The 99,734-nt window shown below is 37.5% G+C and carries 92 protein-coding genes and 1 pseudogene; 29 read left to right on the top strand and 64 right to left on the bottom strand.

Translation table 11 applies throughout. The features are described 5' to 3' along the window. Nucleotides 1-103: 103 nt before the first annotated feature. The 21 genes from HUS62_RS12240 to HUS62_RS12140 form a co-directional block, all read right to left on the bottom strand. Nucleotides 104-745, bottom strand: coding sequence for a hypothetical protein (locus tag HUS62_RS12240; RefSeq protein WP_175079733.1), 642 nt, complete (start codon nt 743-745; stop codon nt 104-106). A 97-nt stretch (nt 746-842) separates the two neighbouring features. Then, nucleotides 843-1,325, bottom strand: coding sequence for a hypothetical protein (locus HUS62_RS12235; RefSeq protein WP_175079732.1), 483 nt, complete (start codon nt 1,323-1,325; stop codon nt 843-845). Between the two features lie 709 nt (nt 1,326-2,034). Then, nucleotides 2,035-2,295 carry a hypothetical protein gene (locus tag HUS62_RS12230; protein WP_175079731.1) on the bottom strand — a complete coding sequence of 87 codons (261 nt, stop codon included), beginning with the start codon at nt 2,293-2,295 and terminating at the stop codon, nt 2,035-2,037. A gap of 105 nt (nt 2,296-2,400) precedes the next feature. After that, nucleotides 2,401-2,628, bottom strand: a complete 228-nt coding sequence (locus HUS62_RS12225) for a hypothetical protein (protein WP_036973827.1) — start codon at nt 2,626-2,628, stop codon at nt 2,401-2,403. Nucleotides 2,629-2,694: 66 nt separating this feature from the next. Next, nucleotides 2,695-2,937, bottom strand: coding sequence for a class I ribonucleotide reductase maintenance protein YfaE (gene yfaE / locus HUS62_RS12220; protein ID WP_036973826.1), 243 nt, complete (start codon nt 2,935-2,937; stop codon nt 2,695-2,697). After that, nucleotides 2,934-4,058 carry a toprim domain-containing protein gene (locus tag HUS62_RS12215; protein ID WP_175079730.1) on the bottom strand — a complete coding sequence of 375 codons (1,125 nt, stop codon included), beginning with the start codon at nt 4,056-4,058 and terminating at the stop codon, nt 2,934-2,936. Before HUS62_RS12215 ends, yfaE begins: the two co-directional genes overlap by 4 nt. A 109-nt stretch (nt 4,059-4,167) precedes the next feature. Continuing rightward, entirely contained in the window at nt 4,168-4,326 is a 159-nt protein-coding gene (locus HUS62_RS12210) for a hypothetical protein (RefSeq protein WP_162898094.1), read from the bottom strand. A gap of 81 nt (nt 4,327-4,407) precedes the next feature. Then, nucleotides 4,408-4,935, bottom strand: coding sequence for a DNA repair protein RadC (gene radC, locus HUS62_RS12205; RefSeq protein ID WP_404936071.1), 528 nt, complete (start codon nt 4,933-4,935; stop codon nt 4,408-4,410). 305 nt (nt 4,936-5,240) lie between these two features. Then, nucleotides 5,241-7,037 carry a VWA domain-containing protein gene (locus tag HUS62_RS12200; protein ID WP_175079728.1) on the bottom strand — a complete coding sequence of 599 codons (1,797 nt, stop codon included), beginning with the start codon at nt 7,035-7,037 and terminating at the stop codon, nt 5,241-5,243. A 102-nt stretch (nt 7,038-7,139) separates the two neighbouring features. Next, nucleotides 7,140-8,237 carry a DUF3150 domain-containing protein gene (locus HUS62_RS12195; protein ID WP_118845614.1) on the bottom strand — a complete coding sequence of 366 codons (1,098 nt, stop codon included), beginning with the start codon at nt 8,235-8,237 and terminating at the stop codon, nt 7,140-7,142. A gap of 94 nt (nt 8,238-8,331) precedes the next feature. Further along, entirely contained in the window at nt 8,332-8,856 is a 525-nt protein-coding gene (locus tag HUS62_RS12190) for a hypothetical protein (RefSeq protein ID WP_118845611.1), read from the bottom strand. 62 nt (nt 8,857-8,918) lie between these two features. Beyond that, a complete protein-coding gene (locus HUS62_RS12185) occupies nt 8,919-9,971 on the bottom strand; it encodes an AAA family ATPase (protein ID WP_175079727.1) in 1,053 nt (350 codons plus the stop codon). A gap of 85 nt (nt 9,972-10,056) precedes the next feature. After that, a complete protein-coding gene (locus tag HUS62_RS12180; protein ID WP_175079726.1) occupies nt 10,057-10,377 on the bottom strand; it encodes a hypothetical protein in 321 nt (106 codons plus the stop codon). A 9-nt stretch (nt 10,378-10,386) separates the two neighbouring features. Next, complete coding sequence (locus HUS62_RS12175; RefSeq protein WP_175079725.1) at nt 10,387-10,998, bottom strand: hypothetical protein; 612 nt, start codon at nt 10,996-10,998, stop codon at nt 10,387-10,389. A gap of 85 nt (nt 10,999-11,083) precedes the next feature. Then, nucleotides 11,084-11,224, bottom strand: a complete 141-nt coding sequence (locus HUS62_RS12170) for a hypothetical protein (protein ID WP_162898092.1) — start codon at nt 11,222-11,224, stop codon at nt 11,084-11,086. A 270-nt stretch (nt 11,225-11,494) separates the two neighbouring features. Next, a complete protein-coding gene (locus HUS62_RS12165) occupies nt 11,495-12,070 on the bottom strand; it encodes a single-stranded DNA-binding protein (RefSeq protein WP_175079724.1) in 576 nt (191 codons plus the stop codon). A gap of 170 nt (nt 12,071-12,240) precedes the next feature. After that, the gene (locus tag HUS62_RS12160) at nt 12,241-12,429 is read right to left on the bottom strand and encodes a hypothetical protein (protein WP_175079723.1); all 189 of its coding nucleotides are present in this window, start codon (nt 12,427-12,429) and stop codon (nt 12,241-12,243) included. 79 nt (nt 12,430-12,508) lie between these two features. After that, nucleotides 12,509-12,826 carry a hypothetical protein gene (locus tag HUS62_RS12155; RefSeq protein ID WP_175079722.1) on the bottom strand — a complete coding sequence of 106 codons (318 nt, stop codon included), beginning with the start codon at nt 12,824-12,826 and terminating at the stop codon, nt 12,509-12,511. A 566-nt stretch (nt 12,827-13,392) separates the two neighbouring features. Beyond that, entirely contained in the window at nt 13,393-15,225 is a 1,833-nt protein-coding gene (locus tag HUS62_RS12150) for a UvrD-helicase domain-containing protein (protein WP_175079721.1), read from the bottom strand. Between the two features lie 8 nt (nt 15,226-15,233). Beyond that, nucleotides 15,234-20,702, bottom strand: a complete 5,469-nt coding sequence (locus HUS62_RS12145; protein WP_175079720.1) for a conjugal transfer protein TraG N-terminal domain-containing protein — start codon at nt 20,700-20,702, stop codon at nt 15,234-15,236. Between the two features lie 91 nt (nt 20,703-20,793). Beyond that, a complete protein-coding gene (locus HUS62_RS12140) occupies nt 20,794-22,491 on the bottom strand; it encodes a hypothetical protein (RefSeq protein ID WP_175079719.1) in 1,698 nt (565 codons plus the stop codon). Between the two features lie 183 nt (nt 22,492-22,674). Between HUS62_RS12140 and HUS62_RS12135 the strand changes: the two genes are divergently transcribed. The 8 genes and pseudogenes from HUS62_RS12135 (at nt 22,675) to HUS62_RS12100 (ending at nt 32,882) form a co-directional block, all read left to right on the top strand. Continuing rightward, nucleotides 22,675-23,223, top strand: a complete 549-nt coding sequence (locus HUS62_RS12135; protein ID WP_175079718.1) for a hypothetical protein — start codon at nt 22,675-22,677, stop codon at nt 23,221-23,223. 356 nt (nt 23,224-23,579) lie between these two features. Next, on the top strand, nt 23,580-24,563 hold the full coding sequence (locus HUS62_RS12130; RefSeq protein WP_175079717.1) for an AAA family ATPase: 984 nt from the start codon (nt 23,580-23,582) through the stop codon (nt 24,561-24,563). Nucleotides 24,564-24,586: 23 nt separating this feature from the next. Then, nucleotides 24,587-27,088 (top strand): S8 family peptidase, encoded by a 2,502-nt coding sequence (locus tag HUS62_RS12125; protein WP_175079716.1) that lies wholly within the window; start codon nt 24,587-24,589, stop codon nt 27,086-27,088. 127 nt (nt 27,089-27,215) lie between these two features. Then, nucleotides 27,216-28,231: pseudogene (locus HUS62_RS12120) on the top strand (IS110 family transposase). Nucleotides 28,232-28,847: 616 nt separating this feature from the next. Continuing rightward, nucleotides 28,848-29,771 (top strand): DUF2971 domain-containing protein, encoded by a 924-nt coding sequence (locus HUS62_RS12115; protein WP_175079715.1) that lies wholly within the window; start codon nt 28,848-28,850, stop codon nt 29,769-29,771. Between the two features lie 450 nt (nt 29,772-30,221). Further along, a complete protein-coding gene (locus HUS62_RS12110; protein WP_175079714.1) occupies nt 30,222-31,121 on the top strand; it encodes a nucleotidyltransferase in 900 nt (299 codons plus the stop codon). After that, on the top strand, nt 31,121-31,753 hold the full coding sequence (locus HUS62_RS12105; protein WP_175079713.1) for a hypothetical protein: 633 nt from the start codon (nt 31,121-31,123) through the stop codon (nt 31,751-31,753). Before HUS62_RS12110 ends, HUS62_RS12105 begins: the two co-directional genes overlap by 1 nt. A gap of 124 nt (nt 31,754-31,877) precedes the next feature. Further along, nucleotides 31,878-32,882 carry a PIN domain-containing protein gene (locus tag HUS62_RS12100; protein ID WP_175079712.1) on the top strand — a complete coding sequence of 335 codons (1,005 nt, stop codon included), beginning with the start codon at nt 31,878-31,880 and terminating at the stop codon, nt 32,880-32,882. Nucleotides 32,883-33,143: 261 nt separating this feature from the next. Here the strand turns inward: HUS62_RS12100 and HUS62_RS12095 are convergent, their stop codons facing one another. From HUS62_RS12095 to traN, 3 genes are all read right to left on the bottom strand, one after another. Continuing rightward, on the bottom strand, nt 33,144-33,425 hold the full coding sequence (locus tag HUS62_RS12095; protein WP_175079711.1) for a helix-turn-helix domain-containing protein: 282 nt from the start codon (nt 33,423-33,425) through the stop codon (nt 33,144-33,146). 430 nt (nt 33,426-33,855) lie between these two features. After that, complete coding sequence (locus HUS62_RS12090) at nt 33,856-34,806, bottom strand: hypothetical protein (protein WP_175079710.1); 951 nt, start codon at nt 34,804-34,806, stop codon at nt 33,856-33,858. Nucleotides 34,807-34,876: 70 nt separating this feature from the next. Beyond that, the gene (gene traN, locus HUS62_RS12085; RefSeq protein ID WP_175079709.1) at nt 34,877-38,026 is read right to left on the bottom strand and encodes a conjugal transfer protein TraN; all 3,150 of its coding nucleotides are present in this window, start codon (nt 38,024-38,026) and stop codon (nt 34,877-34,879) included. A 109-nt stretch (nt 38,027-38,135) separates the two neighbouring features. On the opposite strand from traN, the gene HUS62_RS23500 reads away from it, so the two are divergent. Continuing rightward, complete coding sequence (locus HUS62_RS23500; RefSeq protein ID WP_404936072.1) at nt 38,136-38,294, top strand: GIY-YIG nuclease family protein; 159 nt, start codon at nt 38,136-38,138, stop codon at nt 38,292-38,294. A 767-nt stretch (nt 38,295-39,061) separates the two neighbouring features. Here the strand turns inward: HUS62_RS23500 and HUS62_RS12080 are convergent. The 18 genes from HUS62_RS12080 to HUS62_RS11995 form a co-directional block, all read right to left on the bottom strand. Then, nucleotides 39,062-40,105: a TraU family protein gene (locus HUS62_RS12080; RefSeq protein ID WP_175079708.1), complete on the bottom strand. Its 1,044-nt coding sequence runs from the start codon at nt 40,103-40,105 to the stop codon at nt 39,062-39,064. Next, nucleotides 40,105-40,254 carry a hypothetical protein gene (locus HUS62_RS12075; RefSeq protein ID WP_175079707.1) on the bottom strand — a complete coding sequence of 50 codons (150 nt, stop codon included), beginning with the start codon at nt 40,252-40,254 and terminating at the stop codon, nt 40,105-40,107. The genes HUS62_RS12080 and HUS62_RS12075 overlap by 1 nt, the downstream gene beginning before the upstream one ends. Then, entirely contained in the window at nt 40,251-41,429 is a 1,179-nt protein-coding gene (locus HUS62_RS12070) for a TrbC family F-type conjugative pilus assembly protein (RefSeq protein ID WP_175079706.1), read from the bottom strand. Before HUS62_RS12070 ends, HUS62_RS12075 begins: the two co-directional genes overlap by 4 nt. Continuing rightward, a complete protein-coding gene (lepB, locus tag HUS62_RS12065) occupies nt 41,416-41,916 on the bottom strand; it encodes a signal peptidase I (RefSeq protein WP_175079705.1) in 501 nt (166 codons plus the stop codon). Before lepB ends, HUS62_RS12070 begins: the two co-directional genes overlap by 14 nt. A 489-nt stretch (nt 41,917-42,405) precedes the next feature. After that, entirely contained in the window at nt 42,406-43,011 is a 606-nt protein-coding gene (locus tag HUS62_RS22900) for a nucleotidyltransferase domain-containing protein (RefSeq protein ID WP_220095023.1), read from the bottom strand. Nucleotides 43,012-43,233: 222 nt separating this feature from the next. After that, nucleotides 43,234-43,800 (bottom strand): hypothetical protein, encoded by a 567-nt coding sequence (locus HUS62_RS12055; protein WP_175079704.1) that lies wholly within the window; start codon nt 43,798-43,800, stop codon nt 43,234-43,236. Between the two features lie 16 nt (nt 43,801-43,816). Then, nucleotides 43,817-44,149: a hypothetical protein gene (locus HUS62_RS12050; protein ID WP_175079703.1), complete on the bottom strand. Its 333-nt coding sequence runs from the start codon at nt 44,147-44,149 to the stop codon at nt 43,817-43,819. A 20-nt stretch (nt 44,150-44,169) separates the two neighbouring features. Continuing rightward, entirely contained in the window at nt 44,170-44,439 is a 270-nt protein-coding gene (locus HUS62_RS12045; protein WP_175079702.1) for a hypothetical protein, read from the bottom strand. A 16-nt stretch (nt 44,440-44,455) separates the two neighbouring features. Next, nucleotides 44,456-44,698, bottom strand: a complete 243-nt coding sequence (locus HUS62_RS12040; RefSeq protein WP_175079701.1) for a hypothetical protein — start codon at nt 44,696-44,698, stop codon at nt 44,456-44,458. Nucleotides 44,699-44,786: 88 nt separating this feature from the next. Beyond that, a complete protein-coding gene (locus tag HUS62_RS12035; RefSeq protein WP_175079700.1) occupies nt 44,787-45,119 on the bottom strand; it encodes a hypothetical protein in 333 nt (110 codons plus the stop codon). Nucleotides 45,120-45,140: 21 nt separating this feature from the next. Then, nucleotides 45,141-45,512: a hypothetical protein gene (locus HUS62_RS12030; protein WP_175079699.1), complete on the bottom strand. Its 372-nt coding sequence runs from the start codon at nt 45,510-45,512 to the stop codon at nt 45,141-45,143. A gap of 21 nt (nt 45,513-45,533) precedes the next feature. Next, entirely contained in the window at nt 45,534-45,788 is a 255-nt protein-coding gene (locus HUS62_RS12025) for a hypothetical protein (protein WP_175079698.1), read from the bottom strand. A 33-nt stretch (nt 45,789-45,821) separates the two neighbouring features. Continuing rightward, a complete protein-coding gene (locus HUS62_RS12020) occupies nt 45,822-46,352 on the bottom strand; it encodes a hypothetical protein (protein ID WP_175079697.1) in 531 nt (176 codons plus the stop codon). Between the two features lie 77 nt (nt 46,353-46,429). Then, the gene (locus HUS62_RS12015) at nt 46,430-46,615 is read right to left on the bottom strand and encodes a hypothetical protein (protein ID WP_175079696.1); all 186 of its coding nucleotides are present in this window, start codon (nt 46,613-46,615) and stop codon (nt 46,430-46,432) included. A gap of 395 nt (nt 46,616-47,010) precedes the next feature. Then, nucleotides 47,011-52,602, bottom strand: a complete 5,592-nt coding sequence (locus HUS62_RS12010) for a hypothetical protein (protein WP_175079695.1) — start codon at nt 52,600-52,602, stop codon at nt 47,011-47,013. A 945-nt stretch (nt 52,603-53,547) separates the two neighbouring features. Then, nucleotides 53,548-53,823 carry a hypothetical protein gene (locus tag HUS62_RS12005; protein ID WP_118845543.1) on the bottom strand — a complete coding sequence of 92 codons (276 nt, stop codon included), beginning with the start codon at nt 53,821-53,823 and terminating at the stop codon, nt 53,548-53,550. A 650-nt stretch (nt 53,824-54,473) separates the two neighbouring features. After that, complete coding sequence (locus HUS62_RS12000) at nt 54,474-54,995, bottom strand: hypothetical protein (RefSeq protein ID WP_175079694.1); 522 nt, start codon at nt 54,993-54,995, stop codon at nt 54,474-54,476. Between the two features lie 259 nt (nt 54,996-55,254). Further along, the gene (locus HUS62_RS11995; protein ID WP_220095022.1) at nt 55,255-57,156 is read right to left on the bottom strand and encodes a DEAD/DEAH box helicase; all 1,902 of its coding nucleotides are present in this window, start codon (nt 57,154-57,156) and stop codon (nt 55,255-55,257) included. Between the two features lie 132 nt (nt 57,157-57,288). On the opposite strand from HUS62_RS11995, the gene HUS62_RS11990 reads away from it, so the two are divergent. Next, on the top strand, nt 57,289-57,969 hold the full coding sequence (locus HUS62_RS11990; protein WP_175079692.1) for a hypothetical protein: 681 nt from the start codon (nt 57,289-57,291) through the stop codon (nt 57,967-57,969). 23 nt (nt 57,970-57,992) lie between these two features. Beyond that, on the top strand, nt 57,993-58,748 hold the full coding sequence (locus HUS62_RS11985; protein ID WP_175079691.1) for a hypothetical protein: 756 nt from the start codon (nt 57,993-57,995) through the stop codon (nt 58,746-58,748). A 70-nt stretch (nt 58,749-58,818) separates the two neighbouring features. Here the strand turns inward: HUS62_RS11985 and HUS62_RS11980 are convergent, their stop codons facing one another. Further along, nucleotides 58,819-59,952: a replication protein A gene (locus HUS62_RS11980; protein ID WP_118845530.1), complete on the bottom strand. Its 1,134-nt coding sequence runs from the start codon at nt 59,950-59,952 to the stop codon at nt 58,819-58,821. Nucleotides 59,953-61,266: 1,314 nt separating this feature from the next. Between HUS62_RS11980 and HUS62_RS11975 the strand changes: the two genes are divergently transcribed. From HUS62_RS11975 to HUS62_RS11945, 7 genes are all read left to right on the top strand, one after another. Next, entirely contained in the window at nt 61,267-62,382 is a 1,116-nt protein-coding gene (locus HUS62_RS11975) for a hypothetical protein (protein ID WP_175079690.1), read from the top strand. Nucleotides 62,383-62,475: 93 nt separating this feature from the next. Next, nucleotides 62,476-64,182, top strand: coding sequence for a PRTRC system ParB family protein (locus HUS62_RS11970; protein ID WP_175079689.1), 1,707 nt, complete (start codon nt 62,476-62,478; stop codon nt 64,180-64,182). Between the two features lie 89 nt (nt 64,183-64,271). Then, complete coding sequence (locus tag HUS62_RS11965; protein WP_175079688.1) at nt 64,272-64,742, top strand: hypothetical protein; 471 nt, start codon at nt 64,272-64,274, stop codon at nt 64,740-64,742. A gap of 11 nt (nt 64,743-64,753) precedes the next feature. Further along, on the top strand, nt 64,754-64,981 hold the full coding sequence (locus HUS62_RS11960; protein ID WP_175079687.1) for a PRTRC system protein C: 228 nt from the start codon (nt 64,754-64,756) through the stop codon (nt 64,979-64,981). Between the two features lie 89 nt (nt 64,982-65,070). Continuing rightward, entirely contained in the window at nt 65,071-66,369 is a 1,299-nt protein-coding gene (locus HUS62_RS11955) for a hypothetical protein (RefSeq protein ID WP_175079686.1), read from the top strand. A 55-nt stretch (nt 66,370-66,424) separates the two neighbouring features. Continuing rightward, nucleotides 66,425-67,150, top strand: a complete 726-nt coding sequence (locus HUS62_RS11950) for a hypothetical protein (protein WP_175079685.1) — start codon at nt 66,425-66,427, stop codon at nt 67,148-67,150. A gap of 69 nt (nt 67,151-67,219) precedes the next feature. Beyond that, on the top strand, nt 67,220-67,993 hold the full coding sequence (locus HUS62_RS11945; RefSeq protein ID WP_138533975.1) for a PRTRC system ThiF family protein: 774 nt from the start codon (nt 67,220-67,222) through the stop codon (nt 67,991-67,993). A 2-nt stretch (nt 67,994-67,995) separates the two neighbouring features. Here the strand turns inward: HUS62_RS11945 and HUS62_RS11940 are convergent, their stop codons facing one another. Continuing rightward, complete coding sequence (locus HUS62_RS11940; RefSeq protein WP_175079684.1) at nt 67,996-68,298, bottom strand: hypothetical protein; 303 nt, start codon at nt 68,296-68,298, stop codon at nt 67,996-67,998. Between the two features lie 196 nt (nt 68,299-68,494). Here HUS62_RS11940 and HUS62_RS11935 point away from each other — a divergent pair, with 196 nt between their 5' ends. Beyond that, nucleotides 68,495-69,262, top strand: a complete 768-nt coding sequence (locus HUS62_RS11935) for an EAL domain-containing protein (protein ID WP_175079683.1) — start codon at nt 68,495-68,497, stop codon at nt 69,260-69,262. Here HUS62_RS11935 and HUS62_RS11930 read toward each other — a convergent pair whose 3' ends face one another. Further along, nucleotides 69,263-69,940 carry a zinc-finger-containing protein gene (locus HUS62_RS11930; RefSeq protein ID WP_118845508.1) on the bottom strand — a complete coding sequence of 226 codons (678 nt, stop codon included), beginning with the start codon at nt 69,938-69,940 and terminating at the stop codon, nt 69,263-69,265. It abuts the gene before it with no gap. 301 nt (nt 69,941-70,241) lie between these two features. On the opposite strand from HUS62_RS11930, the gene HUS62_RS11925 reads away from it, so the two are divergent. Next, nucleotides 70,242-70,679 carry a hypothetical protein gene (locus tag HUS62_RS11925; protein WP_138533978.1) on the top strand — a complete coding sequence of 146 codons (438 nt, stop codon included), beginning with the start codon at nt 70,242-70,244 and terminating at the stop codon, nt 70,677-70,679. A gap of 64 nt (nt 70,680-70,743) precedes the next feature. Here HUS62_RS11925 and HUS62_RS11920 read toward each other — a convergent pair whose 3' ends face one another. From HUS62_RS11920 to HUS62_RS11900, 5 genes are all read right to left on the bottom strand, one after another. Further along, nucleotides 70,744-73,341: a TraC family protein gene (locus tag HUS62_RS11920; protein ID WP_175079682.1), complete on the bottom strand. Its 2,598-nt coding sequence runs from the start codon at nt 73,339-73,341 to the stop codon at nt 70,744-70,746. Nucleotides 73,342-73,355: 14 nt separating this feature from the next. Then, nucleotides 73,356-74,075, bottom strand: coding sequence for a TraV family lipoprotein (locus HUS62_RS11915; RefSeq protein ID WP_055022447.1), 720 nt, complete (start codon nt 74,073-74,075; stop codon nt 73,356-73,358). A gap of 6 nt (nt 74,076-74,081) precedes the next feature. Continuing rightward, the gene (locus HUS62_RS11910; RefSeq protein WP_138533981.1) at nt 74,082-74,816 is read right to left on the bottom strand and encodes a DsbC family protein; all 735 of its coding nucleotides are present in this window, start codon (nt 74,814-74,816) and stop codon (nt 74,082-74,084) included. Between the two features lie 287 nt (nt 74,817-75,103). After that, nucleotides 75,104-75,412, bottom strand: coding sequence for a hypothetical protein (locus tag HUS62_RS11905; protein ID WP_138533982.1), 309 nt, complete (start codon nt 75,410-75,412; stop codon nt 75,104-75,106). Nucleotides 75,413-75,427: 15 nt separating this feature from the next. Then, on the bottom strand, nt 75,428-76,579 hold the full coding sequence (locus HUS62_RS11900; RefSeq protein WP_138533983.1) for a DGQHR domain-containing protein: 1,152 nt from the start codon (nt 76,577-76,579) through the stop codon (nt 75,428-75,430). Nucleotides 76,580-76,970: 391 nt separating this feature from the next. Here HUS62_RS11900 and HUS62_RS11895 point away from each other — a divergent pair, with 391 nt between their 5' ends. The 4 genes from HUS62_RS11895 (at nt 76,971) to HUS62_RS11880 (ending at nt 82,255) form a co-directional block, all read left to right on the top strand. Beyond that, nucleotides 76,971-80,327: a phosphoadenosine phosphosulfate reductase family protein gene (locus HUS62_RS11895; protein ID WP_175079681.1), complete on the top strand. Its 3,357-nt coding sequence runs from the start codon at nt 76,971-76,973 to the stop codon at nt 80,325-80,327. 70 nt (nt 80,328-80,397) lie between these two features. Continuing rightward, nucleotides 80,398-80,670, top strand: coding sequence for a hypothetical protein (locus tag HUS62_RS11890; protein WP_118845473.1), 273 nt, complete (start codon nt 80,398-80,400; stop codon nt 80,668-80,670). A 17-nt stretch (nt 80,671-80,687) separates the two neighbouring features. After that, nucleotides 80,688-80,945 (top strand): hypothetical protein, encoded by a 258-nt coding sequence (locus HUS62_RS11885; RefSeq protein WP_175079680.1) that lies wholly within the window; start codon nt 80,688-80,690, stop codon nt 80,943-80,945. Between the two features lie 578 nt (nt 80,946-81,523). After that, nucleotides 81,524-82,255, top strand: coding sequence for a hypothetical protein (locus HUS62_RS11880; protein ID WP_175079679.1), 732 nt, complete (start codon nt 81,524-81,526; stop codon nt 82,253-82,255). 49 nt (nt 82,256-82,304) lie between these two features. On the opposite strand, the gene HUS62_RS11875 is transcribed toward HUS62_RS11880, so the two are convergent. Further along, entirely contained in the window at nt 82,305-83,396 is a 1,092-nt protein-coding gene (locus HUS62_RS11875) for a ParB family protein (protein ID WP_175079678.1), read from the bottom strand. Between the two features lie 2 nt (nt 83,397-83,398). Further along, nucleotides 83,399-84,610, bottom strand: coding sequence for a ParA family protein (locus HUS62_RS11870; protein WP_036973958.1), 1,212 nt, complete (start codon nt 84,608-84,610; stop codon nt 83,399-83,401). Between the two features lie 222 nt (nt 84,611-84,832). On the opposite strand from HUS62_RS11870, the gene HUS62_RS11865 reads away from it, so the two are divergent. After that, complete coding sequence (locus HUS62_RS11865) at nt 84,833-85,291, top strand: hypothetical protein (protein ID WP_175079677.1); 459 nt, start codon at nt 84,833-84,835, stop codon at nt 85,289-85,291. 216 nt (nt 85,292-85,507) lie between these two features. Here HUS62_RS11865 and HUS62_RS11860 read toward each other — a convergent pair whose 3' ends face one another. The 3 genes from HUS62_RS11860 to HUS62_RS11850 form a co-directional block, all read right to left on the bottom strand. Then, entirely contained in the window at nt 85,508-86,494 is a 987-nt protein-coding gene (locus tag HUS62_RS11860; protein ID WP_175079676.1) for a hypothetical protein, read from the bottom strand. 215 nt (nt 86,495-86,709) lie between these two features. Then, nucleotides 86,710-87,990, bottom strand: coding sequence for a Y-family DNA polymerase (locus HUS62_RS11855; protein WP_175079675.1), 1,281 nt, complete (start codon nt 87,988-87,990; stop codon nt 86,710-86,712). A gap of 2 nt (nt 87,991-87,992) precedes the next feature. Beyond that, nucleotides 87,993-88,415 (bottom strand): LexA family transcriptional regulator, encoded by a 423-nt coding sequence (locus HUS62_RS11850; RefSeq protein ID WP_175079674.1) that lies wholly within the window; start codon nt 88,413-88,415, stop codon nt 87,993-87,995. Between the two features lie 193 nt (nt 88,416-88,608). On the opposite strand from HUS62_RS11850, the gene HUS62_RS11845 reads away from it, so the two are divergent. Continuing rightward, complete coding sequence (locus tag HUS62_RS11845) at nt 88,609-88,911, top strand: hypothetical protein (RefSeq protein WP_175079673.1); 303 nt, start codon at nt 88,609-88,611, stop codon at nt 88,909-88,911. Between the two features lie 373 nt (nt 88,912-89,284). Continuing rightward, nucleotides 89,285-89,488 carry a hypothetical protein gene (locus HUS62_RS11840; RefSeq protein WP_175079672.1) on the top strand — a complete coding sequence of 68 codons (204 nt, stop codon included), beginning with the start codon at nt 89,285-89,287 and terminating at the stop codon, nt 89,486-89,488. A 13-nt stretch (nt 89,489-89,501) separates the two neighbouring features. On the opposite strand, the gene HUS62_RS11835 is transcribed toward HUS62_RS11840, so the two are convergent. Continuing rightward, nucleotides 89,502-90,848 (bottom strand): pentapeptide repeat-containing protein, encoded by a 1,347-nt coding sequence (locus HUS62_RS11835; protein WP_175079671.1) that lies wholly within the window; start codon nt 90,846-90,848, stop codon nt 89,502-89,504. 152 nt (nt 90,849-91,000) lie between these two features. Here HUS62_RS11835 and HUS62_RS11830 point away from each other — a divergent pair, with 152 nt between their 5' ends. Continuing rightward, the gene (locus HUS62_RS11830) at nt 91,001-92,671 is read left to right on the top strand and encodes a DUF4942 domain-containing protein (protein WP_175079670.1); all 1,671 of its coding nucleotides are present in this window, start codon (nt 91,001-91,003) and stop codon (nt 92,669-92,671) included. Between the two features lie 393 nt (nt 92,672-93,064). Here the strand turns inward: HUS62_RS11830 and HUS62_RS11825 are convergent, their stop codons facing one another. The 6 genes from HUS62_RS11825 to HUS62_RS11800 form a co-directional block, all read right to left on the bottom strand. Further along, complete coding sequence (locus HUS62_RS11825) at nt 93,065-93,829, bottom strand: hypothetical protein (RefSeq protein ID WP_175079669.1); 765 nt, start codon at nt 93,827-93,829, stop codon at nt 93,065-93,067. A 182-nt stretch (nt 93,830-94,011) separates the two neighbouring features. Further along, nucleotides 94,012-94,482: a GIY-YIG nuclease family protein gene (locus HUS62_RS11820; RefSeq protein WP_175079668.1), complete on the bottom strand. Its 471-nt coding sequence runs from the start codon at nt 94,480-94,482 to the stop codon at nt 94,012-94,014. A gap of 13 nt (nt 94,483-94,495) precedes the next feature. After that, nucleotides 94,496-94,690, bottom strand: a complete 195-nt coding sequence (locus HUS62_RS11815; RefSeq protein WP_175079667.1) for a hypothetical protein — start codon at nt 94,688-94,690, stop codon at nt 94,496-94,498. A gap of 38 nt (nt 94,691-94,728) precedes the next feature. Beyond that, nucleotides 94,729-95,076: a hypothetical protein gene (locus HUS62_RS11810; RefSeq protein ID WP_175079666.1), complete on the bottom strand. Its 348-nt coding sequence runs from the start codon at nt 95,074-95,076 to the stop codon at nt 94,729-94,731. A gap of 48 nt (nt 95,077-95,124) precedes the next feature. Further along, nucleotides 95,125-95,379: a hypothetical protein gene (locus tag HUS62_RS11805; RefSeq protein ID WP_175079665.1), complete on the bottom strand. Its 255-nt coding sequence runs from the start codon at nt 95,377-95,379 to the stop codon at nt 95,125-95,127. Nucleotides 95,380-95,536: 157 nt separating this feature from the next. Continuing rightward, the gene (locus HUS62_RS11800; protein WP_175079664.1) at nt 95,537-96,667 is read right to left on the bottom strand and encodes a phosphohydrolase; all 1,131 of its coding nucleotides are present in this window, start codon (nt 96,665-96,667) and stop codon (nt 95,537-95,539) included. A gap of 118 nt (nt 96,668-96,785) precedes the next feature. On the opposite strand from HUS62_RS11800, the gene HUS62_RS11795 reads away from it, so the two are divergent. Further along, nucleotides 96,786-97,067, top strand: coding sequence for a hypothetical protein (locus tag HUS62_RS11795; protein WP_175079663.1), 282 nt, complete (start codon nt 96,786-96,788; stop codon nt 97,065-97,067). Between the two features lie 91 nt (nt 97,068-97,158). Here HUS62_RS11795 and HUS62_RS11790 read toward each other — a convergent pair whose 3' ends face one another. Both HUS62_RS11790 and HUS62_RS11785 read right to left on the bottom strand, forming a co-directional pair. Next, nucleotides 97,159-98,850, bottom strand: coding sequence for a phosphoadenosine phosphosulfate reductase family protein (locus HUS62_RS11790; protein ID WP_175079662.1), 1,692 nt, complete (start codon nt 98,848-98,850; stop codon nt 97,159-97,161). A 413-nt stretch (nt 98,851-99,263) separates the two neighbouring features. Then, nucleotides 99,264-99,650 carry a hypothetical protein gene (locus HUS62_RS11785; RefSeq protein WP_175079661.1) on the bottom strand — a complete coding sequence of 129 codons (387 nt, stop codon included), beginning with the start codon at nt 99,648-99,650 and terminating at the stop codon, nt 99,264-99,266. Between the last annotated feature and the right edge of the window lie 84 nt (nt 99,651-99,734).

Here is a 99,734-nt window from a genome sequence, read left to right as displayed (position 1 = left end):
ATGACATGATGGTTTCCTCCTGTAATAGCCAACTCTATGAGTTTAGCTAATGGGTGGGGCGTACCATCTAATTAACGTTTTAGAGTATTTATTTGGTAACGCTTCAATCAGCCGATGCGTCAGCGGTCGGTTGCATTGACTTGTTATGCAATGATGCATTCCTTTCTTCGTGAGCTTTCTTTCTACCTAACCGAAGTTCATTAATCTTATTTTTCTCATTTAGCATGTACTCGACCATATCCCAACTTGATATGTGATTTTTCGGTATGCTGTACTGATTTCTAAGTTTCTGAGTAATTTCAGCAGCTTTAAGCCCAAGAGTTGAGTATTGATACTGTCGCTCTTCAAAACCCTCGTAAAAATCTGGAGGACTTGCTGCATACTCAAATGTACTCGATATAAAGCTGTTCGCTTCCTTTACTAAACTTGGAAAGTAGAGTATCTCGTACATCAACTGCGGTGATAAGGACTTCCAATTTACACCTTTTAACTCTACATCCAGTTCTGGAGTTTTCACTTGTACACGATGGTATCCATCTTCATCTGGTTGCCCATGATATAGCCCGTCATCTCCAACTACAGCAGCACAACCATCCACAAAAGATTCAAAGATGCAGATCATTCTTATTGCGAGGTACTCTGCTTCCTTCTTGCGAGTTTGCCGAGCTGTGAATATATCCTTAAAGAAATTCAGAAAGAAGCCTAAGACAACACCAAATAAGCCGATAACTATCTTCTCATCCATCTATAACTCCTAACGAGAAAGTGCTGCATAACGCCGCCAGCAGAGGAGGCAAAACCAAAGCGAAGCGGCGGTTTTGACTTCCCTCTGGCTGGCCTTGTTAAAAGTTGCTACCAAGTTGCGTCCAGTTTTTTGAAAAGTACGTTTCAATCCCTTTACCCGGATTGTATCTTGGATAGAGTTTTTCAAACTCAGATCTAGCCACTTCATATGATGTATCAGGTATAGCAAAAACACCTTTCGCCAAAAACAACATTGCTAGTGAGGGGGCTCTCGACTCTCCCTGATTACAATGAATTAGCAGTTTTCTGCCTTGAGACCAGTGTTTATTGGCAAACGCTAAAAACTCCGTAAATAGCGGAGGCATGAACAACGGAACAGGTGGGTCAATGATATTGAGAAATAGATCATACTCCTGCTCTAGCACTAGGTAGTTTGGATGAGTACTTGGTAATTTTCCTCGGTAGCCCACTGCGCCTTGATGGCATGGACTCTTGCAGGCGTGAATAACAGCAACCTCATCATTGCCTCTAGTGCACGATAGGTCATTTGTTACGATTACCCTTTCATAGATCTCTTGCACAGTAGCTCCTTGTGACTTTTAACAATTTTATAGTGCGCCCGTCGCGCATCTTTCTGCCGATGTTACGCGCAGGTATTAATAAATCTATTTTTAACAAATAACGTAATCATTGCCAATTCTAATTTTTTATTGGCACTAAAGATATTCTGAAAAAGAAAATGCGCTCGTCGCTCATTTTCTTGAATATGGAAGCACAACAACAAAACTGTGTATTAATACAGTTATTTATATCATCACCAACATAAAATTTCGTGGAATATCAGATTTATGGAGTAGAGCCAATAGCATTAGATGAATAACACTGTATCTGATTGCTCAAAGCCGCCCTTAGAGTATTTGCGTTAACGCGAAATGGGGCAAAAACGTTTTAGAAATGGCAGCGTACCGATGCAATCGCTGCCATTTTAGGATGATAGTTTAATACTTGGTATGAATCTTTATTACTCAGTATGAAACTTTATTCTACTCACACACTTGGAATTGATTGAATTTTTTCTATTTTCAGCAATATAGAAGAGCTTCGCGTCTACCCCTTACTGGTTATTGTTCTAGGCGCAGTAGCTCCTCTCTTCAAATTTTGACAAAAAAAAGACCGATTAACGGTCTTTTCTTATTTTATTTTTTGCTTATTCGGTGGTGCATCCATAAATAACTACCGAAAAAAACTACATTACCAATAATGAAAAAGGTCAAACCAATAGCTTGGATTTCATTCATCTTGATCGTCCTCCTCGGAACCATTTAGGAAAGTTATATAGAAACCTATCACAACAGATGCCAACATACAAACAAAAGCAAGGACTAGCTTTATAAGTCCTTGAATTTGAATTTCGTAGCATGTTTTGTTGTCGAAACCACACGGGCCGAACATATCCGCAAAACCACTAACAGAGAGCTCTGGAATATAGCCAACAATTGTTACTAATAAGATTAGTTCAACCATGATCTTATTTAGCATTTTGTTTTTCATAAGCACTCCTTAAACAAGTGCTTAGCTAATAAGCAATTCATTTGAATCTCCTCAAAGTAAATTTGAGGGATCACACCCTTGAGGGAGTAATCCCCCAAGAGTTGTTTATGCTTCGAATAGCAATTCTGCCGTTTCACAGGCATTTGCGATTGTCACATTGTGTATCACAAGCAAATCTACAGTCTTTCTATATTTTTCAATTAATAAAAAGTGAGTAGTTTTTGCTATGAAGTGTCTGATAACCATATCTGGATAGTATCCATTACGGTATGCTGCGAAATGACGTAGCTGAGAACCACCAGCTTTTGCCATTTCAATATGATGTTTACTCATTGCTCCTCCAAAGAACAGGGGGAGCTTCCCAAGCGGGGGCTCCCCGCATGGGTTGGTTGTAAAAATCTAAAAGGTTACTTCAACCTCAATGTCACCTTTTGGCTTACAAACGCAAGGTAATATCTCACCTTCATTTGTAAAGCCAATTGGTTCATCGATATATTCGACATTGCCCTTTAGTAATTTGATGCGACAAGCCCCACAAAAACCTGATTTACAGTTAGATGTAGGGGCAACACTATTCAGTTCTAAAGTCTGTAATAGTGTTCCATTTGTGTCATTGTAAACTTGACCAGAAACGCTAATCATTTGACACCCCCTGTATTAACAGAGATGTCAACAGGTAAGCGAAATGGAAAAGCACTAGGGCCTGCTAAGTTGTAGGTGTCCAGCCAGTCCATACTTTTGCTGCCATTAGGTATATCTAAAGGTGGCATATAAATATCAACAAACTTTCCTTCTCTACGTAGTCTTGCAGCTAATGCTTCTGCTTTTTCTTGACCTGCTCCAGATGCATCCTTATCAGCAAAAATTAATACTGAAGTCACATTATCTGGAATTTTAACCATTTCTAGCAAAGTGTCCGAATAACATGACCACATAGGACAGCCTGTAGCCTCGCGTACAGCTAATGCAGTTTCAATCCCCTCACATACGCCAATGAAGGTGTTATCTCCTTCAGTTACTGGTGAGTCAATTTTGATAGAACATCCACCAATATAGCTTGGCGGAGGCATTAACATTTTCGCATTAGGTACATCAGCTTTTAAGCCTTGATTGTTCAGGAAAATTCGATGAATCGTGATTCGATTACCATCTGAATCAGTCATTGAGCCTAATAAACCGTGAAGCTTCTTAGGCTTAGACTGACCATCTCCCCACCAAAGCTCATCAGCATATCCAAGTGTATACGGTAGAGTTTTCGCATCAGTTTTAAGTCCACGACTGTTCAAGTAAGCTTGTATCCGACCCGATTGATCATGAGCTGCAGGAATAGCGTGTTGAAAAAGCTTCTCAAGTTTTGCAACTCGTTTTGCTTTTTCATCATCGTGAATACCTTTTGGCTGTGAAGCTTTCACATTTTGAACGTATTCGCGCGAGATGCTTGATAAGTCACCACCACAGATATCGATTATTTTGTTTAAAGCGTCGCTTTTTGAGCAACTTTCCATAAACGCAATTACATCGATTCCGCCGGGTAAAGCACCTACGTCGTTATGGTATGCGCCACCGGTATCAACCCAATCGCGGAAAAGGCGAAACTTAGTTCTTCCGTTTCCAGTTTTTGGGCATGGTACTTGTGGTGAACCACCGTGGTTATTTGATTTTGAAACTGCTTCATTAAGTCCAGGGTAGGCTGAGTAGACAGAAGACCACCCGCCATTTGACTTAACTAAAGCAAGTACTTTATCTATTTTTGATTCAATCATTACAACTCTCCTATTCCTCAAGACGACCCTAAAGCGTCCTGAATACAAGGCGCTTTAGGTGGTCGCCTCGAATAAAAAGAAGAGTTAGCCCTAAGGCTAACTCATACGTTTAGCCTTGAGCTTGAGCTCGTTGTTGACCTTCAAATAAAGGTCCCCACTTAGCACGTAATGAAAGAATCGTTTTACCGCCAATATGTACCTCTCTCACTTCTGTGTTAGGTATTGACGATGGGATTGGCATAATTGCCTTTTTAATTGAATTATTCATGCGTATCTCCTCCAAAGAGTACAAAAAAAGGGGATACGCCCCTTATGGGAAGTATCCCCACAAGGGTTGGTTTAATTTAAGTTAGATAAGGCCGCGCTCAGCAAATGAGACTGTGTTTTCACCAATAATGATGTGATCTAACACACTTACATCAATATGATTGAGTGCATGTTGGATCTTAGTGGTTATTAGCTTGTCCGCTTGCGATGGCTCAGCAATACCTGATGGGTGGTTGTGCGCTAAAATTACAGAGGCTGCATTCTTTTTTAGTACACTTTTTACAATCTCCCGGGGATAAACACTTGCAGCATTTATCGTTCCGGTAAAAAGTATTTCTTTGTCTATTAGTCTATTTTGGTTATCAAGGTAAAGCATGTAAAAAACCTCATGCTCTAACCCCTTCAAATGGACTTCAAGATAATCAGTTACTTGAGTAGGACTATTAAAAATAGCTCCTCTTCTCAACCTATTGTTTAGAAGCTTCTTGGCTGTTTCAATAATTTCATCAGAGCTAAGCTCAGACGTGATTATATATTTACCAGTTACTTCATTTAGTTTTAAGTTAGAAATAGTCATTGTCTCCTCCAAAGAAACATTAAGCGGAGACAATTACCCAGAGGATAATAATCCCCTATGGGTTGATTTAAGTTTGTTGAACACAAGCAAGCTGAACTCGCTTATGCTAAGTCTAGGGTTAAACCCAAAGTAACAACGAGACGTCGATACTTGTTCTACACAAATACAAGGATTTGAGTAGCTTTTATGCTTTATCAAAATTAATTACCTTACGGTAAATTTGATAGCAAGGTGCCATCAGTAAATTAAGATAAAAGCAGAAAATCTATTTGGCTTATAGCCGCATTTTAAAACATTGTGTTTGCTTTAAAATGCGTCCAAAAGGGCGCATTACTTGGTTAAGCGATTAATTTATTTTTAATTACTTGTTTTAGAATTGAAGGTAACTCTTCAACGGTTTGAATGTTGAGTAATTCCTGATTCTCAAAGCCATAAAGCATTCCTGTGTTTATACCAATGCATACAATTTGAATACCTAGAAGTTCCGACATTTCAATCGACTTTTCTAAATACTTTAGATCGCTTGCTTGGCCATCAGTAATGATAAAAACAACTTTCTTTTGCTCTACACGTAGTGAAAGCCTACGAATTACAGAGTAAAGGCTTAACCCTGTATGTGTTCCGCCTATACTACTGACTCTAAAGTTGTCTTTAACGGCTTTAGTTGTTGATTTAAAGCATTTTGCTTCATATAGGTCACCGGCACTGAAATATATGCATTCACTATTTACGCCTTTCAACTTATCTATTGCTAAGTTAATTGCGAGCGCAGAAGTGTTTGCACCATTCATCTCAAAAGCACTCATTGAACTAGACCTGTCAACGAGGACTGATATCGCCATTGTCGGGGCTTTAGTAATTCTTTCTGATTTAAAAACATTAAAATTACCAGCTTTTACTCCAGCAAGTCTATTTGCCTCAACAGTCCTACCTTGCTTAGAAAAATTCACACTTTTTCGGTCTAACCCATAAATTATTTTATGGAGTTCTCGACTTATAGGTGTTGAAAGTCTCTTGGCTAGGTTTAGCTCTGCAGTACCAACTGTGCCACGATCATTTTTTGATATTAAAGGAGCATTGAAGTCAATTTGTTGCTCCATATCATTACTTGATCTTACTTCATCAGCCATTTTCTCTAGCTCGTTATTAACTTGTTCATGCAAATCTGCCATGAGCTGACTTTCATCGGCATTTAGGCATTCATTTACAAAATTAATTACTTGCTGGCTAACACTTGAGTTTTGACCTTGGCTATCGCCTGAGTCATTACCTTGGCTATCGCCTGAGTCATTACCTTGGCTATCACCTGAGTCATCACCTTGGCTATCACCTGAGTCATCACCTTGGCTATCACCTGAGTCATCACCTTGGCTATCACCTAAGTCATCACCTTGGCTATCACCTAAGTCATCACCTTGGCTATCACCTAAGTCATCACCTTGGCTATCACCTGAGTCATCACCTTGGCTATCATCTGAGTCATCACCTTGGCTATCGCCTGGTTTAAACTCTATTTTCTTAAGTAATTGAATGATCTGTTCTGTAAGTTCATAACTATGTTGGTTAGATCGAAGAGCTGGTATCGTATCCAATAGCAAAATTAAATCGTGTACTGGTTTTTGGCCAATACAATCAGTTAATAAAGCTATTGCAATTTCACAGAACTCCTTTAGTTGTACTTGGTCGTTAATTTTATATCGACCATAATATACAACTACAGCTTGTAACAGTAATGAAGGCGGGAAGCTATCAGTTGGTTTACTGAACCATCCCTTTTTAATACCTTGAGTAACCATCTTAGATAAATTTAAGATGGCACCCGGCCACTCCAGACAAACCATTCTTTCCATACGAATATCCTCAATGCCATTTCTAATAGCATTGAAAAATGCTCCTTTTTCATACGACTTAGCTGTCCATGTTCTATCGGTCCATCGTAGATGGCCTACTTCATGATCAATAGCGCCTTCCAAAAGTTCGAGATAATCGGGGTTTTCAAGATCACCTACGGGTAAAGTAATGCTGTTGTAATCTGTATAGCATCTGTTACCAGTTAAGTTAATCGTAATGTCACCACGGTTACTCATTACTCTTGAAAGCATTCTAAATCGTTTTAATAGTTTTGATTTATTCATTTGCATCTCCTCCAGGAATGTTTAAGAGGGGATACACCCACAAGGGGTGAGTATCCCCTGTGGGTTTAGAATTAAAGGAAGCTAGATTGCTTCCTTAATTTGTTACCAATTAAATCCAAAATCACCTAATGAGTTGTTGCGCTCAACAGGCTCGGAAAAATCGGTTTCTTCTGTAGGCGCTAGGTCAAATTCAAAAGAATTTTCTTGATCAGCTGTTTCTACAATGATTGAACTCTCAGAAGCAGATACACTTGACTCACCTGAAACGAAATTATTCGCTTCGTCGGTATCCTCATGTGTAATTACTTCCGGCTCTGGTGTTGCACTATATTGAGGTTTTCCTTCTGCATGAAGGCGAAGTGTGTCTTCATTACTCATCACGAGTAACCAGTTGGTTAACTCTGAAAATGAATGACCTTCAATGTAGCCACTAGAAGGTAAGTTATTTAAAACTTCCTGTATTGTGCTGACCACATTCTCAATACCACTATCTACAAATGATAAATCAATAAGTTTATTCATCATTCTTCTAAATGGTGAACGTACTTTTTGGCTTACGCGATTAACTGGTGTTTTGTCTTTAAACCAGTTAGTTTTGTAGACACTACTTGCTTCCTTAGCAATTTCTTGCCAAAGAGTTTCTGCAACATCATTTTTGATATCGTCTTCATCATCATCAAAAAGCGCTTTCATAGCCAGAGGCTTTGTAAACGTCAGTTTGAATTTTGATTGGAACTCAACCTGAGATAAGGCATATTTATGGATCAGTGCAGCGATATCCGAATTTTCAGCCATATGTTGATTAACTGACTTATCATATTCAGCAATTAATACTGATACTTCGTCTTGCCAATCACGCTTTATTTCATCAAGCTCTGACTTAAGTTCATCTAATCTGGTTGTTGGGACAACCGTAAAGTCTCCGTACTTAACACCATAACTATTAAAAGTTCGTGTAAGACGGTTGTTGTACTTCGTTGTAAGCTTCAGCTTGCTTCTAGGAAACCACTGTAGTTTACTCCCCTTGATTTGATTAGATGATACTTTCTGACCATCTAGTTCTATCTTTGCGTTCGGTAAAGTTGATTCACCACATGGCGATCTTAATTGCCAGCCTAACAAACATGCTCCATTTTTAAGTGAAGTGTTTTGTTCTGCTAACTCTTTGCCATTTGCGATTGCTTCGTTTGATAAAGACATGTTGTCTCCTCCAATTTGATAAAAAAAGGGGAGACTTCCCTGTTGGGGAAAGTACTCCCCAAAGGGTTGGTTGATTAATAGGACCTGTGATTGGTTACATCACTTCAATATCCCATGTATTTTGATTAAAGTGGCCTATTCCCATAAGTGAATAACCTCTTTGTTCTTTATTTTTGGCAAGAGCATTTCTCTCACCGTTTACAGACATAAAAACCCATTTCCATTCAGTATTATCATTCTTGAACAACACATATGTCGTATTTTGAAATGATGTTACAGCCCAATATTTACCTTCACCGGCATGATGATAAACATCAAACGGGTTATTGCATTTCAGGTTACCTTGAGCATTGAACATAACTTGAGCTCGACAGTTTACAAAGTCACAGTTCTTCATTTTCTCATCCGAATGAATAAGAAAATAAGGATTGCCGTTCCTAATGTAATCAATCTTATCGGTTGCCTGAATTAACTCAGACATACTCATAGCTTTAATGTCTCTTACATCGTCAATTTTAAGTGGGTCTTTACCCCCTTCAATACGGAGGTATTTACCATTTGATGGTTGGTAGCTAAAACCAACAAAACGACCATTTTCAATTTCAAAGCACTCAAACACTGTGTCCCCTCTCTCAACTTTTAAGTTGGCCGAGTTAGAAGATGTGTTAGTGTTTGAGGTAGTTACTTTTTTTGAATTAACTCGCCAAGTGGTTTATTAATTTCATCACCCCATACTAGTTGAACAACAGAATTAACCTCTTCAATTTCATCATTATCAATGGAACCTAAGAACGAAAATTCAAATGACTCATATGGAGAACGATTGGCACCAAATGTCATCATGTAAAAACCCCAGTGGACTAAAGTTCGTGTTGAAAAAACACACCCTAATCCATTATCGATGTTGCCATCGTGGTCTTTACCTAATGCAGCTGTTCTTAAAGAGTCAGCTGTTTGTACCATAAGCTTGCGAATCGGCAATGTTAGTTTCGGAAAGTTCTTTTCCAAAATTTCCAACTCAACTGCTTTGCTTGGGTATTTAGTTTTTAACCAACCAAAACGCGAACGTAATGCTTGGTCTAAACGTTGTGAAGTAATATACCTATCACTATCACCACCACCGGTAGTATTAGCTGTAGCAGCTATTCGGCAGTTAGCATGTTTGTTTATGGTTTCACCGAAAACACTAAGTGTCCAAGGCTTGCCTTCAACAAACAAATGAAGCGATGTTGATAAATCTTCATTAGCTTTATCCACTTCATCTAAGATAACTAAACCACCGTATTTGTATCCGCATGCAGCTTGGCTGTATCGCTTGCGAGTAACATTATTACCTTTTCCATCAACAGCTAATTCATAACCACCTTCTAAGCGCTCACCACTCATGCCTACGGTTACTTTTTCAATGAAGACAGGCTCATTAAAGCGATCTGCAATGAATAGTAATAACTCCGTTTTACCTGTACCTGTTTCACCAACCAAGCCAAGAGGTTTCGGTTGAGCAGGCGCAAGCCACCATGCTAACGCTTTACGAAGTGTTGCTTCATCCGGCGTATAATGCATGTCTGCTTTTTGACAATTGGGGTGGCGGTGTTTACGAATTTTAATCTTATATTGATTAGGGTCGAAGATTTCAGGGAAACGCTCATGAGCGTCAACTTCTATCATTTCGTTATAATCAATTTTAGTTGCTGGTTTAATTGTAGATACGTTTGATTGTGCTTGAGTATTCATATTGTGTCTCCTCCAAAGAGATTTTTGAGGGACACTTATCCCTTCAAGGGTATAGTGTCCCTTGATGGGTTTGATTTCTTAATATTTAGAATGGTACTTCTAAAAAGTCTATATAACTTTTTTCATAAAGATGAAGGTTTGGTGAGTCTAGAACAGAACATTTTTCATATACTTCTTCTGTTTCATCCTCAACTTCAAGGTCTAGCATAAAATTCACTTGAGCCTCTGCCGCTAATTCCCTAGTTGCATAACTGGTAGAATTCCAAACTTCAACTGAGTCTGGCCAACCATCAATATGACCAAAGTGATAGCCTTCATCACTCTGACCTAATAGCAGTTTTCGCTCAGTAACATTATCATCAAGTAGAATCCAACTATTAGACTCATGAATAGAATAAATTTCCATTATCAACTCCTAAAACTTTAAATCATGCCAAAGAGGGATGTCAGGCCCTTCTAAGTCACTATAAAGGTGAGAATTAGACGATGAGAAATTGCTACCATTTAAGATGAAGTGCTTGTATTCACAAAGAGCTTTTGCGTATTTGTTAGTTACAAGTAATTCATTAAGTTGATTATACTGTTGTAAGATCTGTGGTACTGCAATTCTAATTGAACAAGCATCTAAATCTAGACACTGGCATACATAATCAAAATTTGCAGAGCAAATCCATTCAAGTTCGTCGTTTAGCATCTCTGAATTCGCTTTAGCATACCGAAGCATACCAAGTGAACGATACAAAACACTTTCCCATAACGCCTTAATGTTCTCGTCTGACCAATGAATGTAATATTCACCTCTTGCAGCATCCAAACAATCATCCATTAAACCAAAAAATACATCCTGCCCTGGGGCAACTTTACCAGCTCGATGAGCTGTTATGATGTCTTCGTCTAACGAATGGCACTTATATTCTGCATTTACTGACAGAAAGTGATCAGTTGTTCGCTTCGGCTTAAACTGCTTCTTTCTTTCAAGTTCTGCATTTATTTGAGCTTTGGTTATGGCTTTTTTTGGTCTAGCCATGATGTTCTCCTCCAAAGAGATTTTTAAAGGGAACATCCCCAGCAAAGGGAAAATTCCCCTTGTGGGTTGGTAGATAGGTTAGAGATTAACCGTGAAAAACGCGGTTTGACTCTTGATATAAACGGCTTGCGCGAATAACTAACTTGTTAGATCCATCACGTTTTGCTCGTTTAATTAATTTGCGTTCGCGACGACGTAAATATGCGCCGGTTGATTTGTTATTCATAAGTTCCTCCAAATTTTAAAAACCTGAAGGATTAACCTGTGAAGGTTAAACCCTCAGAGGTTAAAACAAGCAACGATGTTGCTTGGTGTGCACTCACAAAATAGATTTTTGCTTTTCAACTTGATGTTGAGAGTGCGTAACTAATATTCAACTTTAACTGCCATAGCAGAGTTATTCGCGAGAAGCGAAAAGGTATTATGAATATTAGAAAAAACAAAAGTGACATCCTTGTCATGCAAATTCCTAGGCTAGGAAACCTTATCTAGCTTGTTATTGTTGACTACCGCCATACCCCCCTGGTTGAGGTTTAGGAGCAAAACCGCCCTGCGATTGCGGATAGTGTATTGGTGCGCTCTGGTCTTGCTGGCTGCGCTGATAGTTTTGTGCATTATTTTGCTGTTGACTATGATGCTGAGGCGCACTTTGGTAGTTTGAAGAACTATTTTGTTGGTTCTGATTGCCAATTAAGCCAGAGGCTTTTAAACATTCCACTTCAACTTTTCTAAGATGTTGAATTAGCTCGATAGCTTTAATCTTTGTTGAAGAGCGGTTTTGCCCACTATTATCAGTCCACTTTTCTTGAACAAGTTTTCCTCTTAAAGTTACTTCGTCCCCTACTTCAATAGCTGGTTTAAAATTCTTTAAAAACCGACCATCCACTTTGACATCAAAAAAGTAAGTTCTGTCAACCCAATAACTTTGTCCGTTAGGTTCGTTTGACTTCTTAAAGTAGCCGTCATCACAAGCAATTGTCACAGTACCAAAATACCCATCTTGACCATTTCTGATATCAAGACTCGCGACTCTACCACCAAGCCTTGCTGAATTATCTTTTGAAGTACGCATAAATAAACCCTCTATAAAGTTATAAAATCATCACAACTGATGTAGATATAATTACATAAAGAAAATATCGCGCGACTTAATCAAAAATAACGGCAATATTCACCGTAACCCTTTGAATAAACTCTAATATATAAAGCTCATTCAGAGAGTAAGGTTTACCCTACTATCTGTTAAACATCCCATTCACATACAAAATCGCTTTCGTCAATTAAGCCACTAGAAATGGCCTTTTGCTTTACAGCTGATAGGTAGTCTGGTTTGTCTAAATGATTAACATCAATCTGTTTTATCTCACCTGTGAATAATGTAAGTGTTGATGTTGATTTGTCGAAAATATGAAAAGCAGTATCTTCAAACATAGGTTTCTCCTTGCTGGTTATACCTAAGCATCCTGCTTCAAGCTGGATAGGTATAACCAGTAAGGAAATTCACAGGGAGCTAATGCTCGCCTGTGAAAGTTGATTTAATCAGTGGATGACTCATATTTGCTTCAACAAAGAATTCAAAATTAACAAGGTTCATTCCAAGAATATTACTATGTGAAATACTCTCATCTGAAAACCTAATTTCACCGGGAACAGCGAATACTTTGTCTTTGTTGAATATCTCAGTTGCTATTTGACTGGCCTTGTTATGTGTTTCAGCTGTTGCTAAAACTTTTAACGTTAACCTGTCATATACAATGCAATATACACTCTGAATCTTTAACTGATTGTGATTGTTGTAGCCCGAGTAGGTTGGAATTAGTTTATTCAAATTAACCCCAGCTTGAACTAGCTATTGATAGAATTGGCTTAACGATGATGCTGTGAATTTTGATTGCAACATATGTGCACGCCAGTAATATAAGAATGATATCCATAATCTCCTCCAATGCATTTGACCGAAAACGCAGAACTAAAAATAAGTAGATCTGTATAGCGGTCGCATCGAATGAGATTTCGATTCCTATACAGAAGAGTATCCCGTATAGGAATTGGTTAGGTATTTGTGAAAGAATCACTTCAACCGTCTTAATACCAAGAAGGTATTAACGCTGAGATTTAACTTCAACAGCTAGAAGCCACTTTAAATACCAATAGGCATAATTATGCATAGTGCAAAAATCAAAGACCTAAAAGGTAAAGTGGATTGAGAAATCATTATTGGAAATTTGTATTCCGATAATGACTCAGAAGAGTGGTTGTGACGTTGATAGTCTGTGTTGATTGGTTAACCCTAAAGGCTGAACCTTTAGGGTTATAATCAATATAATTGCTTATAAATTTTTAGTCAACAATACAAAAGATTAAATTTCCAGAAATAAGTCAAACAACATTTGATTAATCGTTAGTGTAGTAAATCTCTTCGATAAACTCGCTTGGAAAACAAACATCATTAATATCTGATGTTATTGGTGGGCTATATTCGTAATCTTTTTTGAATAGTGCCAATTCACCCACATCCTTTAAATCATCAATATCAGCCTTATTTAAGTAGCTATGAATAAATAACCGTTGCTCAGCGCGTGTCATCCCAACAAACAGCAAACGTCTTTCCTCATCGATTGGTGACTGCATATTTGGCATTGTTTCATGGATAACATCAAAAATAGCCACATTAGTCCACTCTAGGCCTTTAGAGCCATGGTATGTGGTTAAAGTTACCACTGATTTATCAATTTCAGATTTGCTGTTTTGCTCTTTAATTTTATCTGAGTAAAGCTTAATTCTTTCGAACCAAGAGCCTGTTTTTGTCTTGAGCCCTTCAAGAAGTAATGTTTCAACAGCGCATTTATTCAGCTTGTCGCCTTTTGAGCGGCGCTCTATGATGAAATCAATCAACAAATCAATTCTTGTGTTTATCTCTTTGGAATCATGAGTATTTTCAAATAAATAATAATTTGAATAGAACATTTCAAAAGCCGTTCCATTAATTGATTGATCGTAATTATTTAGATATGACTCAATATCAGAATTACTCTTGATACTTTCAGAAATTAAAGGAATTAGGTTCTCATCCTCTTTTAAGTACCCTAAAACTTCTGACAGATGGTAGTGTGCAAACTTATTTAAAAGATATGAACACAGTTTAATTACGAAATCACCAGCGCTTGTTTTAAAAATACTTGTTTGATTGTTTCTTGAATACGCTACTTCATGTTCTATCAGAAACTCTTCTATTGAGTCCAATGCAACATTAGTTCTGCTTAGGATCGCCCACTCACCATCATATTTATTGTAGTTTTCCAAAAATGTTAACAGCATACTTTTTTTAAATTTATGTATGTATGTTTTAACAGTGCCACCAATTTCCTTCCCCGAGACCATACCTTTGGGAATTCTATCTTTATTAAATTCTATTAGATTTTTACTGGCATCTATTATTTCAGGTCTACATCTAAAACACTTTGCAAGCATATGAATATTGGGTTTAAATTCATCTTTAAACTTAAGCATTGTTTCATAACTTCTAGCGCCTCTCCATGAGTAGATACTTTGATCATCATCTCCAACAGGTGTTAGATTAATCCCTCCGCGCCCCTGCAGGGCAATCCACTCATATTGTAGTAAATCTGTGTCTTGAAACTCATCAATCATTAGGTCTGTACAATTTAATAGCGGTATTTCCCCACTTAAAGTTCCTTCTACCGCGCGCCTGGTTGCGTCATCTAAGTCATACAGGTGGTTCTTTATCTTTAACTCTTGATAACATTCTTTAACTAGCTTAACAGCGTCTTTATCAAACCCTTTTTTTTCATCTAATGGCTGATCATTTAAAATGCTCGTAATGTCACTGAATGTTACTTTTAACTCCGGTAGTAGGTGCTCATTCTCGATGTAATTCTTCAATCTCTCAATAAAGTTGAAGTATGTTGCTCCAATTAGTAGCTTACCTTGCATGAGTTTCTTTGTTTGGTTAAGAAACTGCCTGTGAAATGTAGTTACAGAAACTCTATTTATTGATGATTGTGGAAGAGCTATTTCCAACCTTTCTTGCATTTCGTTGACGGCCGCATTTGTAAATGTAACGAGAATAACCTTCCTGTCATATGATTTTTTTAGTACGTTTTTTACTTTTTCAATTAATGTTTTTGTTTTACCACTACCTGCTGTAGCAAGAATCAAAGAGTGATTATTAACATCGTTAGCTGCTGATTCTTGCTCTAATGTCATCGTCAATGTTAGCTCTCCAAAGTTCTTTTGATTTGTAATGATTCAGCTATATAATTATTTGCCTCTAGATTGTCAGCCAAATCTAAAAGCTCTGCTTTTTCTTCCTTTGTAAATGAGCTCAAATTGGAATTTGTACCTAGAGACAAGATATTTTCCGCTTTTAATAATGCATCATTGCTCATTTCTGTATTATCAAGAACTTGCCTTAATCCAACCTCTTGTGACTCGGTCATAGTGACTTCACCACCAGCTACAGGATGTAGGCCAGATGGGTTTCTCTCTTCAATTGAATTTTCTCTATTGTTAACCATCGCTGCTTCACCAGCGTTTGTTTCATTAAAACTTAGGTTCTCAGAACTAGAGTTATTCAAAACTGAACTTTCATCTGAGTTAGATTGCTCAAAAGACTCACCTTTCTGAGAAGAATTAGAAGCAGTTAACTGTGTTTGAGTCTGCACATTATCATCGCTTGTGTCAGTTTTTAGACTAGACTCAGCAACAATAGAACCACCACTTGCCGATGCCTTAAGGTTTTCTGATTGGTCTAGACTCGCAGGGCTGCTTTGCAACTCTGGACTAGCATTGCGATCAGTCGAACCATTCTCACTATTTAACTTACCGCCAGTACTTGCTGATGCCTGAAGGCTTTCTGATTGGTCTGTACTCGCAGGGCTGCTTTGCAACCCTGGACTAGTGGTACTGCCAGTAGAACCAACCTCACTATTTAATGTGCCGCCATTACTTACTGAAGCCTGAAGGTTTTCTGATTGTGTGCCCACTAAAGAACGACCTGAATCTGTAGTATTCGGATAAGAATCATCTTTTGTGCCAGAATATTGGTAGGTATCAATACGATCCCTTGAATCATTGCCTGCAATCGATGACTCTTTAGATAGAACATTCCCGCTTTCATCTTTACCAGTACTGTTAACCCCACTATTTACCTCACTTGGCTTGATAGGGGGTTCTTCTATTTCTTCACCACGGTTATTATCAACTGATAAGCTTTTTGGTGTTACGCTCAGTGCATTCTGTTGTGTGACAGAGCTCTTATCATAATCACTTTCATTTACAGACTGTTGCGGCACTGAGGCTTCGCTTGAATTAAGGCTGTTTACAGGTGGATTTGCTTCTTTAGTACCGGCATCACTATAATTCGGTGTGAAGGCAGTTGTGATCGCTTCACTTAATGTTCTTTGTGCTTCTGGAGCTGTACTTAGTAAGTTGTTTATTGTAAGTAGATCTCTCATGTCATCATGAGAAAGATTTCTTGGAGTATCGCTTGTGCCATAAAGGGCGTTCGCGGCAAACTCCTTCGCTTTACTAGAAACACCTTCTGAGTGAATTGCGTTATTAATTACTTGGCTTTCATGCTCCTTAGATGCACTTAATTCATACCCATTTTTAGTTTGCTCATCTGAAGTAATAGAAGCAATTGTATTTGTTAGTGTTTCTGCCTCGCTATCTTTACCTGCAATTAAAAGTGCATCCCTCATCTTATTCAGATCTTCCATTGCTTCAGGGGTGATGTTAGTAAAGTCAGGAATACTAAATTCTCGACTAGAAACTTGTGCTGATTTAAAATTATCTAAATTTCGATCATTAAGTTCCTTAAAGCTAACTCCTGATGTATAACCAGTTGCATTAAAGTTTGCTAACGCATATTTAGCTATCTCTTTGGCATCTTGGTCATAATTTCCTTTGGTAATACCCTCAACAAGACCTTGACCACTAGGTTTCGATCTGTTTTCAGTTCGATCTAAATTTTCTCTCTCATTTAATCCAGCAAACCCAGCCATTGACCTAGCTTGAGAGTCGTAGTTTACTGATTCCAAACTACCTTTTTGACTTGGCTCATCTTTATACCTTGATGGGTTGTACTGAGGTTCTAAACCTAACTGTGGGGATAACTCATTTAGCGCTTCTAAATGACGAGCGTATTTAGCATCATTAATACCTAAGAAACTATCATCTCCTTTCGTGGCTGCAATTACGTCCTCAATTTGACCGTCATCAAGGTTTGCCAATGCTGAGTATGCCGCAATTAACTCACTACTCTTCAGGGCATTATTAATTGATTCATTCTCTCTCATCTCCTGTACAGCTGAGATATTTTCTTGAGCATTTCTGTAAGGGTTATTAGGTAGCGTTGAAGCAAGAAGAGCTGAGTTTGAATTTAAACTTTCATTGAAGGCAGCTAGAGACTCAGGGCGCATTGCTGTTTGAACAGCCCCAGCATACATTAGTGTTTCATTTGGAGATAAGCGTTCACCATTAATAATCGAACCTTCACCATTTGCTGCGCTAGTTAGTAAGTTTCTAATAGCTTCTGGTGTATTGTTTGATAAAACACCAAAACCCATTTCAATTAGATTCGAATTAATACCTTCACCATTACCAGACTTCTTAAACTCATCCGTAACAGCCTCACCCACTGAAGAGGTGAATAGTGAACCAATAGAACTAACTACACCGCCAGATAATTCATTAGATTCTGAGCCTAATACTTTTAATGATCCAAATGCATGCGCTAAATTATTTGCATTTTTATCTTCTGACTCAGAAACAACATCCTCACCCTTAGCTTTAACAGCACCTGTACCAGGTGCCCCTCTACTACTAACCTCGTTTTGAGATTGCTCTTTGTGTTCAGCAAATGCTTGTGCATTACGCTCATTATTGAACATGTTTGTTGGATCAGTCTTGATGCCACTATTTACATCATTACTTAAAGTGTTGGTGTCTATGCCAGTATTATCTTCAGGTTTTGGAATATGTGAATTATCACTCGGTTTATATCCATTCAATTGGTCACTAAGTGAAATCAGGCTTGGCGCTTGTAATGTTTCACCTAATTCTCTCATTAAGCCTGCAGAAGCTCCTCTTTCGGTATTAGCTTGTTTAAGTGCTGTAACTCCAGTTGAAAGAGGAAGTTGGTTACCATTATGATCTGTAGACAGCACTTCAGTATTTCCAGACATTCTTGCGATTGCATCAGTAACCGTATTGGCCAAAGCAATATTATTTTTTTGGCTTTCTGGTAATCTCGCGTTATCACCTTTATTTACCTGCTCTTTGTGGTAGTCGAACCTATCTCCCAACTCAGAAATTAAAGCACTTCTCTTGTCACCAGATAAACTATTTAAGCCTTCATCACCAATCAAACTACCTAGAAGAACATGCTGCTGCTCATCTGAAAGTGTTGAAACAATTGAGCCGATTGATGCTTTATTTGCTCCTGTGGTTGAGTTTTGAACCTCACCCGCATTCATTTGCGTCATTACTTTTGAAGCGGAGCTAGCTGTATTCCCCTCAGCTTCAAGGGCTTGAGCTTGAAGCATATTTGTATGAGCATTTGTAACAGCTTCCTGTCGGGAAACCGCCTCTTTACTTGCAACTGAGTTATCACTGCTCGATGATTGAGCCATTTTTACTGCATTCCCCCAGTTTGCTTTTATCGATTCAGAAACTTGTGCACGTTCGTCCTCTGACAATCTTTCTGAGGCGCCTACTTGCTTTTGTGATGCCGCTTTTGCTGTGATCGCTGCTTTCGCATCAGCACCTAAACCAAACCCTGCTATTGATGGAGCCCCCTTTGCTACCATGCTTGCGGAGCCCTGTAGTACGTGATCATATGCATCAGATAAACTCATGTTATTTTCAGTTGCATATGCTGCGGTTTGTGCCGCTAAGAAAGCTTCGTCCTCTGATAATTGTGAAGTATCCACACTCTCAAACGACTCTCCTTGTTTATACCCTTTGATTGAATCTAAAGTAGCAGATTTACTATCAGTGGCAGTTTTTTGTAATGTTTGGCTAGCGGCTTCAGTATTTGCCAATTGAGTATTTCTAGAGCCAATCGCTGACAACTCAGCTGATGACTGTTTAAGGTAACCCGAGGCAGGCCCTGCGCCACCCGGATTAATACTTACATCATTTCGTTGTCCACCATTCAGTTGAGCTTGGCTCCATTGGCCATATGAGGAATGAACATCACTGGCTTGCATAGTAGTATCACCTTGACTTGCTTTACCTCCATTTGCAGATGTTGTGACATCAGGTGACAATTTCTTTGAATCAATATTTGTATCAGGAGACGTCTTATTAGATACACCCATCATGGTGTGAACACCCCTATGCAGTATATATAAAGTGAGCATAGGAACTGCAGCAGCCAAACTACTTGCCACTGCAATAAATGATTCGATTGTTGACATGCTATGCCCCCACATACCAAATGTGATTGCACTTACACCACCGCCACCAGCTGACACTGATGTAAATCGACCTTGAATAGCAAGTAAAGTAAAAAGGTTAACCGCACTCATGGTTACCGGCCACAAGTTAACCCACACAGTTACACCAAAGAACATAGCAGCTGATTTCATAGCTTCAGCACCCATTACAAGCATGATTACAATAACTGGGATCAAGAAAAACACAAAGGCCTCAATGAAGGTTGCAAAACCAATTGATAGCTCCAAAGCTAGGTTTCTATCCGCGGCCATTTGGTAATGTCGCTGAGACTTTGTTTCTATTAAAGTAAGTTCAGAGCGGAGCCCTTGCATATCCCCACTTTTTGCAGCAGCTTCAGCAAAAACATTTGATAAATACCTTCCCGTCGCTAAATGATATGCATTCATTGTCGCGCTTAATGCAGAAATCGATTCTGCACCGGCTTCAACATCTTGTGGTTTTACATTTTCTTTCTGCAAAAACCTGTCAGTCATCTCTCTGAAACTTGAGCTATCAAAGTAACTTTTGAGCTTCAAGTATGCGTTTGGGCATGTTAATAGCTCCATGGCAGGAGTGTCTATTTGAATATAAGTGCTTCTTGATGGTGTATTAATTCTTATAGACTCAAGGAAGTTTTCCATTGGGGCATTTTTTATTTTGTCAGCATTTAGCTCAGCGTCATTGCCACCAACTTGAAGATCCCAAATTACACAGTCTTGAAGGTAGTTCATTGTAGATGTTTTGATTCTGTACCTTTGGGCATTAACACCTGAATCTAGTTCTTCAGAGCCCATATATCCAAATTTATCAAGCGCCACTAGTGCTCTCATCGGATCGAGAAATTGACCAGCCTGATAACCATCCGGTGAGGCGAATGAATCTTCATAATCTCGTGAAAGCCCATACATTCCTGAGGTCATCATTGCAATAACAGCTGCTATGCCAGGTGCATCATTCACATAATACACATCTCCTGTTCTTACCGACTCAATAACAACATCTACTTTAGAAAATGGACCACACAAGACCATGAACATGCAAAGCCCAATAAACCAAGATAGTACTGGGTTAGAGTTTGGGTTGATCCAACTTTTTACTACAAGAGTCATCAGTGAAAGTAGAGCTGTAGCACCAATCAAAATATGCAAAGATGAAAAGCCAAAATCAAACATTCTTCGAAGGCCCATTAGAACCTCATACATGAACGCTGTTTCACCGATTGAGTAAATTGTAAAATCCATAAAAAAAGCCAGAATATTGAGTCTGGCTTAATCTTAAAATTGAAAAAAATTTTAAAAGCGTGATTTTCAACTGAATTTCAGTATTTTTTGATTAAAATACCTTTTTCTCAAAATAAACGCTTATATCCCCAATTTTATGGTCTTTGTAATAGCTAATATTTATCGAGTTACCCATCATGCTGACAGATACGGGAAAGGCGGGCTCTTCTGTAGACATTAAACCTAGAAAACCATTCTGATTAACAACGTAGTCTCCATGTGAATTTTTTACCGGGTTAAAGTCACCGTCGAGTAATGCAGTCTGCCCCTTTCTAAAAGCAAACAACTCACTTAATGTTACATCAAAAGCAAACGTATCGGGCAAACAATCAATTGTTTCTTTTGGCAGTATATTGACTGCTCGATTACTCATTGAACCATCAGTCACGGATACTTGTTCCAAAGATTTTAGCCACAACTTACGGTAGTCTGTTCGATTAAAGATATTAAACTCTGACCCTGGTAAAAATGACAACACATCTATTGGAATTAAATTTACTTTTGCCGAACTATGCTTGTTATGAATAAAGTTTACATCTAGGACAGCTCGATAGAATTTTACACCTGAAACCTCTATCACAAGAAAAAAGTAAGGCTTGCCTCTCGATAAATCATCTACGCGATTAATATAGCTGTTTCGTACTCCATAGTAGCTTTTCGGACCCCAAAACCAATCATTGAACTCAATACCACCGTAGCCCCCTTCACTAATTAATTCATCAAAGCTAAGGTGCATTGTAACTTGCTTAACATCTGCAAACGGATATTGACGGAAAGGTGATGCCTCAATATTTCCCTTATATTCTTCAGATAAATTGGACATCCGCCCATTTAAAACATTTTTGAAGTTCTCTATGCTTTCTCTGTATGCATCCCACATATTTGAATAAGGCAACACGTCGCTATTATAGTCTTTTACTCTCGCTCTCGACTTTTGCAATTCGGATAGTAGTAAGTTTTTAGTAAAATCAATTTCTAAAACTTTTGGAGATAACCCAGTCAAGAGCTGGAGTGTTAGCATCGATACACCTACTTTAAATTCTGGCCAGTGTGCAGCTTTTCCAATCGATGGAAATTGAGGGTTTACATCTAACAGATTTGATTCAAGCTGTGCACACTCTTCATTTCGAATATTTACTCCATTTGAGATATGTTTGCGAGAGTAACTACGGGCTGCAACTAAAGCGCGGATGTTTATTACTTCTGAGAGCTTAAGGCCACCATAAATCATTTGGCCTTCGCTAATTTGAGGTTCTTTGATTTTATAGTCTGATATTGTCACTAGGTTAGATAATTTGCTTTGGATATCAGCAAAGAATTTATATTCAAACACCTTTTCTTTGAGTTTTTTTTTCAATGATGATTGTTTTGTTTCGATGCCATTAAACAGAAATACTTCGTCATAAATCCTAATAGTATTCTCGTTAGAAATTAACTCTGGGCCTTCAGTTAACTCAAAAGTAGCCGTTGCATTAAGGGTGCTTTGCTCTTGCTTTAAGTTTAGCTCTTTAAGTTTTAGCCTTACATTTGGCAATAGTTTATTGCCACTTGTAACATTCGTGTTGAGGTTTACTTTTAGTTGCTCCACAGCCTTTTTTTGAAGTAGATGCTCGATTACTTGTGCATCGTAATCAGTGGTGTTAGTGAGCGTTAAATTGACATTAACTTTTTCTGCACCATAAGCACTCCCGAACGCATGGAATACAGTCAGCATAAAAACCCCATTTGCTAGCGCTTTCAATAAATTCATTAAAACGACCTCCAAGGACTAAAACTGTATTAATCATTTCATAAATTTCATTTCGTGCAGCGGTTAAAAATCAAACTAAATATCACCTATTTACAATGGGTTATAATAAAATGTCATTGTGTTTCTTATATTCTCACAAACCTGTATTCAATAAATTATACTTTTCACTTTGGAGGGGGATTTATGAAATTTGTGTTTTTACTAGTCATTTTAGTATTGAGCCATACTGCTCATGCCGCTGATACTGTGAGAGTTATCAAGTTTAAAACTATCGGTCTCACAGTTAATGAGTACAACATTGCAGATTTAATATATAAAGAAGCTGCTCAGAAGCAAGGCGCTTATTTCATTGTTAATAATTCACAAGCAGGTGTATTAAGCTATAGCGAGAAGGCCCGTATTTTACGCCCTATATCGGTAAGTATAGTTGACTACACAATCGAAGATAGTGAAGTAATAGCGACCATACGCTATGATCATGCAGCTTTAGAGGTCGTAATGGGTAACTATAAGTTATACATGAGGAACAAGAAAAATTCCGAAGAAATAGTTAACGCGAAGATAACTGAATTTTGTCAAAAATCCTCATCTAACTCTTCAGAAATCGAGAACATTCTCTCTAGCTCAGAACTTAACGACTCAACAGCCTCTTTAAAGGATGATGAGCTCCTTAAACTATCAAAAGAGTCTGACTCTATAAGTCAGTTATTAATTAATGAATGTAATTTATAGAAAATCTTCTAATACTTTAACACCTAGTTTCTAAAACGTGGCTCTGAACACTTGTGATTAAGAACTAATGAACTTTTTTGTCAAATAGCAGCCCTTCAAGCGTAACTCATATCTGCCCTAAAATGTGTTACGTCGTTAAACACGAAATCAGATAATCGGCTCATTAGATATACAAGAAGTAATGTTTGTCAAAAGGTATGGTCAGATACCATTTACGCATATAAATGCAGGCAAATTATTTGGTCTCTAAAAACCGATTAATTGAAAAATATCGTAATGAATAGATGTTTTTAAGGTACTATGTCAAACTATAACAGTTAAGTGTTATATCAATTTTGTTTTAAAGAAGACGTCTTATGGCCAGTTCAGAGCAATTAAAAGCATTGTTGCAGTCGCATCTAGAAAAGGATGACGACCGATTTATGTCTATTGCTTTGCAAGTCGCAGCACATGAAGCCCGTAGTGGTCATGGCAAACTTGCGCAGGAGCTGCGAGATCTTGTTACAGTAGCTAAAAAGAAGTCTTCTGCAGATAAAAATGCTCCAATTTCAATTGCAAAAGGAGTTCAGGATGCTGGTGGGCTTCTTTTTGCGTCTCAGCCTAAAAACAGGCTTGTTGACTTGATTGCAAAAGATGATTTGAAAGTTCGGCTTGAGCGATTGGTCAGAGAGCAAAAATTCATGACGAAATTAAAAACTCATGGATTGTCTCCTCGTCGAAAAGTGCTACTGGTTGGTCCCCCAGGAACAGGTAAAACGTTTACTGCATCAATCTTGGCTGGAGAATTAGACTACCCTCTATTTCAAGTAAGGCTTGATGCTTTGATAACGAAGTTTATGGGCGAATCTTCTGCCAAGTTAAGACAAGTTTTCGATGCAATTAACAATGTTCGAGGTGTGTATTTTTTTGATGAATTCGACGCTCTAGGCTCACAGCGGAATTCTCAGAACGATGTGGGTGAAGCTCGCAGAATATTAAATAGCTTTCTTCAAATGATCGAACAAGATGAGTCTAATAGTTTAATCGTGTGCGCTACCAATCATATTGAAATCTTGGATAATGCGTTATTTAGACGATTTGACGATGTTATCAGGTATGAATTGCCAGAAGATGACGAAATTATAACCTTGTTTAAAAACAGGCTTAAGCCGTATGTAGCAAAGAACTTTCAATGGAAAAAATTGCCAGAGATAGCTAAAGAATTGAGTAGTGCAGAGATCACTCGAGCTGCGGATGAATCAATCAAAGATATGCTGATTAATGGAACAGTGCGAATCACGTTAGCAACTGTTCAAGATGCGATCTTAGATCGAAAGAACATGAGAAAAAATTTGTTTTAAATTTATATTAATGGATAGGGATAATGGAAGGAAAAAAACACTTATTTGTAGGAAAAAACGGGAAAGCACAGAAATATACCTATCCAAGACAAGTCATAATATCGCCTACCATACCAAAAAGAGACCGAGCTGCTCACGGTGCTAATCTTTCATCTCAGTTAACAATAGCGAAAGTTGCCGAAGAAGCTATTAGTGAAGAAATTGATAATATTGAGTTAGATACTCCAGTAGGAGTTCAACTCTCATTTGAAAGTTTTCCTGGTTTTGAAATCGCATTTGAAAAATTAGCTGATGTTCGAAGCGGAATAGAGCTACTGAGCGTAGTTCAAAAAGAAAACAACATCTATGTGGCAAACGTGTTGGTACCACTGGGTAAATTTGGAGTTTTAGAGAAAAAAATTTCAGAATATTTAAATTCAAGTAAAGACAATAAATCAGGTCCTAAACACGCGGTTCTTTTGAACGCAATTTCCACTATTCGTAATACTGTTATAGAAAACCTTTGGACAGATAATCCAGATCTATTTCCTATTTCCAATGAGGAAATTGATTGGTTTGAAATATGGTTACCTGTGGGTGATGATCGGGTTGCGGTAATTAATGATTTTAAAAGGCTTTGTGGTATTCATGAAATAATCGTATCAGATAGTACACTTGAGTTTCCGGAAAGGACGGTATTACTTGTTAAGGCATCTTTAGATCAGCTAGCAAGTTCAGCTGCACTTCTAAGTAAGATCTCTGAAATACGTAAATCAAAAACAACAGCTGAATTTTTTGATTCTCAGGATATAGAAGATCAGCGCCAATGGGTTGAGGAACTAATTGAAAGAGTAGAATACAATTTTGATCATGATAACGTCCCTTATATTTCTATATTAGATACTGGTATAAATGTTGGTCATCCTCTTTTATCTGCCGTTATTAATCCTAATGATATGTTTGTTGTTGATCCTGCTTGGAATAATGCTGATGCTGATGGTCATGGAACTTCAATGGCTGGGCTTGCTATCTGGGGTGATTTGACATCTGCTCTTGGAACATCTGGCCGAATAAATATCAATCACAGATTAGAATCTATTAAGCTTTTACGTTATCCCGGTGATAACAGAGACAAACACCTTGGGCAAGTGACTGCTTCTGGTATTTCGTTATCTGAGATCGAAAATTTTGAAAGAAAACGAATTTATACACTTGCTCTATCAGCAAAAGATTCAAAAGATCGAGGTAAACCATCAGCGTGGTCCTCGGAATTAGATGCACTGGCAGTTGACTATAGCGGAGAGAATTTATATCCACGTTTTTTTGTTGTTTGTGCTGGCAATAATGAAGGGAATTTAACCCAATTAAAAGAATACCCCCAATACAATGAGTTACAAGATATCCATGACCCTGGTCAGTCATGGAATGTTTTGACTGTTGGTGCATGCACTAATAAAACACAGATAACAGATGATGGTGGGGAAAATTATACTCCGCTTGCTCCCAATGGTGGGTTGAGCCCACATAGTACTACATCTGTGACCTGGATTAACTCAATGCCTATTAAACCAGAAGTGGTTTTTGAAGGTGGAAATATGGGAGTTGATGATTATTCGGCGGCTTCTATGTTAAGTCTGCAGCTTTTGACTACTCATCATAATTTCAATACACGACTATTTTCAACATTTAATGCAACTAGTGCTGCAACCGCGTTAGCTGCAAAATTTGCCGCTGAGATAGGTGCGTCATACCCTAACCTATGGCCAGAAACGGTAAGAGCTTTAATTGTTCATTCAGCGAGCTGGACTGAAAGCATGCTCAGTCAATTCTCCTACCCAGGGAAAACAGCGCGGCAACGAGCTCATCATTTAGTCAGATGTGTTGGTTACGGTGTTCCAAATCTCAGAAAAGCGTTGTGGAGTGCAAATAATTCGTTAGTAATGATTGTTGAGGATGAGCTACAACCGTTTGAAAGAATTAAAGGGAAAGAACCATCGACTAAAGATATGCATGTCCATGATATTCCTTGGCCGAAAGAACAGCTTTTGGAATTAGGTGATGTTCCAGTAAAAATGACTATCACTCTGTCTTACTTTATTGAACCTAATCCATCTAGCCGTAACATATCAAGTAAATATCGTTATCCAAGTCATCAACTGCGTTTTGATATAAAACGTCCGACAGAGTCAAAATCTGAATTTTTGAAACGATTAAGCCGAGCAGCTAGAGCTGAAGAAGAAGGTTCGTCAACTCCTCCACCAGATCCTAACTGGCTATTAGGTGATTTTCGTAATAAAGGGTCTATTCATAAAGACATTTGGGAAGGTACTGCGGCTGACTTAGCTGAACGAGGTTTTTTAGCTATTTATCCCGCAATGGGTTGGTGGCGAACTCGTAAAAAGTTGGAACGATTTAATAAAAAAGCTCGTTATTCATTAATTGTGTCGATTGAAACACCATCAACCGATGTAGATTTATATACCCCGGTGGAAACTGAGATCAGGAATAGGGCTATTATTGAAAATGTGGTAACTGTAGACAATTAGTTTAATTAATCCATGCTATTAGCTCGTTATGTCCAGAGGCGGGTTATTTATATAACTCGTTAATTAGATGGTACGCCCCACCCATTAGCTAAACTAACAGAGTTGGCTATTATTGGAGGAAACCATTATGTCAGTTGTTAAAGTTATAGGTATTGATTTAGGTAAATCAACTTTTCATTTAAGTGGCCATGATCACGCTGGTCGAGAAGTTTTTCGTCACAAGTTCTCTAGAGCAAAGTTAATTAGTTTTCTTTCAAATTTTCCAAGCACTCTAATTGCAATGGAAGCTTGTTGCGGTTCAAATTGGTTGGCTAGGAAATGTATCCAAATGGGTCATCAGGCTAAACTTATACCCGCCCAGTATGTAAAACCCTACGTTAAGACACATAAAAATGACTTTATAGATGCAAACGCAATCGCCGAAGCTGCTACTAGACCGAGTATGAGATTTGTATCTCCTAAAACAGAAGAAGCTCAATTAGGGATCGTGATTAGACGTATTCGTTCTGGCTTCATCAAAGAGCGAACAGCTTGCATGAGCAGAATTGGCTCTATCTTGACAGAGTTTGGCCTAAGTTTTCCTAGAGGTCACCATCACATGAAAAACCTTTTTCAATGGTTAGCAGATCAGGGGGAGTCTTTACCAGCTTTACTTATAGCTGAACTAAAAAGTCAATTGGATTACTACCATCATTTGAATCACTTAATTAAAGAGCAAGAAGCTAAATTAAAGCTATTAAATAAAGAAAATGAAGTTGTTGCACTACTTCAAACAATTCCGGGCATAGGGCCAATGACAGCTTCATGCTGCGTATCTGCTGTTGGGGATGCAAATGACTTCAAGAACGGCCGAAATTTTGGGCATGGATAGGTTTGGTTCCATATCAGCATAGTACAGGTGGAAAACCAAGACTCCTTGGAATATCCAAGCGAGGTAACAAGGAATTAAGGGAGTTGTTTGTTCATGCAGCACGAGCAGTAATGTGGAGAGATAACACCGCCAATAAGTTTTTTGGGCAATGGTTATTAGACCTTAAATGTCGAAAACCCTTTAATGTAGCAGTTGTTGCTTTAGCTAATAAATTGGCCCGAATTGCGTGGTCAGTGATGTCAACAAAACAACCATTCGAATTAAAAGTGTAAAAGTCAGATTTGCAATGATAATTATTGATGACAAAACGGTTAGACCACCAGATTGAAAACCTGAGGGGCAGAGCAGCATAAAAAATGCTTTCTCGTTTATGAGGACAATCTGGCGCGGATCTCATCGTAGAGCTGGGACTAATGAAAGTCTCTAATAGACTCTGAATACATTAGCGCAAACCATCTCCGTTATTTTTAATTATTAACTTGCAAAACGGGGCGTACCATACAAACTGCCCCAAAACGAGCTAACATAATTGCTTTAGCATACTGCGGAATTTACCTAAAGCATAAGAAGTGATTTGCTAGATAGCTGTTTAAATTATTAATTGCTAATCTAGCCAAACTTAGGTGTAATGGAAACATAATAAACGCTGAGCAGTGCAGGGAAAGCTTAAATAAGGCCAGATATGCCAAAGAAATTGGCTTACTAAAGCTTAGGCCACAAAAAGCAAACCCCATAGCATAAATAACACCAACTCTGACACACCGTTCAGGTAGCGACTCAGTCCAACAAGCGATTATGCAACACAAACTGCGTGCCGTGCCGCATAAATACTAAAATGTTAGACGCTCAGTGTAAGCCTCAACATATTTCCAAAGGAAACAAGGATTAATGAGAACTTTTTACAAGTACATGCCGTATTCAACACTTATAAAGTTTCTAAATGATCCTTGTTTAAGGGTAACACTGAGTAATTGCCAGAATGACCCTTTTGAATTCGGGTATAGTTCGAGCGATATTGAAGTACTGAACCGTAAAAGTCACTCTAAAGACCTAGGGGATAAGCTAAAAGAATTTTCAAAACTTCATGGCATAATTTCACTTACTACATCCAAAGATAATATCTTGATGTGGTCACATTATGCAGATAGCCATAAAGGTGCTGTGGTAGAAGTTTATATAGATGACGACAAGCCTCAGTCGATTTTCGTAAATAGTACTGGTCCAGATACACCTCCCTTTAGATATCAAGATTTCATATTTGACAAAGTTATTTATGGTAAAAATCGAAGGTTTCACCAAATAGACTCAGAAGAAAATTTAGAGAAGATAAAACATCATTATTATTTCACAAAAGCAAAAGAGTGGCAGCTTGAAAAGGAGTATAGGTTCATTACACCTATGAGCTGGATCAACAGGATCTTATTTAATGAGGCGGGGTACAATAAAGCCAAGAAAATCCTTGGTAATTTCTCGTCATCGATTACTTGCATCAACCCAAATAGTTCAAATTGTAAATTCTATGAATTAGAATCAGCATCAATCACTATTATTTCTATAAAGAAGTTCGAATTACTTGCTCAGTTATGGCTGCAATCTAATAGCAATGAAACTATGTTTTTCATCCGTTTAAATAGTGGTATCACAGGGGGCGGAGGCAATCAAATTGGCCGAATATTTCTAGGGTGCCAAGCAAATTGTATTGATTTCATTTCACAGTTAAAAAATGACAGTCATGAACCATTATCCATTATCCATTATGGAAAATTATTCAAGCCTTCTAACTGGAGAGCTAAGAAATGTATTAATTGGTGAGATTGATAAAGATCAGTATAAGTTATCATTCAAATCTCTGACTGGTAACATTTATTCATAGTAATATCGAAAATGCGGTTAACAAGAAAATCCAAGTTACGCCTACTGCGCACTTGATTTAGGCGTTACTGATTAAATACTCTAACGTGTTTTTGTCCATCGACGATTTATCAATATAACTCACCTTTGCCCCAAAATTGTTTAGCTCAGGATTCCTGACCACTTTCTCATGTCAACTCTTGACCTACATATACTAATAACAGATTATGAGGCTAGTTGAGCAATTGTGATTATACAGGCATTTTCTGCAATTTGTGAGTGGAAGGATGTAATACACATATAGAACAATATGTTACTTCTATGGCGTCTGTATTTTATGAAAATATTATAAATACATCGCCTGCAGAAAAGGCACTGTTAGTTGCCAAATCATCGTAGTATGGAGTATTTATGAACAGGGATTGGGAATCTGTTTTTACAACTTGGTCGCAAGGGCCAAGCAAAACAGAACAGGAGCGAGCGGAGAATGCGGAGCGCCAAATTAGACAAGCAATTCATGATAGTGAAAAGTTAAGAAATCGAAATATTAAAGTTTTTACACAAGGCTCTTATCGAAATCGTGTCAATGTTAGAAAAGATAGCGATGTTGATATTGGTGTTGTTTGTTTTGATACATTTTTCCCTGTATACCCCGATGATAATGTTAAAGCCGAATTAAATAAGAGTTTTAGTGACGGCGTTTATACTTATGCATTATTCAAGAATGAGCTTGAAGAAGCTCTTGTTTCTAGGTTTGGTAGAGAAGCTGTATCAAGAGGAAGCAAATCATTCGATATCAAAGAGAATACGTATAGAGTTGAGTCAGACGTAGCTGCATTTTTCGAACATCGCAGGTATACATCCATAACTCATTACTTATCAGGAGTTGAAATGATTCCTGATGATTACACTCCTCCTAGAGTGAGAAATTGGCCTGAACAGCATTATCAAAATGGAGTGGCAAAGAATGACGCTACATCTAGAAGATACAAGCGAGTCGTAAGAATACTCAAAACCCTTTGCAATGAAATGGCAAGTAAAAAAATAAAATCTGCTGAAGATACGCCAAGTTTTTTAGTTGAATGTTTGGTGTTTAACGCATCAAATGAATGTTTTGGCTACCAATCTTTCAAGCCAATGGTTAGAGCTGTTCTTGCTGAACTATTCAATAATACTATGAATGATCAAAAATGTAGTGAGTGGGGTGAAGTTAGTGAACTAAAATATCTATTCCGCTCTTCGCAGCCTTGGACTCGTCAAGGAGCTCATCAGTTTATAAGTGATGCATGGGATTATGTGGGGTATGAATAATGCTAACTAGACTTCATATTTCGTCATTTGTAGGTCTCACCATAATTGTCTGGCTATTGGCTCTCTGGTTTCAAGGCATGCCTGTACTAAATGCTGACTTTCTAAAACCTTTCGGCACGGTTGTTGGCGTAATTGCGATTTTTGTTACCCTTTTTAATAAGTACATGTGGTCATGGAAAATCTTTAAGGGCTGGTATGTAAAACGGCCAGATATTAGGGGCACGTGGAAAGTAGAATTGAAAAGCAGTTGGATAAACCCCGAAACAGGAGAGGAAACTCCTCCTATTTACGGTTACGCCGTCGTTAGACAAACTTTGACTTTTCTAAGCGTACGTTTAATGACTAAAGAGTCTCGATCTATTTTAGTCGCTCATAGTATTGAACAACAAGAAGATGACGATTTATTCAAGCTTGTTGGAGTTTATCGAAACGAACCCAAAATAGAGTTACAAGGGAAACGAAGTGAAATTCACCATGGGTCGTTTGCACTAGAAATTCATGGCTCACCCGTGTATGAGCTTGAAGGGTATTATTGGACTGATAGATCCACCAAGGGAGGAATGCAACTCACTGATAGAGTTAAAAAATTGTATGATAGCTATAATCAGGCTGAGCAAGGATTTGGCAACTAACAAGTCATTCAAAGGACAAAAAAGTAGCTGGATTTTGATCCTTCGTCGCTAATTTTAGCCAGCTATTTTATTGCCTCTGATTGAGGCGTTAACTCTACTGAAAAAGTTCATCATTTGAGGTTATATGAATTATATATGTCTTGATACTTGCGTATTTCTTGATATTTCAACGAAAAAGCAAGATCTTGCTTTGGTTTCAGCTTTGGAAGAGCTAGTCGAAACCAATGTGGTGAAACTGGTTGTTATAGACTTGGTTGCTGAAGAATACGAGAGAAATAAAGAAGATGTTGCAAACAAGACTGCAAGACGATTGTCTCAAGAGTTTAAACAAGTAAAAGCTGTGGTAAGTGAGTTCGCTAGTGCAAACCAAGAACAAACGCTCGAAGTGCTAAATGACATAAATGCACGATTGCCTTTATTAACAGATGCCAATTACAGCACAATCAACAGAGTCGAAAAACTAATCCAGTCTGCGGAGCTAATTAATATTAGTGAGCGTTCAAAAGTTGCAGCGGTTCAACGTGGCTTGGATAAAAAAGCCCCATTTCATATCAGTAAAAACTCGGTTGCAGACGCTGTTATTATCGAGCAGTTTTATGAGTTTTCGCTTGATGTTGATGCTACTGATAGCTGCTTCTTTATCACTCACAATCACAATGATTTTTCAGCCAAAGACCATAGAAAACCACATGAAGACTTCGACGATATTTTTAATCGTGAAAATGTTCATTATTTCAATAATCTTGCATCAGCTTTGAACATCATTGATGAGGATGTGTTGGCTGAGATCGAGTTTGAGTACGATTACACTGAAGAAACTCGTGGCTTACGAGAAATTCTTGATGTAATGGACGAGTTGGTGGATAAAGTTTGGTACAACAGACACCAGAATAGGATGTGGCAGATCGAACATGGTGAAATTGAAGTTGTGCCGGAGGGTACCGAACGGTACGGAAGTGCTGTCATACATGAACATATCCTAGAGGGTGCAATTAAATCTGCACAAAAAGTCGAAAGTAAGTATGAGGACACCGGTCCGTGGTCAGACTTTGAATGGGGTATGATAAATGGCAAATTATCAGCCTTACGTTGGGTTCTTGGCGACGAATGGGATATGTTAGGCACCTAACCTAGTGTAGTTTTAACAAACGCCCAAGGGAGCAACCTACTTTTCCTAATCTAACAGATACACTATGGAGCACTAGTTCTAAAACGAAACTGTCCAAAAACGAGCTTCTCTGAACGTCAACTTTTCACTCATAGCCGACTTATAAAATAATTTGAGGTCTAGAGTGCATTGGTTTTTCATGCTTCAGCTCAATCAAATCTCGCCTACAAATTATATTTACAATAGTTCCAATCAATTTTAATCGATGCAGCTAGCAATTTATTAACCTTCAATCATCTCATTTACGCGTTTGATTAGTTTCTTTCGGGCTGAAGTATCTATTGGGGGCAGTACGAAGTCTATTTTCATTTCAATGCCAAGTGAATCCATTAAACCAAATAATCTGTTTACGGATAAGGAGCCACTCCCCTTTTCAAAGTCACCTACCGTATTGATACTATTACCCGAAAATTCTCCAATTGTTCTTTGGTCTAATCCTTGGCTTTTTCTAACAGCAGATATTAATTTACCTAGTTGCTTTGCTGAGCTTACTGACACTTCCATTTTTTGCTCCATATTTCACAGATAATTGTGAATAATAGAGCAGCAAACCAGACCAAGCAATAAATTCACAATATATTGTGAAAAGAATATGTAATTCCTAAAGCTATTACAAATTGAATGTAGAATTAAAAAGAATGAGTATTTTTCGGTACACTTTTTAATAGGGAATTCAAAAAAGTTTTTTAGAAGCCTATCTCACCTAGTGGTTTTTTAATTAATACCAGGACAGTGATGCAGGTTTCAGAGGTACATCTACAGTCGTTTCACAAGCTAAATTTTTAATCAACTTAAAATTTTCTATAGATGGGAAATGAAAAAACCGGCCTAAAAAGGCCGGCAATTTCGCCCAAGTCCAGTGGTCGTAATGCCAAACGTGGAGCATGGGATAGCCATATAATAGTAAACCTACTACGTTCAAAAGCAAGTAAATTTACAACTTAGTATCAAGCGGTAATTCAGTGAAGCTCATGTCTTTTAAGTGGTAATCGTATAAGTATTTACCTTTGTCTTTAGGGTTTTTGTAATACTTTTCGTTGTATTCACTTTTGTTTTCTTTTTCCCATTCCTCAAAAAATACGTATCGCAGTTCCCTAATATCCACACCATCATCAAAATTTTGCCCAGTAATAAATTTATGTACTTTACCTTTGTGAATAACTAAATGAGAACCTGCATATATGCCCCAGCTATAATCCCAATTACCTGACCCTAATTTTCTTGGGTGATACAAGTAAACATCATCCCCCATGTAATCGCTCATAAAATACAATGAAACAAAATTTCCATTTGCTTCAAAGATTACATATGCAGATTTACTTTCTTGATCATATGAAGAAACTCTACCAAGTCCAAGGTATTGACCGCAGCGATTTATAACAAGAGTCAAATTTTCACATTGATATTTATTTTTATAGGTTATAATTCGTTGAGTATTTGTTGTCTTTTCTGACTCTATTTCAAGCCCTTTCTTGGCAGCAATTTCATCAAGCTTTTTCGAAGCTCTAGCAATAATACCTTCAGGGTTTGCAAGTACTGATTGGTCTACATTTTCAACTTTAACAATAAATTGGGCGCTCTTAGCTAATGGCTCGTTTTCAATAATGCTATCATTAATAGCTGTACTGGCTGCTCCAGCAAAATCTAACATTAACAACTGACCTATAGCCATTGCACTCGAACCTGGTACTTTACGAGTCCCTGCATCACCGTCAGCACTGTCCATAAACTTATTGCTGCCAGCTAAACGCATGGTTGTTTTTGCAAAAGAGTCATTCTCGTTAGATTGAAAATTATCATATATGACGGGCTCTTTAGTAGAAGAGCAAGCTGATAAAGTTAATGCCATGACTGAAGCTAAGGCTATTTTAGTTATATTTTTCATAGATTTTCTCGTTTGTCCCGAAAGTAACTCTATCGTACTTTATTATTTATATCGCGCAACTTTATAGTCATTAATCATCATTATGGAAATAGCATACCAATGGTCTCGGCACATATGAACAATCAATATCATCTGCATTTATGATACTTCTTGCTTCAATAGCTCTCTCAGCCAGTTCAGCGTCAACAGCTCTTTGTGTTGTTCTATCAACAGCGTTTTCTCGACCTTCATTATTAAGCATTCGACCAGAACCAGTCAGCTTATCAAGGTCTTGATCGAAATCAGCAATACCAGACTCGATCATTATGTTAATCCATTCGCTTAAATCAATTTTATTCCAGTCTAGGTTAGACAATTGTTCAGGGGTTAACCCCGGGCAATTCCTTATTTTTGAGCCATCAACTTCTTCAGTTGTATATTCTTCTAGGTCATGGCCAAGCATTGGGGATGCTTGTTCCATTATTATTCGAGATAGGATGGAGTCATAACAGCAATAATCTTGGCGACGTAGATAGCAGACACCCAAAGCATCTTCAGCACAGTATTTCTTTCCTACGGGAATGCATTGTTTCGTAGCAAGCCTAACTCCCATATCCATTTCATACTCGTGGCAAGCTGTGAGCAAATTTAAAGCTAGTTTAATATATTGATACACCATGTATGCAGCATATACATAACCAATTACCGCTACAGCTTGACTTGCCCCTTCTGATAGCACCACTGTTGATGCCCCATTCTTAACAGTTTCTGTCATTAATGCCTGAGCTAACTCCTCTGGAATCGAGTCATAAATATATTTCATAACCGCTTGTTGTAGTTTTTCCATAGCCTGTTTAGAGAAAATATCCATTGCGGCCCCAGATGCATCAACCACCTCCCCTGCTGCATTACCTGCCGCAGTACTTGCCGCATCAGTAAATACTGTAGACACTGAAGACCAAGCGCTTGAAACAGCTTCACCAGCAGTTGTAGCTGCATTAGCAATAGGTTCTCTCAGACTCTGATAGCCGCCTACTACAGCATTGCTGGTTCCATCTAGTCCAGCTACAAATGCATCAGCTTGAAGCATGCCATAAGCAGCTTGTGCATATTCATAAATATCAACACCATCAGGAGCCTCACAACAGTCATTACCTAAACCACTTGGCTCCCAAGAACAAAATTTGCCTTCACCTTCAAAAATAGTGCACGTTGATGGGTCTGTAGGATCTTCACAGTTCATCCCATCTTCCATATGCTGTATTACTGTAGCCATAGCAAGAACATCTGCGAATTGGTCATTAACTTCACTATTTGATGTTTCACAATTCCCTCCAACACAAGGCAATGTAGCCGCACAGGTATTCTGTGTTACGGAGCTTGTTACAGTCGAAACAATTTCTTCATCACATTGGTACTCAATAGTGTAAGCGAAGCAAATATCATCGGCGTCATCTCGCTCCCAAAGCCACCCTTCAGCACATGTTCTTTCAATTTCTTGGCATTGCGTATCAGTTTGGTAGGTAGCGCAGTGGTTTGGTTGAGATTCTATCTCATCCCAGGAATAACATTGGAATTCATCCTCTATTCCTGCTGCTTTTTCTTCCTCAGTGGCTCTTCGAGTTACAATACAGTAATCTTCACCTTTAGTAGGATCACAATTGTATCCATCAAGGTTAACTCTCCAAGTTTTATTTCCTGTATCACCATTATAAAAAGGAGGGACTGTTTCTAATATTTCTGGGGGTAATCCAACGCTACCAACTTCGATATTTGTATAGCTATCAAATTTACAAAAACCTTCGAACCGGCTTTCAGTATCACCACTGGTGGTGTCACTAAACCCTGCTAAGCCATTGCTTTCCTTTAGCTCACTTTCAATCGCATCATAGCAACCGGCTGGATACTGTTTGTTTTCCCCTACTTCACCAGTAAACCTGTATCTTGCTTGAGCGTTCAAAATCCATTTTGTGTCACCACCATCATCAGTTTTATCTTCAACTTGGACAATACCTTTTAAACCATTTGCACATGTTGGCGCTTGCAACTCTCGAATCCAGGTACTTTCATCAATACTTCCATCTATAGTGGTGTTAGACCAAACACCAAGGCTTACCCTATTAATATTAGTATTATTAACTGTGCAGAAGTCTTCAAAACTTGGACCTTCAAATTTCAGCTCTGTTGCAATTGAATCAGTTGGGGCTATTGTCTTAGCAGTTTGCTGCTTTAGATCAAATTCTACTGTTAAAAATTGCTTGCCCTTACCTGCCATTTGCACAATTACGTCATATGCAACTGGTGTAGCTCTTTCAACTTCGCAATATAAGCTATTGCTTGCAAGTGGTTGCATACATAAATGATTTGTTGATTGTGTTGATGTAAATTCACGTGTAATGTCAACTGACTCATCAGTGCATGACGATAACCATGATCCGGTACCGTCAAGGGCATCATTCACTTCATTAAATCCGTAATTGAAAATACTGCTTCTTGGGTTTATTTCTGGAGGTTTATTGTCATTCTGAATTGATTGAATTGTTTGGTATACAGTTGCATCACTGGCAGTACCTGTTTTCAAACTGTTTATTTTAGTTGTTCCTGAAGAATAAAACTCTGTCTCATTACCATAGTGACTGTCTGCATCAAATGTTGTTTGAGAGTGATTTAGCTCTGAGCTAGTGTACTCGTTTTGATTTGAAACATGCTCAGCAACTTTTGATTCATCAATAGTGCCAACATAATTACCACTATCATCTTTTGTAAGCGAAACTCCTCCATTACTATAATTTGTAATTAAACCTCCACTAGCATTAGTCGATGGAACAACAGCTGACTTTGACATGTCTCTCGCAACATTTACGCTATCTTCAATCCGCTGCTGTGCATTGTCACCAAAATTACCATAAGCAGACAAATCAACTGTTCTAGATGTCTGTGGGGTTAGGTAGTATTTTTGAATTATTTCATTTTCTCGATTTTGATTTATGACTGTTTGATTTGGGTATTTTAATAACGTTTGATTTAAACGCTCATCATCGGAGCGGTTATTTGTTGGATCATCTGTTTTGTATTTTTGTTGAATTTGGTCAAACCGTTCCTGTGCAGCAATAGCCTTTTCAAATGGAGTGGCAATCGCGAGTAACCCTGCCCATACCCCAATTGCTGATACAGTAATGGTTTGACCAACCATGCTTGCAATGATTGTATATCCGGTTAATTTTTTCTTAAAACACTTCATTCAACATAGAGCCATGACAATTGATTTGAAGTTATTTTAAAATCTATATTTAAATCTAAATCCTAATTTTCATTAAATTTTTAATTAAAACTTGCTCAATTAAAGTCACCTGATAGAGTTAAAGGGCATCAGAGATGCCTTTGTTCCATTCTCATTTGAAATACATGCCATGATCTATAGTGAGGATGCTCCTACACTAGAAAAAGAACTGCATAGAAGATTTGAGAGAATATGTAAAAAAGTAAATCCCAGAAAAGAGTTTCTCTAAACTTCTTTAGCAGAGGTTAAACAAGTAGTTGAGCAGCAGAATTTACTTGATGTTCATTGGACACTAACAGCAGAAACTGCTAAATATAGGGAATCTTTAGCAATAGAAAATGCTCGACAAGAACATAATCTCACCTAATAGCAGTACCTCTGTTATGGAACATCAAACTGGCAAAGTATAGAAGCGAAAATAAGGAAATCCAGCGTCATTCTGGCTAAACTAGGATACAAAAGAAAAAAGCATACAAACTAAGAGATGAAAGTGAGTTTGTATGCTTGGGTATTGGTAATTAATTAGGAATTTGCTGGCTTAATAATTTATGAAATACACTTTAAAGATAGAAGCTGTGCTTGATATTGTCAAACTTCCATACTTAAAAATTTATCGAAACTTTGTGAGCTTCCTTGTTCGACATTAAGGTGGAGCCCATCGCTAATCCATCATCATAAATTAACCCTTATTTAATAAACATAGTTCCCCTCTAAGAGCAAACAAGACTATACGTCAGGTTAATAGTTTTCTGACTGACTTATCTCTGTGTGTTGACAGCTTTAGCTCTAAGTATCTCTTTGCTTTTCCTTTACCCATGTGATCAAGGCACTCGCAAATAATTGAAACACTGTTACTTATTTCTTCTTCGTATTTTAGGCTCGTATACTTGTGGTATGTTGTTTTCTTAAATTTAAATATGTGCATTGCTTGCTGTTTACTAAGCTTATATTTATTCAAAAAACGTCTAAAATCTTCACTTGTCATTAAATTACTCACTATTTGGAAGGTGAATTAATACCAGAACTAATTACGCAACAGTCATTAAACCGCCACAGTAAATATAAGTAGTCTTCAAGACCTGGGATGGTTCTACCACCAGCCGCTGTAGACCATTTATGTTCAGACTCACCCAATGGGTGACAGCACTTAGCATTTGGAGAGTTTCTATCAGCTTCTGCTACAGGGTGAAGCATCGAAAGCTTATACTGGGATTTGGGGATCATTGGCCAAAACTCGGGTTTACACATTGCATCCTCTCCGATTGTTTTTTTAGCCAACCCCTTTCGGTGCAAACTCGCAAGTACACGCTGTGTCAAAAGAGAAGTTACACGCGGGCCAGACTCACCATCATAAACATTTCCAGTAAATGGATAGAGACTTCCGTCGCAGCCTGCACAACCATATGTAGATTCTTGAACATCTCCTGCAGTAATTGCGGCACAATCCGTAGTACACCACGCTTTTGCAATTGGATTTGCAAATATAAATGCTTCTGGGGATAGTAAAATTGAGAGCAAATCATTGTTCCAAGTTGGATCAATCTCGCTAAGGTACATCAAATCAAAATCTGTATATTCACCACCACATTTAGGCAAATACAAAATTTCCAACATCGCAAATAATGGGTATGAATAGTAATGGTATTGGTACGTTGCCAAATCTGCACCACCGGAACTTTTAACATCCACTCCTGTGGACAATGAAAATAGATCATCCTGAAGCCTAACTCCCCCTAATGCGGGTGCACACCATGGAACTCTCACATGCTCGACTAATCTAGAAGGCTGCCAAAACCCTAGTTGATAGCCAAACTCCGGAATTCCAAGAGCATCATTACAAGCACAAATCGATTGGTCAGGTGCAGCCCCATTTGGTTTTGGACCTACTCCCATCAATCGCACTGGTAAGAAGCACGACCAACAAACTTCATTTATTATGTTGCTAAATACATTCGCGTTATTGCATGCGTTACCTTCAGCTTTTGTTTGCGTTGAAAATAAAGCGACTAAGAAAATAAGTGAAATCAATGTAAAGCGCATTACAATTGACCCACTTTTGACTCTAACCAATTAAATGCGATTAGAAAGTAATGCCAAGCGGTATCCCAGATTTGCTTTGCTACAGCGGGGTACTCGTAACTTAAATAGATCCCACCCAAAACGCCTAACCCAACTAAAATTAATTTCATTTTTCACTCCAATCGAATTGACGTACCAGTAAATAGCCATTGCTTTGTGTTTCGATTTTGCTTGGTGTAGCTTCCACTTTGAATTTCTCAATAACTTGTTTAGGCAAAATGAAAACTGGTGCCCCAAACTCATTTCGAAACTTACTAAGGTCATCCCACCCTTTGTCTTTATCCATATGGGTTAGATGAATCTGAAACTGTCCTGATATCGATTTTAATTCTTCCTTAACCCAATCAACTTGTGACTTCACATAGGGATCAATTACAAAAATGGTTAAATACATAGGGTATTGTTTTAAAGGGTTTGTTATGTCGCCAGCTCGGGCCAATATTTCTCCACGGCCATTTTTGATATCTTGAGTTACGCGAACAGTCGTATCTATTAGCCATTGCTTAGATTCTTCTGACGTTGGGAGAGGGTAAGTTTTATATTTCTTCCAGAACCTTTCTTTTGCTAAACGTTGCTTCTCAGCCCAATCAATCTTGCCTGCTGCAGCTTTCATTTGCTCGATGATGTCAGGTTCGTCAATATTGAATAATTGGCCTAATGGTTCTAACTTGAAATCGCCTTGTTTTTGGTCAAATTGCTCTTTTGCATATTGCGCATTCAATGTGCCCGGAGCAATAAGATGCTTATTACCATTTCTTATGACGATAGTTGGTACACCGGTTACATTAAACTCTTTAAATCTTAGTGGGTTTATTCCTACATTTGGCTCTACTTTTGATATGGCACTTAATTTCTGAATAAGCTTCATCGTCGATGATATGTGTGTAGCCCCTTTTTCTAGCCCTCTAAATAAAATTGTTAAGTTATGCTCTTTGGCCACTTTGAAGGCATCAATAAGTGCTCTTCTGGGCATTGAGAAACTTACGAAAATGGCGCCATCTGTACCTTCTAATAAATCAATTTTATTTTCTTGTTGTGGAAGCGCTCTCTTCATTGTTTCACTGGAAATAACAACAGCCTGATCTGCAATTGACTTGGCTAAAGCTATATCTTTTTCTTGAATTGTTGGCTTATCTATATCTTTTAACCACCCATTTTCTTTGGCTTTCTCGACAGCTTTATTCGCAGCGTCTTGAAAACTAGAAACATCATATTCGTTTTTTTGATTGGCACTTACCGAAACTGAAAACGCACAAAGCAAAACAATCGACTTAAAAAATTGCATATGCTTTCCCCAAAATATCCTCTTCATTTATTGGCCCCCAAAACCTGCTGTCATAGCTATAAATAGTCTCACCAACCATAAAGAATTCATTTTCATTCAAGGTGATTTGTCGCTCATACTCTTTTGGGTTTAACTGTAAGAAATTAATAGCATGCGTCATTCCAGCAATTTTGGATTCGACTCGATTTACAAACATTTCATTTGGCGAGTATTTGATTTCATCTCCTGGAACACCAGCTGCAATTTTTATGAAGCTCAACCCTTTATCAAAATTTTTATCTTCCTTGTTAAATTTGAATGCAACTAAATCACCCCTTTTAATATCCTTATCACGCTTGTCGACTATGAACATGCGAGCATACAAACACTGATCTTGAAAGGTAGGAAAAGAAAATGTGAAGCGAGCAAAAAACAATTCCGCTAACCCATATAAGCCTAGTAGTGTAAGGCAGACTATGATTGTGCTTTTTAACTTTATGCTATTCATAGCTAACTGTTTTTGTGAGAACGTAAATAAATTCTACAGTGGGATTTTTGAGTAATTCTGAGATTTTCTTTCGTATTGAACTATTTTTTGGCGATTAAGAGAGTATTTGTGGTACATTAACAACATACTAAAGTCTCCTCCAAAGAACTCTAGTATAAAAAAAGGTAGCCTTTGGTTGAGGCTACCTTTTTTGTAACTTAAACACGTCCTGTCTTAAATATGTTTGTTTAATTCTGTTTCCACTTCTTGTGATCGCTTCAGTTTTTATGAGTTTATCACTATCAATTCTTTAATATTTTTGCGATAGAAGTCATGGCAATTTTCAAAGCGCTATATATCGGCACTGTTCTTAAACGGAGCAAAAATACGGTGAAGATAATTTAAGAACCAAACTGTTCTATCATCAGTTCATCATCACCTTTTGGATCAAAAATAACTTGTTCATAGTCATCTTTTTTTATGTAAATTGCGATAATTTATAGCTCCAGCTTAGTGAATTCTGTAACCATGATGCTCTGCATAATAGGGAGCCCTCGACTGAATATCTTTATTAGCAAGGAAGTCTGAAAGTCTAAAGATAAAAACATCAGGTCCCTTTGCACCACTGTTTACAGCACTCACACTACCCCTAATTCTGCATATTCCCAAATATCCATATCTTCCGTTGTCCCTGACAACTTCATCTGGTGCAGTGTCTGAAACCACCACAACAAAGTCATGATCACTATCTAGTCTAGCGTCACCTCTTGCTCTAGATCCAATTAAGTAGAGTCTTTTAAAACCATATTGTGAATAATATGACTTACACTCTTCTAAGGCCAACTTGATCAACATAGGGTTTGCTTGCTCTGGAAGAGAGGGGAACTCCTTGCGAATGCTTTCTTTTAAGGCTTTCTCTTTTTGTTCGCGTTTTTCTTGAACATCCGCTTGTACTAACTCCATTAATTTCCTTTTTTCTTGATTGCTAAGCAGTAGACAAGCTAACCAAGAAAATCCTCTCGCCTCAAATGCAAGATCTCCATATGTTTCTTTAGCCCAAATGTCAATTTGAACATCACCATTTTTCCAAGCTTTTTTCACATGATTATAAAACATTTATTCTCCCTGGCATCGATTTTCCAGCTTCATCCAATGTACTCGAGCTTGTCCAAAATTAGTAAAATTGGCATCCCAACAATACCGAAAATTACCCCCCAGCTAATGCAGGCGTTGCATATTCTGTCCGATAGATTTCCCTGGGTACAGAGTTCATTCAATGGGTTTTCATTCATTTTATTTGCTACCTTTTCCAATATAGGTACGTTGATCAATGTACTTCTATATGCTGGCAACTAACGGCACAGCTTTATCCGTGACAGAAAAGAAATTCAAATCTGCATCTTCGCAGCGCCAATCGTCAACCGCTAAAATCAAATCATTGCCCCCGTCTACATTAACAAACTCGAACCGCTCCTGGTTGTGCGAAGGCTTATTAAATTCGCCATAACTAAGATTATCTTCAACGACGTATATTTTTACAGAGTTAGTCCTAGCTGACGTACATGTAACCTCACCATTCAATTTAAAAAAGTCATGAATCAGGTTCAGGTAATAATCCTTTTCATAAACCTTACCTCTTGGAACGCCCACCAAACTTCCAAATTCGCTGTTATACAAGCTAATAAATGCTGTGTATTCAGACGCAACGATTTTTTCATCTTCAATCATTGAGTATGCCAGTTGTCTTAATGGGCGCTCTTTCGGATTTTCAGTCAACACTTTGTACACATTAGCGTAGGTAACACCACCACTGTCCACAACATTATTCATATACCAAGGTACAACTTTGTCGACACTGTAAAACACAGCTAAACCGCAAGCAAATAAAAACAAATATCTTTTCATCTTGCATTCCAATACGCTATTTAACAACTATAATCGGTTCTTCACAGTGAGAACACTCACCCAAAGAAATCAACTTATTTCCTGCAAACGTCCACTTTTCAGCGATTTTTAAATCATCATCATTTAGCTGCTCATAATCGCCTTGAACTTCGCCTGTAATGTCATACATAGAACCATCAATTAATGTGACGATGTGATCTTTATCACTGTTGATTAGTGCAGTTGAATTAGGAAAAAGAGATTTAAGGAATAAGTGAAACTTATAGCAAGCGCCTTGTGTAAAGATGACTTGCATATAGTAATCAGTATCACGCAAATTACTAATTAACTGTAGCGGTGTTAATCCCATAAATACTCCGTTTTTCCAACCTAGCCAATAGCTGTTTTAAGTGCGGGTATAAGTAAGATCAAAGAGCACAGACTAATTGATATACCTTTTATTCGTTCAGTCGATTTAGTTACTGACAGCAAATCAAAAAGACCAACCAATATCAGTACACCTGCACCGAAAACTTGAAACCATGCTCCAGCTATTCCTTCTCTCTCAAATAATAAAGCTCCGATAAGAAACAAAAACAAAACCCATATACATAGAAAAACAACTGCTTGAGTTTCTGTTTTAAACCTATTCTGTGTCATATTTATTCCAATTAAACTATTTGTTCTTTTTATTCCATACGTTCAGAGCGTTTTTGAGGTACTGAATTGGCTCAGGCATAGGATGTGTTTTCCCTGGCTTAGTTTTGCGTTCATGTTTCGCATACTCACGTTCAATTTTGCTCCAATCCTTCGGGTAAAGCTCTTGAAATTTATTAATGAAGTCATCAAATGAATATCCTTCGTTTAACTCACCAACCACATTTTCGATTTTTTCATCTTTCTTCGTTATTACAGCCATTATTTTTCCCTTTAAGCCTGTTGAACATTTTACTTTTGTGAGTAGCGCTTAATTAAACGCCACTGGCAAAAGCTTGTTTTCCAATACGTTATTTTCTAAGTTTGGCAATACTCAATATTTCCTTAGCCTTTTGCTTTGAAATATTTTCGCCACCAAACCAGAACAATCTTTTTTTATGCTTGGTTGCCTTTAAAAGTTTACCGCCAGCAATCCAAATAGTTACTTTTCGCAAATGAGCATTACACTCTAGAATATTTATTAGCTCTACAAACGAACCTGATCCCTCTTGGATTAATTCAAAATGAGCAGAGTCAGAGCTAACAGGCCAACCAACTTTTAATTGAAAGAACTCACAACCCGTAACCGAATTTTTAATCGTTTCTTCACGTTCTTTGAGAATGTGATCCGGTGTTAAAGGCATAAATCAGATTTTCCAATCAAGTTAAATTAAGCCTTGAGCACGTAGCTCGCAGATTTCATCTGACTCCGAGGGCTCACAACGCTCGCCACATTCACACTCAATATATATTTTCTCATCCAAGTGCTCTTTCATTTCAACGTCACTGGTAGAACCGCAGCTTGTGCAAGTATATTCAACCGCTAGTTTATTGACCGTGAACAGTCGCATACAGGCTCGCCCTGTGTCACGCTCTTTGCCAGTGCAAAGGAACTGATCCTTATCAAAACAAACCGGAATAGCTGGTTTCGAGCATTGACTGTTTGTGCATCGAACCACGTTGCCGGTCACTGAATCTGAATAAACTGCGCTATCTAATTTCTTCAAATAATCGTTTTCTGTTATTTCAAATTCCACGTTAAATGCTCCTTATTCCAACTATTTCTTTTTAGCTACTTGTAGCATGATCTGCTCATTAGTCATGCCTTTAGCAAGCATCATAAGCAATGCAATTCTTTCAGCAGCGTATTCTTTTACTTCATCTGTTTGATGATGAGAGTATGTAGTTGTCGCAAAACCAATCTCTTTACCGCCATGCTTCATTCGAACACTCTTATGACCATAACCAGCTTGCACAACCTGAGCGTTGTCAATTTGATTTGTGGTATTTATCAGCTTCGTTGCACTACCCATGATTCGCTCCGGTTTGTTTTTCCAACACTCTATTTACTCTGGTAATGCGTTAGCAATAATCGCGGTAACAGCGTAAAACTCTAACTCACCACTTTCTGCTAGCTTACCTATTTCATGTAAAGCATTTTCTAATTCTACGATACGTTCTTGGGGGTCTTGGATGCTACTCGTTTCCTCTGGCAAATTTACCAAACTTACCTCTGTAGTATCTTCATTATCCCACTTTGCTCTACCAGCTTCATAACGATCATTGTTAGCTTTAATCTTTAGAAGATAACCTTCATCAATCAAATGTTCTATACCGTCAGTGTTACCATTAATGTTTTTGTAAAAAGCTACATCATTGTAATAACTGTGAGCTGGTAAACCGCGACCGCTGCATTCATAGCTCAAAGCAATATCACTGTTTTTATCAAGAACCGACTTACTTAATTCGATATATGCAATTATTTGTTGAACGGTTGATAGACCTTTATTTCGTATAGCTGTTTTCTGTCTTCTGAACTCAGCGCAATCAGCTAGATAGTCTTCTTTTTGCTGGTCAGTTAAGCTAATTTCGTTCATGTTTGTATTCCAATTGCTTAACTTACAATAAGTATCAGTTAAATATATTTAACTGTCAACTATTGAATTAAATATATTTAACTATTTATTACATGGGGTAAACCGTGTAGCATGTCGATATAGGCCTGCGCTTTTTTGTGGCCTTGCTCCACCTCTGCGGCCATCTGATGAATACGTGTTTTACTACAGCCCCATCGCTTAGCCAGCAACAAAGGTGTCCATCCACGCTTTTCATACTCTGCCTTAAATTCGGTTCTATTCAATTAAAATACTCTCAATAACCTTAATTTATTGGTTAAATATACTTAATTAGTTAGCATTGTAAAGGGGAAGGGTTACACCAAATTCCAACATAGCTGAATTTTTGGGCTTTAAAATGAGAACCCCTTACTAACTGGGGTGATATTGGAATAGTAGAAGCTGCACACTGAGGCTATCAAAGAGCTATGCAAAACAACTGCTCTTATATTGAATTCGAAAACTTTTGAAATAGGAAGGCATTGTAATGCACAAAACTGAACTACAGATCAGCATTGCCAGAAAAGGCAAAGGTATTCTTCAATAATTTTCAACCTTTCAGCAACATTTGAGCCCAATCAAAGGTTGTTCATTTTTTATGAATATGGCAGTCAAAATAGCTGCCATATTCACATACCATTTAATGAATTGTCTGAGTGATATCTATGTATTCAAAACTATCGTCATAACATCTACCTACAACATAATTTGTACCTTTTAGCTTATCCTTGCTGAATTGGATAATATTATGAGAATGCGTTAGTAACTCACCATTTAACTGCCATGTAGTCGCAGCAATTCGACCATCCGAGTCATTACAGTTGAGATGTAATTCAAACACTTGATCAGTTTCATGCATATTAATACTACCGGTTGGTTTCTGATTTGGTATCACGTTCACTTCAAATGACTGCGAACCAGTCTGACCAAACTCAGTTTCAACATCGACGCGGATAGTATGATTGCCAACTGATAAATCTCCAATACTTTCTCTATAACGCTTGCTTTCCATGACAAGCGCGCCATCCAAGTACCATTTATACACTGAAACTCTATCATCTGGATGTGAAAGCCATACACGAGATCTAAGTGATACATCTAATGGATATCTCAGGTATTCATTACTGAATGTACGCACAATCTCAATTTCTAATGGTGTTGGAGGTAAAACTTCTACAATTTGGCTTACTTCTTTGCTTTGTCCCCTGCTGTTAGTAACCCTAAATGTGAGATTTTTCATTCCTTCTTGGGAAAACTGCAGAGTAAACTTGCCGTCATCTTGATTTAACACTTTAACTCCGGGTGTTTTTAGTAGCTCATATGTATACTCGACGCCAGGAGCAAAATGACGCTCTAAGCCTACCCATGCAATATGTTTAGAAGGCATATAATTTACTGTAGCTGGCATGTTTAGTTCAATTTCAGGAAACTCGTATGTCCAGCTTTTCACACGAACTCTAGTCTCGTTGATTGTCTCTTGCTTTGACCCCTCTACCCAAGCTTGGTAGGTCAGAATAAAGTTTCTTCCTTCAAGAAGATTTTCACTAAATGTCAGGTCAAATTCACTATCATTTATTACTTTCCCATCCGGTAACACCCATTGGTTTTGAGTCCTACCATTAATAGACTCAGTTCTTGTGAAAGAGCTTCCTTTAATATGGTGTGTAGAGCCGACTTCGACTAGATCAGGGACATCTAAATCAAAATAGAATCGTGGCGCTCTTAAGAAGTAGTATCGCGCCCTAGCTTCGACAAAAGCTTCATCACCCAAACTACTGTCACTTGCTATCCCGTTATATTTCATTCGGGCATTGATATCTCTTCCTGTAAAGTCATCTTTATAGAATGAGATTTCTGCTGGACCTGAGAACCAAGACTTACGATTATCAGTTGACCACTCGATAACACCATCCCCATTTTGAACGAGGTTATCTCCGTCATACAAAACGAACTTTGCAGCTTCATTAAATAGAACTTCATTAGTTTGTTGAATTAATAGTTCAGGTTTTTCATAAGCAACAACTTTTAGAGTACCGCTAGTTGACCATTCGCCTGTAAACTTATTTTCAACTTTAACTCTCAAGTATTCAATTTCTTCGTTTTCATATCGCTTACGCCAACGTAAAGTATCTTTATGTTCTGTAGACTCCCTCCAATCTGAACCGTTACTTGAAACTTCCCACACAACTCGGCCAAGTGATCCAACATCTGCTCGGTCTTCAGGTGAGTAAATTGCTGAAGCTCTCAATGGTATCCGGCCCTTAATTAAGCCATCCTTTAGCTCCCCTTCAATTTTAGTGCCTTTGTACACAATAAAGTATGCACGAGCAGACTGAATATAGTACTCATAATCAGGTATAGGTGTTTTTGCTTTTGCTACTGCAACATAAATTCCACTTTCTTCGCCAATAACTTCCATTGGCATTTTTATGAAGGCTTCTCCTTTCGCATCAATTGTGACAGTTTCTGTTAATGGTTCAGGTATATTTCTTCTGTCATACTTACCTATGTAAACTTCCCATTCACCCATTGAGCTTTTGTCATAAACCCATCCATCGATTCGATTGTAATTCCCAAGGTTGATTTTAGCTGTTACTTCATCGGTAGATAGGATCTGATCATCTTGAAAATCTAGATTAACGCCAAGTGTGCTATCAGGAACGACTAAAGCTTTAATGCTTTGGGATGCATTTATTTCTGGCATTCTATGGTACTTAACGTTGTAATCGATAGGGAATACTTCCCATAGATTGCGTTCAACTTCAAAAGGCATATCGAACCTACCAGATGTTCTAAATATTTCACCTGTTCTTGTAGAAGGGTTTTTCGGAAATGTTTGGCTAACCCCTTTGGTGTCGAATGTCATATCTAATGAACCAGGGCTCGATACAGTACCCATTCTGACAATTTCACCACCCGAGTATTCAACTGGATAAAAACCGTTTATAAGTTCTCGCCTTGAGCTAGCTTCAACTGAAATCCCTGTTGGTTCCTGAGAAGAAATCTGTGTTTTTTCATTAGGTATGATCAGCGTTTCACCAAACTCATTAATTATTTCGATATCGCTTTCAATTTCTACAAGCGCTTTGTCTAAATAACCAACAGCCGATGGTGTTCTACCTCGCAATGATATTTCAAAGCCTTCTGGTAAATTAACCCAATTGAATATGCAACTTTTAACACCTTTGCGCGCATATTTAACCGCGAGGTCTCTTTCACTATAGAACCGGCACTCTTCGCCGCTCACTTGTTCAGAATCTAAATAAACCAATTCAATTAGTCTGAACGGTAGATAGTCGTTTTCACGATGCTTTATATCAAACGACATAGGAGCAAAGACAACATTTAGATCATAATTGAATTTATCACCTGAAGAGTTTTTTACTACAACACTAATTTCTGCATTATCTTTTGGTGATAACTGCTGAGTTAAGCCATTAATAGTGACAATACCGTCACCAACAGAATTTAAACTTAATGGCACGCCGTTTGATTGTACACTCTCAATAGTGACACCATTTACGTAGCCATTAAACCCTGCTACTAACAGTTCACTATCAAAGTAGAACTCATCATCTTCATCCATACTTTGGCTGTTTCTGAAAATAGAAATTGATGGCTGCTTACGAGATAAGAATGCAGCGTTTTTAAATTCTTTTTTATCTGATTTTGAATATAAGTACTTTGAAGTAACCGTAATATCGTAGTGTCCATCTGGTACACTCTGCACATCAGCTGTATAAATAAACTTGTTATTAATAACTTCAGGCCCGGTTAGATTTTTTACTATTACAGTTTCACCTTCAGTAATATTATCGTTTTTAAAAAGAGTAGTACCGTCAAATTCAAGTTCCTTAAGGACTTCGTGCGAACCACTAACTTTAAACTCAAGTTCAATCGATTTAGGAAGCCACCATGTACCTGATATAGCTGGAGAGGGTTTATCAAATACAACTCTCGCTGTTTCGTTCTCAACATCTATAGAAGCGCCTAACAAGCCAAAGCTCAATGGCAAACCACTAGCCCTTGCATTAACTTTTACTTGCTCTACCCGAGAGTATGCATATTCCCAACTTACAATGGCCTGTGAGTTTATTTCTTTATCAGTAAAGTACTTATTAATTGAATTTACCTTAAACTGGTGAGAAACAATGCCATCCTCATAGCCAATGTAATTTTTATTTCCAAGGAAATAAGGAGTGATATTTATTGTGCAGGATGTACTTTCAGCATTTATTAAACAACTCCCCAAATTATCGACAATCACCTGTTGTGAATAATTAACTGGCTTAGTAGTGATTGAAATGGCTTTAACCTGAGCGTTTGGATCGTGATTGACATCGCTATTATTGTCGATCCATTTATTCCCTACATAAATAGAATATTTTGTTAGTTCAGGCGCAATTGGGGCCTCGACGTTAAAAGATGTAGTTCCAGACTTGATTAGTGTTTTCTCTTTCTCCGCGCCAAAATAGGCAAACACTTTATACCCAACAGGCACAACTCCGCTCATTCTCAATCGACCTTTCAGAGAAAAGTTATCTCTATCAAGCTCATCCATACCAACCCATTCAAAATAACACTTTCCAGATACATTATTGTTGGTACCAATTGCAACCGCTTCATTAGTCACAATGTCACAGAAATCTGAAAACTTAGTTTGGACTGCTTCAAAACTAGACTCTTTTACGTGAGATACTAATCGACCACCTAAATTGTTAATCTTAAACTCGATTTCATCTTGAACTTTATTTAGTGTGATTGTTCTGGAATATAAATGTCCCAGAGTATCCTTGACCGTAACTTTTATTGTATTTAAGCCATTTTTGAAAATAACAGTGTCAGGTATTGTGGCCACACCAATTTTAGGCTTGTTAAAAGCAACGTTAGAAGAATTAATTTGAATCGATATCAGGTCAACGTCATCTGTAAATGAATTGAAAGTTGAAATTACCAGCTCTTGATTGTATGCAAAGTTACTGCTGTTATTTTGCTTAACACCTGATTTGAAAATATCAATTTTTGGGGCAGTTTTGTTAATTCTTAACCCATTAAAATTTTGGTTAGAAGGGATGCCACTTGAATTTGTGAAAGCCACAGAAGCACCATAATAACCATCTTCAATTTGCGTCATATCGAACGTGTAAACATATGCACCATTTACACTTTCTCTCTTAGTGCTCGTAATAGTCTTATTTGCTGTAACTAGTGAGCCATCTTTTGTATATAGAACATTCCCGCTATAGGTGATGCCACTTGAAATGCTTGGCTGACTATTTCGGCTGAATTTTACATTTAACTCAGATGGGGCCCACCAATCGCCAACAATCTCGCTTGAAGGCTTATTTAAAACGAGTTTAGCTGTGTTATTCGAAACTTGAATTGATTTGCTATTAACGTTTATTGTCTTTGTAGTCGCATAACTAGCAGGCATTGAATTAACCTCAAAAAGGTCAATTTTTGTTGGTTGGTAATTCCAAGGAACAGTTAAAGCATGTTTGGTGTTACTAACTCCCCAATAACTATTACTCGAATCAACTGACACTTGATAGCTTAAAGAGCCCACTTTATTTGAAATAGCATCACCAAGCTTTATTTCTGAAAATGAAATATCGCATGAAGTAGCGCCACTTACTACTGTACAGCTACCAAGCGATGGTATAGATACCTTCTGACTGTAATCCCTTGCGTCAACATTAACTCTAACTGCAGAAAACTTGTTTGCGGGGTTGTAATTGGTATGGCTACCTACGCTTTTCCATGAGTTTCCAAGCTTAACTGAGTATCTTTGGACAGTGGGCTTAACTGGAGCTGCAAAATTGAAGATAAAGTTTTTTGTATCAACTAACTTTTTAGCTTTTGCTGACCCTGAATAATAATAAATTGAGTAGCCAATACTATTCGGACCTGAATTGGAGGCAACGCCTTCAACTTTAAATCCATCAATTGAATAACCGGCTGTGTTATTCCATTCAAATAAACAATATCCAGCGCTTAAGGTTCCCCCTTGTAATGCTAAATTGTTATCTGTAGTGACAGTACAGTAATCGTCTATAACAGTTTGGCGAGCCTCAAGCTTGAAGTTTCTTACGTTTGAAATAAGTGTGCCTGATTTGTTCTCGATGACAAATTCTGGTTTGTAGACATTCATCGTTCCTTTGATAGTTGTGATAGCAATAGCGCTAAATGAAAACATCAAAGTAGTTAAAGCCGCTGCCTTTAAATAACTCATTATTAGACCTTGTTGGAATTACTCAGAGTTAACTTACCAACTTAGCCAATCAATAAAGCCTGAAAAAAAATTGAAATAGAAGAAAAATTCGTTTTATTAATTTTGGAAGGGAATGATTAAAGAAATTTCCAACCAACCCTAGTCAAACCGCACTATCACATTTAACTTTGTCATTAAAAGCAACAAAGAAAATAGCATACATCGATATGCATAAAGTTGTTTCTGAATAGATTGCAACAGTCTTCCATATGGGAAATTTTGCCATGACTGGATACAAGCTTAACCAAAACACAGTGTAAATTGATAAAGTAAACATAGCTGGTTTAATGATCTTCTGTGGAAGAAGATGTTTAAACTTAACTAAGAAGATTACCAAGAAAATGTAAAATGAAGCATTAAACATTGCCAGTAGCCCTCTGAAGTTCCAAGTGGAAATCCCGAGCCACCAGCCAATTAACAACCAAGAGTAAATTATAGAAAAAACACAAAAAGTTATTTTGAAACTAACTTTCAATTTAAGTAAGTAGAAAAGGCCGAACAGCATAAAAAACTTTTCTAGAAAGTTAAGAGATGTGAAGTACAAAAGTGTGTTCCATACATCTCCACTATTGTATAAAAAGAATAACCCTACCTTAGTCACGCATGAAATAGCTATGGCAAAAAAGAAGCAAATAGCCGAAAGGTTTTTATTGAATATGATTGATTTATAAAACTGAACACTAAAGGCTAGCAAAACAGGTGCGCTTATCACGTAAGCTAATTGATTAACCATTCATACGCCTTTCTGACTAGTTTATAAAGGGTAAGTGTAGTTGATGAATTAGGTACTGTACTTTTATAGCATATGTATTTTTAGTTTGAATAAATAAAGCTCATCTTAATAAATACTTTATAACTTATATATCAGATGGTTACGAAAAGGAAATGGCCTACTCTATGACAATATTAATTTTTTGCCTTAATCAACAAAGTCAAAACTTGTGAAACTAATTGGGATAAAAAATCTTCGCTATACTCTAACACTTTCTCCAACTCGGCTTTGTTTTTAGATGGCTCTAAACCGATAACAAAGCTTTCAAACTCTTGGCGGTTATCTAGTATCGAAATCACATTGTCGATTGTTAAATTAGGCTTTGAACCCTCTAGCAAAGCAATAAGCTTAAGTGAAAATTTACTAAATGGGCTTTCATCACAATATTGCTTAATTTTTTCTGCAATCATACCTACCTCAATATTTAAAAAACCAAATTACTTATAAAGCACTAGACGGCGCTAGTAATGAAATCTCTTTGTTAAACGATTGAAATCGCTCGTTACACAAAGCCAGTACAAGCTTATTTTTATTCTTTTTTGTTAACGATCTATTTTTTAGATTCGCGATGAATTTCACTCAAAATGGCAAAAACTAAAATCACAAAACACCAAACAGGTAGCCAAATAAAGGTGGCTAGATTGCTTTGGAAGGTTGTAATGTTTTTTACACCCCAATAGCTATTGCAATATATGGCCATTAAAATAATGTACGTTAGGATGCTGATAGCGAGTACGATGTACCAGGTTATAGTATTGAGCTCGCTTCTAGCGCTTATTAATATTATTGACGAGCTTGTTAACACGAAGATGTTTGAATACACAATCACTAAAAATATATTTAGGAATTCGATGTCGAGTGTGAAAAAAGCATCGATGCTGCCTAAGTTCTCAACAATGAGCGAATGAACGTACAATATAAAAACTAAGAACACTGTCAAGGCTGCTGCTGTAACAAGACTGGTCGTTATATATTTACATCGCTTTAATTCTTCTGATTTCACATTACTCATACAATCACCTTACTGATTTAATATTGTCTTGATTAAACCGACTTAACCTCAATCTAATTGATAAGAGCGCAGGTTTTCTGCTTCACTATTAGATTTTGTTACCTTTGAATTCGTGGCTCGTAATTCTGTTGGCGCATTTTTAATAGCAAGCGATGCACACATTTTCACTTGCTCTAAACCATATTCGCTTTTTTGTGTTAATCCCGATTCAATTAGAGCTTGCTCACCTTGGATGCTTACTTTTATTTCAGGGCAATCAACATATCTCAGGGTTGGGCCGCATGACCACTTTGCATAGTCATCTGATCTGCTGCTATTACTTGATGTAATAGAATAACTAAACTCATGAGCAGTATAGCTTTTACAATCAATATCAAAAAATCCTGCCCTTTTTAATTTCACTGAACCAATTTCACTAAGCTTCTCTTTCTCAACCGGGGTTAAGCTCATTTCAATATCCGGTATAGAGCCTCGGTAGTTAGACACCCACACTAAAATACCCGCAACTAAAAGCGTAACTAATAGTAAAGTGAGTAATGTGATCAGCTTACGTTCTGAATTTAATCCCACAACAAACTCCAGGTTTGAAATTTTTAGACAACTTAATTAGCTTCTACAGTTATTTCTGTATCCAACCTATGAATACCAGCAAAGAAAATTTGTCCTCTGCTAACCGTTTAAAGATAAGATCGAGATTTGTTAGTAATATATCAGTATGTATTTATCGTGCTCCGCGAGTTTTATTTACTATTTTTAGTTTTTTTTTGCGATAAAGTGAGATATTTATGCTTCACAAAGAGAGCAAAACAATGAAATTGAATGTTAAGAGTTAATTTGTAGTTTCTAGTGTCGATAGAATTTCTTCCACATCAGAAACTTCAACTTTTTCCCCAATTAATATGGATTTAGTAGAGCCGCTTTGAGATAAGTCGCTTGCTTTAACAATATCGCCAAATCCTCTTAAGATCATATCTTGTTCGGCCAATTCATAACCATCGTCGAACTTAGTTAAGAGAAGTAAGCGTTGTAATGATTTTTCACCAATCTCAGTTGGGCAATATAAATCTAGCTGTCCTTTTCCACCATGACGCACTAAACGTCCCCGTATTTGATGGCACGTTATTGTTCCGAACCTTTCAGCATGGTAGATGATCGTTTTTGTTAACCTAGGGATAGTCAAGCCAATTTCAACCATTGTTGTAGAGATTAGTATGCTAGCCTTGCCCGACTTAATATCTGCAATTGATTTTCTGTTGTGGTCTGGACTGCAACCCGAATGAATATACCTAACTTTATTTCGGGCAAACTTGTTCCACTTCGTGAATACCTCTTCTACAGATGCGAAATTCTCAGAATTATCCTTTGTGGGACATACAACGAGTACTTTGTTACCAAGCTCAACTTGATTAAGGCACTCTTTCATTAGTGCATGGCTTTCACTTTTAAGTCTTAACTTAGTGGTTATCTCTTTCTTAGCATGACATTTGGTAAGTCTGAATATGTGCTTTGAATTACCATACGAAATCAAAGCCTGGGTTCTAGGTATTGGAGTAGCTGTTGCTTCCAAAAAGTGTGTATTTTCAGAAAGTAGTAATTCTCTTTGCTCAAGTCCAAACCGATGCTGTTCATCAACCACAACTAAATTCAGTACACCAACCCTTCGATGTAGCAGAGCGCTTGTACCGATTAGAAAATTCGTTTCCTCTAAGTTTGTTTGCTCTGTTTCTAATGTAACTAAGACTGGCTTTAACGAACCAAAATATGAATTTAACTCTTCATGAATTTGCTCTGCAAGGGTTTGGCTAGGTAACATAATCGCTGCTCGCCCACCAGCGGAGACCACTGAAGCAGCGCAAATTCCGTAGACAACTGTTTTTCCAGTTCCTACATCACCAATTAGAGCCCCATCGACTTTGGTACCTTCCTTAAATTTATTTGTTATTGATTCAACAATTTGTGTTTGTTCTGTAGTTAATTCAAAAGGAATTTTCTCCTTTAGCACGTTGATAGGTAGACCGTGTAAAGAATTTACAAGTTTATTTGGCTCTCTTGGATTTAAGGCATTCATTTCACGGATACAATATAAGGCGGCAATTCTTTTTATGACACCCCTAGCTTCTTCCCATGACTCTACCGAACTAGGATTGTGCAATTCGGTTAGAACATCTTTTAAAGTCATTTTCTTAGTCTTTAAAACTTGTCTAATGTTTGGTACCCATTTTATAACTTCCCTTAGATGTTTTTCTGCTTGATTAAGTGTGCTGGGTAACTGTTTTCTAATAACCTCTCTTACCTGCTCTTTAGACAGGTAACCGCGCTTAGATTTGTAAATTGGTACGAATTTCCCAATGTCAGCACTGGATATCAATTTTGCTGCGCGTAAGTTTAGGTAAGCCCCATTAGCAAATGAAACTCCTTTAAAGTAATAGGTTGAACCAACTTCAGCCAGACTTTCTTCAATAAGCTTTGTATCACCGAAAAGTTTTATTGAAAGTAAGTAACCTAAATCGTCAAACAGCTCAATTGTTAAAACCCCTTTCCCTCTAACCCAATTGAAAGATGGTGCTGATACTAATTTTCCAGCTATTACTATTTTATGGCCGCTTAATTGATATGCCTTAGAAAATTCAGTGACAATGTTTGTGTAATCTTCAATTTCAACTGGGCAAATTAATGGCACCTGCCAAGCATGTTTAATACCAAAGCACTCTAATGATTTCAGCTCCATCATTTTCCCCGTCGTTGAATCGTTCCTTTATATTCCCTCATATTGAAAAATGTGCAACTTGGAGGTTTTTAACTCTAAAAATGCGCGATATCTATGTTTTGAAATAATGAAGTAAATTAATTACTGGATTTGTTTATGAATAATCATCCTCAATATCAACCACAATATCAGCCTCAAAGTGCGAATGAGTATTTTGATTCTAGTCAGATGCATAACACTGGTGCTGAATGTCAAAACCAATACGTGAATGAGAACTATGCTCCTAGTCATATGCATAACAATAACGCTCAGTCTCCAGTGAAACAGGGTCAAAAGGGTCAAGAAGGCCAAACACAAAGCTGTGATTTCAACCCTGATTATGCTCCCGGTGGAAGGTATTACTCAATTAAAGTTCATGCAAGCAAGGCTGCTGTCGAATTCAAAGCAGATATAACAAGGAAAGGGGTAATTACTATTCGAATTGAGGCCGCTTCTGGAGCAAATAAAAGTTATGACTGGAAAAACAAAATTTCTATTCAGCTTACTCAGCTAGGTTTGATTGAATTTCTATGCGCATTTTTATTCATTAAGGAAAGTATTGAGTTAAAGCATTACGGAGCTAAGAATGACAAATCATTAAAGGTTCAATACCAAGAAGGGAAATTGTTTGTGCAAGTATCACAAAAAGGTAAAAAGCTTTGTGGAGTACCTATTCCTATCAATGAAGCAGTTCGTATAGGTCAATTTGCACTGGACTCTTATTTGAAAAACTTCGACAACATCAGTGCTGAATTTGCTGTGCAGAATTTTAATCGAGCAGCTAGTTTGGGTCTTTGAGCGCTTGAAAATGGAGGTTGAAGATGTTTTTACAAAATGACGATGCTCTAGAAATACCTCATGGTAATTCATCTGTTTGGCGGTATATGAGTACTTGGAAATTTGAACAGTTACTCATAAATTCCACTTTGTTTTTTCCAAACGCTAATGCACTCTCAGATCAATATGAAGTATCTATACCTGAAAGTGTTAAAAACAAAAAAAGAGATGACCTAATTAATGACGGTATTACAGGGAACAATCTTAAAGGTGAATTGGAAGCTTTTTTTTGGAACACCAATCCTAAGAAAAATTGTGTCTTTATCAACTGCTGGTCATTAACTCCACATGAGTCATACGCTTTATGGAAGATTTATCTTTCAGGTGAAGCGAATGGGGTTGCCGTTAAAACGTCGGTGAGCAAACTTAAACGCTCTGTGATTAACGGGCAAGACAATAACCCAGAGCCATTTTATATGGGTAAAGTTAAATATAAAAAACACCTTTGCGATGATAGTCTATCAAGGCTATCACTAATAACAACGAAAAAACCATTTTATGATTTTGAAAAAGAGCTAAGGCTTTTCATATTGAATGATTCACCTCCTGAGAAGAGCTTGGATCAAACTGTTAATTTCATTCAAGGTAAGAGCGTGAAGATTGATGTTAATGAGCTTATTCAAGAAGTGTACATTTCGCCATTTGCTTCGCAAGGTTACATAGATGAGGTAAAACAATTGCTTAAAAAGTATGGTTATTCAAAGGCTTTGATTAAAGAATCTGAAATACTTGATATGTAAAATTAGCTTTAATCCACTGCACTGTTCAACTTTAACAGTGCAGCCCCCATAACCAATATAGTACTGCCCCTTACTGCTCGATTAAAAGAGTTTCAACAACTTCTTCTGTCGTATTGCTTTTAATTTTTATTTTTTTAGCGTGTTTATTAAGTGACACGATTTCATCACAGAACCCTTCTGTTGGGTATAGAGTGTACTTGTAGTCTATAACTTTATCTTCATCGTCCTTTACAGCAGCGATATCATACTTCTCTAAAATGCCAGCATTAATAAGATCTTTCATAGTTGAAGTCATATTTCTGCGAATAGCAATTAAGCGATTTTCAGTAATGTCTTCTGACTCAATAGAGCCAAACTTAATCATTATTCTTACAAGCATGAAGTGATACGTCTTTTCGGGGCTGGCGTATCTAAACAATGTATAAAGTCTTGTTGTAAGCCAACTAGATAAGGTTCTCTTAAATTGTTGCGCCTGGTTAAAGTAATATCCTTTATAAGATACAGTTTCAATTTGCTGAGCCATATACTCATTAAGAAATACAATGCATCTCTGAGTGCTTGGCCCTTTTTTACCAGAAAAATGAATTGACCCCAGATAAGGCATTTTTGCTTCATTTGTTTCTACTTCACCATTTGAGTTGGTGCTGTAGTTAAAAGACAGTTGACTCCCAGACAGGATTAGTAGCGCTTCCTTTAAATCTGGATAAGATAATGATTGATTAACTGATTTAAGCTCTGCATTTAGTTCATTCATTTTAAAATGAATTGCGTAACGAGTGCCGCTTGCGTTATTAATCTTAGAAATATTGCCTTTTGTTGCAAGTGAAATAAGTGCCCTTTCTACCTTTTCTTCGCGGTCAGATGGCCAAGCAACATAGTCTGTTTCTTTACCTTTGATTACAGCTGGTGAGATTTGCAATTCACCAGTGTATTCAACACCATCCAACTTATCAGAAATAGAGCGAGAATTAACGAGCCTTTCTGGTGCTTGTCTAATTGGGTATATGGTAGTTTTAACTCTTACAAAACGAGACCATAAATCGTATAAAGGAAAGGTATTTGATAATGAATTAGATTTCAAACCTTCAAAATGCACATCAGTAAAGAGTTTCAGCTGCTCAACCTCAGCGGCTTCCTGAACTACTAGCCCTTTGGTGCTGATAGTCTCTGGCAAATTATTTATTGTAAGTTTGTTTTTGCTCATACCGATATTCCCGCATACTTGAATTTCAAATATATCAAATCGCTATATAAATAACACAGCAAAATGCACCATTATTAAAAAACTCTTTATAATCATAACGATAATAGAGTGCAACTGCGATCTGACTACCTAATAAACCTATTAAAAATAACGTGTAATTGCGATCTGGTAGTTTGAGTAACAGTTTGAATAACGTGTAACTGCGATCTGAGTTCAAAACCTATCTATTTGATTAACGTGTAAATGCGATCTGAGGTGAAGATTTAGTTCAAAAATAACGTGTAAATACGATCTAGGATGAAAATTGAGGCCAAAAAATAACGTGTAAATGCGATCTGGGATGAAATTTGAGGCCATAGAATAACGTGTAAATGCGATCTGGGATGAAATTTGAAGTCATAAAATAACGTGTAAATGCGATCTGACACAAAAATTTAGCTCATAAAATAAAGTGTAAATGCGATCTGAGAAGCTACATAACTACTGAATAACGTGTAATTAGGGTCTGAGATTTATTTTCAGTTTATTATTTCATCAACTTACTTCTGTGTACCCGATGTGAACTTAAAACTATTGGTCAAAAATAAATCGGAAGAATTTGCTCAAAAAAGGACAGAGAAATTACAAAATAAAGTGTAAAACCGATCTGAAAAATAAAACGCATACATTTCAGTGGTTTACAGAATTGTACCACACACAAACAAAGGTAACGGGCGAAAAAAAACTTTTTTCAAATGAAAATTCACTAAATTTCTGTAGTATGGATTCAGCAGGGCTGTGAATAACCCACTAAAAAAAGGTGTAATTGCGATCTGAGAAGCGTGCAATTGCGATCTGGTACAGTAATTTGGCCTATTTTCAATCATTTCGAATAAAAATCAAACTGTGGTTGTGAATAAAATAAAGTGTAAATGCGATCTTGAGCAATGTCGTTGTGGATATTTTACAGGCAACCCTTTATAACCTGTTGATAATAATATCAATATGAGTACCAATAACGTGTAGCTGCGATCTAAGTAAGGTGTAATTGCGATCTAAATAACGTGTAATTGCGATCTCATTTATTTTTTATTAGCTAGAAAAATCAATAAGTTAACAACACAATCCACAGCACTAACCTAAAGATCTAACCTATATATTTAACCATCATTATCCTTAATATTTATTCTTAGCTCTCAACAAATCAAATTAAAAATGATATTTGGTATTTAAAAAGAACTAAGCTCAATACCTTTAGCTAATTAGTTCTTTGCAAAATGCACGATGTAATTTAGCTGTCATTCTGTTGTTAAATAAACAATAGAAGGCATATTCATGAATTTTTCAATCTCACTCTCTACCGCAAAACATCTGTTTGTGGATGCTTGTGGTATAGCAAATGGCTCTAAGTGCAATATATCTGCGCTGGATTATATTCACTTCTCATTACTTGGTGGCATAGCAGAAGTTCTAGGAACTGACACTCAATCGATTGTTAGGCAATCTTCACCAATTGATGCGTTTGAAGATTATGAGATTTGTATCGAAGCTAAAAAACTTAATACTGTTATAAGTAGCTTTACCGATGAAAGTAAGTCACTAAAATTTCAATTCGATGAAGATAAAGTAATTGTTAAACATGGTCGTTCTAGAGCTTCAATAGCTACAATGCCATGCGATAGCTACCCTATTCCCAAAATTGTAATTCCTAATGGCTTTCAATTTTCTTGTGATGCAGAATCATTTAAGTCTGCTATTTCTGGTATTTTTTATGCCAAGGCGAATAACGATGTAAGGCCGTTCCTAAATCATATTAACTTTTCTATAAATTCTCATCAGATGAAGCTATACACTAGTGATGGTCATAGATTGGCTACGGATATTGTTCAGTTAGAAAATTCTGTAGATGATTTGAAAGGTATCTTGCCATTTAAGCTTGCTGAAATGCTTCTCCAAGCACAGCCTGATGGTACTTTGGGCTTTTTCTTTGATGATAGCCACTTCTATTGCTCAACTGGAGGAACAGTATATGGCTCAAAGTTCGTTGCCACTGAGTTTACAGACGTAAGTGAGATTTTAAATACTGAGTTATTTCAATCCATTAAAATTGCTAAAAGTGAGTTGCTGGACTCTGTAAAACGAATTAAGGGCTTTGTTCAAAGTGCAAAAATTGCAAAGTTAACAATCTCATTAAAAGGGCAGGAATTATTATTAAATGCAAATGCCGATAAAGGAAATGAAATTGACGATGTAGTAAATACTGAATTATTACAAGCAAATGTATCCGATGGTTATGAGCCTGTATTTACCTTAAACCCAAATTACCTGTTCGATGCTGTTAAAAGCATAAAATCAAACTCTGTTTGTATATCTTTCACTTCAAAAGCTCTCCTCAAAATCACTGACCCTGATAACGCCAACGTCAACAGTGTGATCATGTCTATGCGCTAGTTTATCTAGCGCTATTTTTATCGTAAAAAATGCGCGTTTTGAACACCTTGATACCTTATTTCCAGTCAAGAGAAACAAATTAGGAAATCAGTTATGAATAATCAAAACAATGTAGAAGTACAAGTGCTAAAAACAGTTCAGTTAGTACCATTTGCATTAGGAAACTCACGTGAAAAAACTAATCGTGAGGCGCGTAAATATTTAACCGAATCTATCAAGGAAGCTGGAGGGGTATTACAGCCAATTCTTGTTCGTCCAACAGCAAACGAGTCTAAGTTTGAAGTGGTAGCAGGTTTTGGTCGCTGGGAGGCGTGTATTGAGCTTGGTTTCGACGATATACCAGCACTTATAAAGCCAATGACTGACAATGAAGCGTATGAAGCTCAGTTAATTGAAAACCTAGTGCGAGATGATTTAACCATTGTTGATGAATCAAAGGCAGCGCAAAAATTTATTACGATGTATCAAGGTGATTATTCAGCCGCAGCCGAGCGATTAGGTTGGACTCAAAAAAAATTAAATGACCGTGTTCAGTTATTGCGTTGTTGTGATGATGTATTAAACGCATTAAACGAAAATAAAATTAAGATTGGTCACGCAACCATTTTATCGAGCTTTTCAGAGAAGTTACAAATCGGCACATTAAGTAACATCATCAATGAAAATTGGAGCGTTGAGTATCTAAAGCAACGTGCTGGAAAGGCTAAGAAGTATTTACATACAGCAAAATTTGACACCAAAGACTGTGCAGCCTGTCCTCATAACACTTCACACCAGATTGGTATGTTTGACTTTAACGTTAGTGATAAAGCAGCGTGTGCAAAGCTATCATGCTGGAATGTTAAAACCGATGAGTGGCTGAAAGAGCAAAAGACGTTAGCGGAAGAAAAATACGGCACAGTAATATTATTAGTTGAATGTTCAAGCGCTGACAGGAATACAGTTTCTAGTGCCAGTGTTGGTGAATCACAATACAACGAAGGTTGTGCATCTTGTGAATCGAATGTAGTGATTATGGATGATCGTTCTGGTCGTGAAGGTCAAACATTAGAGTCGCAATGTATTGATAAGGTTTGCTTTGCAAAATGTGTGAAAGCATTTAATGAACCAGATAATACTCAAGAAATTGAAGCTGAAACCAAAGCTAACTCTATAGAACCCTCGACTTCAAAAAGTGCGAGTATATCTACCAAAAAACCTCAACCAGTGGCACAAAAAACACCTAGTGCTGTTCTTGAGCTTGAAAAGAAGTTAATTCATCAAGAAGCTGAAAAAATATTTGCGAATGAAGCTTGGTACGTAAATGGTGTTGTGCTTGCTTCAATGGCTATTACGACAGGTTATAAGCCAGCATTTTTCAAAAAATCAGATAGTTTTAATGAAAACGTTTTGGCATGTAAACCAATTTCAAATGAGCAAATTCAAGAAGCTATAAATCAAGCCGTAACAGCGAGTGTATCAAGTAGCGCAAAAACTGTAGATAGTCGATTTGTGTTTCAACAACAAGCCTTAATGATTAGCGCTATGGCAACACTTGATAACGCAAAAGACATTATAACCGCAGCGTGGAATCCCTCTGAGAAGGTATTAAAAAACTATACAGGTGCGGGTATTAAAGGTCTGTGTGTTAGTGCTGGTTTTGATAAGGCATTTAATGATTGTGAAGCTAACAAATCAGCCAAGCATTCATTTTCTAAAATTGCTGCTAAATCAAAAGGTGACTTTATTAAAGCTATTCTCGCTTTTAATTTTGATTGGTCTTCTTTTGCGCCTGACACAATTTTCAAGCACTTAAAATAATTTCTCTCCCTTTGGGGTTTCTTAGGATGAAGTTGCCCCTTTTTTTTCCCATGTTCTAATTAATTTACTTTTAAAAACGAGATATAAATATGATTCAGTCTATTGCAAACCTTATGAAGCAAGCAGGTGCAAAACAAGTACAGCTTTCAATAAAATTAACTGATAACGGCGCTCAAGTGGTATTGAACACTCAGTTATACCCATCTAACTCTCCTGAGCTTGAAGGTGCGATTGAAAAATTAAATGAGCGTGATAAGTCGGCGCAACTTAGGTTACGAACAGCGCTTTCTAAGCCACTTATTGCCAAAGGTGATATTGGCGAGCTAGATGTTAACTTCGCTGACTACATTACTCAGTACACAGATTCGTTTGTAAGCGCTGCTGCAAGCTATAACTCACTTGTTGATGTCAAATCATCATTAGATGCTGCAACGTCCTCTGTCGGCGCTTCTGAGGGCTCTGTAACGAAACAAAATGAACCAACTGTTAATGCAGAGCCAAACATCACAGTTGATGAAGGTTTTTCAGATTTTGATGATGAGCAAGCTGATTCGCTATAAGGGGTGTGACAATGCAATTTGAAAGTTTAGAGAATTTAGAGCGTAAATTTATTTTAGGTTCAATTGAGTTAGCAGATCCGATTCCTAGTGGTTCACTTGATGAAGTTGTTGAATTACTTTCTACGCAGTACCCGATGGTACGCTTTACACGTATTTATGAAAGTGACGGTATATTGTCTAGTTGTGGTCGGTATATGGAATACACAATCCAAGTTCCGCCTGTAAAAACAAATGGATGATTTATGGTAAGCAATTTTGATAAGCGCCTTTTGGCGCTTGATGCGCAAATAGAAAAGATAAACTCAACAAAAAAAGGGGTCTCAGAAGAATGTTCATCTCACGTACAGAGGAAATTGGAGCTTGGTCGCTTACCCAAGCAGCCTTGCCCTTACAAAGGGAAGTGGTTACCCCCGCTCATGTAGCTCTTCCACATCAACAGCTGTACGGTGTTGTCCCAATGATAACGCCTCAAGCAAAAGAAAAAATAGATGAGCAAACCCTTTTAGCGGCAGGCCATTTAACAACCTTGGCAGATGACTGGAGATCTTGGAAACCTTTTTTACAAGGGATTCAAAAGCATTCATTAGCCGATGAGTTGCTTGAAAGTGTTCTAACGAGTGAAGTGAATACAGTCAAGCAGGCTTTGGCACTTAAAGACCTACATGACTTCACTATTAACGCAATTGAATCTCAACTCAGTGATTACAAAGAGTTTTGGTTAAGTAAGCTCAAAGAGTTTGGGTTATCAACTAATGAACAAATTGCTGATTTTATGACTAGGACTGTAGAGCTAGACATTGAATCTATGTTCTTTGAGGCTTCTAAATATACCTATTATTCATCTCCAGATGCCTACTTGAAGTTTACGTATGGTCAAGATCTGGCTGTGCTTGATATTGATTTAAAAGATAAGCCAAAGCCATTAAGAGATCTGACAGTGAATTTAATCAATGTTTTAGCCTGTATTGGTACTTATAATACATCGCTCGATTTGATGTACTCGCACAGTGTTGATCAGGAATTGATGGAATATGTACGAGATCTAAGTTCTGAAAGTCGTAATGCATTGAAAGAGTCTGTATTTGAGCTTGAAGATGAAGAATTGGCTTTGTTTCTTAATGAACATCACTCAGGAGTGGCAGAAGAATTTATTGATATGTATGGTGATATTGATAGCCTGATATTTAGTTTAAAAGACTGTATAGAGTTTAACTTTGACCTTCATAATGACGGTTTATTTAATGATCTGTTTTTCTATGATGATTTGAAAACTAGTCTCAACAATATTTTAGCTGTGTTACAGAATTGGTCTGATACACAAAACCCCCTTGTATCTCATCCACTCGCTTATAAATTGAAAGTCCTTAGTGAGCTATTACTTTCTCATTGCCAATATGATTTGGTTAATTATTTTGAAACTTGTTCTGATGTAATTGTTTCGGATTTACGTGTTATTAGTTTTGATTTAGCTAATGATACAGCGGCTTTAAATAACTTAAATCAATACTTCAATGACACTTGTGAAAACGGCGAATTAAAAATTGACCTAACAGATGTCCGTTGTCTGGATGCATTAAAGCAAATGCGTATGGCTGATGTGTTAATAGGGGTTTTAGTTTCAAGTTAAGCGCGTTTATCATCGTTGGGTATTCTGTTTTTACCTTCTAAATTCGGAGATAAAAATGAATAATCATACACCACAGGTTGCTCTTGTATTTCATGGGCAATCTGCGAACAATATCTTTTGTGCAACAAAGCACATGATTGATAGTGATGGCATGAAGTTAGGTGAATACATTGATGTACCAGAATGTATAGAATTAATGCGCTCACAACTCTCACCTAAGAAAATTGAAACTAAGACCGATGATTTAGAACTGCTGCCAAGCAATGTGATCTTAAATAACAGTAAAGCGCTGGTATGGCACAAACCTTCTCATAAAGGAATTTTTTGGTATAGAAGTCATAACACCAAGACTGAATTTTCAATTATCTACCCAGCCCTTCTTTTTTGTTTGGAAAAAGGTAAACAAGGAGAACCTAATGGGTTAATTGTGTTTGCTTTGCCAAGTAATCAACGACCCAATGAAAACACGCATTTGTATCATGCGCCACTGATGAATATTTATTCGAATGGAGCTGTTTGCCAAGGAAATGCAACTTTACCCAAAAAGATCATATCAATTGCTGAATGCATGAATGATGTTGAGAAAACTGTACTGGCCTCAAACTTCACTCACGTAAACCACGAAAAGACCCTTAAAGCAAAGGAAGTTGTAACAACGCAAAATTTGCTCGCATTTTGGAGCGCTAAAGCCAACACAAAGAGCCTAAGTAATGCAAAAGTAAGAATGCGAGAGTTAAATCGATTTATGCGTTTGGGAGAGTTTTTAAGCTCGGCCTTGTGAATATTTCACATTCAAATTGATAGTGAATAATTCACATTGTATGTCCGGTCACATTAAAAGGGTTAAAAAATGAACACGTTTTCAATTCCATCAGAGTGGATTTCTAAACCATTAAATGTATTAGTTATTGGTGCGGGTGGTACAGGATCTGCGTTTTTATCAGAATGTTTTCAACTTGATTATTTATTGCGAAAGGTCACTAATCATCAAGTTCACTTAAACATCAGTGTGTATGACGATGATAAAGTGAGTGAATCAAATGTCGGTAGGCAAGGATTTTATCCTGTTGATGTTGGTATGTATAAAGCTGAAACGCTTGTTTCAAGATTTAATTTACATGGCAATTTGAGTTGGAAATATAAAAATGAGCGTTTACTGCCAGAGGTATTTGATTATAGAAACTATGACTTGGTGGTTACATGTGTAGATAAAGCAAAGGTTCGTGCTGATTTGGGGCGTTTTTTTGCTAATGATAATCGTGGTTCTCGTTATAATAAATCACTTATGTGGTTAGATTTGGGTAACGGACGCGCATCAGGTCAGATTATTTTAGGTCATGCTTACGAGCAAATTAATAAGCTACCCAATGTGTTTGATTTATACCCCCAATTAGAGAGTATTGTTGATGTTGACGAGGACTCTTGTAGCCACATAGAAGCTCTACGTAAGCAAGAGTATGGAATTAACAAAAAGGTTGTACTGGAAGCAACAAGGCTTTTGTGGGAGTTATTAAGAAAGGGATCTATTTCGCATCATGGTTCTTATGTCGATTTAGAGAGTGCGACAGTAAAACCTTTAAAAATAGACCCTGTTTGCTGGCAAGTGCTAGGTTACAACTCTTAAGGTTAGCTATTTTCACCAGTTCGCATTGCCGCTAATTCCTTTGACGCTTCAAGTTTGGCGGCTTTCCCACCTCTCAATACATCAATAATGCACTTTGCAATGTATCCGCAGATTAAAGCTGGAACGACAAGTCTAAATAAAATAATTAATGTTGCTGCATTAGCTATTAAATATAGGCTTGCACCAAAACAAATGAATAGCACGAACAAGATAAATTTGTATCCCACGTTCACCTGTTCATCAACAGTTCGTTTTGAATTACCGCTGCTAATTTTCACGATCATTTTGCTCAATGTAGAACTCATACAATATGCTCCTTAGTTAATATCCCCATCAAATTAGCACCTACTTATAGTTGGGCATGTCGAAAAAACTGCAAAATTAAACAATTTTTCATTGTTTAACCTTTGTTTAGTAATTTATTACCTGAATTTATCTTTTTTTTAAGTATTAGGTTGGGTTTGTTGATATAGAGTTAGTGTATTAATGCGAGGGGTTACTATGCTAGCTGACAATCGAGAAATTATTATTGAATCAGATGTGAGTGCGATACATCAGGCGGAATTTGATTTTAAAAGTTTCACATTTCATTTTCAGCCAATTTTCTGCCTTAAAACTAATAAGGTCGTTATGTATGAAGCTCTGTTAAGGTCGCGACAGTTTGCAAGTATTTCAATTGAAGAACTTGTTATAGATGTAATCTCTTCAGGTAAATCAGATCAGCTAACCTTGCTAACCCTTGAAGCTATAAGGCCATATGTAAGTGATCCAAAGTTTAATGACGTAAAGTTTACAGTGAACTTAGAACCTGCCCAAGTTGCTTCTGAGGGCTTTAAGCGATTGGTTAATTATTACTTTCGAAAATTCAAAATTGATATGACAAGAGTGATATTTGAAATTACTGAGCGCCCCTGTTCGCACAAGATGTTCAATGATGTTTTGGTGAACACCAATTCAATGACAGCAAATGGGTATCTATTTGCGATTGATGATTTTGGTACCGGTGTCTCTAATTTTGAAATGCTATGCGAGCTTGATGTGTACATGATAAAGCTTGATGGAAACTTTGGTATTAAGTCTCTGCATGATATTAACTGCCAGAAGGTTTTTAAATTCGTATCGACTTTCAACGAGTCTTTCGGATGTAAAGTCTGTGCTGAGGGCTTGGAGACTGAAGAACACGTAGAATTAGCAAGAGGCCTTGGCTTTTGTTTTGGCCAAGGCTATGGGTTGGGAATGCCAAAAGTATTAACGGGTATTGTGGAATAATTAAATTATAAGTTTCGTAAAGTTTATCGCTGATTCACATTGTTGTTCGGTGAATTTACCAATATGACAATCATTAGGTTTAACTTCTAGGTAGTTAGCCAACTGTCTGTACACATCAACTCTTGCAAAACCATACTCTTTCCAAAGTACATCTAATATTTTGTGTGCCTTTTGTCTTGCGCTTCTAGTGCCGGCATTAGCCAGGGTTCCTTGAGGTAAGTTATCTCCTTTGTGCACTGCAACGTATGAATCACATCCTGATTTGTAGTTTTCACAAAGATAAATTAAACCGTGATCTTTACCTTTGAATATGTGCTTTGATTCTGAAAGTGATGCTAACCCGGAACAGTATTCACATCGAACTTTGATGTCCACTGCAGCTCTTGAGTTTCTTCCCATCACAATATCTTCCAGAAAGTGGATGAAATACATTCGCATCGATTTTTCAGCTAAGTCAGTTAAGTAATTAGCTTTATGCTTCAGCTCCCCTATAAGTGCCAGAGATAGAGCTTCATGCCGGTGATCAGAGAGCAACTTGCTTAGTTCATTTACATAGCTATACGTAGAAGCATCAACTATTCCAGACTTAGATAGTTGCTCTTGGACCAGTTTTTTTAGATCGACTTGGTTTAAATAAATCACAGCTTTGCCTTGTTTTAGTGTTTGTATGTCTTCCATTAAACCCTGGTTAAACAATTGCGCTGGAATTCAAAAAAAAACTCAATTTTCTCGATTTTAATCTCTGCCTCAATTTTTTTGCGTGAAATAATGAGTGGCATAAGGAGGTGTAAATGAACCAAAAAAAATCAATACCAGTCTCCCAATTAGCCCTTTATTACTCAGATAGAGAATTATTTAGGAAAGCTAAAGGTGGTGCATTCGATAAAAAACTGGCTAAAAGAGGCACGCGAGAGCACGCCCGGGCAGGTAAAAGTTCAAATCTAATACGCGCTGTGTTTTTAACTATTATAGGTTTCATATGTTACTTATTATTCAAATTTTCCTAGTTTTCTCTATCGTAGTGATCGTACTTATTGCAAAAGGGTATAGCGTTAAGAGAAAGCTACAAGTGCCTCTTTATTATCTATTTCTTGGTGGTGATGTTGGGGGGCGGAAACCAATAAAGGTAGAAAATAAGAATCTAGTCGGTATGCCAGATGCCCTATTCTTCAATCTATTAAAGCTTAGGTTTGTTGTATGTGAGTTTAAGTCTCGAAACTATACTGGAGTAAATTTATATGAAAGAGCTCAAATTACATTGTATATGGGAATGCTGAACAAATGGTATCTACCTGCACCGCAAGGCATTGTTGCATATGGTAATGGTTTTGCAGTTCGAGTTAGGTTTAATAAATCATTGTTCAATGAAATTTGCGGTCTTCGAAAGCAGTGCTTAGTTGAATTGGGCAAGTTTTAACAACTAGCTTCATCTGCAATTTATCTGTGCGTACACATGCATATACGTGTACGCACAGAGGTGATTACCCCCTTCCCTTCTCTTTATTTGCAAGTTCTAGAGCTTCTTTAATTGAATAACCTTGAGACTTAAACTTGTCTACTAACTCCCTGTCATCTGGATCTGTTGAGTAAACTAGTTGGGTTTCTTTATCTACAAAAAGCTTAACTATTTCCCTCGATTGCCCGTATCTCACTAAGATTTCTGAGTAATGGCCCTTATCAGTATGAACGCTTTTCATTAAATCATAGTCTTGATCTGTACCATCATACGCTTTTAACTCTTTGAGTTTATCAACGGCTTCCGGTTCCTGGGCCAACATAAACTTCCATGGACTATTGTTAACAATGGCCATCCCTGCTTGGCTTTGGTAAGCATCAAGTAAGCTCTGTGTGATACAAATGCCAGCTGCACGTGTTTTCCTGAATCGACGCCAACCTGTTTCAAGGAATTCGGCTAGATAATTGATTTTACCCGGTTTGTCTTTAAGGTATTCCCAAGCTTCATCGAGAATGAAAAGTTTTCTTTGTTTGTTGCCTGATAAAAACATTGCATGTTGAGCTGCGTTGATAAGGCTCATCAGAACACATTGTGATAAGTGAGGTTGCGAGGATAGTTCATCCATCTCACAAACGATTAATCGTGATTTGAAGTTTATTGGTGGGTATTTCTTACCAAAAAAGTCTCCAAAAATTCCGCCTTCACACCATGGTTTTAGTTGGCGCCCTATCCTCTTTATTTCAACATCTTGGTGCTTTTCACACAGCTCAGAAAAGTCTGTGATTGATGAATCTTTCCCTTTAAGGTTCCAAAGCTCAGTGAGTACTGTAAGCATTTCTGTAGATTGGTAATCACTTAAATCACCTGATTCTGACGCCATTGCTTTCAGCAAGGAATGAACCATGGCTGCTTGACCTTCTTTGCCATAAAAGTCATCAATATTTGCAAATGGATCAAGTGAAAACTTCATGTTCTCATTGAAGTCAATGAATTGAGCATTCTTATACTGGCTTGCTAAGTTTTCATATGAGCGACCTTTGTCAATAACAAACACTTGAGCGCCGTCAGTATCGCTGCCCACATCAAGCCGGCTTTTAACACCAGAGCCTAGATATGAAGTGATTAGTTTATTATTGAAAAATGACTTACCAGCTCCAGAGCGAGCGCAAATAAGTGCATTAAAGGAACCATCTGTTTCAAATATGTCTAAACCGAATATTTGCCCAAAGCGCGTGACAAACTCTAGAATTGGCCGTGAAGTGTTTCCTTTCCAACTCGCGCTATGTGGTAATAAAAATACAGCCCCTTTTGCCGTCCATTCATCAAACCGGTCTGATAATTTTATATATTCATCATCAAGTCCAAGAGGTAAAGCGTTTAAGAAAGTGCTAGGCGCCAAAATTGTTTCTATGTTGAATTTGTACTCTTTACGTTTGAAGAATGCCTGCAGCTTCCTAGTCGCAGTGAATGTTTCTTTCTTGTTCTCACCAAGGACTATCATGCTTAGGCTAATTTTACATAATCTTGAGTTTTTCAGTTCATCTTCGATTGCAAAATAATCTTGTGCCTGGTCTTTCAAGGTTGAAACCCACTCCAGCATTTTTCCTTTTGCTTGTTTTTTTAGCCATTTGTTACGGCGATCAAATTCTTCATTTGCCGAATGAATACTTGGTAACTGTACGTTAAGCGTCATTAAATATGGGTTCCAAGCAACCGTTCGCTTGCCAAAACGCCAATCACCTAGCAGGTTTATAATATCACCGTAGTTCAAGTAATCGGGTGTTTGCTTGAGGGTCATGACTGAAGCAAATCCATTTGACTTCTCATCTAAAGATGAAAATTCTAGACCATATTCATCACGGTTAATTATTCCGCCCTGCTCTAATATTTGCGCACCAAGTGGGACAAGCTTGTTGATTTTTACTTTATCTCGCCAAAGCGCATTAGGTGAGTGATTGAAGAAAGTCTGCATTCTTGAAAGCCATTCTTCATCATTTAAAATCAATGGGGCTAAGCCTAACCCTTCGAATATTGAATATGTTCTATCTTTTATCTCTAGGAACTCTTTGAGCTCTTTATCGGAAGGGATAAAGTTTTTAACTGGGATTTTTACTGTGATCCAATGTTCAAAATCTCTTGGCCGGATACCTGATTTTTTATCAAGAGACTCTTTTCTTGCTTTAGAGTAATAATTAATTACTGATTCGCTCATTGCATCAGCAAGCTCACCGTCTTCACCACCAATCCGCTTCCCTCGTAGTTGCCTGTAACCATTTAGAAAGCCATCTATTCGTGGTAAAGCAGCTAGGCTTAGTTGAATTAATGTGTTGTGAGGAAACTCATCAGATAGAAAGCCTTCGTAGGCTGTTCTTATTTCGTTGTTTACCCCGTTAGTTGGTTGGCAGGCGATAACAAATCCAATGTAACCGCCTTCCATTAAGAACATTTGATATTCTTTAATGTATTCCATTACACAGTTTAATTCTGCGGCTTTATTACCTCCGAGAAGCTTTTGTTGATCTTCAATGGTGCTTCGCCAAAGGGGGCCAGCAAAATTCTGCTGGGTTTCTTCGATATCTGGATTCAATATCTTTTCGATAGCTTCTTGGATTTTATTCAGCATGCTATACACCTATTTTACTTATTAGCCTCAGGCTGAGGTCTAGAAATGCTCAACGGATCGATACCTTTGGCCATAGTTTCTTTTCTTTGGCTTGTTACTTTGCTTTTCTTTATTGTTTGAAATGGTAATACTCGACTTGGGCGCATTTGAGCTTGATGGCCTGTTACCCAGCGTCTTGGTTGTAATTCAACATAAACGAAGCCTGGAATATTCAAATCTCCAGACTTATCTTCCCAAGCAGCAACATAAATACGCATTGCTTTAGCTTCTTCTAGAACCGCGAGAGGCTCTGGCGCGATATCATTTGGAACGTAATTGAAAGTTCTTAAGTCATCTAACTCATCGTGTGATTGTTTCGAATATGACATTGTGTCATTGCTAGCGATACCAACAATGTTGGCTTTGTCATAATCCTGTGCGTTTTGTCTTCGCAAACTTCTTGGTTCATATACGTATGTGATGTCTTCCCCTTCACTATTAACGTAAATGACTTTTTGGTTTCCTTCTGAATTTGACTTTTTTTCACCTTCGTTTTTTGCATATTCTGCAGTCATCATGTGCTCAAGGTGGTCTTGATTGTTGGTTAACTCATAAACCTCCATCGGCCCTTTACAGAGACCAAGTTCCGGTTTACCTGCACATGAAAATTCCTCTTCACCAATCGTAAATGCTGAACACCCAGAAAATAATGAGGCTATGGCTAGAATTGAGCTGATTTTAAAGATTTCTTTCATTGCTAGTTACTCCATCTCAAGCCATGCATCAAAATCGCTTGGTAGCCCATTAAAGGTTAAACCATCTTCACGAACTAGGAATGGGGTTCCTCTAGCCTCAAGCAATCCCATAACGATAGGTGCTTTTTGAACAGCTTTTGCATCGCAGTCTTCTCTCATTTCTGTTGCTAGTTTTGTCTTGTTCATAAGGTCGATGACAGCTTTAGATTTATCAACAGCGCAATTTAGGCGTTTGGACTCTAGTAAAGATTGGCTGCCCAGCATCGCTGTTAGTACAAAGTCGACATTGTACTTTTCTGGAGATTGCTGAATTTTATTGAACAGGGCGTGGCAGTATCCGCAATTAGGGTCAACGAATATTGTTGCTTGCTTGGGTATGTCTTGGTTACCAAATGATAGTGTTGCAAGCTCATCTAGTTTTACGCCCATTTTTTCAAGAGGGACACGGTGAGCATTTCTTGCTTCGCTTAACTCATCAATAGTTCGTCTAAACCATGTATCAATTAACTGTCCTTGAAAGACAAAACGGCCATTCTTAGATACAAAATATGTTTGTCCTGATTTAGTCTTAACTAGCATTAAGTTTTCAACAGGGAGTTCTTGAATACCTTCGATATCACCTTTTTGAGAAAGAGTTTGTTTTAGTTCTTTCGGATTAATTGATTTCGCCATTGAAGATACGCTTAAAAGACTTACAGTTGCTAATAGACCAATAGCCGTAATTTTTTTCTTTAGTGACATTGTGACTTACTCTTTAAATTGACAGACATGTCATTGTAATCTTGGCTATAGAATGAAAAGGGGAGATTAATTACTGATTTTTGCTTTTTTTCATGGATTTGAGCAAAGCAGAGTTTTACTAGCTCGATGGGTGATATGCTTGCTTAATCAACAAATTAAGGTGAATTTCGGATATTTAAAGCTCTAAATACTTAATTTTAGGCATGATAAAGCATAAAGTTGGTAAAATACTGATCTAAGGTTAAGGTTGATATATACCAACCTTAACGAATAAAGTTTGTCACATATCAAGGTTTCACAATGACATGGTGTTGTCGAAATGAAACATCTTCGTAATCTTCCTCATCGAATGCATCACACCATGAATTTATGTGCTCACTTGTAATTGGCTCTTGTAAAGAACCGCTTTCCAAAACTAACGGTAAGCTTCTATGGGCTATTCGTTGCTTTATACAGCGTTCAATTGATAGATCGATGGTAATGATAGTGAGCTTTTCATTTTCACTATTTAGGAAGTCATCGAGTGTTTTATTAAGGTGAAGTGACGCAACCGGGAATCGAAGCGCCTGCAAGTCAACTTTAGTTTCTTGTTTCATATCTCTACCTTCTGATCAAGCTGACAATTCAGGGCAAGGGTAAATTCTTAGTTTTCTACAAATCAATGACCCAATTCGCGTATCCGTACTCTTGATTATTTTTATTGTGCCTTTATCTTTCATAGTCACATTAGCTTCAAGCCAGAATGAATCACTTTTATCTTCTATAGGTATGCCCTTTAGATTGATTCGTTCCCACGTTATCGAATTATCTAATAACATTTCATCCATTAATGAGCGACCTACATAACCCAGTGCATTTGCAAAAATAGCTCGTGTAAACATTGCCTTCTCATGGTCTTGAGTGCTCGTAATGTTCTCAATTGGTAATATTCTGAAAATGCAGGTTAAATAGCTTCGGCATAAGTTAAGGGCATCTTCGTATTGAGCTTCATCAGTTATTTGTTTTGATGCAGTGCTATTTGTTAAGTTTAAGAACTTTTGCATCATTGTAGTGAATTGTTGGAATGTCCAAATATGACCTGCTTTTATTTTTCCATGGAGAGCAATTTTGCTTTTTAGCTTATAGGAATCTACTTGTAGTTCTAAACAGTCATTCATTAAACGACTTAACACAGTGCTATTGTCAAAATGCTTACTGATAGAAGAGTTCGGCTTAGTTAATTTCACATGATAGTCTGCAAAAAGTTGTCGAATAATTTGTACGGCTTTTGGGGTGGATAGGCTTTCTGTTTGCGTTACTATTAATTTGAAACTAATAGTATGATCTTCAAATTCTGCATTGCTTTCATCAGATAATAACCAATCAATGAATGCTTGTCGGCCTTGTCCGTCTGCTATAAATCTATCTGCATTCTTTTCTAAGGTCGCTTCAATTATTAGCTTATTACCAACAGTTACTGAGTTTTTTAAAGAGAGGGAGTTAGCAAAAAGCGTTATATTTGGGAATACAGTCCCTTGGGATGTAGTCCAGTACTGCTTTAATCCATTTACACGCTTTGTATCAACGTCACGTTGCTTCTTATCTACTTCCCCAATTTCCTCTGAGCCTTTCTCTGCTTTAAAGTGATCCACCAGCTCTTTAAAAGTCATGACACCTTCGTAACATTGAACGCCTCGTTGCTCAATACCTTCTTTACTTTTAAAAAGCACTACATGAAGCGGCTTGTTACAAGGAGAAGTAATAGTCTCGTTTTGATTATTCATTTCGGTTCTCTTTATGTTTCGATTAAGACCATAGTAAGTCCGATTTCATAACGCGCACTTTTGAAATAATTAACCTCGAATAAGTGGCGAATTCACCCTGAATAATTTGAGTTAAAATCATGTAACTATCAGATGTTAAATGATTTTTTGTTTTTTTGTGGCTGGCGAATATTTAAGGTTTTCTATAATTGATTAAAGTTGGCTTTATGTTTTTTCATGTTAATGTTTTGGCGAATTCACCCTGAATAATTAAGTGTAAATATATTTTAGTTATTGTTCTGTATGGCTTTTTTAAAAAAATAATCGTGGAGAATATTTAGTTATCACTTCAATCAAAGCGCGTTCTATATTCTATGTGACAATAGTTACAAAATTTAGGTTGGAGTGTGAAGTGAGTGTTTTCAAAGTTAATCCAATAGACATCATTGATAGCGTTGTTGTTGGAACAGTTAACCAAGTAAGTAGAGAGAAATTAGTTGCTCAAGCCTTTTCTTCATCTGTAGCTGATATAAGAGCTCTAATTGAAAATGAGCGAGCAATAATTACTTCTTTATGTTCTTTTGGGAAAGACTCGACAGTTACATTGCTAATTGTGATGGAGGCTTATCGCCAAGCTATTGCAGAAAATACCATTGAACCAGAGCGCCCATTGATCGTTTCGACAGTTAATACAAAAGCAGAAGCGATACCTATGCAAATGTTTGTTAACTATGCCAGTAAGAGAATGCTTGAATATGCTAAGTCTGTAGGTATCAATATTCAGTTTAAATTAGTCCAACCTTCATTGAACAATGAATTCTTCATTAGGTACGTTGGTGGCCAGAAAATTCCAGCAACACCAACTCGTTCCGGTGATTGCTCAGTAATTTTAAAGGTTAACCCAAACGAACACTTTGTTAACTCTCTTGTAGAGTCTATTAGGCACTCAAAGAAGTATGGCAATTATGCCAGTTCACCAATTATTTCTTGCTTAGGTTCTAGGGAAAAAGAGTCTTCGCGTAGGTCAAAGAATATGGAGCGCCACAATCTAAAAGGTAAGTCTGCAGAAGACTTAATGAACTCAATGACATCACAGTCTATTGGGAACTCAAAAGTTTACAATTATGCTCCAATTCGTGACTGGGAGACTGATGATGTATTTCTTTTGCTCAGCTTGGCTGGTTCAAAACCACTACAAAGATCTTGCTATGACATACCAGGTTTTTTATCAAACTTTGGTCTTTTAATCGAGATATACGGTAATGGTACAAGTGAGACTTGCGAAATTGCTACAGGTCAAAGTGGTGGGGCAGGTTGCAATGGCAAAGCACGCTACGGGTGTTCTATTTGTACTATCGTTTCAAAGCAAGATAAAACAGCTACTAACCTTGCAAAGTTGAAACGTTGGGAAGTGCTTGGTGTAGAAAATACATTAAGGCTAAGAGATTGGCTATTTAGAATTAGCTCTAACATGAGTGAGCGAGCTCTCCACGCCCGGGCGTTTGATCCTGTAGGGTATAATCGTGTTGCTTTGCAACCGAATACTTTAAAACCCAAGCATTTAGATAAAATTGTAAGGTACGCCTGCCAGCTAACACAAGAGAGCATTGCTCATTCAGAGCGTTTCAAATCTTTAGTAGAGCAGGGTAGAGAAGCTGAGCATGAAGGTGTTCAGTGTATTCAAAACGATGTAACTCTACCCCCTAAAATAAAGAAAGCTTTTTTAGAAATGTATACAGAAGCCTTACTAAACCCTCAGAACCTTAATTACTACTTTAGTGAAGTACATGCCGTACTTTTATCTTTTCGGTGGTCTTTGGATGGTATCGGAGCAGCACCATTTAGGCCTTTAGCTATTTGGAAACAGATTGAGCAAGGAAAAGGGTGGATACCATACCCAAAATTGAATAGTGAAATGAGTGACGCTGATATCGGTAAAATTCAAGGTTATGAGGCTTTATCTGAAGCTGTGATGATGCCAGTGTTAAGAGATGAAGACGCCCATAAGCATGTATTTGATCACGTATCATTAATAGACCTTTGGACCCGCCCTTTAGATGCAAGTGATATTTTTGATGAAGATATGAATTGTAGTATCAAAAGAGGCTCAGACCATTCCGCTAATGTCACGGCTATTTATGAACTCAATATATCAGCGGGTAAATTAGATGGCGCTTTATCGACAGCGATGACAGTAGATGGTGTAGTTTCTTTACACAAACCAACAATCAAAAAGGTTCTATTTGAAGGAAAGGTTGTCTCTGGGAAGCCTTTAGAGCTGATATTGAATACAGGATTAGAGAATGAAGTTGATAGTTACTGTATTCAAAAGTTCGAAAGTCTCTTGGTGTCGGTACCAGACTTTGAGCTTAATTTTGAAATGTTTAACAACCTTGTTGGTGAGAGAAAGTTGACTCGTAGCTTAAAGTACTTTGAGAAAACCAATTTAATTACCGGTTACAGTGAAAGCGTTAGAAAAGTACCTGCAAAAATCAATTTTACTCAACGAGTATCTAAGGTTAACAGAAAAAAAATATCACGTGGCAATACAAGAATGGTGTTTTATCCATTAAGTGTAGATAGCAGGTATCATCAAGCACATAAGCAGGAAAAAGAGATGTTCAAGCTTTGCTTTGATACTCATACGCAAAAGCTGATATCAATGCATGATAAAGACTTCCTGAACAGTGATGAAGCGCGAGAAAACATCTTCATCTCACAAGAAACCGTAGCTTGCTGGAAAGAAGCTGGTGGACTTGATAGGGCGCTTGAGCTGCATAACGACCATATGCATAGATTAATTAAGTACCGCCATATTCGAAAGTCTAATAAATATGACGTTAGAAAGTACCCAGGCACGCAAGCTGCTGAGCTTTTGATTACAGAGGGTGGTGTTACTATTGAGCGAAAGTATCTATCTCAATTTCAATTTTTGCTAAAGCGTACTCAAGTAATGGATTCACTTTCTATGTTTAAGTACCAATCAATGCCAATTGACGTAGTCAAAGCCTCTGAAGGCGCTATAGCTATGAGCCAGCATAGAAGAGATAAAGCTGAGGTTCTTGACGTTATCCGTAAGTACAGAAACCAGCAAAGGGGAAATGTTAGATCAAATCTCCTAAGTTTTGACGTTAACATTGACGAAACTCTTAACGCTCTAGATGAAAGTGTAAACATCGTAATCAACGAATCAATTCATAAGCAAAACCTACATCTTCTTAAAGCTGAGTTTAATACTCATTCAGTATCAACAAGTGATAGAAGTAATGCTGCAAAGCTTTGGCTTATGATGCATTTTGATGGAGTGAGCAAAATAGAAGACTTGTTTATCAGAATTATGACCAGCAAGGACGTTAGTTTGGTCAATAACAATCCTAAATTAAAAGTTCAATTAACCACAAAAGCCATCAAACGATTAAAGAAAATCAATAAAAGGATTTTGGAGGCTCAACAAGTTTGGCAGCCTGCTTTAGTAGCTTTAGCAGAATTCAATAACATGACCTTTAGAGACAAAGAGTCTGCTAAGTCCGAGTTCTCTCGTTTAGTTCATGGCGCTATTGGTTCTAATGTAGATAAATGGGTGTTAAATGAATGGAACCCGCGACTTGATACGCTCCTAAGCGCGTTTCAATCTGCTCAAAAGAATATTAATAGTACAGCTACTTTGTTTGATGATGTAGTTACAACCATCAACAAGGTCAGTGATACCGGTGCACATAAGGTGGTAGCAAAAATGACTTTTGCCCAAAGGCTGGCATTGTTAAGTTAATTTTTCAAAATGAGCGCAAAATTCATCTGTTGATATTGTCGAAAAATCTCCAATTATAAAAGGTTTGAAAATGGCATCGACAGAAAAAGCAGCTGAATTAATGTTAGAGACAGGGGAGTTTTATACGGCCCAATCCCTCGGAAAAGCACTTTCTATTTCAGCAAATAAAGCGAGCGCACTCCTTTATAACATCCGTACAACCAATAAATATAAGACGGTTGATACTGGTGTCCCTAATCGTACCGTAAAGGTGGTATCTATTTATGGTCGAAAATCCAGTATGAGAAGCTTGCAAAACCAGGCTTTGCTGTTTGCTAGACCACCTATGCTTGCAAATAAATGAACTATTTGGAGGACCTTATGTTATCAGTTAATGACGCAGCTGAATTAATGCTCGAAAATGGTGGATACTTCACAGCAAAAAAACTTGCTAAGCACTTTGATGTAAGTACCCGTAGAGCTTCAAGTTGGTTGGGGGTTATCAAGAGTGATGTTAAGTATCGTACAACAAATTGGGGGGAGTCGGTTAAATTACTTGGCATTGGATCTCGTACAATTTGCATGTCTCAACTTCAGAATAATGCATTAATGTTTAAACGCCCTTCGGTTCTGTTGTGAAAAGGGGGTATATTAATCTAAAGTGTCGTGGAACTTATCTCCATAGGCGCTTTAGATTAATTCCATTGCTTATCTGACTTACGTTTTGCATCTAGCTCGCGTTCAAGTTTATACACTTTGTTTTTAAGATCTCGACCGATACGTTCATGTATTTCATCTTGTCTTTGGCTTCCATCGGATCTATGGGCGTCATGATCTTCCCGTTGCTATAATTGGTATCCTGTTCATTTATTGGGGTCAAACATTTAAATTTAACTGCCAGAACAAAACTAGGCTGTCTAATATTTCATTTATCGCTTGATTTAAATTTGCTTGGGTTACTTCAGCTGATTCCTTGTTTAGCACATAGTGTGAGTGCCCATATAGCTCTAAGCCGGATTAAGTATCACGCAGTAGAATAGGGGGTTTAAGCTGGTTGCTATTGGCTATGTACAATTTGTAAGTCTCAAAATGTGTTTAATTTGAACAAAAATTGGGCAAACGATGTTCAACTGGTACAAAAGAGACTTATATTGTTTGTCAAATTGAATTTAAATTATATGCTGAACTTCCATAGTATTTATTAAGTGAAGAAGTTCATGAATCTTTCAGCTCCCAAAATTCAAGATTATTTTAACTCCACCAATAACTCTGAAGGTAAAACTCTTTTGGCAAAACTCATGGCGAGTTTTGATAATATTGAAATGAAATTATCGACAATGCCTGATAATGTCGATGTTGTTGAACAAAGCATTGATTTGTTAACATTATTCAAGAGATTGAATTGCTGCTTGAATATGGATTTGAGCTCAACGTATCATAAAAGCAAATTTTTTATTATCAAAAAAGAAGTTTTAGATTCTTTACTTTGCTTTATAAAACTTGATGGTATTAGTCATAGAATTAGAGTTGAGTTTATTGAATTCGCTTTTAAAGTTTTAAAAGATACTTACGAAGGCAAAAATTTTGATAAATTAGTAAATGATGCATTCATTTTTCGTTTTCTTAAAAAGGAAGAGTTGATTAAGAAGAGTATGAATGTGAGGTTTCGGCGTTATCCTGAAAAGGCGGAAGAAACAAATTATTCTCAAACAAACTCTGATAAGGACAAATCATTTGACCCATCTGACGATGAAATCGAACAGTTCTTTAAAGAAAATCGAACACAGTTCTTTAAATTGATGATGAGTGGTAAAGCAGAGAGCTTTAAAGATCCTATGTCCGATTTTAATAGCAAGAAATTTTATCATTACTATCTAACACTTGAAGAGCAAAGAAATATGATGAATAGTTCTCAGGCTGAAAAAACCTATTTAAACGTGGAAAGGTGAGAGGTCTTATAAAGCAGGTGAGTTACAAACTCACCTGTGTATGTGCTTTTTATTGTAAACTTTCACTAAGTATGTTTGAAATTGCCTCATCTAACTTCTCTTGAATATCCTTTGGAACTCGGCCAAATTCATATGAAAAGTTTCTTCCTTTCACTTTTTTGCGAGCAAACTGATCTTTATTTTCAAATTTGAATAATGTCGTCACAACTGGTTTATCTGTTGTTGGCTTGAAGGACTTAGACTCATCAGCTATTAGTTTGCTGAGTTTGTCTTTAAGGTCTTCTTTGATAAAGCCACCGCTAACTTTTAGCTCATTCACTTTACTTTTTAGCTCTTCAGTGAAATCACTTAGTTGATCACCTAATAAAGCCTGTGTTGCCAATAGCGCTTTATAGTCACTGTGGTTGAGCAATGAAATATCTGGAAAAACAGAAATTAAATCACTATCGATTGTTGCGGCCTGTAGTGCTTTACTTACCTTTGATTGACTTAAGCCATGACGTTCCGCTAACTCCGCCTGGTTCAACTTCTTGCCATGTTCAGCTAAGTACGCCTCTTTGTCTCGCTCTAAGCGTAATCCAATTTCACGTAAGCTATGCTCTTTAACTGACTGTAGTGATGTAGCGAGAGCCTTTGCATCGCTTAGACTGATTTCGTCATCAGTAACTAGCATTGAGAAAGTTTCTATAGCACCGCTTTTTTCAAGTACATAGGCGCGACGGCGTGAACCATCAAGAACGTCAATCTTGTTATCCGGCAGACGTCGACCAATTGCTGGGTAGAACTGTTGATTATCTAATGTTGATAAGTCTTGAAGCGACTCTTCTGTTAATAGTGATTGTTCGCGCCCATTGATTTCAAAAGTGACGACTGTATTTGATTTAAGCTGCTCATATGACAACGTAACCGGTGTGAATGTGGCTTCTTGGCCTGACTTTAATGTCCAGACTTTACTTTGACCTACGCTGACTACTCCCAGATGCTTAGAGAGCACTTCATCAAGTGGTGTTTCACTCTTTTCAGCTTCAATTCTCAAGCGCTTGGCCAAACTCTCAAGTTGGTTCTTATTGCTATCTGCAATAGCTTCTTCTGAGCCTGCTGTGTTGCCGAGTGGAGAGACTGTACCTCTTTTTTTAGCCATTTTTATTGCTCCTTCTCTTGTTCGCGCCACACTTTTTGAATATCGCGGTGTAGTTGGCTGGTAACTTCATATCCATTTTGTTGTGCATTCTGGAAAGTCATCTTGGTTTTAGGGTATTCACTTTTAGACATATCAAATACGGTTGATAGTAATGATGAAGCTTGTCTCACAGCTTCACTATTGTTGAACTCTGTTGAGTAAAGGTAAGTTGAAAAACTATCATAAAGGTTGTTCTGTAAATCAGTAGTGGTTGAACTCTCTTTGTGATTTGTAAGCAGTATTTTCATAAAGTCATAACCCGGGTGTTTCGCATTTTTTAGTAGCGTCCATACTTGCGGGATATAACTAAAATATGAGCACGTAGCATCAATATCATTTTCAGTAACAGATAATGGGAAAATAACACTCGTACCAGCGTAGTAAGCGTTGTATGTCGCGTAGCCTAATGATGGAGGCGTATCTATGATAATGATATCGAATTCATCTTTAACTTGTTCAATGATGTCGTGCAGTATTGAGTAAGGAGAGCTTAGTTGCTGGTTGAATACTGCTTCATGAAACCAGCCCTCAATTGCTCGATCTGATTGTGAAGCTGGTAAAATACGCAAGTTAGGAATAGTGGTCGGCAAGAACGCTTCACTGATAGCTTCTTTTAGCGTTTCGTTTTCATCAAGCTCATAGTTCCCCATGATTAAGTCACCAACAGATAAGCAGCCTTCTTGTGCTGATTCAGGGGCATAATACATTGATAAAGTGCCTTGGCCATCCATATCAATTAAGCCAACACGATAGTTTTGATGAAACTCAGTTGCCAAACCAGATGCAGCTGTCGCTGCAGTAACAGTCTTACCAACACCGCCTTTTTGATTTTGAACAACTATAACTTGTAGGTCTTGGCTTTCACTGCGAACAAATGGTAATTGTTTTTTAAGTTCATCCGGAAGTGAATCTCGTACTTTGTAGACCTCTTCGATATCCAATAACCACTGACTCTCTTCATGTCTTCTTGGGTTAATTTTTAGAGCTTTGCAGTACTTATCTAACGTTCTTGCATCAATATCTAAGTACGCCACTGCTTCAGCTTTAGTAAACACTCTAAGCTCTTTGCGGTGGTTATTTAGAAGGCGTCTATTACGGCGTTGAATGTACAGTTCTGAACCTTCTTTTAGCTCGTCAAACGAGATATCGGTAGCTTCTACTTTAGAGATAGTCATTGTGAACCTTACTGAATGTGTTTTTTTATAGTGTATGCTTTAATTTTTAGATGGTAAAGCAAAAATTAAAGCATGAGCTAATTTTTAATGCTTAAAATAATATCTCAAATTCTTCTTAAAAAAGCCTGTTTTTCTTATAAATTTTGATTTTTTCACGCTGTTAAGCGCGATTTACTGGATAGCATAGGATGGTCGTCAGTTATTAATTATCTGGTGTTTTCTATGGATAGTCAGCAATACTCAATGGCCGAGCGATGGCTTAATTTATTTGAGCTGTGTTTGGGTTTGATGTTTTTTAGTGCAGGAGCTTTCTATGCTTATCTGTTTTGTATGACAGGCAAAACTGATTTCATACTGCTATTTGTGACGTTCATAGGCTTTGTGGCTGGTATAGCAATGATAGGGAGAGCCATCGTTTGCATGTCTGCTTGGCACTCACATCACAATCAAAGGAGTTGTAATCGAATGTTTACTTTAAAACGAATTGGGCATGATGACGTCAAATTAAGTGATGTTAAGACGCTTGAAGATACAGTTAAAAAACTAGTTTCGTCATATGCGTCTATCCGTATTACTAAGAAGAGTGGGTTGAATAATGTTATCTTCGTTACCGTTGAAAATGGGGTTGTAAAGGATACATATACGGGAGAATTGATAGACTTTGAAGCATTGGGCAGTTAACACCATGAAAGTGTTTATATACTGGCTAATTCAAAACCCTAACATCTTAGCTATGATTTTATTAGCTTTCCTCTTACTCACCGCGATTATATTCATAATTTTATGCTTTAACTTTAGCCTGGCTTTAGGGCTGCTTTATTTAGTGTGTGAATACGCGGCTATACGCTTCCTACTAATGCCTTTCATTAGTGAAGTGCTGCGCCCATAGCTAGCGCATTAATAGAATAGCTTGGTACGCTCCATGAGCATGCTAATAGCTCTAGACTCCCTGTTTTTAACTTTAGGTGATAGTAAATCTTTGAATTGCGCTGTTTCAAATACATGGAGGTGGTTATCACCTTGTATTGATTTACAATTAGGGCAAGTGTTTGCCCAGTACTTACCGCCGTATTGCTTGGAAAATCTCAGCTCAATTGTATAAGGGCGCGGAAATGGTGGTTCATCTTCGCAAAATGGCGTCCCTAACCACCAAAACACGGGGATTACTTCTGAACATCTATAGCAAGTTTCAATGTCGGCTATGAACGGCTTATCAGGGGATTTGCGAGCAGTTGTGTACAGCTCTCTAGGAATTGAGTACTTATCTGCAACAGCAATTATTTTAGAGCCTTTCTTGCTGGTATTGCTGCATGATTGGCAAAGCCTTGGTGATAGCTTTGAGTTTAGAGGTCGCCAATTGTATGGATCTTTAAGAACGTCAGAGGCTTTTAGTTTGATCCAGCTTCTTAATGCCGAACCATTTGAAATGCTATATGGTCTCCAGTCTTGCTCTTGTTCAGATACAATTTCGATGCCCAAATAGATTGACTGTCCTTTATAGCTAAATTGCCCAATCACATCACATACTGAGTCATGGTAGTAATAATCAGTTTGAACCCCTTCAAATGTACAATATTTTATATCTCTTTGTATTTCTTTGAGGCATTGATAGCAATTTTGATGGATCTGTATTGTTGTCTCAGCCTTTTTGTTTTCTAAGATGACATCTTTAATTAGTTTTTTGGCTTTCTTATAGCTATCACTTAGGCTGATGCAGTTATTGGTTTCTGGGTGGATGAGCATCTTATTTTGCATAGAAGGCAAATCACACAAAAGCGCTTCACCACAATATGGACAAGTATAGGTTCCGCCCACTTGAATCGATTGAGCTGCAATTAAATGGCCTGAGTTATTGATACCAAATGGGACCGGTATTTCGTACATATTTGTACCTTAATTTAAGGAATTATTTAAGATAGTCTGCTATACATGATTTAATAACATTAAAAAACACTGTAGGTGCATCATGGAAGTGCCCGATTTATCGCATAATTTTAAGCTATTCATGTTGGCTTTTAACATTACCATTCTTTCAATTGGGTTGGGTTATTTTATTTACTCTGGGGTTTATACCTTGGTAGGGTTCTTCTAAATAATCTTTATGCTTTCGCAATAGGTAAATCTGAAAGTTTTGTTGTATAACTCAAAGGTGCTAAATCATCTTTAGGCCGCCAAGACTGAGAGAACCCTTCACTTGCGAGCTTTATTGCACTACGTCCAAATTTTCTATTTATCTCATCAATGACCAACGTTTTTGAGCTAATATTCAGTGGTAAAGTCTCAGATAACAGTTCAAGTTGTTGCATATCATCGTGTAATGAAAGTTCTTCAAAAATAACGCCAGCTTTTTTGTATTTAAACCCCTTCTTATAAATAGCTTTTAATGCAAAGCTTGCATAAGACACCAGTGTTGATGTATCCGCGGTGGGGTAGGGTAGCTTAATTGATTGTGACTTATGATACTGCGGCTCTGCCTGTCTAAATGAATCTGTGTGGATGAATATTGTTATTGCTGATGTGTAAGATTTAAATCGACGAAGTTTAAACGCAGCCTTTGTTGCATGTGCTGTAACAGCTTCAGAAAGCTCCGTAAGCTCTATCACCGGTTTTCCCATACTCTGAGATACGCAAATTCTATCGCGAGAGTCGTTTACATCTTTCAATTCAACCGCAGATTTTCCTCGTAACTCTTCCACAGTACGGGCAAGAACAACTGTGAACGTTTTTTTGATCCAACTAATGTCGGCATTTTTAAGGTCATACCCCGTATAGATTCCAAATTTATTTAGCTTTTTAGTAGTTCTACTTCCAACCCCCCAAATATCCTCTACAGGAGTATGTTTGAGAGCCCAATCAATTTTGTATTGCGAATCTAATACAACCACGCCTTTAGTGTGTTCTTTCCACTCTTTCTTTTTGGCGCAGTGACTTCCAAGCTTGGCTAGTGTCATTGTCTGAGAGATGCCCAAACCACAGCCAATACCTAAGTTCCTCTTAAGTGTCCTCTGTATGATGTGCGCGTACTCTTTTATATCCTTTGTATAGTTTATATCGATGCGCCCAAAGCATTCATCAACAGAGTATCGCATTGTATCGAATAGGAAATACTCTAACTCGGTATGAAAACGGTTACTCAAATCACCAAACAGCGTGAAATTACTCCCCCATAAGTGGCCACCATGCGCAGCCACCAGCTGCTTAACTTTAAATGCAGGTTCTCCCATTTTGATACCTAAATCTTTGATAGCTTGATTTCGAGCTACTACGTTACCCTGGTTCGAACTGAGCACTCCAAGAGGGGTTTTATCAAAGTCGTATTGGGGGTTAAAGAGTTGGCAAAACGAAACGTAAGCAGCATTGATGTCGCAAAGAACCCACATAATTAGAATACCTTGATTAAACCAGTGACAACCCCCCAGACTACATGGGTATCCCAGTCATTGTTTTCATCGATATCAATTTCAATTGGCTCGAAGTCGGGGTTTTTACTAATAAAAACGGCTTTGTTGTTTTTTAATTGTAGTTCTTTCACAACAAATTCGTTGTCTAATGTAGCTAATACGATTCGTCCAGTTTTAATTGTTACTGACCTATCTACAATTATTATCGAGCCATCAGTAATGTCAGGGGACATGCTGTTGCCTGACACCCTAAATAGGAATGTACTACTAGGGCGCTTAATTAGGAGCTCATCTAAACTGATTGAGTCGGATAGGTGATCTTCGCATGGATTGGGGAAACCTGCAGCAACTGAAAAGTCTGCAATAGGTAATTCTGTGGTTGAAGGGGTAAGTTTGCTAAGCATAATCACAAAACACTGTATAAATAAACAGTAATTTTAGATGTGAATATTCCACATTACAACCAAGAAGTTTCTTTTCGGCTCGCGGTCTATGTGATTTCATCAATTATTAGTTAAATTTAAATCTTTTTCCCAGAATCGGGCGCGATTTAACACATATGATAGCTTTGGCAAAAATATATGAGCTGGAGTAACTATGGATTTATGTTCAATTTCTTCGGAAGACGGTGATAAAGCCGTTTTCTTCAATGGGGTTTTGATTGCATACTATAATGCAGCAACTGATGAGCCAAACGTGTTATCTTTTGTTGAAAGTGTTGCTGATAATTTGAGTAGCGCTTCTGGTGCAAATATTAAAAAGGCGAAAATAGATAAAGCTCCTGACTTTGTTCATTGGGAGCAGAGCAAACAAGTAGAGAATATACTTTGGCCTAATAAAACAGCTAAACCTCTTATTTCTGATTTTTTCTCTCCAATCGAGCTGAATTCTCAACCATAAACATTCATAACAGTTTATCGCTTGACCGCTAAATTTTGCCTTCGCAGGTGCGGTCAAGCACCCCTTTTATCTAAAAGATAGAGAGTGCCTTACCTCGCGTAAAGTGGGTATGTTTTACATCTGAATAATATATGCTATAATGTAACAATATAGTGAATAAAATATGGAGGATATACAAAGTAACTGCTGAGCTACAGTTCAATCTAGTTCGTTCTCAACTGCCCACATTAGAAAGCGTCAAAGTTTACTTCAAAATACTTTACCTTTTAGCATTTCAGGGGCGTCAATAATAAATATGCTCGCATTCATCCTTACTAGGTCAACTGGCCTCGGTGGGTTTTTGTGTGTGCACAAATAACAAAGAGGAACAATAATGTTTAAAGATCAAACAACTCAATTCTGGATTAGTTTTTTCGTGGCTATATTCTGGCCCTTATTAACACCTTACTTGCATCCGCATCTAGCTACCTTACCTGAAGTGCTAGGGGCTATATTAGTCGTTAGCTTTGATATTTGTATTGGATACCTTTCCTTTTGGATAGAAGTGCTAGAATTCCTTCGCCAATTAATCATCTAACACTTTAACCAACTTAAATTCTGAAGCGATTTCTTAAGCCAAGCCCAATTAAGAATATAAAAACAAATGAAGCGCTGGCATGAGCATAGCTCCAGAGGTAATAATTCCTAGGTATATCAGTTTTAAATAACTGTCCCATCCCAAATTGTCTAGCATCTTTGGAAACGGAAATAAAAGGTGTCATTGTGGCTATTGAAGTCGTAGCCGCGGGTGAAAGTGCTTCTCTCATCTCTAGTTCAGATTTACCAGCTAGGTATGAACTAAACAGCATGAATGATAAGAACAACCACAGCAAAGGTCGCATAATGCTTTGGCCATAATTACTTGTTGCTGAGTAGAGTAAATCCAATATTGATTGCGCTGTATTTAGCTTTGTCCATCTTTTCGCTCTCATTTCATCAGCGTGGAACATTAAAGCTTTATCGTGGTTCTTGTTTTGCTCAGCGAGCTCTTTAAGCCTGCAGAGCTTTTCAGCGTCAAGTTTATCAACAACTTTAAGAATAGGGGTGAATGGAATTGCCTTTTCTCTTATTAGATTGCACTTTAGATCACTCAGTTCAGTGTGGTGGTTTAGTTTTGTGCCTCTTAAATCAGGTATACAGTTAAAGTTACCATCAATGATAAAGTCTTTGTCGAATGTACTTCCTTTGAATGAAAGCTTTTGTATTTGGTCTGTTATTGCACCTTCGAAACTAAATGTAGATGTTGACTTAATTTCCTTAAAATCAACAAAAATACAGTCAAATGTTGCCGCCAAAAAGTGTGTGCCGCCTTTAAATTCAGCATGAGAAAAGTTTGTTGTTATATTGAATGCTGCCTCAGTGAAATAAGCCATGCATTCAAATGTGGCTGAGTTAAAATGAGTGTTTGAAGCGAAGTGTGTAGCAGCAAAAGCAACAGTGCGGCTAAATATAGCATTTGAGAAATTGGCATATGAGTTAAAAATGGTATTGGTAAAACTTGCTTCACCACCAAATTTAGCCCCATAAAATTTGGCTTCACCTTCGAATCTTGCGTCATCAAAGTGGGTCGGTGAGGGGAAGTTTGCTCCTGTGAAATCTGCACCGCCATTAAAAATATAGCCTTCAAAAGATATAGTTTTTAAATATCGATGATGTTTACCGTAAATAGCGAGATCTTCATCTGGTGCAACACTTGCCAGAGAGTCTGGGGAGAAATTTACATGATTGAAGTCAACGTAAGTATCCGGGTGGTTCTTCATCCATAAGTTCCACTCATCCTTACCTTTTAACCAGAGCTCTACACTCTTCTCCCGGCTAAGAGTAAATTTAAGCTTCGAAGATGATTTTTCTGTTATTGGTTGGTGTAGTCCATCATTTTTAAAGGCATCTGACTTCATTGAAGGCCGTCCTTAGTTCACCTGCATCATTATTTAAATTCATTGTGTAAGCATTACATTAAGCAGTCAAGGTTGTTAAGTTTTTGATTCAAGCACGTTTTTATTTCTCTATTAATCTGTTTAGCAATTCAATTAATAAAGAGGTTTTAAGAATGGGTCATCATACTGGGCAGTTAATTCAAACTATCAAGCAATTCAACCAAGATTTTGAGTGGTACCCAACCACAGATGAGCAGCTGGATTTGATTAAGTCGGACTTTAAAGCAATGAAGGGAATAGGTGAGCGTCCGAGTTTATTAGATGTAGGTGCAGGAAACGGCAAGGCGCTAAAGTTTTTAACGGAAGGCAAACGTTATGCGATTGAAAAGTCTGTTCCGCTATTGAGTTCGCTTGATAAAGATATCTTTGTAGTGGGTACTGATTTTAAAGAGCAAACATTAATAGACAAGCGTACTGATATTGTATTTTGTAACCCTCCGTATTCAGAGTTCTCATACTTTGCCCAGCGCATTATTGAAGAAGCAAACGCTAAGTATATTTATCTCATTCTCCCTTCTCGGTGGGTAAATGATGTTGCAATACAGCAGTGCATTAAAATGCGTGATGCTGAATGCGAAGTGCTAGGCGAATATGACTATCTAAATGCTGAACGTAAAGCACGTGCAGTTGTGAATGTTATACGTATTAGCCTGATTGATAAAAGATACTCTCGCTTCGGAAGTGACGCACAAAAAATTGACCCTTTTAGCCTCTGGTTCAAAAAGAATTTTGCCATCTTTGAAGAGAGTGAAAATTCATCTCATACGGATACATTAAAAAATAAGCACAACAAAAACGCTGGTGGTTTTGATAGTCGTTTACAAAATGCCATGGTGCCAGGTGTTGATTTGGTCGCTGCATTACAATCGATGTATGACACTGATTTAAGCTCATTGGTGCAAACGTATAAAAAACTAGAAGAAATAGACACGGTTGTTTTAAAGGAGCTCGATGTTAGTTTTGACGGTGTGAAAGAAGCGCTGAAATTAAAAATAGGAAGTTTAAAAGATAAATATTGGCGAGAGCTATTTTCTAATTTTGATAAAATTACAGATAGGCTTACAGCGAGTTCTCGCGAAAAACTGTTGAAGGTTTTGTTTGAACATACTCACGTTGATTTTAATAAATCGAATGCGTATGCGTTAGTGCAGTGGATGTGCAAGAACGCAAACTTGTACTTTGATGATCAGCTTGTTGAAACGGTAGAAAAAATGGTGAGTCAATCGAGTATCGTTCTTTATAAATCAAATGAAAAAACGTTTGGTAAAGAGCAGTGGCGTTATGTGTATCGCTCGCCAGAGGGTCTTGATAGGTTTGCTCTGGATTATCGCATAGTTGTAACAAGAGAAGGGGGCCGCACTGATGGTTACGGCTCAACAAATGGGCTCTCTCGACGCGCAGAGGTCTTTTTAAATGATTTATGCACCATTGCTGGTAATTTAGGTTTTGACTCAACAGGGTGCGAACGAGCGCGTGATTTTGATTGGAATGACTCAGCTAAAAAGGTTTTCACTTATTATGATCATTCAGCAGAAAAGTACGTGACTCTTTTTGAATGTCGCGCTTATTACAATGGCAACTTGCATTTAAAGCTCAACCAAGCATTTTTGGCTAAGATGAATGTTCAATTTGGTAAATTAAAAGGCTGGGTGAAGTCACCAAAAGAAGCGGCTGAAGAAATGGGCGTTGATATTGAGATTGCAGAAATGAGCTTTGATGCTAACTTTAAGCTCACTTCTACTGGTGATGTACTGGCGCTCGGTGTTGACTATTCAATAAATTAAGTGAACTAAACCGGAATCATGTATTGTAAATAGCACACTTCATTAAGTAGATAATGGGGTGTGTTATTTAATTACAGATAAGGTGAATTTTTCACCACAAACTCTTGTCACAGTCAGTGTTTCACCATCCTTGTCAGTTTCTAATGAATCTGATCTAGGGTAAATATGAAGTGATTTTAACCCCCAACCTTTTGCTGTTGAATTTAACTCAATACATGGTCCATTAGGTCTTGGTATAAACTTACCTGTAACACTTCCTTGGTGAATGGTGTTATTAAGGTTTACTAAAAAAAAGAAATATTGGTAGGTTTTTTCCTACTCAAACAATTTGCATCAACAAACGCCATTAGTGCAGAAATGTTATTCATATTTAAATACTTCCTTTGTTAATTCTCATTTTAATATAAGCTTAATAAAATTTTTGTTTAAGAGATTGTATGTTACAAGTCTGCAGAGCCACTTATTTATTAAACCTTTAATCTCAGTAGGCTTGGAACCTGAAACCTCATAAAACTTAGTGCCAGACTCTTTTATATCGATTCGCATAATGTTCTTTATATCTCGATTGTTGTAGAGAATGCCCCACCTGTCAGAGTATCCTAGAGATAGTTTTGACTCTTGCTTGAGGCTTTGTTCTAATATTAATTTATATTCTGGATATAACTCTCTGATTGTACAGTCTATATTTAGAAGTTGTGCTTCATCTTTATATTTGTGGGTTAACCAAGCTTTTGCAGCTACAAGTCGATTGTTTCCGATATGGCAGTAACCTAAATGCCCAACAAAATGTAGTTCCATTTCCTTTGAGGAGCCCGTTGTTGGGAATAAGCGTCCTTGAACATTGCTTGTGAAATAGGTAAGGATGTCATTTCGCACATCTTCCCAGCCAAAACAATCTAATCTGTGTACTGCTTCGCGCCAATTGATTGAAGGTGAGAGGTAGTCATTTTTAACAAGTCCTTTTATAGAAGATAAAAATACGTCCTTATATGAGCTGCTGATGGGGTAGGACATGTACTCCAAAAAGTGAGCATCAATTATTGTTTCATCTAAGGTTTTAGATTCAGCGCTGCTTCCTGAGTCGATTAACTCTTGTTTAAACGCATCGATTTTCTCTATTTTCTGCGGGGGGCGAAACAGTTGTAATTTAAATTTCATACATGGGCTCTAATTTTTAAAATAAGGTATGCCAAATATTTTTAGATTAAAAACAAAACTTATGCGGTTTAAGCTGTTTAAAACATTTTCGTAGCTATGGCTTTATGAGTTTTTGATAGTGGCTTTCATTGAAGTCACATTATTTGATTTTGGTTTATTGCTTGTTCCAATAGTTCTTTTATTTAAACTAAACCTACCACGATTTGCTTTATTAAATCTTCTAATTTTGAGCCAACCTTGCGCGGTGGTATGGAAAAAATCTCATTCCTTGTAACTAGAGTGTTTTTCCAAAAAGCCTCGAAAGTAGAGTTATAGCTAGTGCTATCACTTTTAAAAAGTTTTAAGGCCATAATGCTAGCCTCTTTCTTAGTGAAGTGTTGCCCCTTCATTTCCCCATGAAGCCACTTATATTGGCAGCGATATTCATCAAAATAACGATGAAGCAATAATTCATACTGAGCACTATCTAAAGCAAGCAAAAATTGAAACTCGTATGGTTTGTATGATTTACAATGTAGATGCTGATATACACGTTTTTTAAGGTTTGTAGTTGCCTTGCCTATCTTCATTATTCTTTTGTTTTTAGATAAAAGCACATAAGTCCACCCCCGCTTGTAAACTTTTGCTTCTTCTAAATTCTGAATAACCTTCAAACTCTGAATTCCACTATTGTCTGTTTAATGGTTTGAAGTGAGTTGGTTCAGCCCCACCTTGGTTTAAGTGCCATTCAAGCTCATCTACATGAATGCCATATATTTGTTTCTCTGATAATGCTGCATCATCACTAGTGCAATTATCAAACCGAACATCTACAAAGTCTAAATTAGGCTTTACGCCAGTATTTTCTTGCCAAATTGCCATGCAATACTCCCAGTTTACCTAATGCCTTTATATAAGCTTCAAATTAAATTAAAACAAATGTTTTGAACGGTATCGCATAGCTTTTGACGACCGCTACTACTTAGTTCAAGAATAAGTTTGTTTCCCTTGATAACTTGAAATACTCCAGCAACAAGAAATGTCCCGCCAGTTGCTGAAACCTTGGTTGTATCACCATCAAATCGACTGATGGTATAGTCGGCGTCGATAGCTGCACCTACATCAATTATCTTAAGGGTGTGCTTTTTATTCCAGTGATGATTAAATTGCCACACACCTAGAAGTAGCAAAATAAATATAATAGCGGTACAAAAACGGAGTATAGTATTTTCTTCCACGTTAAACCGCAGTTTCAAAGGGTTTTTCATAAGCGTCACCTCTCAAATATCCACCAGCCAATAATTGTATTGGTTGGCCTACTTTGTCACTCTGTATGCTTTTACTATCGCTAAAAAATAAAAGATTACAGTCGCACTTACCACGCACACAAAAATACTCACTGCACTTGTAGTTAATACCCCTAATGTGCCGAAGAGCAAAATAAGGTTATAGGGCCATTGCCCCATGAATAAACTTTTCTTGTCTTCATCAATTTTACCGCGAGTTTTTTCTATTCTGGTAACTAATCCAGCCCCAATGAGATTAATTAAGATAATAACTAGAACGTCCATTCAAATCTCCAATAAGTTCTATGATGGGTAACTCTCAATTAACTGGTACCCGAGGAAAGCCCTCTATATATTCAAAAGACTATAACACGGAGAATGATGGCTTTGGTGTTATAATTAATTTGAATCAAAACAGAATTTTCTATGCAGGTACGCGATATTAGCTGGCACCTGAACTTTCTATACCAAATGCACCAGCAGGCAATTTCCAAGCCTCTCCTTCACGAAGAAAAATAGGTAATGTGTACTCTCTATGGGAAGCCTGCATTAAAGCAACCTGATCATCAATTATCAGGGGGTTAGCAATAGCCGCTCTCTCGGATACGGTGAGCCCTTTGCGACTGATAGCTGTAGCAAATTGACGTTCATAGTCAGCAATAGCTTTAAGCTTCTCAGGGAAGTATTGGCCAATGGTTGCCCAGATACGATCACCATTAAAAATACAAGTTTGGCAGGAGCTTCTGCTCCAACCCAATCGGTAAGGCACTGGAGCTACTAAGCGCCAATCAGCAAGTGATTGCCACACTTGTTCTTCGCTATAGTGCAGGACGGGCCGCCATGCATCTATATGACGAGGTTTGCGTGGTGATTTTGATTTTCTTAAAGTGTCACCAGCATGAGGTTCAAGTTGATTGTATCTAGCTCTATTACCTGATTCTTCTCGGCGCACACCAGTGACAAATAGCACACGTTTACCAATGAAACGATCTTGGCTTGTTATCCCCCTACGGCCAACATCTATTTTTAGTGCCGAGCTACACCACCTTGTTTGAAGTGATGCCGCTTGCTGAGGGAACTTTAGGCGTGTGTCTGTTTTTGCGTTGTTTCGTGTAAGTTCAATAAGACCTTCAGGCGTTTGAATAATATGAGAGTGACTTTTAGTATCATTTTTAAGCATCTCTCCTTCAAACCCATGCTTTAGCCAAGAAAAGTAAAGAGGGATGCCAACAGCTTCTGAAAATTTGACGCAATAATCATCTATAAAGGCCCAATCCATTAGAGTTGAACCTTCATTACCATCAACAAGATGGTACCACATTTCAATCTTCGATTTCGGGAATCCAATATCGAGAAGGCGCTTAAGTGCCGCGAAACTATCTTTACCACCCGACATGCACACAACAGCTACATCATAATTCAACTCGATATCTGGAGCATTGAAGTAAACACCTGGCATAGCTGGCTCCAGTGCAATGATTTTATCAGATGTAGCCAGTAGACCTTGACGCAACGTTGGAATAGTAATCTGATCATCGTGTTTGTCTATTTCAGCAATGTTTGATGAAAGCATTTTTACAACCTTGTTTACATATCAACTTTGATATACCTATAATATATCAAAGTTGATATATGGCAATATCAATTTTGATATATTTTGTAAAAACACCTATAGTGCGTGGATTAGAAAAGTGAATAAAAGAACTATGCCGAGAAAAAAAGAGGATTTTGGTAAGCACTTTATTGAGCGTGCTTGCCAACAAATCAAAGAGATAGGCAAAGCGAAGGAGCTTTATCGTAAGGTGTATGGTATGGATGGCACTGATAGTGAAGTTCAGGCCTTCATTAATAGACTTAATGCTAATCGAGCGAACCCAGGGCTAGATTATATAGGCTGGTTAGTGGAACGCTTACCAGAGCTGCAAGAGAAAACATTGGGAGAGTTTTTTGGTATCCAAAAAGGCCGTGACTAACGGCCTTTTTAGCACAGTTTTTAATCGTTATTGTAAGACTAGGCTAGCCCACCTTAAAGAAGACGGACATATCCATTATTGAGTATTTAAACTAGAAAAGTTCAACCTGAAATGATTCCTCTATTTCATGTTTAATTGGGGTATCCGAAGAATTAAGCAACAAATAGCTTTCTATGTCTCCCCCTCTGGCTTTAATAGCATTAATTGCTTGAGCGCGTTTAACTCTCTCATTTAGTCTATTTAAACTGCTGCTTTGAACAGTGACTATGCCGCGCTGCATTAAATCTTTAATTATGGCTGTAGGGCATATACTATCATCTTTTGTTAGCCCTTCACTCTCGTAATGTGTGTAAATACATTCAATGTATTCCCAGCCCATTCCTTCAACTACTTGAGTTTTATCAGAAGTAAAATATGGCATTGTATGAATAACACCTTCATCAGAGAAGATCGCGTGAGGTTGGTACTTCGATTTCTCTTCGCTGGTCATCTCTAAACCTTTAGGGTTTTCAGATTCAAGTAATTTGCTGATGCTGACATATCTAGCGGTAAGGTTCTTTTTTGCTGGCGTCATTTCAATACATGGTATTGGGTAGCGTTCGCCATTTGTGTGCACATCATGCCAAATCTTAATAGCTGATCCGAATGAACCTTCCCCACCTTCGATTGCCCAGTTCCACTGTATGGCTATAAGTGTTGAATAGTCGACTAACTGAAATTTAGGGTTGTCAGTACGTTCTTGTTCAATTGCATCCAGTGTGAGCACCATACGTAATAGCGATTGACGGAACTCAATAGAGTAATCGTTGTACTTTAATTTTACGTTACCATCCTTATCAATCTGTTTACCAACAGAGTTACGGGATAAGTTGAAGTCATTTAAGCTGTGGAGCATAAAATTTCTTAGCTCTGCTACGCCTCTCATGTATCCATATTTTTCTTCATTGGTTTCAATCTGGTTAATAAGGCTGTTATCTTTGGGGACTATTGCGCAGAGAGTGCAGCCAAAACGGGCGCTACAAGGTTTAGATTGCCCAGTTGAAGAACCCGCAAGCAAATCACAAACACCAGAATTACCAGCTGCATAATGTTTTCTTAAGTCGGTGACAACATCTTCACCAAAAGACTCAATTTCGCCGTCTTCAATAAATGATATTAGAGACCAGACATCGCTGAGAGACCAATCTTTGATGGGAGCTAGCTTATATCCTATATCTGTTTTTGTTACGACATCGATGCTCTCACCACGCTTTTTAATGTTTATAGCCCTAATTGAACTTTCTGAATCACGTACACCTGATATTGACAATACTTTTGATGTGCCAAGAGAATTTTCAAGTCCACGTAAGTGGTCTTCAAGCACTTTTATTTTCCAAACATAAGTGCATTGCCTACCGTTGTGTTGGTTTTGAGCTGTTCTAAGTAATAGCCCTCGACCTAGGTATTGAACCATGGGTCTTGTCATTAGGTGGGGTTTAAGAACTTCTGTTTGAATTGGCAACTGATGAGAGTTGGCGTAATCGTCAATGGATTGGTGAACGTCGAGCATGAAATCCATAATCTCAAAGTTATCGATACTAGTATCGATAGTGTAAATCGACATAGGTGACACCTTATAGCCTTCATCAATAGCCTGTTTTAAAGCTTCAATTGCACAGTGTGTTGTTACAAATGAGTCTTTGCCAGATAAACCGATTGCTACAGACCACCCCTCGATAATTTTTTGTTTGATACTGGTGATTGCGCTTTTTACTTTCGGGTGTAATTTTGTATGAGAATCCATCGGAATAATTCCAGAAATTAATAACTTAACAACTAGGTTAAGCGTTATTTAAAATCGGGCATTTTTAAGAGAAATAATCACTTTTTACAGTGCTGGTGGAGTAGGGTGAATTGATGAAAATTACAATGTTTATTTGACTGTTGTATGGCAATGATTTTAGAGAGCTAAATAGCATTTTCCACAGAATTTGTGCATAAGTGAAATTCATAATTACTTATGCACAGTAGAAGTAGGCCATCGCGCCGTGTTTTTGTATTGCTCTCGCGGTCAATGAATACTTGAGGTGAATTCAAAACATTAGGCTGCTTGGGTTGATTTTTATATTCTATAAAACTCAATCGATATCAAGAACTGAGCAGAGCTCAAAAAAAACCGCCTGTAAAAGGCGGTTTTTAGTTGGGATCTAAAGTGTTTTAATTCTTAGCGCTTTCAACTGCTTTATTGAACTCATTTAGTAGTGAATCATAATCAATTTCAGTTTTAATATTGTACTTCTCGCTTAGCTGATTAAGTTCGCCCATAGTAAGCGTTGCTGATGATGAGAAATTAGGCTTTGCAACTACATAGCTTTCATCAATTAGCATCACCCCTTTGAGCTGGTGGAGTTTAATATAGCGCTCGATATAAGATGCCAGCTCTGCAGGTGTTGCTCCTTCCGATGTAATGCGCTTTGAAATTTCTTCTGGATTAAACGTTTGAACTTTCGCATAACCAGCAATTAAATCAGTTACTTCAATCATCGATTTTTCGCTTACTGCTTTTGTGTAAGATACACCAGCAAAAAATGCTAAGGCTGACATTACTAGGCACGGCAAGATCATTATAAATTGAACTTATAGAATATGTAGTGATCAGATCAAGGCATAATAATCACCTTGGTCACG

This window comes from Pseudoalteromonas sp. 0303, assembly GCF_013349995.1.
Taxonomy (GTDB): domain Bacteria; phylum Pseudomonadota; class Gammaproteobacteria; order Enterobacterales; family Alteromonadaceae; genus Pseudoalteromonas.
The sequence above is the reverse complement of the archived record's forward strand: the minus strand, read 5'-3'. Positions and strand labels throughout refer to the sequence as shown.

What these genes read in the sequence shown, in the direction of transcription:
- HUS62_RS12240 (WP_175079733.1), bottom strand. Translation starts at nt 745, where the DNA reads ATGGATGAGAAGATAGTTATCGGCTTATTTGGTGTTGTCTTAGGCTTC.
- HUS62_RS12230 (WP_175079731.1), bottom strand. Translation starts at nt 2,295, where the DNA reads ATGAAAAACAAAATGCTAAATAAGATCATGGTTGAACTAATCTTATTA.
- HUS62_RS12225 (WP_036973827.1), bottom strand. Translation starts at nt 2,628, where the DNA reads ATGAGTAAACATCATATTGAAATGGCAAAAGCTGGTGGTTCTCAGCTA.
- yfaE (WP_036973826.1), bottom strand. Translation starts at nt 2,937, where the DNA reads ATGATTAGCGTTTCTGGTCAAGTTTACAATGACACAAATGGAACACTA.
- HUS62_RS12215 (WP_175079730.1), bottom strand. Translation starts at nt 4,058, where the DNA reads ATGATTGAATCAAAAATAGATAAAGTACTTGCTTTAGTTAAGTCAAAT.
- HUS62_RS12210 (WP_162898094.1), bottom strand. Translation starts at nt 4,326, where the DNA reads ATGAATAATTCAATTAAAAAGGCAATTATGCCAATCCCATCGTCAATA.
- HUS62_RS12200 (WP_175079728.1), bottom strand. Translation starts at nt 7,037, where the DNA reads ATGAATAAATCAAAACTATTAAAACGATTTAGAATGCTTTCAAGAGTA.
- HUS62_RS12195 (WP_118845614.1), bottom strand. Translation starts at nt 8,237, where the DNA reads ATGTCTTTATCAAACGAAGCAATCGCAAATGGCAAAGAGTTAGCAGAA.
- HUS62_RS12185 (WP_175079727.1), bottom strand. Translation starts at nt 9,971, where the DNA reads ATGAATACTCAAGCACAATCAAACGTATCTACAATTAAACCAGCAACT.
- HUS62_RS12180 (WP_175079726.1), bottom strand. Translation starts at nt 10,377, where the DNA reads ATGGAAATTTATTCTATTCATGAGTCTAATAGTTGGATTCTACTTGAT.
- HUS62_RS12175 (WP_175079725.1), bottom strand. Translation starts at nt 10,998, where the DNA reads ATGGCTAGACCAAAAAAAGCCATAACCAAAGCTCAAATAAATGCAGAA.
- HUS62_RS12170 (WP_162898092.1), bottom strand. Translation starts at nt 11,224, where the DNA reads ATGAATAACAAATCAACCGGCGCATATTTACGTCGTCGCGAACGCAAA.
- HUS62_RS12165 (WP_175079724.1), bottom strand. Translation starts at nt 12,070, where the DNA reads ATGCGTACTTCAAAAGATAATTCAGCAAGGCTTGGTGGTAGAGTCGCG.
- HUS62_RS12160 (WP_175079723.1), bottom strand. Translation starts at nt 12,429, where the DNA reads ATGTTTGAAGATACTGCTTTTCATATTTTCGACAAATCAACATCAACA.
- HUS62_RS12150 (WP_175079721.1), bottom strand. Translation starts at nt 15,225, where the DNA reads ATGACATTAGAGCAAGAATCAGCAGCTAACGATGTTAATAATCACTCT.
- HUS62_RS12145 (WP_175079720.1), bottom strand. Translation starts at nt 20,702, where the DNA reads ATGGATTTTACAATTTACTCAATCGGTGAAACAGCGTTCATGTATGAG.
- HUS62_RS12140 (WP_175079719.1), bottom strand. Translation starts at nt 22,491, where the DNA reads ATGAATTTATTGAAAGCGCTAGCAAATGGGGTTTTTATGCTGACTGTA.
- HUS62_RS12135 (WP_175079718.1), top strand. Translation starts at nt 22,675, where the DNA reads ATGAAATTTGTGTTTTTACTAGTCATTTTAGTATTGAGCCATACTGCT.
- HUS62_RS12130 (WP_175079717.1), top strand. Translation starts at nt 23,580, where the DNA reads ATGGCCAGTTCAGAGCAATTAAAAGCATTGTTGCAGTCGCATCTAGAA.
- HUS62_RS12125 (WP_175079716.1), top strand. Translation starts at nt 24,587, where the DNA reads ATGGAAGGAAAAAAACACTTATTTGTAGGAAAAAACGGGAAAGCACAG.
- HUS62_RS12115 (WP_175079715.1), top strand. Translation starts at nt 28,848, where the DNA reads ATGAGAACTTTTTACAAGTACATGCCGTATTCAACACTTATAAAGTTT.
- HUS62_RS12110 (WP_175079714.1), top strand. Translation starts at nt 30,222, where the DNA reads ATGAACAGGGATTGGGAATCTGTTTTTACAACTTGGTCGCAAGGGCCA.
- HUS62_RS12105 (WP_175079713.1), top strand. Translation starts at nt 31,121, where the DNA reads ATGCTAACTAGACTTCATATTTCGTCATTTGTAGGTCTCACCATAATT.
- HUS62_RS12100 (WP_175079712.1), top strand. Translation starts at nt 31,878, where the DNA reads ATGAATTATATATGTCTTGATACTTGCGTATTTCTTGATATTTCAACG.
- HUS62_RS12095 (WP_175079711.1), bottom strand. Translation starts at nt 33,425, where the DNA reads ATGGAAGTGTCAGTAAGCTCAGCAAAGCAACTAGGTAAATTAATATCT.
- HUS62_RS12090 (WP_175079710.1), bottom strand. Translation starts at nt 34,806, where the DNA reads ATGAAAAATATAACTAAAATAGCCTTAGCTTCAGTCATGGCATTAACT.
- traN (WP_175079709.1), bottom strand. Translation starts at nt 38,026, where the DNA reads ATGAAGTGTTTTAAGAAAAAATTAACCGGATATACAATCATTGCAAGC.
- HUS62_RS12080 (WP_175079708.1), bottom strand. Translation starts at nt 40,105, where the DNA reads ATGCGCTTTACATTGATTTCACTTATTTTCTTAGTCGCTTTATTTTCA.
- HUS62_RS12075 (WP_175079707.1), bottom strand. Translation starts at nt 40,254, where the DNA reads ATGAAATTAATTTTAGTTGGGTTAGGCGTTTTGGGTGGGATCTATTTA.
- HUS62_RS12070 (WP_175079706.1), bottom strand. Translation starts at nt 41,429, where the DNA reads ATGCAATTTTTTAAGTCGATTGTTTTGCTTTGTGCGTTTTCAGTTTCG.
- lepB (WP_175079705.1), bottom strand. Translation starts at nt 41,916, where the DNA reads ATGAATAGCATAAAGTTAAAAAGCACAATCATAGTCTGCCTTACACTA.
- HUS62_RS22900 (WP_220095023.1), bottom strand. Translation starts at nt 43,011, where the DNA reads ATGTTTTATAATCATGTGAAAAAAGCTTGGAAAAATGGTGATGTTCAA.
- HUS62_RS12055 (WP_175079704.1), bottom strand. Translation starts at nt 43,800, where the DNA reads ATGAAAAGATATTTGTTTTTATTTGCTTGCGGTTTAGCTGTGTTTTAC.
- HUS62_RS12050 (WP_175079703.1), bottom strand. Translation starts at nt 44,149, where the DNA reads ATGGGATTAACACCGCTACAGTTAATTAGTAATTTGCGTGATACTGAT.
- HUS62_RS12045 (WP_175079702.1), bottom strand. Translation starts at nt 44,439, where the DNA reads ATGACACAGAATAGGTTTAAAACAGAAACTCAAGCAGTTGTTTTTCTA.
- HUS62_RS12040 (WP_175079701.1), bottom strand. Translation starts at nt 44,698, where the DNA reads ATGGCTGTAATAACGAAGAAAGATGAAAAAATCGAAAATGTGGTTGGT.
- HUS62_RS12035 (WP_175079700.1), bottom strand. Translation starts at nt 45,119, where the DNA reads ATGCCTTTAACACCGGATCACATTCTCAAAGAACGTGAAGAAACGATT.
- HUS62_RS12025 (WP_175079698.1), bottom strand. Translation starts at nt 45,788, where the DNA reads ATGGGTAGTGCAACGAAGCTGATAAATACCACAAATCAAATTGACAAC.
- HUS62_RS12020 (WP_175079697.1), bottom strand. Translation starts at nt 46,352, where the DNA reads ATGAACGAAATTAGCTTAACTGACCAGCAAAAAGAAGACTATCTAGCT.
- HUS62_RS12010 (WP_175079695.1), bottom strand. Translation starts at nt 52,602, where the DNA reads ATGAGTTATTTAAAGGCAGCGGCTTTAACTACTTTGATGTTTTCATTT.
- HUS62_RS12005 (WP_118845543.1), bottom strand. Translation starts at nt 53,823, where the DNA reads ATGATTGCAGAAAAAATTAAGCAATATTGTGATGAAAGCCCATTTAGT.
- HUS62_RS11995 (WP_220095022.1), bottom strand. Translation starts at nt 57,156, where the DNA reads ATGATGGAGCTGAAATCATTAGAGTGCTTTGGTATTAAACATGCTTGG.
- HUS62_RS11990 (WP_175079692.1), top strand. Translation starts at nt 57,289, where the DNA reads ATGAATAATCATCCTCAATATCAACCACAATATCAGCCTCAAAGTGCG.
- HUS62_RS11985 (WP_175079691.1), top strand. Translation starts at nt 57,993, where the DNA reads ATGTTTTTACAAAATGACGATGCTCTAGAAATACCTCATGGTAATTCA.
- HUS62_RS11980 (WP_118845530.1), bottom strand. Translation starts at nt 59,952, where the DNA reads ATGAGCAAAAACAAACTTACAATAAATAATTTGCCAGAGACTATCAGC.
- HUS62_RS11975 (WP_175079690.1), top strand. Translation starts at nt 61,267, where the DNA reads ATGAATTTTTCAATCTCACTCTCTACCGCAAAACATCTGTTTGTGGAT.
- HUS62_RS11970 (WP_175079689.1), top strand. Translation starts at nt 62,476, where the DNA reads ATGAATAATCAAAACAATGTAGAAGTACAAGTGCTAAAAACAGTTCAG.
- HUS62_RS11965 (WP_175079688.1), top strand. Translation starts at nt 64,272, where the DNA reads ATGATTCAGTCTATTGCAAACCTTATGAAGCAAGCAGGTGCAAAACAA.
- HUS62_RS11960 (WP_175079687.1), top strand. Translation starts at nt 64,754, where the DNA reads ATGCAATTTGAAAGTTTAGAGAATTTAGAGCGTAAATTTATTTTAGGT.
- HUS62_RS11955 (WP_175079686.1), top strand. Translation starts at nt 65,071, where the DNA reads ATGTTCATCTCACGTACAGAGGAAATTGGAGCTTGGTCGCTTACCCAA.
- HUS62_RS11950 (WP_175079685.1), top strand. Translation starts at nt 66,425, where the DNA reads ATGAATAATCATACACCACAGGTTGCTCTTGTATTTCATGGGCAATCT.
- HUS62_RS11945 (WP_138533975.1), top strand. Translation starts at nt 67,220, where the DNA reads ATGAACACGTTTTCAATTCCATCAGAGTGGATTTCTAAACCATTAAAT.
- HUS62_RS11940 (WP_175079684.1), bottom strand. Translation starts at nt 68,298, where the DNA reads ATGAGTTCTACATTGAGCAAAATGATCGTGAAAATTAGCAGCGGTAAT.
- HUS62_RS11935 (WP_175079683.1), top strand. Translation starts at nt 68,495, where the DNA reads ATGCTAGCTGACAATCGAGAAATTATTATTGAATCAGATGTGAGTGCG.
- HUS62_RS11930 (WP_118845508.1), bottom strand. Translation starts at nt 69,940, where the DNA reads ATGGAAGACATACAAACACTAAAACAAGGCAAAGCTGTGATTTATTTA.
- HUS62_RS11925 (WP_138533978.1), top strand. Translation starts at nt 70,242, where the DNA reads ATGTTACTTATTATTCAAATTTTCCTAGTTTTCTCTATCGTAGTGATC.
- HUS62_RS11920 (WP_175079682.1), bottom strand. Translation starts at nt 73,341, where the DNA reads ATGCTGAATAAAATCCAAGAAGCTATCGAAAAGATATTGAATCCAGAT.
- HUS62_RS11915 (WP_055022447.1), bottom strand. Translation starts at nt 74,075, where the DNA reads ATGAAAGAAATCTTTAAAATCAGCTCAATTCTAGCCATAGCCTCATTA.
- HUS62_RS11910 (WP_138533981.1), bottom strand. Translation starts at nt 74,816, where the DNA reads ATGTCACTAAAGAAAAAAATTACGGCTATTGGTCTATTAGCAACTGTA.
- HUS62_RS11905 (WP_138533982.1), bottom strand. Translation starts at nt 75,412, where the DNA reads ATGAAACAAGAAACTAAAGTTGACTTGCAGGCGCTTCGATTCCCGGTT.
- HUS62_RS11900 (WP_138533983.1), bottom strand. Translation starts at nt 76,579, where the DNA reads ATGAATAATCAAAACGAGACTATTACTTCTCCTTGTAACAAGCCGCTT.
- HUS62_RS11890 (WP_118845473.1), top strand. Translation starts at nt 80,398, where the DNA reads ATGGCATCGACAGAAAAAGCAGCTGAATTAATGTTAGAGACAGGGGAG.
- HUS62_RS11885 (WP_175079680.1), top strand. Translation starts at nt 80,688, where the DNA reads ATGTTATCAGTTAATGACGCAGCTGAATTAATGCTCGAAAATGGTGGA.
- HUS62_RS11880 (WP_175079679.1), top strand. Translation starts at nt 81,524, where the DNA reads ATGAATCTTTCAGCTCCCAAAATTCAAGATTATTTTAACTCCACCAAT.
- HUS62_RS11875 (WP_175079678.1), bottom strand. Translation starts at nt 83,396, where the DNA reads ATGGCTAAAAAAAGAGGTACAGTCTCTCCACTCGGCAACACAGCAGGC.
- HUS62_RS11870 (WP_036973958.1), bottom strand. Translation starts at nt 84,610, where the DNA reads ATGACTATCTCTAAAGTAGAAGCTACCGATATCTCGTTTGACGAGCTA.
- HUS62_RS11865 (WP_175079677.1), top strand. Translation starts at nt 84,833, where the DNA reads ATGGATAGTCAGCAATACTCAATGGCCGAGCGATGGCTTAATTTATTT.
- HUS62_RS11860 (WP_175079676.1), bottom strand. Translation starts at nt 86,494, where the DNA reads ATGTACGAAATACCGGTCCCATTTGGTATCAATAACTCAGGCCATTTA.
- HUS62_RS11855 (WP_175079675.1), bottom strand. Translation starts at nt 87,990, where the DNA reads ATGTGGGTTCTTTGCGACATCAATGCTGCTTACGTTTCGTTTTGCCAA.
- HUS62_RS11850 (WP_175079674.1), bottom strand. Translation starts at nt 88,415, where the DNA reads ATGCTTAGCAAACTTACCCCTTCAACCACAGAATTACCTATTGCAGAC.
- HUS62_RS11845 (WP_175079673.1), top strand. Translation starts at nt 88,609, where the DNA reads ATGGATTTATGTTCAATTTCTTCGGAAGACGGTGATAAAGCCGTTTTC.
- HUS62_RS11840 (WP_175079672.1), top strand. Translation starts at nt 89,285, where the DNA reads ATGTTTAAAGATCAAACAACTCAATTCTGGATTAGTTTTTTCGTGGCT.
- HUS62_RS11835 (WP_175079671.1), bottom strand. Translation starts at nt 90,848, where the DNA reads ATGAAGTCAGATGCCTTTAAAAATGATGGACTACACCAACCAATAACA.
- HUS62_RS11830 (WP_175079670.1), top strand. Translation starts at nt 91,001, where the DNA reads ATGGGTCATCATACTGGGCAGTTAATTCAAACTATCAAGCAATTCAAC.
- HUS62_RS11825 (WP_175079669.1), bottom strand. Translation starts at nt 93,829, where the DNA reads ATGAAATTTAAATTACAACTGTTTCGCCCCCCGCAGAAAATAGAGAAA.
- HUS62_RS11815 (WP_175079667.1), bottom strand. Translation starts at nt 94,690, where the DNA reads ATGGCAATTTGGCAAGAAAATACTGGCGTAAAGCCTAATTTAGACTTT.
- HUS62_RS11810 (WP_175079666.1), bottom strand. Translation starts at nt 95,076, where the DNA reads ATGAAAAACCCTTTGAAACTGCGGTTTAACGTGGAAGAAAATACTATA.
- HUS62_RS11805 (WP_175079665.1), bottom strand. Translation starts at nt 95,379, where the DNA reads ATGGACGTTCTAGTTATTATCTTAATTAATCTCATTGGGGCTGGATTA.
- HUS62_RS11800 (WP_175079664.1), bottom strand. Translation starts at nt 96,667, where the DNA reads ATGCTTTCATCAAACATTGCTGAAATAGACAAACACGATGATCAGATT.
- HUS62_RS11790 (WP_175079662.1), bottom strand. Translation starts at nt 98,850, where the DNA reads ATGGATTCTCATACAAAATTACACCCGAAAGTAAAAAGCGCAATCACC.
- HUS62_RS11785 (WP_175079661.1), bottom strand. Translation starts at nt 99,650, where the DNA reads ATGTCAGCCTTAGCATTTTTTGCTGGTGTATCTTACACAAAAGCAGTA.